The following is a 112,197-nucleotide window of genomic DNA, read 5'->3' as shown; positions in this document are numbered from 1 at the left end:
GTCGTGCGCCGCTCAGGTCGCAGCCCTCGAAGCGCACGTCGGTGAGGCGCACGGCGCGCCAGTGGACGCCGGTCAGGTTCACCCGCCGGAACACGCAGCCCTGGAAGGTCACGGCGTTCAGGGCCTCTGCGCCGGTCAGGTCGCCTTCCAGCGCCAGACCCCGGTACACGGTCTCGCTTTCCAGCGGGCCGGGCGGCGGGGCGCGCAGGCCGCCGCGTGGGAATTTCGGGGCGTTCGGGCGGGTCGTGTCCATGGACCGTTACAGCGTGAGGATCTCGTAGCCCTTGTCGGTGACGACCAGGGTGTGCTCGAACTGCGCGCTGGGCTGCCCGTCGGCGGTGGTGACGGTCCAGCCGTCGGCCTGCAGGCGCGTCTCGGGGCGGCCCAGGTTGATCATGGGTTCCACCGTGAACACCATGCCCGGCTGGAGTTTCAGGCCGGTGTAGCGCGCGCCCCAGTGGTAGATGGTGGGTTCCTCGTGCAGGCGTTTGCCGATGCCGTGCCCGGTGTACTCGCGAACGACGCTGTACCCCCGCGCCTCGGCGAGCGTCTGGATGGCGTGCCCGATGTCGCCGGTGCGGGCGTTCGGGCGGATGACGTCCAGCCCCGCTTTCAGGCACTCGCGGGTGGTGTCCACGAGGCCCTGCACCTCGGCGCTGACCTGCCCGACCGTGTAGGTGTAGCAGGCGTCGCCGTACACGCCGTTCATCAGCACGCCGATGTCCACGCCGACCACGTCGCCGTCCTGCAGCACGCGCCCGTCGGGAATGCCGTGGCAGATGACCTCGTTCACGCTGGCGCAGATGGTGCCGGGGAAGGGATTGTTCTTCGGGCCGTAGCCCAGGTAGGCAGGCGTGGCGCCGGCGCGGCGGATGTGTTCCTCGGCCAGGGTGTCGAGTTCTTTCAGGGTGACGCCGGGCTTCACGTGCGGCTCCAGCACGCGGAACGTTTCCGCGACGAGCGCCCCGGCGCGGCGCATGGCTTCGATCTCTCGGGCGGATTTCAGGGAAACGCGGCTCATAACGCATGAGGCTAACACGGCCCGGCCGTGCCCTTCCCTGCCGCGCGTCACGGTACCCTGACCCCCATGAGTGACCAGCACGGCGGCCCAGAGGCCCGGCGAATCGTGATCAGCGTGGACATGGAAGGCGTGACCGGCGTTTCCAGCTGGGTGCAGGTCAGTCCGCCCGAGTTCGGTGGGCTGGTCAGCGGCGCCGAGTACGAGCGGGCGCGCGAACGCATGACCCTGGAGGCAGCCGCCGCCGCGCAGGGCGCGCTGGACGCCGGAGCGACCGACGTCCTCGTGAACGACAGCCACGACACCATGCGCAACCTGATTCCGGAACTGCTGCCGGACGGGGTGCGCTTCACCAGCGGGAACGACAAGCCCCTGAGCATGGTGCAGGGCGTGCAGGAGGCCGGCGTGCTGGGCCTGCTGTTCGTGGGCTACCACGCGCGGGCCGGAAGCGTGCGCGGGCCGCTGGCGCACACCTGGAACGGCTTCATCCGGGACGTGCGCGTGAACGGCGTGAGCACCGGCGAGTACGGCCTGAACGCCCTGCTCGCCGGGCATTACGGCGTGCCCGTGCTGTTCGCCTGCGGGGACGACGTGGCCATGACGGAAATCACCGCCGAACTGGGAGGGGATGTGGTCACGGTGCCGGTCAAGGAGGGCCTGAGCAGTTTCGCGGCCACGCACCTGCACCCGCGCGAGGCGCAGCGCCGCATCCGCGACGGCGCGTTCCGGGCCGTAACGCAGGCGCTGCACTCGCCGCCCCAGCCGTACGGCACGCGCTTCCCGGCCGCCGCGCAGCTGAGTTTCGATCATCAGGCCCGCGCGGACGCCTGCGAACGCGTGCCCGGCATCACCCGCATCGACGCCGTGACGGTCGGCTGGGAGAGCGACAACGCCTTCCATCTGTTCCAGACGTTCCGGATGCTGGCCAGCGTGGCAGCCGTGCGCCTGAATGCCTGAATGCCTGAATGCCTGAACGCCTGAACGCCTGAACGCGCGCAATCCTGCGCACATCCTCATCCGGCGTCCGCTAGCCTGAACGCATGCGCCGCACCCTGACCGCCCTGACTGCCCTGAGCCTCGCCGCCACCCTGACCGCCCCCGCCAGCGCCGCTGCCGTGTGGGCCGGCGTGGACGCCACCACCAGCGGGTACGGCGTGCACGCCGGCACCGCCCTGCTGCCCATCCCGTTCATCGGCACGGTCGGCGTGGAAGGCAGCGCCGAACGCCCCTGGCAGACGACCGACACCACCTACAACCGCTACGCCGCCGGCGTGACCCTGCGCGACCTGAACCTCCCCCTGACGAAAGTGGACGCCTTCGCCACCGTCGGCGGGCAACTGACCGCCGGCAGCAACGAGAACCGCTTTGCGCTGTACGGCGAGACCGGCCTGCGCGGCCCCGTGTTCGGCCCCGCCGGATGGCGCGCGTTCGTGCGGGCCAGCACCGCCGGACAGATCGGCGCGGGCATCGGCCTGGAACTGCGCTTCTGACCGCAACGGCATGCACCCGCCCGGCCGTCCTCTGACAGACTGCGCCGGTGACCACCGAACCCACATCCTCCGCCTACACCCTGCACACCACCCTGGACGGCGTCACGCCGGGGCAGTTGCAGGGCTTCTTCGTGAACTGGCCCAACCCGCCCACGCCCGAGACGTTCCTGAGCCTGCTGACCGGATCGTACCGGGTCGTTCTCGCCGTGCATGACGGGCAGGTCATCGGCTTCGTGCAGGCTGTCAGCGACGGCGTGCTGACCGCGTACATTCCGCTGCTGGAAGTTCTGCCCGAGTGGCAGGGCCGGGGCGTGGGCCGCGCCCTGATGACCCGCATGCAGGCCGAACTGCGGCACCTGTACGCCGTGGACCTCGGCTGCGACGACAACCTCGTCCCGTACTACGAGGCACTGGGGATGCGGCGAGGCAACCTGATGTTCACGCGCAACTACGCCCGGCAGGACGGGTCGCCCACCGGGTGAAACCGGGCGGGGCCGCGCCGCGTACTCCCCACCGTGGTCACCTTCGATCTGACGATGCTCCTGATGTACCTGCTGGCCGGGCTGCTGGCCGTCACGGCGCACGAGTGCGCGCATGTGCTGCTGCCGCTGCGGGCCGGGGCGTCCGGCGTGCGCGTGCAGCTCGGGGTGGATGGGGGCCGGTCCGTGGCGCGGTTCCGGGTGGGGCGGATCGCGGTGGACGTGCGCCCGTACCCGTTCTGGATAGGCCGCGCCCACTGGGATCACGCGAACATGACCCCGACCACCTGGGCGTGGGCCATTGCCCTCGGGCCGCTCAGCTCCGCCGCGCTGTGCGCCCTGGGCGCGCTGCTGTGGCGCGGTGGAGGCGACCTGACCGGTCTGTTCGGGCAGGCGCTGGCCGTGTTCGCCGGACTTCAGGCCCTCGTGACCGCTATGCCCGTCCGCTACCCCGTCTGGATGGGCATGGGCGCAGGCACGCCCAGCGACGGGCGGCAACTCCTCGACCACTGGCGGGGACGGCAACCGGCAAACGCCTGAGCGTCACCAGTACCGGAACAGCAGTTCGCCGCGCGTCCAACCCAGGTGCCGCGCGCCCTTCGCTGCGCCGGGTGTCAGGCGGTCGAGGTCGGCGCGGTCGGGCTGTCCGTTCAGCCACGCGGCGTCCGGCACGAGCCAGCCGCGCGCCTGCCACCACGCGGTCAGGCCGGGCGGATTCAGGTAGGGCGCGAAGGTCAGCCCCGGATGCGTGGCGTCCGTGAACGCCAGCAGCGGCCAGTCGGTGTCTGCCAGCAGCCTCACCGCTGCCCCGCCCGCCGCAGGCCGGAGGGTCTGACCCCGCACGCCCGTCAGGGGATCGAGGTGAAGCCCGCCGGTCAGCGCCCAGCCGAATTCGCGGGCGCAGCGGTGCAGGTCGGCGGTCAGGCGCGCCGGGGCGTGCGCGTCCGCGCGGGTCAGGTCGTCCCGCAGCCACGGCAGCACGCCCGGTTCCACGTTCAGCCCTCCATCGTCAGCCCTGCGTCTTCAGCTCAGCGCGGCGCGCAGGCGCTGGATGTCGCCCTGCCAAGCGTCGGCGTCGTCACTGTCCTCCCAGAGGTCCGGGAGTTCGCTGCCGGGGCCGAGGACGCGTTCCAGGGCTTCCAGGGCGTGCCCGCGCAGGTGGGCCACCTCGGCGGCGTCGGTGTTCTGCACCCAGGCGCGCAGGGCGGCGTCGGTCAGGGCAGCCGTGTCGCCGGTCAGGACGGCGGCCAGCGTCTCGGCAGCGGCGACGGCGCGGTGGCCTTCCTCAGCTTCCAGGTAGTCGTTGTCGGGGTCCAGCGCCACGTCGAAGGCTTCCGCCAGGGCGTAGGCGCCGTCCTGCACGATCTCGGCGGCGTACTCGGCGGCCGCCTCGTTCTGGAAGGGGCCGACTCCCCAGGCGCTCATGCGGGGGCCTCGCTGCGTCCGTAGCGCTGCTCGACGTATTTTTCCAGCAGTTCCTGGAAGTCCTCGGCGATGCGGGGGCCGCGCAGGGTGGTCAGGAGTTTGCCGTCCTGGTAGACGGGCGCGCGGGGGTCCTCGCCGGTGCCGGGCAGGGAGATGCCGATGTTGGCGTGTTTGCTCTCGCCGGGGCCGTTCACGATGCAGCCCATGACGGCCACCTGCATGTCTTCCACGCCGGGGTATCTGGTTTTCCAGTCGGGCATGGTGTCGCGGATGTAGTCCTGGATCTTCTGCGCGAGTTCCTGGAAGAAGACGCTGGTGGTGCGGCCGCAGCCGGGGCAGGAGGTGACCTGCGGGAGGAACTGCCGGATGCCGAGGCTCTGGAGGATCTGCTGGGCGACCTCGACTTCCAGTTTGCGGCTCGCGCCGGGTTCCGGGGTGAGGCTGACGCGGATGGTGTCCCCGATGCCGTCGATCAGCAGGGGCGCGAGGGCGGCGCTGCTGGCGACGATGCCTTTCATGCCCATGCCGGCCTCGGTCAGGCCGAGGTGCAGGGGGTAGTCGCACAGTGGGGCCAGCTGGCGGTACACCTGCCAGAGTTCCGGGGCGGAGCTGACCTTCACGCTGATCAGAATTTTGTCGTGTGCGAGGCCGAGGGATTCGGCGTAGGCGGCACTTTCCAGCGCGGAGACGACCATCGCGTCGATCATGACGTCCGTGCCGGTCTTGGGGCTGCCGGCGGCAGTGTTCTCGTCCATCAGGCGGGCCAGGACCTGCTGGTCCAGGCTGCCCCAGTTCACGCCGATCCGGACGGGTTTATCGAACTCTTTGGCGACCTCGATCATGGTGGCGAAGTTCGCGTCGTGGTGCTGTCCGGCCCCGACGTTGCCGGGGTTGATGCGGTACTTGGCGAGCGCCCTAGCCGTTTCCGGGAATTCGCGCAGCAGGATGTGGCCGTTGTAGTGGAAGTCCCCGACGATGGGGACCTCGATCCCGACTTCTTTCAGGCGGGCGACGATGTCGGGGATGGCGGCGGCGGCCTCGCGGGTGTTGACGGTGACGCGCACGATCTCGCTGCCCGCCCGGACGAGTTGCGCGATCTGGATGGCGGTGGCTTCGGCGTTGGCGGTGTCGGTGTTCGTCATGGACTGCACGACGACCGGGTGGGCGCTGCCCACCATGACCCCTCCCACGTTGACGCTGACGGTCTGGCGACGCTTCATGCCGCCCAGTGTACGCGGCGCCATGCGGGATGGTCAGGAAGCAGCGTTACGCCCACCTGCGACAGCCCGCCCCCGCTCCCACTTGACCGCGGGGGGCGGGGAGCTTCAGACTGTGGCGCAAAGTTCAAAGGCAACGCTTGCCCGCCGGGCACGACCTTGGCCGCACTGCTGAACGCAGGGTGCGCTGAGACCGTGCCCGGCGGCCTTTCTGCTGCGCCGCCCGCGCGGGAGCCCCGCTTTCCGCTTCTCCCCCTTCCCTTTCCCGACTAGTTCTTCCCGACTGGTTCCGTTTCCGGAGGTTTACATGTCCGTCTTTCCACTTCTGTCCACCCAGCACGACCACACGCCCGCCTACACCGAGACGCTGGGGGCGCCGCTGGGCAGCTCGGTGCGCGTGCGGGTCCGCACGACCCTGAGTGTCACGGCCGTGCACCTGAAGTTCGTGCGGGTCGGTGAGATCGAGTCCGTCCCGGCGCGTGAGGTCACGCCGCTCGGGGACGCGCCGGGCCGCTGGTTCGAGGCGGACCTGCCGGTTCACGAGGGCCGCGTGCGGTACTCCTGGCAGCTGAACTTCACGAACGATCACCTGCACCTGACGGCGCTGGGCCTGCACCGCACGCGCCGGGGCTTCCGCTCGTGGTTCACGTACCTGACCGATCACACGGCGCCCGAGTGGGCCTGGGAGAGCGTGTTCTACCAGATCTTCCCGGACCGTTTCCGCAACGGCGATCCCAGCAACGACGTGCAGACCGGCGAGTACGTGTACGGGGACCGCGTGGTCGAGCAGGTCGAGTGGTCCACGCCCATCGACAGCTGGGGGGATATTCACGGGCATTACGGCGGGGACCTGAACGGGGTCACGCAGGCGCTGCCGTACCTGACGGACCTGGGCGTGACGGGGCTGTGGCTCACGCCGATCTTCGTGTCACCCAGCAACCACCGCTACGACATCACCGACTACCGGCACGTCGACCCGCACCTGGGCGGTGATCAGGCCTGGGACGAGCTGGTGCAGGCGGCCGGGCAGGCGGGCGTGAAGATCGTGCTGGACGGCGTGTTCAACCACGTCGGCAACGAGAACGCCCTGTTCCGCGCGGCACTGGACGCCGAGGACGCCCCGGAACGCGCCATGTTCACGTGGCGGGACGAGCCGGGCAAACTGCCGTACCACGCGTTCTTCGACGTGCCGACCCTCCCGAAGATCGATTACCGCAACGGGGCGGCCGTCCACGAGTTCTTCAGCGGCGAGGAGAGCGTCGTGCGCCACTGGCTGCGGCGCGGCGCGGCCGGCTGGCGACTGGACGTGGCGCACATGATCGGCGCGGGCGGCACCGACGAGGACAACCTGCCGCTGCACCGCACCCTGAAACGCGCCGCCCGCGAGGAACGCCCCGACGCGTTCGTGTTCGGCGAGCGTTTCTACGATCCCGAGCACGCGCTGGACGGGCAGGGCGAGGACGGCAGCATGAACTACCACGGGTTCGGCCTGCCGGTCATGCAGTGGCTGGCGCGGGCGAACATGACCTTCGAACCCAGCGCGCTGGGCGGCGAGGAACTCGTGGAGATCCTGTGGGACGCGTACCACGCGCTGCCCTCCCAGGTGGCCCTGAGCATGTTCAACGTGCTGGAATCGCACGACATTCCGCGCGCCCTGTACCGCCTGGGTAACGACCGCACGCGGTTCCTGGCGGGTGTGACGCTGCTGATGGGCTACGTGGGCGTGCCCTGCACGTACTACGGCAGCGAGGTGGGCGTGACGCAGTCCCGTGACGGCTCGATGCCCTGGTGCCGCGAGTCGATGCCGTGGGACGAGTCGCAGTGGGACACGGACCTGCGCGGCCGCATGAAGGCCCTGATCGCCGTGCGCCGGGGCTCGCGGGCGCTGCAACGCGGCGGCCTGCGCTTCCTGCATGCCGAGGAGGACGCCGTGGCGTTCCTGCGCGAGTACACCCACGCGGACGGGCGCACAGAGCGGGCCGCCGTGATCGCCAGCCGCCGCCCCGGCGCGCACGAGGTCACGCTGTCCCTGCCGGACGGCGAGTGGCGGGACGCCGTGACGGGCGAGGTGTTGCGCGGCGGGCACGTCACGCTGGACGCCAGCGGGGGGCGCGTCCTGCTCGGCTGACGGCGGCCAGAGGGGCGGGTGGGCTGACGGGCGCGGGCCGCGTGGAGTATGCTCGTGTCACATGTCACATGCAGATGATTCGGCGCTGTACACGCAGTGGGTCACGCTTCTGGGCTGGCTGGAAGGCAGCGCGGTGGCGCGTGGTCTGTCGTTCGAGAAGGTCGCGGACTTCCCGGACTACATCTACCGCATGGAACGCCCCTACGACCTGCCCACCACCGTCATGAGCGTCAGCGTGGGCGTGGGCGGGCAGCCGCTGCTGATCGCGGCCGTCAGCCCGCGCCACGTGGACCTGAAAGGCGTGTCGCTGCGCCTGATGGGCGGCAGCAAGCACTGGCACCTGCATGCCGGGAGCGGCGGCACGCTGCTGGAAGGCAAGCGTCCCTTCACGCGCGAGCGGCTGGACGCCCTGCTGGACAGCACCCTGCGCAGCAACGCCGTGTAACCATCACAACCATCACGACATAGGCAGAAAGAGGGACGGGCCTCCCGCGGGGCCCGTCCCTCACCTGTTCCCCGTGGCGTTCAGGCGCTCTGGCCGCCGAAGGCGATGAATCCGGCGGCGATGCCGATCAGGGTACCGACCAGCACTTCGAGGTAGGTGTGGCCCATCAGGACGCGCAGGGGCAGCGGCGCGAAGCCCTCGCGGACCACGGCGCGCAGTTCGTCGACCAGGTCGTTCAGCAGGCGGGCCTGCTGGCCGCTGCTGTGGCGCACGCCGGTCGCGTCGTACATGACGATCAGGGCGAACACGGCGCTCGCGGCGAACAGCGGGCTGCCCAGGCCCTCGGTGATGCCGACGCCGGTGGTGAGGGCGGCGACCATGGCGCTGTGGCTGCTGGGCATGCCGCCGGTCTCCATGAACGCGGCGGGTCGCCAGCGGCGTTCGATCAGCAGGATCAGCAGGACCTTCATGACCTGCGCGCCGGTGCTGCTGAGCACGGCGACCCACAGCCAGCGGTTGCCGATCAGGTCAGCGAGGGAGTTCATCTCACGCTCCATTCAGCGAGGGACGTCACCGCTCGCTCCGTTCGACTGGTCTGCCTGCGCGTGGGCTGCCGACATTTGCACTGTCTGGTTCTGGGCGGCCTGGACGGTGTTCATCATCAGTTGCGCGACGGTCATGGGGCCCACGCCGCCCGGCACGGGCGTGAGTGCCCCGGCCACGCCCGCCACGTCCGGGTGGACGTCGCCGGTCAGGCGGGCCTTGCCGTCCTCGCCGGGCACGCGGTTGATGCCCACGTCGATGACGGTCGCGCCGGGGCGCACCATGTCCGGCGTGATCAGGTGCGCCTGTCCGGCCGCGACGATCAGCAGGTCGGCGCGGCGGGTCACGTCGCCCAGGTCCGGCGTGGCGCGGTGGGCGACGGTGACGGTCGCGTCGGCGTTCAGTAGCAGGCCTGCCAGGGGCCGCCCGACCAGGGCGCTGCGGCCCACGATCACGGCGTGCTGCCCGGCCACCGGAAGGCGGTAGTGGTCCAGCAGGGCCATCACCCCGGCGGGCGTGCAGGGGCGCAGGCCCGGCTGTCCCTGCCACAGCAGGCCAGCGTTGACCGGGTGCAGGCCGTCCACGTCCTTGCGGGGGTCGATGTGGGTCAGGGCGGCGTCGGCGTTCAGGTGGGCAGGCAGGGGGAGTTGCAGCAGCACGCCGTGCACGCTGTGATCGGCGTTCAGGGTGCCGATCAGGGCGTGCAGGTCGGCCTGGGTGGTGTCGGCCGGGAGGGCGTGCACACAGCTGTGCAACCCAAGCTCGGCGGCTTTCTTCGCCTTGCCGCGCACGTAACTTTCACTGGCGGGGTCGTCACCCACCCGGATGAACGCGATGGCGGGCGTGACGGGCAGCGTGGCGGCCAGGGCGGCGGCGCGGGCGAGCAGGTCGGCGGCGGCGGGCGGGCCGGCCAGGGTCCGGGCGGGGGCCCGGCTACCGGTCACCCGGGCTCTCCGTCGGGCAGCGGCGCTTCCGCTTCCGCCTCTGTGCGGGCCGGGGCGGTCTGGGCCTCCGGGGTCCGGGTGTCGCCCGCTCCCCTGGGCATGGAGCGGCTCAGGCCGGCCAGCACGCCGTTCACGAAGCGGCCAGAGTCGTCGCCGCCGAATTTGCGGGCGATTCGCACGGCACTCTCGATGACCGGCGGGTGAGGCTCGCCGGTGTACATCATCTCGAAGGTGGCCAGCCGCAGGATGTTCAGGTCGGTCTGGGCCATCTGGTCGAAGCTCCAGCCGCGGATGGTGCGGCGCAGGGTCGCGTCGATGTCCGGGCGGGCGGCGCTGATGCCGCGCACGAGTTCCTGCGCGAACACCAGGGCGTCCTCGCTGAGGGCCGGGAAGGTGTCGTCACCGCTGCGCATGGCGCCCTCGGCGCGGGTGAACACGCTCTGCATGGGCAGGTCGCCCCGGTCGGCCTCGAACAGCACCCGGAACGCGAATTCACGGGCGGCGCGGCGGGTGCCGACCGGCGCGGCGGCCTTCTCGCGGCGGCGGGTCATGCGGGGCTGCCTTTGGGCAGGCAGACGTTCTGCACGCTGACGTTCACGGCCCGGACCTTCAGGCCGGTCATGAGTTCGATGTTCTCGCGCACGGCCCGCTGGGCCTGTTCGCTCAGGCCGATCAGGCTGCGGCCGAATTCGACGTTCAGGCCGATATCCACGGTCACGTCGTTGCCTTCGCGGGTGACGCGCAGCGCGCGGGCCTTGCGGCCGGGGTTCTGGTTGCGCAGCACCTCGCCGACCTTGAGGCTGGCGGCGGCGATCTCGGTGCCTTCGATGCCGTCCAGGGTGGTGGCGGCGATGTCCATCAGGACACTCTTGCTGATTTCGACTTCGGGGTTGGTTGCCATGCTCGTCTTGCCTCCACGCGCGGTCCTGATGCCCGGACCGCGCCAATACCTGCCAGTTTATACGCAACGGCGGCCATTCCGGCCGTTCCCGGCGCGCGCCCGGGAAGTCGCGGGGCCGGGCGCGGCTGTCAGTCCAGTTCGGTCACGCCCCGCTCGCGCAGCAGGTCGGCCAGTTCGGCCTCGGTCAGGACGCTCACGCCGAGTTCCTGGGCGCGCGTCAGTTTACTGCCGGCCTCTTCCCCGGCGATCAGGAAGCTGGTCTTGCCGGTGACGCTGCCGGTCACGCGGCCCCCGGCGGCTTCCAGTTGCGCCTTGATGGCGTCGCGCGGGCGGGTCAGGGTGCCGGTGATCACGAAGTTGAGCCCCACCAGCTGCTCGCCGCGCCGGGTGACTTCTGCGGCGGGGTTCACGCCGTGGGCGCGCAGCCGCTCGATCACGCCGCGCATGCTGGGGTCGGCCAGGGCCGCCGTGACGCTCTGGGCGATCACGCCGCCCATGCCGGGCACGGCCTCGATCTGTTCGGGCGTGGCGGCCAGCAGGCCGTCCAGCGTGCCGAACGCGCGGGCCAGCGCCTGCGCGTTGCGTTCGCCCACGTGGTTCATGCCGAGCGCGTTCACCAGTCGCCACAGCGGTTTCGTACGGCTGGCTTCCAGCTGCGCGAGGATGTTCTGCGCTTTCTTCTCGCCGCCGCGTTCCAGTCCGGCCAGCTGTTCGGCGTTCAGGGTGTACAGGTCCGAGACGTCGCGGACGAGTCCGGATTCGATGAGTTGCGCGACGAGTTTCTCGCCGATGCCGCGCACGTCCATCGCGCCGCGCGACACGAAGTACCGGATGCGCTCGAAGGCCTGGGCGGGGCAGGCAGGGTTCGGGCAGTAGGTGTTCGCGTCGCCGTCGGCGCGGGTGACCTCGTGGCCGCACTCGGGGCAGTGGGTCGGGAACACATAGGGCTGGGCGCCGTCGGGGCGTTTCTCGTGCAGGACGCGCATGATCTGCGGGATCACGCCGCCGGACTTGCGGACCACGACCGTATCCCCGATGTGCAGGTCGAGGTCGCGGATGAAGTCCTCGTTGTGCAGAGTGGCGCGGCTGACGGTGCTGCCCTCGATCAGGCGCGGCGCGAGGTGCGCCAGCGGCGCGAGTTTCCCGGTGCGGCCCACGTTCACGCTGATGGCTTCCAGGGTCGTCTCGACCTCCTCGACCGGGAACTTGTACGCGATGGCCCAGCGGGGCGCGCGGCTGGTGAAGCCCGCCTCCTCCTGCAGGCGCAGCGGGTCCAGTTTCAGGACCGTGCCGTCCGCGTCGAACTCGAAGGTCTGGCGCCGGGCGGTCATGCGGGCGTGGTAGTCGGCGGCGGCGCTCAGGCCGCGCAGCGTCTCGCTGTACGCGCTGACCGGGAAGCCCTGCTCGGCCAGCCACGCCAGCACCTCGCCCTGGGTGGTGGCGGGCACGCCGTCGCGCCGGCCCAGCGAGTAGAAGATCGCGCGGAGGTTGCGGGTGCGGGTCACTTCCGGGTCCTTCTGCCGCAGCGCGCCCGCCGCGCCGTTGCGGGGGTTTTTCAGCAGGGGCGTGCCAAGTTCCTCGGCCTGCTCGTTGAACGCCGCGAAGTCCGCGCGGCTCATGTACACCTCGCCGCGCACCTCCAGTTCGCCGCTCAGGCCGGGCAGACTCGTGGGAATGCCGGGCACGGTGGCGACCTGCGCGGTCACGATCTCGCCGGTCACGCCGTTGCCGCGCGTGGCGGCCCACTGGAGTTCGCCGTTCAGGTAGTACAGGTTGACGCTCAGGCCGTCGATCTTCAGTTCGCCCGTGAACGTGAAGTCGTCGTGGTCGGCCGGGAGGTTGAGGGCGCGGGCCAGTTTCTCGCGCCAGTCGTCCAGTTCCTCGTCGCTGAAGACGTTGTCGAGGCTGGTCATGGGCGTGGGGTGGTTCACAGGCACGAAGGCCCCGGCGGGCGCGCCGCCCACCGCCTGTGCGGGGCTCAGGTTCTGGCCGTCGGTTTCGGCGGCGCGGGCCGCCCAGTCGGGGTTCGCGGTTTCCAGGGCGCGCAGGTCGCGGGCCATGGCGTCGTACTCGCTGTCCGGGATCTCCGGGGCGTCCTGCTCGTGGTACGCGCGGTTGTGGCGGGCGATTTCGGCCCGCAGCGCAAGGTAACGGTCAAACGCAGCCTGATCCATGCCGTCAGCGTATCATCCGCCCCCGGTTCGCCTCACACACGAACGCGGGCGGGGATCGTCACAGCGGACCGGGGTCAGAGTGGCCGGTAACCGATCTGCTCGGCGGCCTGCGCGGCCGCCTCCTCGCCCCACACCCGCGCCGCCACGTGCAGCGCCGCCTGGAGGGCCGGCAGCCCGGACGGGGTGGTCATCAGCGGCCCGTCGGTCACGACCTGCCCGGCCTGCACGCCCGCCACGCCGAAGCCCCACAGGGTGCCCTCCAGCTCGGCGGGGCCGCCCACCACGAGCCCGTTCAGGGTGCCCGCCTCGCCGCACAGCAGCGCTCCGCTGCCCGAAGCGCCGGTCGGCAGGGCCGCGTGCGCCGCCAGGAAGGCGCGCAGCAGCGGGTCCCGGCTGGCGCGGGCCGCGCCGGGACCGCCGGGCAGCAGCAGGCCCGCCGGTTCCGGCAGCGCCGCGTACAGCACGTGCGGGGTGCTGACCAGCCCGCCCGCCGTGACGATACTGGCCCGCGAGCGGTTCACGGTCAGGGCCGCGCCCTCGCCGCCGCACAGGCGGCACACGGTCATCATGACGCCCAGTTCCAGTTCGCTGACCCCGGCGTACACGGGAATCGCCACGACCGGTCCCGGCTCGGGCAGCGCGTTTCCTGCCGCCTCTGGCCCGCCGTCCGGGTTCATTCGGCGCGCAGGGGCCGCAGTTCCAGCGAGCGGCGCGACAGGGGCGGATGCACCTCGCCCGCGATCAGCAGCTCGTCGGCCGCCTCCTCGCTCAGGCGTTCCACCCGCAGCAGGTACGCGCGGGCCGACGCGGCCGAATCGAAGCGGCGCGGGTGCGGGTCACCCTCCACGCGCAGGTCGAACCAGTCCAGGGACGCCGTCATAGGTCGCGCAGGTCCTCCCACAGCTGCCAGCCGAATCCCTGCGGCGTGGCTTCCAGCAGCGGGTCGAGCAGCCCGCTGGCCAGCGTGGCGTCCTCGTGCAGCGCCTCGTTGCTGGGACGCTCGTCGTACACGCGCAGCACCGTGAACTGGTAGAACGCCTGCGACGCGGTCGGTTCGCCGTTCTCGAAGAAGGCAAAAGGCGGGTTCACGCCGTCCCACAGGACGTGCGCGCCCTCGCTGTCGCCGCCGGTCAGGTCGAGCTCGCGTGGCAGGTAATGTTCAAGCTCGATGTCGGCGTCCTGCGGATGCCACACATACCCCTGTAGCAGGCGGACAGCAGCGCGGCCCCCGGCCTGCGATTCACTGGTACTCACGCCGCACAGCATAGCGGCTTTCACAGCGGTTTTCAGTTCTGCCCCGCGGCGGAGGGCACGCCCCGCGGGTTCACGGCCACCCGCCACCCTTTCCGGGAGCCCGCTTCCGCGAAGTCTGCTACCCGGCGTGCCCGGCGTGGTCGTGCAGGCGCAGGGCGTCCGAGGGACGCAGGACCTGCGGGTCGAACGGCACGCCCAGGTCCCGCAGCACCCCGGCCGGGTCCGGGTGGAAGGCCTCCAGCGCCAGCGCCGCCTCGCGCCACACCCCGCCCTGGAAGGCGCGCAGGTCCCCGCCCGCCCCGGCACGCAGCGCGTCCCGCAGCCAGCGCAGCGCCGGGGCGCCCTCGCGGATGGTCGCGCGGGCCTCCAGCGCCAGCAGTTGCGCGTGCAGCCCCGGATCGGGGGCGGCCGCGCCGTCCGGCGAACCGACGGCCGCGCCCGCGCCGCTCAGGCCGACCTGCACGCGGCGCAGCAGGGCGTGCGCGCGGTTCAGGTCCGGCAGCGCCGCCTCCTGCGGCCCGGTCCGTAACAGCACGTCGGCCCGCATGACGCGCGCCTGCGCTTCCTCGTAGGCGTGCCCGGCCATGCCGAGCGCCCGGTCCGTGAACACCAGCGCCCGCGCCGGGTCCGGTTCGCTCAGGGCGCGGCTGAGCAGCATGTCGAAGCGCAGCATCTGCTCGCGGTCCCCGCGCGGCTGCGCCTGCTCCAGCAGCCCGTCCAGGATGACGCGGGCCTGCACCAGATCCGGGTGGTCCGCGCCGGGCGGCGGCCCCAGCAACGGCTGCAGGTACGGGCGTCCCAGCCCGCGCGACAGGTACGCCAGTGCCACGCGGTACCGGGTGCGCCGCTCGCGGTAGCGGGTCTCGGCGGGGCGGACCTCGCTGCGGGCCAGCAGACCCAGCGCCCGCGCCGCCTGCGCCAGCGCCTCGTCGTGCCGGCCCAGCGCCAGCAGGATCGGCACGCCCTCCGAGAGCAGCCGGGCGCGCGGCACGCCGTCCGCGTGACGGCGCTCGTCGGCGGGAATGCGGGTCAGCGCCGCGTTCAGGCTGTCCAGCGCGTCGGACGGGCGCCCCAGGCGGCGCTGCGCGGTCGCGGTGCGCGCCAGGACCCGCGCGACCTCCTCGGCGCTGCCGCCCGCCGCTTCCAGCCGCGCCGAGGCGTCCAGCAGCGCGCCCAGCGCCTCGCCCGGCTGCCCGAGCCGCAGGTACAGGTCCCCCTGCTGGTAACGGGCGCGGGCCGACAGCAGCGGACTGGACGCCGGAACGGCCCGCAGCGCCCCGAGCGCCTCGTCCCAGCGGCCCGCGTCCTTGGCGATCAGGCCGCGCCACAGCAGCGCACGCGGCCCGCCCTGCTGCGCGCGCGGATCGCCCGCCGCGCGGGTCGCGCCGGCCAGGTCGCCCTGCCAGCGGGCCAGCGCGGCGTGCACCAGCAGCGCGTCCGCCTGCGCCGTGACGGTCCACGGGTCCCGCGTCGCGGCGTGCCCGGCGGCGTTCAGGCTGCCCAGGTCCATGCCCGTCACGTCCGGATGCTCCAGCTGGGTGCGGGCGGCGTCCATGTTACCCCCCTCCAGGCTGCTCTCGGCCAGTTTCACGCGCGCCCAGGCACGCACGGCGTCCCGTGGGGATTCCATCAGCGTGAACAGGGCGTCGCGGGCGCGGGGTTCGTTGTACTCGCCGCGCCCGGCGTGATGCGTGACGACCGCGCGGGCCAGCGTTTCACGGTCCGGGCCGGGCGGCGCGGCCCGCAGCGCCGGCCACAGCGCCGGCAGGTACCGGATGTCGTCCGGGTGGGCGGCCACGTGCGCGGCCAGCGCCGTCCAGTCCTGCAACGCCGCCAGCGCCGCCAGCCGGTACGCGCCGAGCGCCGGGTCTTCCAGCCGGGTCAGGATTCGCAGCCCCCCGGTCTGCGCGGCGCGGGACACGGCGGGCCACGCGGCACTCAGGACCGGCGCGGGCCGCCAGCCGCCCTCCGGGGTGCCGCGCAGCAACGCCCGCGCGTGCGGAGGCAGGGTGGCGGGCGCGCCGCCCAGCAACGCCCCCAGCAGCGCGTCCGGCCACGGCGCGGCGCGGTCGGGTCCGGCGGCGTGCAGGGCGGCGGTGCGTTCCGTCAGCAGGCGCGAATCCGGGTCGCCCAGCAGGTCGGCCGGACGCACGTCCCCCCCACTCAGGCTCGCCAGGAGGGTCAGGCGGTCCAGGTGCCGCCCGGTCTCCTGCACCAGCCGGTCCGCCTCGGCGCGCGGGACGTTCAGGCGGGCCATCAGGTACTCGCGCGCCTCGGCGGCCGTGGGGGGGCGCAGCTCGATCACCTCGCACGGCGCCCCGGCCGGCGCGTCCCCCTCGACCGCCAGCAGCACCGCCACTCCCGCCGGGGCGCGTTCCAGCAGGGTCTGCGCGGCCCAGGTGGCGGGGTCCACCGGCGTTCCACCGGGCAGGCGGGGCGGGCCGCCGTGCAGGGTCAGGTCGCCCGTGACGCGCAGCAGCAGCGCCCCGCTCGCCGGCAGCGCCTGCCGCGCCCCATCCAGTTGCGCCTGCGCCAGCGCCGCGAACGACGACCCGGACGGCGCGGGGGCCTGGAGCGTCCCGGCCGCCTCGCCCGACAGGAACAGCTGCCGGACCGGCACGCCCTGCGCGGCCAGGGCGCGCGCCACGTGCGACAGCAGCACCGTCTTGCCCGCCCCAGCCCGGCCGCACACGATCAGGCGCGGCGCGCGGCCCGCCCGCACCCCCGCCAGGAACTGCCGGTAGGCGCGTTTCTTGCTGCGGCCCAGGAGGTCCAGTTCATCCGGCACGGCCGGCGGCGCTTCGGGCAGCGGCGTGTCCGGCAGGGGCCGGCCGACCTCGCGGGCCAGTCCAGCCAGCACGGCCCGCAGCGCCGCCTTGTCCGCCGGGGTACCCACGTCACGGTAGATGATGTTGCGCACGCTCGACGGGTTGGCCCCGCTGGCCCGCATCTCGGCTTCCAGCCAGCGCAGACTGCCGCGCACCACCCCACCCCCACCGGGGGGCAGGTGGGCGCGCAGGTCCGAGAGTACGGCCTTCCAGTCCACGTCAACACGAAGCCTAGCGCATCCGCGAGGGCCGATGAACCCGGTTCATGAAAAGACAGGCTTGCCGTTCCTGACGGTCTCGTCAGCATTCCGGCGCGGCGGATGTGTATACTCCGCGACAGCGTTCAACTCAAATCACAGCAGCACCTCACCGGAGGAAGTTCATGCGTTCATTCATCGTCACTGCCGCCCTTACCCTTGCCGCCACCGCGTCTGCCCAGTCCCTGCAGGCCGCCACCAGCCTGTTCGAACAGGGCAACTGGCAGGCCGCCGCCACCGCCGCCGCCGCCCTGAACAGCAGCGAAGGCTTCGCCCTGGCCGCCGAGGCCACCACCGCCGGTTCCGCCCTGGTTCCCGACAACCAGAAAAAAGCGCTGTTCGAGAAGGCACAGGGCTACGCCAAGCAGGCCATCGCCAAGGACAAGAACAACGCCGAGGCGTACTTCGAGATGGCCCGCGCCCAGGGCCGCCTCGCGCAGTTCAGTGGCATCTTCCAGAGCCTGGGTCTCGCGCAGGACATGAAGAAGAACCTCGATACGGCCATCAAGCTCGATCCTAAGCTCGCCGGAGCGTACGTCGCGCTGGGACTCTGGAATGCCAATCTGGACGCCGGCGGCCTCAAGGGCGCCATTGCGGTGCAGGCCACCGGCGCCACACGCGGGAACGTCGTCTCGAACTTTGAGAAGGCCATCGCGCTGGAACCTGAAGAGGCAGTGCACCGCTTCGAGTATGGCAACGCCTTGCTCACCATGGGCAAGAAGACCGAGGCCGCCGCGCAATTTCAGAAGGCCGTCGGCATGCGCGCCAACACCTTCTGGGAGAAGCGCAATCTTGAGGCTGCCAAGGCCGCCCTCGCCAAACTGAAGTAACGCCCGGAGCAGATTGAAAGTCGATGGGTGATGGAGCGCCGCGCTGGCCTCCATCACCCATCAACCAAGAGTTTCCATTTCACTGCCGATGACGTGTCACGCGGCCTCAGGCAGGGGTCCATCCTGCTCAAGGCCGGTCAGGACGTACTTTTCTGCATTCAGAGCCGCCTGCTGTTGTGCGGCCCTCCACGTCACTCCTGGTACTTCCCGACGCACCCGTAACACCGCGTGAAAGGCCTCCACCACGCACCACACCCAGTTCTCCTGCGCCTGGATCGTCCGGCAATGACAACGTCCCAGCCCCAGGTTCTGCTTGAAGAACCGGTGAATCACCTCGATTCCCCAGCGGGCCTTCCAGGCCCGCAGCAGCGAGCGAACCGTGACGTCACCACCAAACGTGCTGAACAGGAAAAAGCGCGTCCACTCACCGTGCACTTTGCGCCACACGATCAGGACATCGAACCCACCGACCTCACGGGCGACCGGCAAGCGGCGGACACGCCATCCGAACTCCGCGTACAGGTGGCAGCGGTCCGGAGGGAATTGTTTGCTCAGCGCATTGAGGGTGAGGGACTCACCCTCGAACTGCACCGTCATATTGGCTTTGGCACGGATCAGGACCGGAATCTGATGCTGGCGACTGAAGGTCATGGCTGCATCCCTCCCGAACTCTCCATCCAACAGAAGACCCGCCATGGGGATGCCGGCCGTGAGGCAATCCTGGACGACGTGGATCATTTCCTGAGTCGCTGTACGGTACGGATAGCGCTCTGTATGCAGGGCCTGTGACACTTTGAATCGCTCCAGGAGTGGAACTGGATCTTCACCGAACCTGACCAGAGCAGCGGAGGTGAACTGATGACCGAGACGGGTCTGGGCCTGACCACTGTAGTGGTAGTTGACGCCTTCCATCGTCCGTCCAGCGTGGGGCACCATGACGAAATCAATGGCCAGGAACGCGCCGGACGGCGCGTTCCTGGCGCGGCGCTGGAGGTCTTCTGTCGATTCGAAGGAGTTCCGCGCCATCTCCTGGGAGATGGCGCTTTTGCGCAAGGTGCTGTAGGGAACGAGACCGCTGAGGCTGGTGACTCGGTTCAGCTGAGCGGTGATGATGCTTTGCGGTAGGCTGGGTGTGCGAGGCATAGTCACTTCGCATAAAGGCCCATGAGACCGGGGAATTTCAAGCCCCTGCCTCCTGGGCCTTCGTGCTGGTCGCTATTCCCTCGCCTGTGGAAACTCTTGATCAACCATTCACCATCTCCCTTTTTCAGGCGTTCAGGAGGTGCACGGCGCCGGGGAGGGTTTCGACGTGCAGTTCGGTCACGCGGCCGTGCAGGTCGCCGTCGAGGTGCACGCGCACCGGGGCGTCCCAGCGGACCGTGACGTGCCGGGCGGCGCGGGTGTGGACGCGCGGGTCCTGCAGGTGCGCGCCGCGCAGCACGCGGAGCATCAGGCCGGTCAGCTGGCGGCGGTTCATGTCGCCGCCCGCGACGACGTTCACCTGCCCGTCGCGCACGTCGCTGTCCGGGCTGATCCGGAAGCCGCCGCCGTAGCGGGTGCCGTTCATGACGGCCACAATGCCGCTGGGCCCGGCGTACAGGGGCTGCCCGTCGGCGGTGATGGTGACGGGAGTGAGCTTCAGTTCGCGGATGGTGGCGACCGCCGACCACGCGTAGCGGGCGAAGCCGCGCAGCCGGGCGGGCGCGCGGGTCATGTTGGCGGTGACGTCCGAGTCGAAGCCCATGCCCAGGCCGTTCAGCAGCAGGTGGCTACGGCCCGCGCCGTCCCCCCGATGGATGGTGACGCGCAGAGCGTCCACGGCGCGCGGCTGGTAGTTCAGGCGGTCCAGGGCCTCGGCGAACGCGCCGGGGCGCAGGCCCAGCAGGCCCGCGAAGTCGTTCCCGGTGCCCAGCGGCACGATGGCCAGGGGGCGCTCCGTTCCGACCAGGGCGGGCAGCAGCGCGCCCACCGTGCCGTCCCCGCCGACGGCCATGACGGCCGTGCCGGGCGGGAGCGCCCGCAGCCGCGCCAGGGCCGCCTCGCCGCTGGGTTCGCGGATCAGTTCGTGGCTCAGGTGCCGGGCGTGCAGTTCGCGTTCCAGTCGCGGCCAGGAGTGCAGCGCGAGGCCGCCCCCGGCGTTCGGGTTGAGCACCACCGCCAGGTGCGGGGTCGTATGCGCGGCGGGTCGGGTTCCTTCGGAGGTCACAGGCGATCAGCATACGGCATCCGGTAGAACGGTCTGGAAAGGTGCCATGGAAAACGGAGGCATCAGGAAAGCAGGATTCCTGATGCCTCCGTCCGGGGCGGGGCGCGGGGTTATACGGACTGCCGTTCGCTGACCATCCGGAACTTCACCGGATTGCCAGCTCCACGTCTGAAGGGGCGTTTCTCTCCCACTCTGCGGGGCAGCTCTACGATTCGCATCCGCTCGGATTGAATAGACCTCCTGCGAAAGTGGGTTCTCAGGCCCCCCGGGCTCTCCGCTGTTCCTGCCTGAAAGGAGGAATCCCGACACAGCTTTGAGACGCAGAGAGATTTTTGCAGAAGGTCTAGTATAATGATCTTGACAGATTAGGAGGACGCATTAATGTTAATACTCTTTTTGATACTTTGCATAACGCTGAGCGTCCCGGTTTTTGCATGGTGGCGTCGGCCACGAAATCTTAAAGGTTCTGCGATTCATGTAGTGGACATCGGCGACTTCTCCGTATTAATTATCCTGTTTGTATCAACTGGCTTATTTCTTCTAATGGTTGCAGGAAATGGACAGGAGAGTTTCTGGGCGCGCCCCATGAGATTTTTTGTAGCTTTATTTCCGCTTTCAGGGATGGTGGTTGCAGCTTCTATGCTCTACACTTCATTTAGCACTGCCGTGGTGCTTCAATCCGGTGGATTGGCTGTATATCAACCTCACCGTCACCAGATGATTCTATGGCAGGAGGTCTCGAGCATTAGGCGCACAGCGGGAAGAGGAGGTGCCATAGCAATCATGCTCACCAGCAGTGAGCATATTCTAATTCCAGTAAAAGTGGATCGACACGCACTAAAGAACGCCGCAGAGTCTTTCGGGGTTTCTGCAGAGATATGACATGATTGCGAGACGATTATATAGCGTGCGATAGTTAAACTGATACGGATTCCGTTTGTTTCGCCGACAATCCGGAACTTCACCGGATTGCCGACTCCACGTCCGGAACCCGTTTTGCTCCCACTCGCTTCGCTCGGATTGAACGGGCTTTGCAGCCCATTCAATCGGAGTCCGCATGAAATCCCTTTTCATCTTTGTATCCAGCATTAGACCTGCTGCGAAAGTGGATTCTCAGGCTGCCTCGCTTCTGCGATGTGTTGCTCCCGATGAAGAGGCATCCGGGCGCAGACTCGGACTTTTGCAGGAGGTCTAATGGCTTTGCGACCCATTCAATCCGAGTCCGTGATTACTGCCAGTCGGCCGGGCGGTCCTGCAGGCCGAAGTGCCACGCGACGGCGCGGGCGATGCGTCCGGCGGCCTGTCCGTCCCCGTAGGGGTTGCGGGCCTCGCGCATGCGTTGCAGTTCGGCCTCGTTGCCCAGCAGGCCCGTCAGGACGGCTTCCAGCTGCGTGGGATCGTTCCCGGCGAGTTTCAGCACGCCGGCCTCCACGCCTTCCGGGCGTTCGGTGACGTTTCGCAGCACCGCGACCGGCACGCCCAGCGCCGCGCCTTCCTCCTGCAGGCCGCCGCTGTCGGTGGCGAGCAGGCGCGAGGCGGCCATCAGGGGGGCCATGTCGCTGTAATCGAGCGGTTCGGTCAGTTCGAAGTTCGGTACGCCCTCCAGCACGGGTCGCACCGCTTCCTGCACGGCGGGCGACAGGTGCACGGGGTAGATGAAGTGATGGTCCGGGTGCGCCTGCGCCACGCGGGCCAGGGCGTGGGCCATCTCGCGCATCATGGGCTGGTTCTCGCGGCGGTGCATGGTGACGGTCACCAGCGGCTGAGCGGCGGTCACGCGCGCCTGCCACTGCGCTCGCAGCGGGACGCGCCCGGCGACCTCGCGCACGGCGTCCACGGCGGTCTGGCCGGTCACGAAGATGCCGTGGTCACTCTTACCCTCGCGGCGCAGGTTGTCGCGGCTGCCATTCGTGGGCGCAAAATCCAGGGTGGACAGCACGCCGGTCAGGCGGCGGTTGGCCTCCTCGGGGAAGGGTTCGCGCAGGTCGCCGCTGCGCAGTCCGGCCTCGACGTGCCCGACCGGAATGCCCTCGTAGAAGGCGCTGAGGGCCACGCAGAAGCTGGTGCTGGTGTCGCCGTGCACGAGGACCATGTCGGCGCCCATCTCGCGCAGGGTCCGTCCGGCCTGCGGGACGATCCGGGCCGTCAGGTCCGCCAGGGTCTGCCGGTCGGTCATGACGTTCAGGTCGCGGTCCGGGGTGAGCGAGAACACGCTCAGGGCGGCGTCCAGCATCTGCCGCTGCTGCCCGGTCGAGAGGATCAGGGGCCGCAGGCCGGGCGTGGCCTGAAGCGCTCGGTACACCGGGGCCATCTTGGTCGCCTCGGGGCGCGTGCCGAAGGCGAGGACGACCGTGCGTTCTGGGGTCGGCGGGGGGGTGTTCGTGGAATCGGGGGTGGTCATGGGTTCAGCTCCTCAGTTCGTCGAGTCGCGCCCGGCCTGCTCGATATGGCCGGCGCGGATGCGGCGGTAGGCGACGAAGAACAGACAGGCGGCGGCGCTCAGGATCGTGCCCAGGATCGCCAGGGGCGGCACGCCCTGCAGGCTCATGCCGAGCGCTCCGCAGGCCAGCGCGACCAGCCACAGGATCACGGCGGTGCGGCGTGCGCTCTCGGTGCGGGCCAGGACGCGGTGGTGGATGTGGGTCTTGTCCGGGTGGCCCAGCGGGTTGCGGATGCCGCGCGCCAGCCGCCCGATCACGACCTGGGTGGTGTCCAGCAGCGGCAGCGCCAGCACGATCAGCGGCACGAGCAGGCTGGCCCCGGCGCTGAATTTCAGGGTGCCGAGCAGGCTCACGGCGGCCAGCGTGTACCCGAACAGGGTGCTGCCGGCGTCACCCATGATGATGCGGCTGGGGTTGAAGTTGTGCCGCAGGTACCCCAGCGCCGCGCCGGACAGTCCGGCCAGCAGGATCACGGCGGCCGCGCGGTCCGTGAACTGCGCCGCCGTGACCAGCAGCACGAAGCTCGCCACGAACGCCACGCCGCCCACCACGCCGTCCACCCCGTCGAGCAGGTTCACGGCGTTTGTGAGGGCCAGCACCCACACGATGGTCATGAGGGTCCCCAGGACCGTGCTGACCGGTTCGGGCACGACCGGCAGGAACGGAATGGCGTTGAAGTCGATGCGCAGGTCGTTGACCAGCAGCAGCGTGGCGGCCAGGGTCTGCACCAGCAGGCGCGACAGGGGCGTCAAGCCGTACTGGTCGTCGATGAAGCCCACCAGGACCAGCATGGAGGCGCCCAGCAGGATGGCGAGCACCTGGATGTTCACGATGTCCACCGCGATGGGCCGCAGCGCCCACGCCACGATGATGCTTACCAGGAACCCGCCGTAGATCGCCAGTCCGCCCGCGTTGGGCAGCGGCTCCTTGTTCAGGCGGCGTTCGTTGGGCTGATCGGCCCAGCCGACCCGGATCGCGAATTCACGCAGCCGCGGAATGAACACCCACGTGAACAGCCACGCGGTGAAGAAAGTGACCAGCACGCTGAGAAAGCCGCGCCCGGTCAGATCGGAAATGCCCAGTTGGGCGGCAAGAGCCTGCAAGGAATCCATAAACGGCCCCAAGTGTAAAGGCTGGGCGGGCCCGGCAGGTCACACCAAAGAAGGAGACCCCCGGCCGGGCCGCTCCGGCTGGCCAGGGGACGCCGGGTCAGCCCTGCCCGGGTCAGCGCTGGAGGAGGCGGGTCACTTGGTGCCGTAGATGCGGTCGCCCGCGTCGCCCAGGCCCGGCACGATGTAGCCGTGGTCGTTCAGGTGCGAGTCCACGGCGGCCACGACCATCTCGACGTCCGGGTGCTCGCGTTCGATCAGGGCGATCCCCTCGGGCGCGGCCAGGATGCACATCAGCTTGATGCTGGTCGCCCCGGCCTCCTTGAGGCGTTCGATGGCGGCGACGGCGCTGCCGCCCGTGGCGAGCATCGGGTCGGTCAGGAACACGCGGCGTTCGGCGATGTCGGTGGGCAGCTTGTTGTAGTACGCGACCGGCAGCAGCGACTCGGGGTCGCGGTACAGGCCGATGTGGCCCACCTTGGCGGCCGGGACGAGCTGCACGATCGCGTCGGTCATGATCAGTCCGGCGCGAAGGATGGCGACCAGCGCCAGTTTCTTGCCGCTCAGCATCGGGAACTCGGCCTGCGTGATGGGCGTCTGCACGGTCTCCTGCACGGTTTCCAGGTCACGCATGGCCTCGTAGGCGAGCAGCAGGCTGAGTTCGCCGGCCAGTTCCCGGAATTCCTTCACGCCGGTGTGGACGTCACGCATGACCGAGAGTTTGTGCTGGACCAGGGGGTGGGTAACGACAGTAACCATGCTGCCCACGATACCGGTTCAGGGCGGGGCGGGCAGGCGGGCCAGGGCGTGCCGGGCGCGCGGGACCTTCTCGGCGCGCTGGCCGTCGAACTCGTACGGTTCGTTCATCAGCAGCCAGTACAGGTCGTGCAGGGTGGTCAGCGCCAGGTACGCGCGGTAGCGGGTCAGGGTGCCCGGCGCGTGATCCGGCAGGAACTCCAGCGCCAGGGCGAGGCTCTGGTCCGGGGGGAGCAGGTCCAGCGTGCCGGTCTTGAGCAGCGCCAGGTCGCGCAGCGGGTCGTCCCACCCGCTCTTGGTCCAGTCGATCACCAGCAGCCGCTCGGGCTCGGGCGGGTCCGTGATCAGGATGTTGTCCTGCCACAGGTCCAGGTGGCAGAACGACGCCGGGCGGTCCAGCAGGCCGCGTTCCAGCGGAATCTCGACCGCGTCGAACAGGTCCTCGAGCGGGTAGGCGGCCAGGGCGCTGCGGAAGCGTTGCAGGCGTCCGCGCACGCGGCGCAGGTCCACCCGGCCGCGCTGCTCGCGGTGCAGTTCGCGCAGCACGTCACGCAGGGCGGGCGCGGCGCGGGTCACGTCGGCGGGACGCAGCGGACGGCCGGGGAAGCGTTTCATAACCAGCGCCTCGACCCCGTCGGCCTCGAGCGCGTCGATCACCCAGTCGCCCAGGCCCGCGCGGCGCAGGTTGGCGGCCTCGGTGCAGTGGTCGCCCTGGTGATTGCGGTACACCTTCACGATCACGTCGTCCGGCGTGACGTACACGCGGCTCTGCATGCCGGCGTCCATGGGGGTCAGCGGTCCGAACCGCGCCTCCAGGACCGGGAAGCGCGGCGCCGGTCCGTCACCGGCAGGCGCGCGCCTGGGTGTCAACGGGCGCTCCAGACGCCAGGGCCGGGCGCACGCCGCGTGATCGCCGGGAGCGTGATCACCGGGGCAGTTTCTCCAGCAGGCCGACCAGCCGGGCGTCCAGGGCCTTCCCGGCGTGCGGTTTCAGGCGTTCCATGTCGCCCATCCGCACGAAGGCGTTCGCGACGGCCAGGATGCGGGCGTACAGCGGGATGTCCTCGCCGGCCAGTTTGTCCGGTTCGCCCTGTCCGTCCCAGCGTTCGTGGTGGTGCCGGATGGCCTTCTGCGCCTCGGCCAGGTGAGGCACGCCGTGCAGGAAGTTCGCGCCGACCTGCGCGTGCCCGGACTCGCCGTGAATCTTGCCCAGGTCGTGCAGGGTCGCCGCGAACCACAGTTCGTCCAGTTCCCGGCCCGCCAGTCCGACCAGCCGCCCGAGTTTCATGCTGACGTCCGCCACGGACTGCGCGTGACCCAGCGAGTCGAACTCGCGGCTCTCGACCGCCTCGACGAGCGCGCCCGTCAGTTGCCGCGCGGCCTGCTTCCACTCCTCGCGGCCCTCCAGGACGCCCAGCAGCGGCGCGACGGCCGCCGCCCACTTCGTGACGGCCTCCTGCGCGCCGGGGGTCACGCCCTCGGTGCCGGTGCGGTCCAGGACCAGCGCCCCCAGGTTCCGGCCCCGGTCGCTGAGCGGCACGACCAGCGACACGGTCACGTCCCGCATGCCGCAGGTGTCCAGCAGCGCCGTCACCTCCGGGCCGTTCTGCTCGTACAGTTCGCGCGTCCCGTCGGCCAGCACGCGCGGCCGCATGCCCGCCCACGGGCCGCTCAGGGCCGCGCCCAGCAGCTCTTTCGGGTAGCCGAACACGGCCGCCACGCGGTCCTGGCCGCGCCGGACGACCGCGTAGCCCTGCGCGTGGCCGCCCAGCAGGGCCGCCGCGTACGACAGCGCGCCTTCCAGAATGCCTTCCTGGGACGGGCGGGACAGCAGGTCCGACAGGACGCGCGTGGCGTCCAGCGGCTCTCCTGGCACCGATATCCCGGTCTTGCGCGGGTCAGGAGTGCCTGGGGCCGGGGGCTGGGTGCGGGGGCGTCGGAACACGTTGCGCCCAGTATACCCGCGCTACGCTGCGCGCCATGACTCAGGCACGCCCCTCCCCCCACGCCGCCGTGACCGAACCCGTCCGGGCCGGTTACGCCCGTTACGCCCAGCAGGCCGAACGCTGGCTGGGACGCTACCAGCAGCAGGGCGGCCGCGTGTACTGCGGCGCCGGTTGCTTCGCGTGCTGCAACATGCCCATCCGCGTCAGTCTGGCCGAGGCGCTGATCATGACGGCCGCCCTGAGCCCCGAGCAGGCCCGCGCGGTCGAGACGCACGCCCGCGCGGCCGTCGCCAACGCCCGCACCGCCCGCAGCGACGAGCAGTACGTGCAGCGCCACCGCGACGAGGTCGGGTACTGCCCGATCCTGAACCGCGAGACCGGCGGGTGCAGCCAGTACGACGCGCGCCCCACCCGCTGCCGCGACACCTTCAGCGCCTTTCCCGCCACGTACTGCGAGAGCGGCACCCTGGAACGCATGACGCGCCGCGAGCAGGCCGAGTACCGCCGCGAGGTCGCCCGCACCCCCGGCACCGACGGCGAACTGCACTTCATCGCGCCGCTGGAGCACCTGTCCGAACCGGTGTGGGTCGCGGCCGCCCGCGCCATGCGCCAGAGCTGGGGCCTGGAAGTCTGGGGCGATTTCTGGCTGCTGACCACCCTGGGCGCCGACCCGAAATTCATGGCGGCCATCACGCAGGGCAACGCCCGCGCCGCGTGGCAGATCGCCTCCGGACGCGGCCTGGCACACCGCATGCTGCTGGAAATGGAGTGATACGGACTCCGGTTGAATGGGCTGCAAAGCCCGCTGGGTCCGAGCGAAGCGAGTGGGAGCAAAACGGGTTCCGGACGTGGAGCTGGCAATCCGGTGAAGTTCCGGATTGTCGGCGAAACAAACGGCAGTCCGTATGAGGGGGGGAGTGGGAAGTGGTGAGTGGGACAGCGTGTGCGCGGCGCGCGTGGCGCTGTCAGGCCCATGACGGTCAGGCCCATCCCCCACGACCGACTCCCCACTCCCCCACCGCCTGCCCACAGACACCAGCAAGACAACAGCGAGCGTCCCCGGACTGAATCTCCGGGGACGCTGTTTCTCTGGTGGGCGGTGAGGGATTTGAACCCCCGACCAATCGCGTGTAAGGCGAGCGCTCTACCGCTGAGCTAACCGCCCGTTGCGGCCTGACATATTAAAGGGATGGGGGGCGGCGTTGCAAGGGGTCGGGTGGGGGGCGGGGGCGCACTTTGTGAGCGGCGGCGCGCGGAAGGCGGGGTTTCGGGTATACTGGGAGCGTAATTCCTCGAACGAGGGGTGGGTGGCAACCCACCTTTTTTCGTGGAGGGGGTGGTTTTCAGGCTGGATTCACAGCCGACACAATATGAATAACAATGGAAGCAACAATCAACTTGAGCAGATCGCGCAGACCGCACTGACCCCGCTGGGGTTCGAGGTGCTGGAAGTGCAGGTGCAGAACCTGGGCGGGCAGCCGATCGTGCTGGTCCGCATTGACCGGCTGGACGAGCAGCCCGTGACGGTCGAGGACCTGACGAAAGCCAGCCGCGCCGCCGAGGCGGAATTCGACCGTGTGGATCCCATTTCCGGTGAGTACCGCCTGGAGTTCGAATCGCCCGGCGGGAAGCGTCCGCTGACGCGCGCGCGGCACTTCGAGCGGATGCTGGGCCTCAAGGCCCGCGTGCGCGGCGAGGGGCAGGCGTTCACCGCGCCGATCGCCGCCGTGGACGGCGAGATGGTCTCGTTCGACGTGGCGGGTGAGCGCGTGACGCTGCGCGCCGGGTCGTTCCAGGCGAACCTCGCGGAGTTCCCGGACCGTCACCGTTAAATCGGGCGGGGCCTGCCAGGCGCGGGCCGCCCGGGTTCTAGTAAAGGATAGAGTGAGATGACCCAGCCAGAATTCAATTTTGCCGACGCGCTGCGTGAAGTGGCGCAGGCCCGTAACATCAACGAGATGCAGCTGATCGAGGCGTTCGAGCAGTCGCTCGCGCAGGCGTACACCCGCAACGTCGAACCCGACAAGCGCATCGAAGTTCACCTGGACCCGCAGAGCGGCGAGCTGGAAGTGCTCGTGGTGCGCGAGGTCGTGGAGAAGGTCGAGGACGAGCACATGCAGATCTCGCTGGCCGACGCGCTGGAACTCGATCCCGGCGTGGAAGTCGGCATGGAGATGGAGTTCCCGGTGGACCGCGAGAAGTTCAGCCGCATCGCCCTGCAGGCTGCCAAGCAGACCCTGACGCAGAAGATGCGTGAGACCGAACGCAACGTGGTGTTCAACGAGTACAAGGACCGCGAGGGTCAGGTGCTGACCGCGCAGGTGGTCCGCAGCGACAACAAGGGCAACTGGTTCGTGGAACTGGGCGCTGGCGAGGCGATCCTGCCGCCCCGCGAGCAGATTCCGGGTGAGAAACTCACGCCGGGCAACCGCGTGAAGATCTACCTGAAAGAGGTTCGCAAGACCCCCAAAGGCCCAACCATCCTGGCCAGCCGCGCCGACGAGCGTCTGCTGGACTACCTGCTCAAGCAGGAGATTCCTGAGGTCGCCAACGGCATCGTGGAGGTCAAGGCGATCAGCCGCGAGGCCGGTCAGCGCAGCAAGGTCGCGGTGTTCTCGCATAACAGCAACGTGGATCCCATCGGTGCGTGCATCGGGCACCGCGGGAACCGCATTCAGGCCGTGACCGGCGAACTGGGCCGCGAGCGCGTGGACGTGATCCTGTGGGACGCGAACACCCGCGACTTCATCCGCAACGCCCTGAGCCCCGCCAAGGTGGGTCTGATCGAGGTGCAGCCTGACCGCCGCGAGGCGACCGTGACCGTCACGCCCGACCAGCTGTCCCTGGCGATCGGTAAGGGCGGACAGAACGTGCGTCTGGCTGCCAAGCTGACCGGCTTCAAGATCGACCTGCGTGAAACGGCCGCGATCAGCGACCTGGACGCCGCGATGCAGCAGGCGCTGGCCGACGAGCAGGAAGGCCGCGACAGTGGCAACGCCCAGTCCGCGTTCGACGCGCTGTTCAAGGACAGCAAGTCGGTCGCGACCGCCAGCCCGGACGACGTTCAGGAGTAAGTGTTGACGGACTCCCCCGCCCCCACCCCGGACCGGCACACGCCGGAACGGACCTGTGTCGCGTGCCGCCGCCGGCGGCCCCAGGCGGAGTTCACGCGCCTGGCACGGGTCGGTGGGGTGTGGGCGCCGCAGTCCGGCGTGCGGGTAGGACGCGGCGCGTACGTGTGCGCCGACTCCCCGGACTGCTGGCAGCAGGGGCGGCTGCGCCGCGCGTTCGGCGCGCAGGCCCCGGCGGTGTCGGCCGCCCTGGTCGCCCGGAGCGGCCCTGAACACCGACCTGACCCCAGCGGCCCCCCAGTGGCCGCATCAGAATCAACCCCGCACGCACCCGGACGGGTCCGTGACGGGTCTCACCGGAGGTGAGCATGTCGAAAGTTCGAATTTACACCCTCGCCAAGGACCTTGGCGTCGAGAATGCCAAGATGCTGGAACTGCTCGACGGTCTGGGCGTCTCGTACAAGAGCGTCAGCAGCACCATCGAGGAAGAAACCGTGGAACTGATCAAGGAAATGCTGGCCGAGGAAGCCGCGCAGGCCGGCGGAGCACCCGCGCAGGCCGCCGCCGCCCCTGAGAGCGACACCCCCACGGACGCCGACGCCGGAAGCGCCGCGCCCGCACCGCAGGCCGACGCACCCACCTCCGGCGAGGAAGTGCCGCACCGCGCGCCGGTCGTGACGATCATGGGTCACGTCGACCACGGTAAGACCAGCCTGCTGGACTACATCCGCAAGACCAAGGTCGCCGCCAAGGAAGCCGGGGGCATCACCCAGCACGTCGGGGCCTTCGAGGCGCAGACCAGCAAGGGCAAGATCGTGTTCATCGACACGCCCGGCCACGAGGCCTTCACGACCATCCGCGCGCGCGGCGCGAACGTCGCGGACATCGCGATCATCGTGATTGCCGCCGACGACAGCCTGATGCCCCAGACCCGCGAGGCCATCGCGCACGCGCAGGCCGCCAAGGTGCCCATGCTGATCGCCATCAACAAGGTCGACCTGCCCCAGGCCGACCCGGACCGCGTGAAGACCGACCTGACCCAGCTGAACCTCGTGCCCGAAGAGTACGGCGGCGACCTCGTGGTCGTGCCCGTCTCCGCCAAGACCGGCGAGGGCGTCGAGGACCTGCTGGAGTACATCAGCCTGACGGCCGAACTCGAAGACCTGCGCGCCGACCCCAAGGGGACTTTCGGCGGCGTGATCATCGAGGGCAAGGTCGACAAGCAGGCGGGCGTGCTGGCCACCGTCATGGTGCAGGAAGGCACGCTGCACGTCAGCGACTTCCTGGTCGTCGGTGAGAACTACGGCAAGATCAAGGCCATGACCGACAGCAACGGCGCGCGCATCAAGGAAGCCGGACCCAGCACGCCCGTGCAGGTCCTGGGCTTCAGCGAGGTGCCCAGCAGCGGCGAGAAAGTCCAGAGCGCCAAGAACGAGCACGCCGCCCGCGAGATCGTCGCCGCGCGCGCCAGTGACCGCCGTGACGCCGAGAACGCCCGCGTACAGCGCCGCCTGACCCTGGAAGAGATGATGGGGCCGCTCGGCAGCGTGCGTACCGTGAACCTGATCCTGCGCGCCGACACGCAGGGCAGCGTCGAGGCGATCCAGGGCATCCTGGCCCGCAAGGAAAGCGACGACGTCAAGATCAACGTGATGCTCGCCGGCATCGGCGCGCCCACCGAGGGTGACGTGCTGCTGGCCAGCACCGCCGAGGCGACCATCCTGTGCTTCAGCGTGACCGCCTCGGGCGGCGTGAAGAAGGTCGCGGACGGCAAGGGCGTGGACATCAAGTCCTTCCGGATCATCTACGAACTCATCGACGAGGTCGACCGCCTGATCAAGGGCAACGTCGAACCCGTGTTCGAGGAGAAGTACCTGGGCCGCGCCGAGGTCCGCATGCTGATCAAGCACCCCAAGAGCGGCACCATCGCCGGTTCGTACGTCACGGACGGCAGCCTGAAACGCAATGCGAAAGCCAAGGTCACGCGCGGCAAGCAGGTCGTGTACGAGGGCACCATCGTGGGCCTCAAGCGCTTCAAGGACGACGTCCGCGAAGTGCAGACCGGCTACGAGTGCGGGATCAACGTGGACTGGAACGACGTGATGGAAGGCGACATCATCGAAGCCAGCGAAATGGTGGAAGTCGAGCAGAACTAAGCTTCGCCGTAAAGGCCGGAACCTCCGCGTGGGGTTCCGGCTTTCTTTGTGGTCGTCACTCGTTCGCGGCGGGCGTGACGAACAGTCGCCAGGAGTCGTTCAGCAGGCGGGTGTCGCGGGCGGGCGCGGGTTCCAGAGTGACGGTGAAGGGCACACCGTTCTCCTGGCCGGTCAGGGTGAGTTGTGCGTCCTGCCGCGCCCAACGCAGGCGCTGCGGGGAGCCGTCGACCGGAGTCAGTATGAGGGTCTGTCCGCTGACGTCGTAGCGTCCGGCACCTGTGGCGGGAGCGTCCGGGCAGTTCAGGCGCTCCAGGCGGTACAGCGGCGCGAGGCTGGCGCGATAAGCATTCAGGGCCAGGGTGCGCCAGCGGCAGTCGTTCGCGATATCCGGGGCGGGTCGGGAGTCGGCGGTGACGCGGTACACGCCCGCGAGATCGTGAGGGACGGGACGGGGGGACCACTTCTGCACGAAGTCCAGGGTGGTCAGGAGGGGCGCACAGGTGACGTACCCCAGAACCACCACCCGCGCGAGCGCCCGCAGCGGGCGGGGGCCGGGCAGTCCCGGCGGGGCCGGCAGGGGCCGGGTGGGTTCGTTCCGCAGGGCGCGCCAGAGGTTCGGCAGGTGCGGCCACAGGATCGCCACGGCGAGCAGCAGCAGGTTGGCGGCCCCGAGTTTCACGAACACGTTGAAGCCCAGGTTCAGCAGCAGCACGAAGCTCAGGACCGGCACGGCCAGCAGCGCCCCGGCCAGCGCCGTGCGGCGGTGCAGCAGCAGGAAAGCGGGCAGCACTTCCAGCGCGCCGCCCACGAACTGGAACAGCGGCGAGGCGCCGACCGTGCGCCACAGCAGGCCCATGTGGTTCATCTGCCCGAAGCGGGTCAGCAGGTCGCTGTGGTCCGGCTGGGCCATCTGGAGCAGAAACACCTTCTGCCAGCCGTAGATGAACAGGACGTACGCGAGGGACAGCCGCGCCGCACGCATGATCCAGGGGGTGGCGCGGGCCGTCCAGCCCCGGTCACCCTCCGCGCGGCCCCAGGCGAGGGCGACGATCAGGGCCAGTCCCGCGTTCAGGCCGAACAGGATGAAGGCGCTGGGCGGCTCGCCGGTCAGGGGCGGCCCGGTCTCGCCCGCCAGCCGCCGCGCCAAGGGCGTCAGGGTCACGCCGTACCAGCCGAGCAGAGTCAGCAGCAGCCAGCACGCCAGCCAGCGGACACCCAGTCCGTCGGGCGGCCGGTTCGGGGGCAGGAAGGAGGGCACGACGCCGATTGTGCCTGCCCGCTGACGGCGTGGGCGCCTCACATGACCAACCCCCCGCCACGGGGACGGGGGGCTTCTGGGGGGTCGGGGGTCAGGTCAGGTGCCGCTGGTGGTGTCGGCCGCCGCGCTGCCCTGATCCGCGTTGCCGGCGGGGGCGGCGGGCTGCTGACCGCGCGGGCCGCGCTGACCCTCGCCGTCGCGGTGGCCAGGGCCGCCAGGGCCACGTCCGCCGCCGAAGCCGAAGGGGTTCTCGGCGAGGCGCGCTTTCATGTCGGCGGCCCGTTCGGCGGGGAGCTCCCCGGCCTTGACGGCGGCGTCGATGGTGGCGTTACCGGCCTTCACGGCGGCGGCCTTGAGCTTCTCGGGGGTGGTGTTCAGTTGCGTGGCGAGGTTCTTGACGAAGGTGTCGGCGTGGTTGGTGACGCTGCGGGCGGCGCGGTCCTGCTGGCCCTGCCCCTGGCCGCGCTGGGCACTCTGCTGGGCATGGGCGGTGACGTCGGTGGTGCTGGTGCTGGTCTGCTGCGCGAAGCCCAGGCCGATGGTCAGGGGCAGGGCGGCGAAGGCGATCAGGGGCAGACGGTTCTTCAGGGGGTTCTTCAGGGGGTTCTTCATGGGGGCACTCTCCGTGGGGGGTTGAGGATCGTCGGGAAGGGGGTCGTCGGGAACGGGACCGTTCATGACGCGGTCCGGGCGACCGGGTTCAGGCGGGCCGGGCACCCGCTCCGGTGTGGACTGCCCTCCGGAGGTCAGCCACGACGGCAGTGTGCCGGGCGGCGGTTAAGGCGCGGCTAACGCGGACGGATCGCCGGGCCGCGCGACCGGGCCGGGCTGTGGTGGGGGCGGGGTCTGCTATGCTGGGTCGCTTTGAACCGTCCGCTGTTCCTTCCGCCCGCGTGGCTGGCCCGCCTGAGTGCGTGGCCTGGGGTGCTGACGGTCCTGTCGCTGCTGGCGGTGGGGTTCGGGACGCCCGCGCCCGCGCCGGAGGTGGGCGAGCGGCTGTCGGCGGGGCGGGTCACGCCTGTCCTGCCGGAGTTGCGGCCCGCGCCGGGTGCGCCCACGCCCACGCCGTTCCCCGCCTCCCCGCCGCCGGAACCGTTGCCGTGGGCGGCGGCCGTTCACGCCGAGGTGCGGGCGGTCCGGGCGTGGTCGCCGCCGCTGCGCCGCCCGGCCCTGAGTGTGCTGGGGCGGCGGCAGTCGGACGGCGGCTGACCCGCGCCCCCACCTGCCGACCGCCTGACCACGGGTTTGACCGCCGGGCCCGATGATGGGCCTGCCCGCGTGGCCCGGGTGACCGATCCGCCTCTCGTTTCTTTCTTCTGGAGTTGTTCCTGTGACCTACGGCAATAATCGCAACAAAGACGGGCGGCGTCCGCCGCCGCGCCGCGCCGCGCCCACGGCGTCGAAACCCAACCCCTGGACCGGGCTGCTGCTGCTGCTGACGCTGCTGGCGTCCCTGGCGTACATCTGGCGTCCCTGGGAGCACCGTGACAACCTGTGGACCCTCTGGGACGACAAGTTCCAGTTCATGACGCTGGGTCTTGACCTCAAGGGCGGCCTGCGGATCGAGCTGGCGCCCGAGTCCGGCACGGCCACCCGTGACGAACTGGACCGCGTGAAGACCGTCATCGAGAACCGCGTGAACGCGCTGGGTGTGGCCGAGCCGACCGTGACGGTCGCCGGTGGCAAGCGCGTGGTCGTGGAGATTCCGGGCGCGACGCCCGCCGTGCAGAACCGCGCGCGTGAGATCATCGGGCAGACGGCCCGCCTGGAGTTCCGGATCGTGCAGCAGAACGCGCAGCCGGACCCGGCGCTGGCGCAGAGCAACCCGCGCAGCGGCGGGTACACGCTGGATCAGCTGGGACCGGTCGAGGCGACCGGGGAGGTCATCTCGGACGCGCAGTCCGCGACGGACCCGCAGTCGGGCCGCTGGGTCGTGACCTTCCAGAACACAGACAAGGGCGCCGCCACCTTCGGGGAGTTCACGGGCAGGAACGTGAACCGGCTGATGGCGGTCGTGCTGGACGACCAGATTCAGAGTGTGGCGAACATCCAGCAGCGGCTGTTCCGTGACGTGCAGATCACCGGGAACTTCGACGCCGAGGAGGCCAGTCAGCTGGCGCTGGTGCTGAAGTCCGGGGCGCTGCCCATCAAGATCAAGACCGAGGCCGAGAAGGCCATCGGGCCGACGCTGGGCGCCGACGCGATCCGCAGCGGGGCCATCGCGGCCCTGGTGGGGATCGCGCTGGTGTTCGTGATGCTGTTCGCGTACTACGGCTTCTGGTTCGGGCTGGTGGGCGCGCTGGGCCTGCTGTTCTCCAGCATCGTGATCCTGGGCATGCTGGCGGGCTTCGGGGCCACGCTGACCCTGCCGGGCATCGCGGGTCTGGTGCTGACCATCGGCGCGGCCGTGGACGGCAACGTGATCTCCTTCGAGCGCATCAAGGAGGAGCTGGACAAGGGCAAGGGCATCAAGAACTCGATCCGCGCCGGGTACGATCACTCGACGGCCGCGATTCTGGACGTGAACGCCGCGCACCTGCTGTCCGCGCTGGCGCTGTACAACTACTCGACGGGTCCGGTGAAGGGCTTCGCAGTGACGCTGATGGTGGGCGTGGTGGCGGCGACCTTCTCGAATCTGGTGTTCGCCAAGTGGTTCATCGAGTGGCTGGCGCAGCGCCGCCCGAACATGAACGCCCGTCTGTGGATCAAGAATACCCGCATCGACTTCATCCGCCCGGCGAAGATCATCACGACCCTCAGCGTGCTGCTGGCGCTGGTGGGCGTGGGGATCCTGGCGAGCAAGGGCATGAACTACGGCGTGGACTTCACGTCGGGCACGACGGTGGCCATCAAGACGGCGGCCGATACGACGACCGAGCAGGTGCGTTCGGCCGCGACCGGGGCCGGCGTGGAGAAGATCAACGGGCAGAGCACCGTGGTGCAGCGTGACGTGACGCCCGGCCTGGACGGCGCGACGTACACCATCAAGGTGCCGGAGCTGACGACGCCCGAGGTTCAGAAGCTGTCGGCGGCCATCACGGCGCTGCCGGGCGGCGAGGTGCAGTCCACCGAGACGGTCGGTCCGGCGGTCGGGCAGGAGCTGACGCAGAAGACCATCTACGCGGTGCTGCTGGGCATGGGGCTGATCCTGGTGTACGTGGGCTTCCGCTTCGACTTCATCATGGGTCTGGGCAGCATCCTGGCCGTGATTCACGACGTGGCGATCGTGATGGGCCTGTACGCGCTGCTGGGCCTGGAGTTCTCGATTGCCAGCGTGGCGGCGCTGCTGACCTTGATCGGGTACTCGCTGAACGATTCGATCATCGTGTCCGACCGCATCCGGGAGAACATCAAGGAGATGCGTGGCCGGCCGTACCGTGAGATCGTGAACATGTCGATCAACCAGACGCTGTCGCGCACGATCATGACGTCGGTCAGTACCATGCTGCCGCTGCTGAGCCTGCTGATCTTCGGTGGGCCGGTGCTGCGGGACTTCAGTCTGGTGCTGCTGGTGGGGATCCTGGTGGGTACGTATTCCAGCATCTACATCGTGGCGCCGCTGGTGGTGTACTACGAGGAGCGCACCCGCCGTCGCCGTGACGCGGCGCAGGCCGCGAAGGCCTGAAGCGTTCCGTCCGGAAGGCTGCCCCTGGGTCACTCCAGGGGCGGTTTTCATTTGATAAACCTATGACCGTAAGACATGTCACTCGACAGGCCAGGGTGGGGCGGGGTATGCTGCGCGGCGATGAGCATGCACGATCAGAAAACGGTCGCCATTGTCGGCGGCAGCGGCTACGCCGGAGGCGAATTCCTGCGCCTCGCCCTGAACCACCCCCACCTGAACGTCACGCAGGTCACCAGCGAACGCAACGCCGGCACCATGGTCAGCATGGTCCACCCCAACCTGCGCGGCCGCACCAACCTCAAGTTCCGCCGGGCCGCCGAACTGGACGAGGCCGACATCATCGTGCTGGCGCTCCCCCACGGGCACGCCGCCCACCGCATCGCGGAATTCGAGGCCAGGGGCAAGATCATCGTGGACCTCTCGGCCGACTTCCGCCTGAAAGACCCCGAGGTGTACCGCGCCACGTACGGCGAGGACCACCCCACCCCCGACAAACTGGGCGAGTGGGTGTACGGCAACCCGGAACTGCACCGTGAGGACCTGCGCGGCGCGACCCGCATCGCCTGCGCCGGGTGCTTCGCCACCAGCGTCATCCTGGCCCTGTACCCCCTGCTGAAACTGGGCGTGCTGCTGCCCAAGGACATCATCGCCACCGGACTGGTCGGCAGCAGCGCCGCCGGAGCCAGCGCCAGTGACAGCAGCCACCACCCGGAACGCGCCGGGAGCCTGCGCGTGTACAAACCCGTCGGGCACCGCCACACCGCCGAGGCGCAGCAGGAGTTGCCGGGGCACTTCCCGCTGCACCTGACCGCCATCAGCACCCCCCGCGTGCGCGGCATCCTGACGACCGCGCAGGCCTGGATTCCCGACGGCTACAGCGACCGCGACGTCTGGAGCGCCTACCGCGAGGTGTACGCCCAGGAGCCCTTCATCCGCATCGTGAAGGTCGCCAAGGGCATCCACCGCTACCCGGACCCCATGCTGCTCGACGGCACCAACTACTGCGACATCGGCTTCGAGATGGACATGGACACCGGCCGCGTGGTCCTGATGAGTGCCATCGACAACCTAGTGAAAGGCACCGCCGGGCACGCCATCCAGAGCCTGAACATCGCCCTGGACTGGCCCGAGACGACCGGACTGGAATTCGCAGGACTGCACCCGGCGTAAGCGGGCAGTGGGATGATGGGAAGTGGGTCGGTGGTCTGATACGGATTCCGTTTGTTTCGCCGACAATCCGGAACTTCACCGGATTGCCAGCTCCACCTCCGGAACCCGTATTGCTCCCACTCGCTCCGCTCGGATTGAATGGGCTGCAAAGCCCATTCAATCCGAGTCCGTATGACCCGCCCCCCTTCCCAGGAATGCAGCGAACGGCCCGCCCGGACTATCGGGGCGGGCCTTCTGCTCCTGGCTTTCAGCTATCCGCTTGCAGGGTGAAGCCCCCCTTGGGGTTCTCGTGCAGGCGGGCGAAGGGCTCGTCGGGGTCGTGGGGAGTGCAGATGGTCGCCTGCTGCTCGAACCACGCGCCCAGGTGGGCCTTGCGGGTCTCCAGGGTGGTGACCGGGTACAGGTCGTAGCCCATGATGTACGGCGTGGGCGCGTGCGCCAGGGTGGGAATCAGGTCCGCGACGTACACCAGCGTCTGGCCCTCGCTGCGCAGCACCACACCCTGCTGCCCGAGGTTGTGGCCGGGCAGCGGCAGCACGCTCAGGCCGGGGCGCAGTTCGTGCTCGCCGTCCACGACGTCGAACAGTCCGGCGTCGAGGATGGGGTCTATGTAGGCGGGAATGTAGCTGGCGCGGCTGCGTTCGTGGGTGTGCCGGGCGTCGTGGAGTTCCTGTTTCTGCACCACGTAGCGGGCGTTCGAGAAGGTCGGGTCGCCCAGCAGGGTGACGTTGCGCCCGGCATGGTCGAAGTGCAGGTGCGTGTTGATGACGAGGTGGATGTCTTCCGGGCTCAGGCCCAGGCGGTCCAGGCCCCGGAAGACGGTCTCGTCGCGGTCGAGGGCGTACATGCCCTCGAATTTCTCGCCGCCCTGATCCCAGAAGCCGGTCTCGATCAGGATGTTCTCGCCGCCCAGCTGGATCAGCAGGGGGTTGATGCGCAGGCGGATGCGGTTGAGGTCGTCGGCGGGCGCGGCGCGTTCCCACAGCACCCTGGGGACGCTGCCGAACATGGCGCCGCCGTCCAGGCGGAACTGCCCGTCGGTGAGGGAATGGACCTGCGCTTGGCCGATCTGGCGGGAGTGATTCCAGGACATGCGCCCGAGCCTAACAGACGTTCGTTAGCCCTGGGACGGGCTGGGTGTTTACCCGCGCGGGGACAGGTCGGATACCGGGTACAGCTGCGGGTGCAGGAACGGGGCCAGCGTGAGCGCCAGCGCCTGCCGCCATACGTCCGGGCGGGTCACGAGGCCGCCTGTCAGCGCACCGACCGTGCCCACGCCGCGCTTGAGGTCCCGCGTGCCCAGCAGTTCGTCCATCAGCGTCCCGAGTTCCCGGCCCGCCAGCACGCCGGGCAGGATGGCGGGCGGGACCGGCAGTTCCGCCGTGCGGCCCGCGTTCACGCCCGACGCGTGCGCCACAGCCACCACACCGAACAGCCAGCCTCTCCCCCCTTCGTCCAGGCGCACGCCGCCCTCCAGACCCACGCCCCACAGCGCGCCGGGCTGCGCCAGGGCAGCGGCGGCGCGGTTGGTCGCGCCCAGCGCGGTCTCCTCCACCCCGAGCGGCTGGTCCGGCACGCCGCTGGGCACGTTCACGCCCTGCACGGACAGCGGTGAGGGCAGGCCCAGGTCGGCCGCCAGCGCCGTGAAGACCTCCTGCACCGGCTGGACCTTGCCGGGGTTCAGCGAGCCCACGAACACGGAGCCCACGAACACGCTCACGCGCCCGTCCCGGCGGCCGGGGGCAGCGTGCCGTTCAGGCGGCGCAGCAGGGCCACCTGTCCCCAGTGGTACGCGCTGTGGACGGCCAGATCGGTCAGTACGTCGCGGGCGCGGCTGCTGGGGTCGCGGGCCAGGGCCTGCGCCTCGGGCAGTCCGGCCAGCAGGTCGGCGTGCGCCGCCGTGAATTCGGGTTCGGTCAGTGGCGCCGGGGGCCAGACGTTCAGGTCGTCGGGCCAGCCGTCCGCGCGGCCCGAGGCGATGTTCAGGCTGGCGCGCTGCGTGACGCTCAGGTGCCAGATCACCTCGGCCAGGGTGCGGGGCAGGGCGGGGTGCGCGGCGCTGGCCTCGGCCCAGGTCAGGCCGCCGAGCAACCGCGTGACCTCGCGGAACGACGCGCCGCCCAGCAGGGAGAGTTGCAGGAGTGTCGGGTGCGGTTCAGTCATACCCGGAGGCTAGCGCAGGGCGCCGCCCCACCGCGCGGCCCGGTCCGCTGCCCAGCCACCCAATAAATGACCACTCGGTCATTCATGATCAAGGGAACATCAAGGGCGCATGGCGGGTGCGTAAAGTCTGGCCGGTGCCACGCCACACCCGCCACTGTCAGACTTGAGAACACAACCAAGACGCGCCCACCCGAGTGGCGCGGCCCAAGGAACCCCCATGCACACAGTCCACACCCCAGCCATCGCCACGCCCGTCCCCATCGAGATCCTGCTGATCGAGGACAGCGAACCCGACATCGTCCTGACCCGCGAGGCCTTCGCGGACGCCGGCGTGCTGAACAACCTGCACGTGGCGCGGGACGGCGTGGAAGGCCTGGAAATGCTGCGGGCCACCGGCCGCCTACCCCGCCCGGACGTGATCCTGCTCGACATCAACATGCCCCGCATGAACGGCCTGGAATTCCTTCAGGAGATCAAACGCGACCCGGAACTCATGACCATTCCCGTGATCATGCTGACCACCAGCCAGGCCGAGGAGGACATCCTGCGTTCGTACCAGGCGTTCGCGGCCAGTTACGTGGTGAAACCCGTCGAGTTCGGCCGGTTCTACGAGGCCATCCAGGCGCTCGGACGCTACATGCTGACCATCGTGCGCGCCCCCCAGCCCCCGAACTGATACGGACTCCGATTGAATGGCTTATAAAGCCGTTCAATCCGAGCGGATGCGAGTAGGAGAAAAACGGATTCCGGACGTGGAGTTGGCAGATCGGTGATGTTCCGATCTGTCAACGAAACAAACGGAATCCGTATGACGCCCCGAGCCCGACGCCGTCAGTCGCGTCGGCGGGTGCTGACGGCGATCAGGGCGTCCCAGCTGTCCGGCTGATCGGGGTCGTCGGTGGCGGCGCGGTTGCGACCCTCGAAGCCGCACTTCTGGCAGCGGTGCGTGATGATCCAGCCCTTCTTGCCGCTCTGCTCGACGGCGACGGGTTCCATGTCCCCCTGGCAGGTGCAGGCGCGGTCGCCGGGCAGGATGTCCACGTGCCGGCTGTGCAGGCATTCGGGACAGTGGTTCCGGACGCTGCCGTTGCGCAGCGGTTGCACCTGCGCGCCACAGAAGCCGCAGGTGAAGGCGTTGTTCGTCCCGACGACCGTGAACCGGCGCCCGCTCACGCGCGTCCCCCTGCCTGACGCGCGGCGCGGCGGGCCGCCCAGCGACTGTCCAGGAACGCCCGGATGGAGGGCGTGCCGACCAGCGCTGTTCCCAGCCCCAGGTACACCAGCCCCGCCCCGCTGACCACCCAGCCCTGCCAGGCGGTCGTGCCGGTCAGCATCCCCACGATGAACACCAGCAGGCCCGCCACCATGGCCAGCCCCACGGTCAGGCGCCACGCCAGAACGCTGCCGCGCCACACCATGCCCAGCAGGAACACCGTGAGGCACATGGACAGGACGCCCTGCGTGACGTTCTGCGCGCGGCCCTGCGCCAGCGACGCCACGAACGGCAGCGAGCTGACCATCAGCAGGCCCATCAGGACCACCAGGGTCGGTACGCGACCCGCCTGCGCCAGCGCCGGATCGAAGGGGGAACCCTGCCCGGCAGGCGGGCGGGCCGAGGGGGTCACAGTAGGACGCTTGGGACTCACGGGCCGCATTCCATCACAGGCCTGCCCTGGAAACGAGGGCGAAGGTCACGTGCGCCTCCGCGCGCCACACGGCCGGCGGGGTAGGCAGTAGCCTGCGCACATGAACATGAGTCTCAGGAGCGTGAACGTCGGGCAGGGCCTGCCGGTCATCATCGGGGCGCGCTCTGTGCGCAGCGGCATCGACAAACGACCCACCCTCCAACCGGTCGGCGTGAACGCAGGCGGCCTGGACGGGGATCAGGTGCTGAACACCCGGCACCACGGCGGGCCGGGGCAGGCCGCGTACCTGTACACCACCGACGATTACGACTGGTGGGCGGCGCAGGGAGTGGCCGTGCGTGACGGCCTGTTCGGCGAGAACCTCACCCTGGGCGGGGCGGGCAGCAGCGCGGACTGGCGGGTCGGGGACCGCCTGACCACCGACGGCGGCGTGACGCTGGAAATCACCGCGCCGCGCATTCCCTGCGCCACGCTGGCCGCGCACCTGGGTGACCCGGCCTTCGCCCGGCGCTTCGGGGCGGCCGCCCGGCCCGGCCTGTACGCCCGCGTCCTGACGCCCGGCACCGTGCAGGCCGGCGACCCCGTGACCGCCATGCGCGCCGCGCCGGACGCACCCACCATCCGCGACCTGTTCGAACTGGACCTGCGCGGCACGCTGCGGGGCCGCCCGGTCACGCCGGACGACCTGCGCGACCTGCTGGAGCACCCGCTGGCCGAACGCAGCCGCGCGGACCTGCTGAAACGACTGGCGAAACTGGAGGCGCAGGGGGAAGAAGGCAGCCGGAAGTAGCAAGTGGAAAGCGGGTCGGGGATGGCGGGCGACCCCCGGCCCACTCAGCTTTTCAGGCGGTCGGCGTAGTACGTGCGGAGCTTGGCGACCTTCGGGGCGATGACGGCCACGCAGTACGGCTGACGGGGGTTGTTCGCGTAGTAGTCCTGGTGGTAGTCCTCGGCGACGTGGAAGGTGCTGGCGGGTTCGATGGTCGTCACGATGGGCCGGTCGAACACGGCCTGCGCGGTCAGGTCCGCGATCACCTCGCGCGTCTGGGCGTCCTGCTCGGGCGTCAGGGGGAACACGGCGCTGCGGTACTGCGTGCCGGTATCGGCCCCCTGGCGGTTGAGGCTGGTCGGGTCGTGCGTGGCGAAGAACAGGCCCAGCAGGTCCCGGAAGTCCACCTGCGCCGGGTCGAAGGTCACGCGGACCGCCTCGGCGTGCCCGGTGGTGCCGCTGCACACGCTGCGGTAATCGGGGTTGGGGGTGTGCCCGCCGATGTAGCCGCTCTCGATCTTCTGCACGCCGCGTACGTCCTTCAGGACCGCCTCGGTGCACCAGAAGCACCCGCCGGCGAGAATGGCCTGCTGCGTTCCACTGGGAGTCGTCATGCCGTCATGATGCCGCGCCACGGCCCGCCCGACGGGAAGCGCAGCCACGGTTCACGCCCCCCAGGGCTCCGGCAGGTGCTGGTCGCTCAGCGGCCCAGGAACAGGCGCGCGGCGACCAGCACCACGATCACGGCGTACACCCACTTCACGAAGGCGCTGCCGCGCAGCATCGCCATGCGCGCGCCCAGCGTGGCGCCCAGCGCGTTGGCGACGCCCATGGACAGCCCGATCCACCAGACCATCTGCCCGCCGATCAGGAAGAACAGGAACGCGCCGAGGTTCGTGGCGAAATTGATGGTCCGGGCGTTCCCGCTGGCCCGCACCAGATTGAAGCCCGCCAGCGCGAACAGGAACATCAGGAACGTTCCGGTGCCCGGCCCGAGGAAGCCGTCGTACACGCCGACGATCAGGGCGCCGGGCAGAGTCAGGGCCAGCGTGCGAGTCGTCAGGCCGGGGTAACGGTCCTCCAGCCCGAAGCGTTTGTTGACCAGCACCAGCGTGCCCACGCCCAGGATCACCACGCCGATCAGGGTTCGGAAGGCGTCCGGGTCCACGAACTGCACCAGAAACGCCCCCAGCGCGCTGCCGATCAGGGCCAGCGGAATCAGGCGCAGCACCAGCGCCCGCTCCACGTGCCCGCTGCGCCAGTACTGCACGGTGGCGCTGCCGGACCCGAAGATCGCCAGCAGTTTGTTCGTGGCGACCGCCTGCGCCGGGCTGAGTCCCATGAACAGCAGCGTGGGCAGCGTGATCGTGCCGCCGCCCCCCGCGACCGCGTCGATGAACCCCGCGAGAAAGGCGAGCGGCAGGCCGTACAGCAGCACTTCAGGTCCAGGCACCAGCGGACTGTAGCAGGGGCGCCGGCATGATGGGGCGTGGGTTGTAGACCACGCCCACCTCTGCACTCCTACCTCTGCACTGCCTGCGCCCTGCCACCGCTCTGTGCCACGTGTTCACCTGTGCAACGTGTTCAGACGCCCCGGCCGGGCGGCGTGCGGGGTCATGCTAGCCTCGCCGTTATGACGCAAGATTCCTCCAGCACGCCCCCCGCGCCCCCTGCCCTGTTCGACACGGCGGTCGTGGCGGGCGTGGGCCTGATCGGGGGGAGCGTGGCGCTGGGGTTACGGCAGCGGCTGCTGGCCCGGCGCGTGATCGGCCTGGACGCCAGTCCCGCCGTGCTGCGCGAGGCGCTGGCGCTGGGCGTGGTCGACGAGATTCAGACCGCGCCGGGCGAGTGGCTGCGCGCGGCGGACCTGGTGGTGCTGGCCGCGCCGATGCGGGCGCTGGCGCCGCTGGCCCGTGACCTCGCGCCGTTCCTGAACCCGCAGGCGCTCGTGACGGACGTGGGCAGCGTGAAGGGCGGCATCGCGGCCGAGATGGAGCGGCTGGGCGTGCGGTCCTTCGTGGCGGGCCACCCGATGGCCGGCAGCGAACGGGGCGGCGTGACGCACGCCCGCGCGGCCCTGCTGGAGAACGCCGTGTGGGTCCTGACGCCCACCGATCACACGCCCCTGACGGCCCTGAGCCGCGCGCGCACCCTGGTCGAGTCGCTGGGCGCCGCGCCGGTCGTGATGCCGCCCGACGCGCACGACGCGCTGGTGGCGACCATCAGTCACCTGCCGTACCTGACGAGTCTGGCCATGACGCACATGGTCGCGCGGGACGAACGCCTGAGCCTGCTGGCCGCCGGGGGGTTCCGTGACCTGACGCGCGTGGCGAGCGGCGACCCCCGCATGAGCCGCGACATGGTCGTGGAGAACAAGGCCGCGCTGCGCGAGGCGCTGGCCCGGTTCCGGGGGCAGCTCGAGCGGCTGGAAGCGGATCTGGACGAACCGGAGGAACTGCTGGCCGCCGCGCTGGAAGGCAAACGCACCCGCGACAGCCTGCCGATCGTGAAGCGCAGCCTGCTGCCGCAGCGGCACGACCTGGTGGTGGCCGTCCCGGACCGCCCGAACCAGCTGGGGGCGGTCACGCAGACGCTCGGGGCGCACGGCGTGAACATCAAGGACATCGAGGTGCTCGCCATCCGCGAGGACGGCGGCGCGGTCCGGCTGGGCCTGGAATCCCCCGAGGACGTGCAGCGCGCCGCCAGTATCCTCACGGCCGAGGGCTTCGAGGTCCGGGGCCGTTCCTGAGCGTCCACGCAGGGCCGCGCGCCCCCGGTCTGCGCGCGGGGCGCACATCCGGCCCGCGCCCGCGTGCGCTACGGTAGACCGCTGATGTCTGACCCCGCCTCCCCCGTTCCTGCCGCGCCTGCCGGAACCGTCCCCTCACCGACGCGGGCGCCGCTGACCATGATCGACGTGTTCCGTGGGCTGACCATCCTGGAGGTCGTGCTGCACCACACGACCGGCATGGCGCTGCGGTACCTGACGCCGGGAACGCTGTCGCACGAGGCGGTCACGGTCCTGAACCGCACGCTGCACTTCGCGGTGCCGGCCTTCGTGTTCCTGTCGGCGGTGGTCCTGACCCGCAGCCTGCTGCGCCGTTTCGAGCCCCGGCGCTACTTCTGGCGGCGGCTGACGCGCGGCGGCTGGCCCTACCTGCTGTGGAGCGCGCTGTACATGCTGTGGTACGTCCTGAGCGGGCAGCGGCCCCCGGAGACGCTGACGGACCCGGACCGCTGGTGGTTCTACCTGTCGAACGGCAAGGCCAGTTACCACCTGTACTTCCTGCTGGTGGCGCTGGAGGTCTACCTGGTGCTGCCGCTGCTGCTGCCGCTGGCGCGGCGGCGGCCGGGCATCACGGCCGCGCTGCTGACCGGACTGGCGCTGCAACTGGGCGCGTACTTCCTGAACCGCGAGGTGCTGCGCCTGCCGTTCCCGGCCAGTACGGTGCTGTGGTACCTGCTGCCCATCACGCTGGGCATGGCGGTCGGCGCGCGGCTTGACGAGTTCCCGGCGTGGTGGCGGCGGCGGCGCTGGGTGGTGCTGCCCGCGCTGGTCGTCGCGTACGCCGCGTACCTGCCGGCGGCGCTGTCGTACGTGCGGGGCGTGCCGGTCACGCCGGTCGTGTACAGCACCCTGAGCTGGGTGTTCACCAGCCTGACGGCCCTGACCCTGCTGGGCGCCGCGCACCGCATCCAGCGCGGCGGGTCGCGCGCCCAGGCGGCCCTGGCGACGCTGGGAACGGTCAGCCTGCAGGTGTACCTGATTCACCCGGCGCTGCTGCAGGCGCTGGAACGCTGGAACGCGCCGGACGGCACGCCCACGCAGGTGGCCCTGACCTCGGGGGTGTACGCGCTGCTGGCGCTGCTGATTCCTGCCCTGCTGGGCCGGGCGCTGCTGAACACCCGCCTGGGAACCCTGCTGTTCGGCCGCTGATGACCGCCCGCCAGTCCCCGCCGCCTGAAACCGGCGTCCTGATGAGTGTCCAGTCAGGTACTCGTCGGGCCGGCGCGCTACAGTGCCGCTCCGTGAAGGTGTCTCCCTCCGTGTCCGGTCATCCGGATTCCGTCTACTTCGTTTCCAGCCCAGGAAAGCGTGGGTCCATCCGTCTCCGTGGCAGTGTGAGGCTCGCAGCGGCCCTGCTCGCCACGGTCCTGAGTGCCGTGGGCGTCCCGGCAGGCGCGCAGGCAGCGCGGGGTTCTGCGGTTCAGGCGTCGCTTCCGCCGGTGCCGGGCAGCGCCGCGCAGCCGGCCGACACGGGCCGCTGGATCAAGCTGGGCGGCGCCACTCCGTCGTTGTTTCAGGCTCCGGCGACCTGCGCGGTGCGGGCCTGCCCGCTGGTCGTGGTGTCGCACCCGCGCGGTCAGGGCCCCGAGCGACTGCGGGACAGTCCGCAGGTGCAGACGCTGGCGCAGGCGCTGCTGCGCGCCAATTTCGCGGTCCTGCTGAGCAGCGACGGGGGGACGCTCAGCTGGGGCAGTCCGCAGGGGCTGGCCGAGGCCGGCGCGGCGCACGCCGCCGCCATCCGCCGCTTTCAGTGGAGCGGCCGCACGTACGCGCTGGGCCTGAGCATGGGCGGCCTGATGGCGCTGCGCAGCGCCCTGCCCGGCTCGCCGTACCCGGTGCGGGGCGTGGCCCTGATCGACGCCTGGACGGACCTGGAACTCGCCTGGGATTCGGCCCTGTCCCGCCGCCTGGAGATCGAGGCCGCGTACGGCCGCGCCACGCCGCCCAGCGCCGAACTGAACCCGCAGCAGCTACTGACGCGCCAGTCGCCCCTGCCGCTGTTCGTGATCAGCAGCCTGGAGGACACGACCGTGAAGGCCAGCGCGAACAGTGACCGCCTGCTGGCCCACGCGCAGCCCGGCGTGAGCGAGTTTCTGCCCGTGACCGGCCCTCACCTGGGGGCCAACCGCTTCACACCGGCCGTCGCGCAGAGACTGGCGGGTTTCTTCACGCGCCTCGAGACGCTGGAATGGTCGCCCCCAGCTGCTTCGGGCCCGGCCGCTTCGAGTTCAGCTGCTTCGGGTCCGGGCGCTTCGGGTACGGCCGCTCCGCCGCCCGCCGCGTCCGGCATTCCCAGCCGGCCAGTCGCCCGCTGATACGGACTCCGATTGAATGGGCTTTGCAGCCCATTCAATCCGAGCGGAGCGAGTAGGAGAAAAACGGGTTCCGGACGTGGAGCTGACAGATCGGTGGTGTTCCGATCTGTCAGCGAAACAAACGGAATCCGTATGACGCAGCGCGGATGGGGGGCCCGTGGGGACGCCTGTCGGGGGTAGAATGTGCCGCACGCCTCGCTGAACGGCAGCGGGTGTGAAAGACTTTACATCAGTGAGCTTGATGCAGGAATACCCCACCACCCAACCCCTGACCGACCGGGCCCCGCTGGCCGAACAGCCCGGCGTGTACAGCGAATCAGCCCTCTGGTACGGCCGGCGCGTGTTCGTGAAGACCCTGGTCGCCGAGGACCCGGACTCGCTGGCCCGCTTCCAGCACGAGGGGCGGGTCGCGGCCAGCCTGCGTCACCCGCTGGTGGCGTCCCTGCTGGCCCTGACGCCCACGCAGCTGATCTTCGAGTTCATCGAGGGCGGCACGCTGCGCGAGCGGCTGGAGCGCGGGCCGCTGGGCGAGGCCGAGGCGACCGAGGTGGCGGGCGGCGTCCTGAGCGCCGTGGAGTACCTGCACTCGGTGGGCGTCACGCACCACGACCTGAAACCCGAGAATGTGATGCTGCTGGGCGGCGAACCCGGCTGGCAGAATGTCCGCGTGATCGACTTCGGCATGAGCCACTCGCGGTCGCTGCCGCTCGACATTCACAGCGGCACCCGCATGGGCACGCCGCACTTCATGGCGCCCGAGCAGTTCCTGGGCGTGCGGGGCGACCCGCGCAGCGACCTGTACTCGGTGGGCGTGCTGCTGTTCGACTGCCTCGCCGGGCACCCCCCGTACGAGGACGCGCTGGGGTGGCTGGCCGGTATCCGTGAGCGGCGCGAGGCGCTGCCCGGCCCGGCCCCCCTGCACCCGCTGATGCGTTCGGCGCTGTCCCGTGACCGTTCCGAGCGGCCCCTGAGCGCCGCCCGGATGGCCGCGGACCTGCGCGCCGCCCGGCAGGAACTCGGCCTGCCGGACCTGCCGCTGCCCCGCCCCGGCAACCTGGACGCCAGCGCGTGACCCTGATCGCCTTCACCGGCAACCGCTTCCTGGCCGACGAGACGCTGCGTGACACGCTGGCCGCGCGCGGCCTGAACGCCCGCGACCTGCCGCGCCTGGCGGGCGAGGACGTCACGCCCGACACGCTGCGCCCGCACCTGTCGCCGGGCCTGTTCGGAGACGGCGGCCTGATCGTGGATTTCGAGGGCGTGAAGCCCGACAAAGCGCTGCTGGAACTGCTGGCCTCGGCGGCCGTCACGGTCGCCGTGCTCGACGAGTCGCCGCCCGCCACGCGCGTCAAGCTGTACGAGGCGCGCGGCGAGATCGTCGCGTCCCCCGCCCCCAGCAAACCCGGTGACGTGACCGGCTGGGTCGTGCAGCGCTGCAAGCGGCAGAAACTGAATCTCGACCGGGACGCCAGCGCCTACCTCGCCGAGGTGTTCGGCCCGGACCTCGCAGGGATCGCCGGGGAACTGAACAAACTCGCGCTGCTGGACGGCCCGTTCACCCGTGACACCGTGCAGCGCGTCGTGGGGCGCGAACCGCCGGGCGACAGTTTCGCCATGCTGGGCGCCGCCACCGCCGGCCGCCCCGGCGAGGCCGTCACGCAACTGCGCCGCCTGCTGGCCTCCGGCGAGGACCCCTTCAAGATGATGGGCGCCGTCGTCTGGCAGTACAGCCTCGTGGCCCGCTGCGTCGCCCTGCAACAGCAGGACGGCCGCGTGACCGAGGCCGTCGCCGCGCAGAAACTCGGCGTGAAACCCTACCCCGCCAAGAAAGCCCTGGAAGTCGCGCGCCGCCTGAACGAGGCCAGAATCCGCACGCACCTGGAACGCATCCTGGCTGCCGACCTGGCCATGAAACGCGGCCTGGACGCCGGAGTGGCCCTGGAACGCCTGATCGTGCAACTGAGCGTGTAATGGACTCCGATTGAATGGGTTGCGAAACCCGTTCAATCCGAGCGGATGCGACCCGTAGAGCTGCCCCGCAGAGTGGGAGCAGGGCGGGTCCCGGACGTGGAGCTGGCAATCCGGTGAAGTTCCGGATTGTCAGCGAAACAAACGGAACCCGTGTAAGCGTAGGTAGTGGGAAGTGGGCCGGCGGCTGACGCCCGTCAGCTGCTCAGCGCCGGAAGGACCGGTTCGAGTTCGTCGGGATGAAAACGCTGGCCGGTGGCGTGCGCGAGTTGCCGCGCGAGGCGGCGCAGCGGCAGGCGGCTCAGGTCGACGCTGCTGGCGCCGCTGCTGCTGGCGTCCGCGCGGCCGGTCAGGTCGATCAGGGTGTGGTACGGCTGCACCAGTCCGCCGGGCAGCGGGCCGGCGGTCAGGACGATCAGGTCGGCGCGTTCGGCGTACGTGCGGCAGCTGGGGTCGCGGCGGCTGAGCGGGTAGGCGCGCAGGCCGGCCGGCAGGTCGCGGGCGGCGCGTTCCGCTTCCGGGAGGCTCTCGGCGGCCACGCCGATGTCCGTGAAGCCCAGGCGGGCCAGCGGCAGGGCCAGCGCGAGGTCGTGGGCGTCCAGGCCGATCAGCAGGGCGCTCGCGCCGCGCGTGGCGTACCCGCTGGCTTCCAGGGTGTCGCTCAGGGCGTCGGTCAGGGCGAAGGTGCCGCTGAGGGTCCCGGCGAACGACACGGCGTCCACGCGGCCCACGCGCCGGGCGGCCGTGTCGGGCGTGACGGAGTCCAGCAGGTGGACCTGCTGGCTGTCGTGCACGAGCGCCCCCGTGAATCGCAGGGTGCGGCAGGCGTCCAGCACGGCGCGGGTGTCGTCGGTGGGGACACTGACGGCGATCAGGCCCAGGTCCCGCAGGGCGCGGGCGGCCGAGGCGGGGTAGCCGATCAGGGCGAGGGGCGTGTCGGACGCAGGCATGGAACCGCAGTCTAACGGCTGGGCGGTCAGGACGTGGGGGGCGGAGCCGCTGACTGGCCCGCCCCCCCACTTGTTCCCTGCCGGACCCGCATCAGGCGGAGTCCGGATTACATCAGCGGGCGGCGGCCGCGCAGGCTGAGCAGCGCGCCGAGGATCACGACCACGGCAGCCACGGCGACCCCCGTCACGACGGTCGCGGCGTCCGGGCGGGCGACGTACACGCCGTAGAAGGCCCACAGCAGCACGGCTGCGAAGGCGTAGTCGCGGAAGCGCACCAGGAAGAACACGCCGATCACGGCGGCGATCACGACCAGCACGGCGCTCCAGACGGGGGCGCTGAGGCCCAGCGCGCCGCCCGTGACCCCGGCGCTGACCAGAAAGGCGGTGATGTTGGCGATGGTGGCGACGCTGATCCAGCCCAGGTACAGCGAGGTGGGCAGCGCGAGCGTCCAGCGTTCCGCGCCCTGGGCCGGCAGGCTGCGCACCGTCAGGTACAGCCAGATCAGGCTGGCGAGCAGGGCCAGCATGATGATGACGCTGGGGCCGAAGTTCAGGCTCTGGAAGGCCAGCAGCCAGGAGACGTTCAGCAGGTTGCCCAGCAGGAACGGCCAGAACAGCCGATCAAACCGGGGGCCGCGCTGGGCGGGCAGTGCCTGGTACACGGCGAAGACCAGCAGCCCCAGGAAGATGGGACCCCACACCGCAAACGTCAGGCCGGCGGGCGTGAAGGCGTTCGGGAGGGCGTCACTGACCTCCTTGTTCGAGTTACCGAAGAGTGGAAGGGCGTTACTGAGGTAGTTCATCACGAGCGTGAGCAGCGTGACGAGCAGCAGCGTGACTTGCCTGGGGAGTCCGGTCATACCTTCAGCGTAAGAGGGGCTGCCCGGAGCGCGGTGTCAGAACGCTGACGGTTTCGTGAACGCCGCCCGGCGTATGAAGGTCAGATCAAGGCGACCTGTTTCAGGTCAGGGCGGTTCAGGTGCCGCTGCCGGCCCGGCGGGCGGCGACGGTCAGCAGCGCGGCGGCCAGCGGCACGAGACCGCGCGTGCGGCGCGACAGCAGCCCGGCTCCCAGGGTGAGGACGGCGGCGTGGCGGGCCAGTTGTACCTCCTGGGCACGCACGGGCCGCCCGGCGCGGTCACAGACGCTTGTGACGGCCTCTGGGGCGGTCAGGATGCCTGCCAGCGGCAGGACCGAGGCGGCCAGCAGCGCCGATCCCCACGAGAACCCCGCCTGCCGGTGCAGGGTGGGCATCAGGGCCCCGGCGGCGGGCAGGGCGCTGCGCGCCTCGGCGGTCAGCAGGGGCGCGCCGCCGGCCAGGAACGCGGCGGCCCGCTCGCCGGACGCTCCGGCCAGCAGCGCCTGCACCAGCATTCCGGCGTGATCGGCGCGGGTGGCGGGTTCGCCGGTCGTACCCGCGATCAGCCGCACGCCGCTCAGGACCGCCAGTCCTGCCAGGGGGTTGCCCGCGCCGCCCAGCAGGGCCACGGCCGCCGCGACCGGCAGCGCCGCGTTCGCCGTGACCGGGTGGTCCGGGTCGAGTTCCCGCGCAGTGGCCCAGGCCAGGAAGGCCGCGCCCCCCACACCCACCGCCTGCGCCCAGGGCCGCCCGAACGCCAGGGCCAGCAGCGCCGCCCCAGCACTTCCGGCCGCCGCGACCCGGTTAGACGGGTACGAGAAGTCCAGCGGACGCGCCAGCGCCGAGCCACGAACGAGGGGAGCAGGGGAACCTGACATGCCTGCACCCTACGTCGCGCGGCAGGCACGGCCGCGTGACCGGCAAGGAACCGTGAACGGCCCGCCTCCCGGTTCAGGTCGTGTAGTCGGCGTTGATGCTGACGTACTCGGCGCTGAGGTCGCAGCCCCAGGCCTCGCCGCGCGCGTCGCCAACGCCGAGGTCGATGGTGAACACGACCTCCTCTGCTTTCATGCTGGCGCTGACCTGCGCGTCGTCGTACGGGAGCGGCTTGCCGCCGAAGACGGGGTGGCCCTGCACGCTGACGGTCAGGCGTTCGATGTTCGCCTGTGCGCCGCTGCGGCCCACCGCCATGATCACGCGGCCCCAGTTGGGGTCGTTGCCGTGAACGGCGCTTTTCAGCAGGGGACTGACGCAGCAGGTACGGGCGGCGGCCAGCGCTTCGGCCTCGCTGGCGGCGCCGCTGACCTGCACGGTCAGGAGTTTGGTGGCGCCCTCGCCGTCGGCGGCGATCTGGCGGGCCAGGTCGCGCATGACGCCTTCCAGGGCGGTCAGGAACTCGGTCAGGTCGGCGGGTCCGGCCTCGCCGTTGCACAGGACGATGGCCATGTCGTTGGTGCTGGTGTCGCCGTCCACGGTGACGGCGTTGAAGGTGCGGTTCACGATGGCGGGGAACGCCTCGCGCAGCGCCGTCTGGTCGATCTGTGCGTCGGTGAAGGCGAAGGCGAACATGGTCGCCATGTCCGGGTGGATCATGCCGCTGCCCTTGGCGGTGCCGACGATGCGGGCGCCGCTGCCCAGGGTGACGCTGGCGGTCTTGGGGTGCGTGTCGGTGGTCATGATCGCGGCGGCGAAGGGGTCGGCGGCGCTGTCCAGTTCGTCCGGGAGGTGCTCGATGCCACTCAGGACCCTGTCCATGGGCAGCAGGTGTCCGATGATGCCGGTGCTGGCGGTCAGGACGGCCTCCGGGTCCACGTTCAGGACGCTGCCCAGCGCGTCGGCCATGTCGGCGTTGTCGTTCGCGCCGCGCCGGCCGGTGGCGGCGTTCGCGTTGCCGGCGTTGACCAGCAGGGCGCGCACGGGCGTGCCCTGCGCGTACAGGTCGCGGTTGCGGGTGACGCAGGCGGCGGCGGTGGTGCTGCGCGTGCCCGCGAAGGCCCAGGTGCAGTCGCGGGCGCTGGTCACGCCGCTCAGGTCGGTCTTGCCGCTGGGTTTGATACCGGCCGCCATGGCGGCGGCGGTGAAGCCGGTGGGGAACGTCAGGCCACTCATGCAGGGGAGTGTAGCGGGCGGCGGGCCGTGCGGGTCGGGGGCGGGTCTATACTCGGTGCAAATGAAACCGAATTCACTGGAGTCGCGCCCGCGCGCGGACGTCGTCATCGTGGGGGCCGGGTCGGGCGGGTGTGTCGCGGCGCGGCGGCTGCTGGACGCGGGCCTGCGGGTGCTGCTGCTGGAGGCGGGCGGCCCGGACCGGCATCCGCTGATCCGCGCGCCCGGCGCGTTCCCGAAACTGTTCCGCAGCGCCGTGGACTGGAACCTGACGACCACCCCGCAGGAGCACGCGGGCGGCCGGGCGTTCTACTGGCCGCGCGGGAAGGTGCTGGGCGGCAGCAGCGCCATCAACGCGACCATCTGGATTCGCGGTTCCAGGCGGGACTTCGACGGCTGGGGCGAGGGCTGGACCTGGGAGGACGTGCTGCCGGAATTCCGGGCGCAGGAGGCCTTCCGGGGTGAGCCGTCCGGGGCGCGCGGCACGGACGGCCCGATGCCGGCGGGCGCGCGGGCCGGGTCGCACGCGCTGAGCGAGGCGTTCGTGCGCTCGGCGGCGCTGGGACTGGGTGTCCCGGTCGCCCGCACCTTCAACGACGGGGTGCTGGAGGGCGCGGCGCTGCTCGAAAGCAACCACCGGCGCGGCGAACGCTACAGCGCCTTCCGGGCGTTCCTGAGCCCCGTCCTGAACCACCCGAACCTGACGGTCCTGACCGGCGCGCACGTCCTGCGGGTGCTGTGGTCCGGGCGCGGCGACACGCTGCGCGCCTCGGGCGTGCGGCTGCGCTGGCAGGGGCGCACGCTGGACGCCCCGGCGGGCGCGGTGATGCTCGCGGCGGGCGCGGTGCAGACCCCGCAACTGCTGATGCTCTCGGGCGTCGGGCCGCACGCGGAGCTGCACCGGCACGGCATCGGGACGCAGCTGGAGCTGCCGGGCGTGGGCGGCGGCCTGCAGGATCACCTGGCGGTGCCGGTCATCACGCGCTCGCGCCTGACCTCGTTGGACCGCGTGCCGCAGGCCGAGGCGCTGGCCCGCTACCTGTGGGACCGCAGCGGTCCCCTGAGCAGCAACGTGGCCGAGGCGAGCGCGTTCTCGCACGCCCGGCCCGGCCTGGACGCGCGCACGGACGACCCGGACATCCAGTTTCATTTCGGCCCGGCGTACTTCCGGGATCACGGCGCGAAGACCGAACCCGGCGACCACTTCACGGTCGGGCCGGTGCTGGTGGACACGCACAGTCGCGGGCGGATCACGCTGGCGTCCGCCGATCCGCAGGCCGCGCCGGTCATCGACCCGGCGTACCTGTCGGACGAACGGGACGTGCAGAGCCTGATCGCGGGCGTGCGGCAGGCCCGTGACATCGCCGCCTCGGCCCCGCTGTCGGGCCTGCGCGGCGCGGAAGTCCTGCCGGGCGAGGGCGTGCGCACCGACGCGGGCCTGCGCCGCCACGTGCAGCAGGAATGCGCCACGCTGTACCACCCGGTCGGGACGGCCGCGCTGGGCGACGGACCGGACGCCGTCGTGGACCGCCAGCTGGCGCTGCGGGGCGCGCGGGGCCTGTGGGTCGCGGACGCCAGCGTCATGCCGCGCATCATTCACGCGAACACCAACGCCACGAGCATGATGATCGGCGGACGCGCCGCCCGGTTCCTGCTCGATGACCTGGGCAGGCCGTGACCTTCGCGCCCTGCCCGGCCCACCCGGCCCACCCCGCCCGGCTGACCGCCACTTGACGCCCCCCGCACGTTCCTCATGTTCAGTTCATGAGGTCCGGCAGGGGACCGCGTAGGGTGACGACAACATGAAGCCCCGCTCCCTGACCCTGACGCTCGCTGCCGGCCTCCTCCTGACCGGCTTCGCAGCCGCCGCGCCCGTGAAGCTCGGCAACGTCCCCGTGACCGTCGAACCGAACGCGAAAATGCTGACCCTCAGCGCCGCCGGCATCCGCAGCGCCTTCCCCAGCGCCGCCGGCCGCCCGGACGCCGTGTTCATGACCGAGGACCGCAAGGTCAGCGTCGCCTTCGAGTGGCGCGCCAGCAAACTCGCCGCGAACGAAGTCTCCAAACTCGTCGAGCAGTTCCCCGGCGTGATCCGCGCGCAGGTACCGAACGTCAAGACGCTCAAGGCGAACCTCGTCACGCTCGGCGGTTCCCCCTGGGCGCAGTTCGTGTTCACCACCCCCAGCCAGGGCGACGAACTGCGCCGCGAACTGATGGTCACCAGCGTCGGCGGCCGCATGCTGGTCATGACCATCGCCGGGAACGTCAAGGATTACAGCCGCAACGAGGCGGTCGTGCGCAACCTCGCCAACAGCGTCCGCGTGAACTGACCCCGGCCTGAAAGCAGGTGGGCGGCCCCAGCTTCTCGCGGGGCCGCCCATCTCTGTAATTCTCATCGGCTCCGCGCGGGTGGAACGGCCCTGCCAGCCATTCCACCCGAGTCCGTGTCACATCGCGGCGGGAATCTCGATGCCGATCAGGGCCAGGGTCTCCTCGAAGGCCACGCGCAGGCGGGCCACCAGGGCGAGGCGGGCTTCGCGCAGGCCCTCGGGGCTGGCCAGCACGTTCGTGGCGGGTTTGCCCTGCTTGTCCCTGGCGTTGTACCAGGCGTTGAAGGCGGTGGCGAGGTCCAGTGCGTACTGCGCGACCACGTGTGGGGAGTGCGCGCGCACACTCTGCGCGACGACTTCCGGGAGTTTGGCGACCGTCTTGGCGAGCGCGAGGTCGATGTCGGGCAGGGCGTCCCAGGCCGCGCCGGTGCCGTCGGTGGCGTACCCGGCCTCGGCACCCTTGCGCAGGATGTTCGCGGCGCGGACGGCGGCGTACTGCACGTAGGGGGCGGTGTCGCCGTTCAGGGCGAGGGCCTGCTCCCAGCGGAAGTCGATCTTGCGGGTGGGTTCGGCCTTCAGCATGGCGAAGCGGATGGCGCCGATGCCGATGCGGCGGGCGATCTCGGCGGCGTCCTCGCGGGCGGCGAGGGCCGGGTTGAGTTCCGTGAGGGCCGCCAGGGCACGGGTCTGCGCCTCGTCCATGGCGGCGTCGGCGCTGACGGTCACGCCCTTGCGGCCGCTGATGGTCTGCCCTTCCAGGGTCACGAAGGCGTACGACAGGTGAATGGAGCGGGCTTCCTTCTCGGTCTCGCCCGCCACGCCCAGGGACGCCTTGACGATCTTCTGCGGGTGTTCCTGGCGGGAGTCGATCACGTTGATGACTTCCTGCGCGTGCCCGAAGCGGCCTTCGGTGTCGGGCTGGCCGTCTGGGGCGCTGGTCCAGATGGTGTTGCCTTCGGGGTCGGTGGTGAACGGCTTGAACTTCATGCCCTCGAACAGCCCGAACTTCCAGAACTGGTAGCCCACGTCCTTGGCGACGTACATGGCGGTGCCGTCCGTGCGGCGCAGCACCACGTTCGATTCCTCCAGGTTGGGCATGAACGCGGACACGTCCATCACGAACGCCCCGGCGAACTTGCCCTCGGTGGGGTGGCTGGTGTACGGGCTGCCCTCCAGGATGTTCAGGCCGTGCCCGAGGAAGCCGCTGCCGACCACGTCGGACTCCCAGGCCAGCAGGTCGTAGCGGGCGCCCAGTCGGAAGCAGGTCTGAAGGTGCGCGTGGACGATCTTCTCGACCTCGCCGCGCAGTTCACCGGCTTCCAGGCGGTGCATGATCGCCGTGATCCCGCCTTCCAGTTCGGCCTTGGCGGGGTCGGCGTTCAGGCGCACGTAGCCTTCGCCCATCCAGTGGTCGTACTTCTGGATGCCGTCCCAGGTCAGGCCGTAGTGCGCGGCGGCGAACAGGCTCTCGGCGGCCTGACGGCCGGTGTCGTCGATGTAGTTCTGCACCTCGACCGTGTGCCCGGCCGCGCGGAAGATGCGCGCCATGGAGTCGCCCAGCACCACGTTTCGCAGGTGCCCGACGTGCAGTTCCTTGTTCGGGTTGACGCTGGTGTGCTCGATCACGACCTTGCCGTTCAGGGCCGGCATGGCGAAGGGCTGCTCGACGACGCCGCGCACGAACGCGGCCACGTCCACGAAGAAGTTCAGGAACGGCCCGGCGGCCTCCACGCGGCTGATGCCCTGCGGCAGCACGACCGTCTGCGCGAGCTGCTGCGCGACCTGCGCGGGGTTGCCGCCGATCGCCTTGGCAATCTGGAACGCGGCGGGCGTGCCGTAATCGCCGGGTTTGGTGGCCGGGGTTTCCTGAATCGCCACGTCGAGCGGCGCGCCGAGTGCAGCGGCCGCCGTCTCGACCGCCTGTTTGAGTTGAGCCTTGAGGTCCATAACCTGGGAGTTTACCAGCGGTCGGCCCCCGTGCGGGCTCCTGCCCCGTGTCATACGGATTCCGTCTGTTTCGTTGACAACCCGGAACATCACCGGGTGGTCAACTCCACGCCCGGAACCCGTTTCTCTCCCGCTCTGCGGGGCAGCTCTACGAGTCGCATCCGCTCGGATTGAACGGCTCTGTAAGCCATTCACTCGGAGTCCGCATCAGAACACGCGCGGGTTGGGTGGGTCGTTCAGGGTCATGCCGTCCGGGGCCTCGTCGGCCCAGACGGTCATGCTGGTCAGGCGGGCGTTTCCGAAGGTGGTGGTGAAGGCGACGTCCGAGGCGTCGCGGCCCTGCGCGATCACGATCCGTCCGGCGCGGGGCCGGTTGTGGCGGGCGTCGAAGGTACGCCACTGGCCGTCCAGGTAGGCCTCGAACCACGCGTGGAAGTCCATGGGGACCGGATCGGGTTTGATGTCGATGTCGGGCAGGTAGCCGCACACGTACCGGGCGGGGATGTTCAGGGCGCGGCAGTACGCGACGCCCATGTGCGCGAAGTCCCGGCACACGGCGCGGCCGCTGGCGAGCGCCTGACTGGCGGTGGTGGCGCTGGTGCTGCCCGAGCCGTACACGCACGCGCCGTACAGGTGGTCGCTGATGGCCTGCACGGTCGCCCAGCCGCCCTGAATATGCCCGAAGCGCGCCCAGGCGTCGTCGCTGATCAGGTCGCTGTCCACGTAGCGGCTGGGCAGCAGGTACGTGAGGACCTCGTCCGGCAGCGCCTCGACCGGGGTTTTCGGTAGGGTCGGCAGGGTCGGGTCCGGGTTGCGGCTGATCAGCGCGATCAGGTCGTGCCCGACCGTGAAGGTCCCGGCGGGCGCCAGGGCGCGCCAGACGGTGTTGCCGTGCGTGTCTGTGTACGAGTGGATGCCCTGCGCCGCCCCCAGTGGCCGCTGATCCTCGATGCGCTGGCGGGTGCCGGTGGGGTGCAGGCGGTCGGCGGGTTGCACCACGAACAGCATGGGGGTGGGGAACGGAACGTCGAAGGTCAGGCGGAAGCCCGCGCGAATCCGGACGGGATTCTGAAAGGAGGTCAGGTCGGGGGTCGCGCTGGAGGGCTGGGCCATGCGCCCCAGTGTGCGGCCTGCGCGGGCGCGGGCGGGTGTGAAGTCTACTCGGCGCGGCATTCATGTTTGCCCGGCGGTGCGGGCCGGGGCGCTAGGGTGGGCAGCATGAACCGACTGGCCCAGGAAAGCAGTCCGTACCTCGCGCAGCACGCCGGCAACCCGGTGGACTGGTGGCCGTGGGGCGAGGAGGCGTTCGCGGAGGCGGCGCGGCGCGACGTGCCGGTGCTGCTGTCGGTGGGGTACTCGACCTGCCACTGGTGTCACGTGATGGCGCACGAGAGTTTCGAGGACGAGGCGACGGCGGCGTTCATGAACCGGCACTTCGTGAACGTGAAGGTGGACCGCGAGGAACGTCCGGACGTGGACGCGGTGTACATGGCGGCCACGCAGGCGCTGACCGGGCAGGGCGGGTGGCCCATGACGGTGTTCCTGACCGCGTCGGGCGAGCCGTTCTACGCCGGGACGTACTTCCCGCCGCAGGACGGGCACGGCCTGCCGAGTTTCATGCGGGTCATGGGCAGCGTGGAGCGCGCGTGGCGTGAGGAACGCGGCAAGCTGCTGGGGAACGCGCAGGCGCTGACCGAGCATGTGCGCGAGGCCGCCCGTCCCCGCCCGTCCGACGGGGCGTTCGGGCCGGAGTTGCTGGAGCGGGGTGTGGAGAACCTGCGCCGCGCCTTCGACGCGGACCGGGGGGGCTTCGGCGGCGCGCCGAAATTCCCGGCGCCGACCACGCTGGATTTCCTGCTGACCCGCCCGGACGGGCGTCTGATGGCGCTGCACACGCTGCGGCGGATGCTCTCGGGCGGCCTGCACGACCAGCTGGGCGGCGGCTTTCACCGCTACAGCGTGGACGACGCGTGGCGGGTGCCGCACTTCGAGAAGATGCTGTACGACAACGCGCAGCTGACCCGCACACTGCTGCGCGCCTATCAGGTGAGCGGTGACGGGGCGTTCGCGCAGGCGGCGCGGGCCGCGCTGGAGTACCTGCGCCGCGAGATGCTCGCCCCGCAGGGCGGGTTCTACAGCGCCCAGGACGCCGACACGCCCACCCCGGACGGCGGCGTGGAGGGCCTGACGTTCACCTGGACGCCCGCCGAGGTGCAGGCCGCGCTGGCGGCCGGCGGGCCGGGCCACGAGGAGGACGCGGCGCTGATCGCGCGGCACCTGGGCATCACGGACCCCGGCAACTTCGAGGACCCGCACCAGCGCGCGTACGGTCGGCGTTCCGTGCCGTTCGTGGCGCTGCCCGTGCCGGATCTGGCGGCCGGGCTGGGCCAGCCGGAAGAGGACGTGCAGGCCCGCCTGGACGGCCTGAAGGCGCGGCTGCTGACGGCGCGGCAGGCGCGGACGCAGCCCGGCACGGACGACAAGGTCCTGACCTCCTGGAACGGGCTGGCGCTGGCGGCCTTCGCGGACGCCGCACGGATCCTGCGCGAACCCGCGTACCTGGAGGTCGCGCGCCGCAACGCCGACTTCGTGCGCGCGCACCTGCGGCGGCCGGACGGCACGCTGCGGCACGTCTGGAGCGGCGCCCAGGCTCGCGTGGAGGGCCTGCTGGAGGATCACGCGCTGTACGCGCTGGGGCTGGTCGCGCTGTTCCAGGCGGGCGGCGACCCGGCGCACCTGCACTGGGCGCGCGAGTTGTGGCAGGTCACGCAGCGGGACTTCTGGAACGACGAGGCGGGCGTGTTCATGGCGTCCGGCGGGCAGGCCGAAGCGCTGCTGACCCGGCAGGCGCAGGGCTTCGACAGCGCCGTGATCAGCGACAACGCCGCCGGGGCGCTACTGGCCCTGTGGATGGACCGCTACTTCGCGCTGCCGGGCGCCGAGGACACGGCCCGGCGCACCGTTCAGAGCTTCCGGGGCGACATGCTGGCCGCCACCGGGGGCTTCGGGGGACTGTGGCAGGCCGCCGCGTTCCTGCACGCCCCGCACACCGAGGTCGCCATCATCGGCACGCCGCCGGAGCGGGCGCCGCTGGAGGCGGTCGCGGCCCGGCACGCGCTGCCGTTCACGGCGCTGGCCTTCACGGGGGCGGGCGGTGACCTGCCGGTGCTGGAGGCCCGGCCCGGCGGCGGCCTGGGCTTCGTGTGCGTGAACCGCACCTGCGACCTGCCCACCCGGGACGGGGCGACGTTCGACGCGCAACTGGCCCGCCTGGGCTGATCCGGGGAGCTGGGGGGGCGCGGCTCTCCCCCGTTCGCGGCAGGGACACATGGCAGGGAGGGAGGCCCCGGCAACTGAAGTCCGGGGCCTCCCTCCTGCGGGTGACCGCCGTTACTGCGGGCGGAGTTCCTGCACGCCGCCGGGCGCGGCGACGAACGCCACCTGCGCCATGCCCAGGAACAGGCCGGTGTCGATGACGCCGAGGGTGCCTTTCAGCTGCCGTTCGAGCGCGTGGATGTCGTGCCCTTCGGGGATCTGTGCGTCGAAGATCAGGTTGCCGTTGTCGGTCACGTAGGGTTGCGCGCCGTTCTGGCGCAGGCGGCCGGCGGGCAGTACGGCGCGCAGGCGTTCGATGGTGCTCAGGAAGCCGAAGCGGGCGATCTCGATGGGCAGCGGGGCCTTCTCACCGATACGGGTCACGAGTTTGGTGTGGTCGGCGATGATCACGAGTTGCCGGGCCTGCACCTCGGTGAGTTTCTCGCGCAGCAGTGCGCCGCCCAGGCCCTTGATCAGGTTCAGGGCCGGGTCGATCTCGTCGGCGCCGTCGATGGCGATGTCCAGCGGGCGCGGGTCGAGCGCCTCGACGGGAATGCCGACCTGCCGGGCCAGGGCGTCACTGGCCTCGCTGGTGGCGACGCCGGTCACGCCGCTCAGTTCACCGGCGGCCAGTCGGCGGCCGATTTCCTCGATGGCGTACTTGGCGGTGCTGCCGGTGCCCAGGCCCACGCGCATGCCGCTGCCGACCAGGGCGACGGCGCGAATGGCGGCCTCCTTTTTCAGGGCCTCCAGGTCGGGGGCGTGCAGGTCGGCGCTCACGCGTTCTCCTGCGCGCGGTGTTTCTCGATGGCGGCGGCCACGTGGTCGGCGTGCCCGTCGACTTTCACGGCCAGCCAGGATTTCACCAGGGTGCCGTCCGGGGCGATCAGGAACGTCTGGCGTTTGATGCCCTCGGTGACCTTGCCGTACATGTTCTTGGTGCCGTACGACCCGACCTGGCGCAGGAAGGCCGCGCCGTCGTCGCTGAGCAGCGGGAAGGGCAGCGAGTACTTCTCGGCGAAGCGGGCGTGGCTGCCGGCGTCGTCGGCGCTGACGCCCAGCACGGCGGCCCCCAGGGCCTTCAGGGCGGCGTTGTCACGGAAGTCGCAGGCTTCTTTCGTGCAGCCGGGCGTGTCGTCCTTGGGGTACACGTACAGCACCACGTACTGCCCGGCGTAGTCGGTCAGGGTGTGGGTGCGGCCCTGGGCGTCGGGCAGGGCGAAGGCGGGGAACGGCTGGCCGGCCTGCGGCGGGGTGGGTTGGTCGGTCATGGCGTTCCCAGGGTAGCGTGCGCGGCCCCGCAGCGGGCAACCAGCGCCGGACGTTCAATCTTCTTACCCTTGTCTGCGTATGCTGGGGGGGTGAAGCTTGCGCCGTACATTGACCATACCCTGCTTAAACCCACCGCCACCGCTGGCGATATTCAGAAACTGTGCGCCGAGGCCCGTGAGCATTCGTTCTACGCCGTGTGCATCAATCCGGTATTCATCCCGCTGGCGAAAGCCGAACTGGAAGGCAGCGGCGTGAAGGTCGCGACCGTGTGCGGGTTCCCGCTGGGGGCCGTCAGCCCGGACCAGAAGGCTGTGGAGGCCCGCCTGAGCGTCGAGGCGGGTGCGGACGAGGTGGACATGGTGATTCACATCGGCGCGGCGCTGGCGAACGACTGGGACGCTGTGCAGGCCGACGTGCGCGCGGTGCGCCGCGCCATTCCGGACTCGGTGCTGAAGGTGATCATCGAGACCTGCTACCTGAACGAGGAGCAGAAGCGCGGCGCGACCGAGGCGGCCGTGCTGGGCGGCGCGGACTTCGTGAAGACCAGCACGGGCTTCGGCACGGGCGGCGCGACCCTGGACGACGTTCGCCTGATGGCGCAGGTCATCGCGGGCCGCGCGCAGATCAAGGCGGCGGGCGGCGTGCGCAGCGCCCAGGACGCGCTGGACATGATCGAGGCCGGGGCCACGCGCCTGGGCACGTCGGGCGGCGTGGCGCTGGTGGCGGGCGAGCAGAGCGGCGAGGGGTACTAATGACGGGCGTTTCAGGCGGCGCGGACCTCACCGCGCCGCGGGTGGTGCTGGCGTCCGGCAGTCCCCGGCGGCGTGAGCTGCTGGGCGGGCTGGGCGTGACCTTCGAGGTGATCGTCAGCGGCGAGGACGAGGACAGCACCCAGACGGACCCGCACGCGCTGGCAGCGGAGCTGGCGCTGCTCAAGGGCCGCTCGGTGGCGCGCGCGCACCCGGACGCGGTGGTGCTGGCGGCCGACACGGTGGTCGCCGTGGGCGCGGACCTGCTGGCCAAGCCGGCCACGGCCGCCGAGAACGAGGCGTTCCTGCGCCGGCTGTCGGGCCGCACGCATGACGTGTATACCGGTGTGGCGGCCCTGCACGGCGCGGCCGAGTCGGTCGAGGTGGCCCGCACCCGCGTGACCTTCCGCGCGCTGGACGACGCCGAGATCGCGCATTACGCCGCGACGGGCGAGGGGCTGGACAAGGCCGGCGGGTACGGCATCCAGGGCCTGGGGATGGCGCTGGTCGAGCGTCTGGACGGCGAGTATTCGAACGTGGTGGGCTTTCCGCTGTCGGTCGTGATCCGGCTGCTGCGCGGCGCGGGCGTGCCGGTGTGGGGCAGCGTGCGCGGTGCCGACCGGCCCGTGGGGGTCGCCGGGGCGTGAGCGAGGGCCGGAAACTCCTGTTCGTCACGCTGGGCCTGCTGTTTCTCAGCATGGTCACCACGCGGTTTCAGGTGGTGGCTCCCTCGTCGTGGCGGGCCGGGACGGCGCCCATCACGCAGGCGTCGGTCGTGGCGGCCGACAACGTGCGCCGCGCCTACGTGACCCTGGTACACGAGCGGGAACTGTCCCGTCAGGTGAGCACGCTCGGCAAGCAGAACGACACGCTGCGCCAGCAGAACGAACTGCTGCGCCGCGAGGTCTCGCGGCTGCGGCAGGTCATGAACATCACGACCACGCAGGCCCCGAACGCACTGGGGATCGCGCAGGTGATCGCGGTGGATCCCAGTCCGCTGCTGGCGCGGCTGGACCTGAACCGTGGCTCGGCGGACGGCGTGCGGCTGCGGATGCCGGTCACCGTTCCGGCCGGGCTGGTCGGTCAGATCACCAGCGTCTCCGAGCAGCGGTCCACGGTCGTGGCGCTGGTCGACCCGGAAAGCAGCGTGGGCGTGACCCTGCAGGGCAACCGGGGCGGGCGCGGACTGGCGCGGGGCGTGCCGCCGGACCGGCTGCGCGCCGAGTTCTCACGCAGCGTGCCGATCAAGGTCGGGGACGTGCTCGTCACGAACAGTCTGGGTGGGGTGTTCCCGGTCGGGATCCGGGTCGGGACGGTCGAGAAGGTGCTGCCGCTCGGCCCGAACGACATCAGCCGCACCGTCATCGTGAAACCCAGCGTGGACGTGGGCGTGATCGAGGACGTCACGCTGCTGGAGGGCCTGTGAGAAACGCCTATCCTGTCCCGCGCGGGCCGCTGCGCTGGGTCAAACTGATCGTGTACGCCGCGCTGCTGATCGCGGCGCAGGGCCTGCTGTCGCGCCTGTCGGACGCGGCGGGCATTCCCGCGCCGGACCTGTTCCTGCTGACCGGCGCGGCGCTGGTGTGGCGACTGCCGCCCCCCTGGGCGGTGCTGGCCGCGTACGGGGTGGGGCTGGGGCAGGACCTGCTGGGCAGCGGGGCGCTGGGCCTGCACGCGGCGGGCGTGGCGGGGGGCGCGCTGCTGACCCTGCTGGTGCGGCGTTACGTGGCCGACAGCGGCGTGTTCCAGATGCTGCTGACGGTCCTGATGGCCGTCGTGGGCGAGTGGCTGGCGTTCCTGATCCTGAACTACTGGCTGCGCGCGGACCTGATCACGGCCGACCTGCTGCGGACCACGGTGCCGCTGGTGTTCGCGGGCACGCTGGTGCTGTACCCGCTGTGGGAGCGGGTCGTGGCGTGGGCCTTCGGTTCGCGCAGCGGCCCCGAGGAGCACCTCGCGTGAGCCGCGCCGGAGAGGCCATGGACCGCCAGGACCGGCTGCGGCGCCGGGCGGGTGCGCGCGGGCGGGCACGTCCGGCGCGCGCCGCGCACGAGGGAGCGGCGCGGGTCCGCTGGACGGCGCTGGCCTTCAGCCTGGGCCTGCTGGCGCTGGGCGGCCGGCTGTACCAGTTGCAGGTCGTGCAGCACGATCAGTACGCGGTGCGTTCGGCCAGCAACTACCAGCGTGACGAGGTCATCCCGGCGCTGCGCGGCGAGATCCGCACCCGTGACGGCGTGCTGCTCGCCACGAACCGCCTCGCGGTGGACCTGGTATACACGGGCCGCCGCGACCCGACCGATCCGGAGCAGGCGATTCCCTCCTGGGACAAGATCGTGTACCTCGCAGGCATCAAGCCCGACGTGCTGGAGAACGGACAGCCGCGCGAACCGGACCGGCAGCGGGAGGCCGAGACGGTCCTGGCGCGGAACATCCCGCAGGAGAAACTCTCGGCGATCTACGAGTACACGGTGCTGGTCCCCAGCCTCGAACTGCGCGAACGCCTGGAGCGGGTGTACCCGCAGGGCAAGATGGCCGGGCACCTGCTCGGGTACGTGCAGGAAGCCAGCGAGAAGCAGGTCGAGGAGGACGGGTACACCCTGGGCGATCTGGTGGGCCGCAGCGGGCTGGAGTACAGCCTGCAAGACACCCTGCAGGGCAAGAACGGCCTGAAACGCCGCGAGGTCACGGCGGGCGGCAAACCGCAGACCGAGCGCGTCATCACGCCGGGCCAGAAGGGGCAGGACGTGACCCTGACCATCGAGTCGTCCCTGCAACGCACCGCCGAGCAGGCGCTGCGCGAGGGCCTGAAGGACGTGAACGCCGGCCGCGCGAAGTTCGGCAAGCCCGCCGAGCCGTACACGCGCGGCGCGGTGATCGCCATCGACCCGCGCACGAACGAGGTGCTGGCCATGGCGAGCAGTCCCGCGTACGACCCGAACTGGTTCTCGCGGGTGCCGAGCCCGGATCCGGCCGCCAAGAACTGGGCGATCGACCCGAACCGGCCGCTGGCCGAGCTGGACGCCGTGACCTCCAACCGCGTGGTGCAGGCGTACAACCCGGGCAGCGTGTTCAAGATCGCCACGACCCTGATGTACGTGGAGAAGTGGGGGAACTTCACCATGAACTGCGCGCCCACGTACTACTTCGGGCGGGCCGCGTTCCGCAACTGGGCGGGGTACGGGCTGGGGCCGGTGGACGGCCGCAAGGCCGTGGCGTTCTCGTGCAACCCCTGGTACTACGATTCGGCGGCGCGCGCCGGGACCGAAGCCTACTCGCGGCAGCTCAAGTCCCGCCTGACCGAACTGGGCTACAACGCCCCCACCGGCCTGGAACTCGTGGGCGAGAAGACCGGGATGCTGCTCGACGCGGACGACTACACCAACCCGAACGCGCCGTGGTATCCGGGCTTCGCGCTGAACATGAGTATCGGTCAGGGCGACGTGCTGGTCACGCCGGCGCAGGTCGTGTCCGTGATGTCCACCATCATCGGCGGCGGGCAGAAGCGTCCCCTGACAGTGCTGAAGGCCGTGGACGGCACGCCGGTCCCGCGCAAACCGGCCGTGAACGTGGTCCGCAACGGCAACACCGCCGCCTTCGATCTGGTCAAGGAAGGCATGACCTGGACGACCAGCATCCCCACCGGCACGTCCCGCCACGAGGTCGGCCCGGAACTGTTCCCGGTCCGGACCGGCGGGAAGACCGGCACCGCCGAGAACGGCCTGAGCCGCCGGGGCGGGTACGCGTACACGCACGCGTGGTACGAGGGGTACGGGCCGCTGTCCAGCCCGAACTTCGCGGTCGTGGCGTTCTTCCAGAACGGCGGCGAGGGCTCGGGTCCGGCGCTGAAGGCCGTGAAGAAGATGTTCGCGGCCCGCTGGTGCGTGACCCTGGACGAGAAGGGCAGCGCCCTGCCGCTCAGCGCGCAGCAGCCCTGCACGGGCGAACTTGAGGAGATGCACCGGGTGTACAAGGTCCGGGCGCAGCGGGCCGCCGCCGCAGCCAGGGCGGACGCCGGCACGCCCGGCCGCAGCGCCCAGCAACCCTGACCCACAGAAGCAGAGGCCGGAAAGCAGTTGCTCCGGCCTCTCTTCTGTTGCGGGTTACTCCACGCGGGTTTCGACGGTGATCTCGCTGTTCAGGGTCGCGGCGACCGAGCAGTACTTCTCGTGACTGAGGTGCGCGGCCCTGCCGAGGGCCTCGTCGGTGACGCCCTCACCGCTGGCGATGTGACAGACCGTGATGTGCGTGTAGCGTTTCGGGTCGGTGTCGGCGCGTTCACCCTCGACCTCGATGCGGTAGGTGGCGAGCGGCGTGCGGCGCTTTTTCATGATCTCGACCACGTCGTAGGCGGTGCAGGTGGCCAGCGCGCCCAGCAGGGCCTCCATGGGCGAGACGCCCACCTTGGTGGGGCTGTTGTCGATCAGCAGCTGGTGGCCGCTCTCGCTGACGCCCAGGTACCGCTGTTCTCCGAGCCAGGTGACGTTCAGGGTCTTTTTCATGTTGCCCACGGTAGCGCGCCGGGCCGTCCCTGACTGTCAGCCTGTCCGGGCATCTGCGGTCCCGTCGTCTGGGGTCACGTCGTCTGGGGTCACGTCGTCCGGATCGATGGACGGTTCGAGGTCGCCGCCGGTCTCCTCGTCCTCCTCGGGCAGCGGCAGGCGCACGCGGAAGGTCGCGCCGCCACCCGGCGTGTCGACCACGTCGATGGTGCCGCCGTGCGCGGTGACGACCTGCTGCGCGATGGTCAGGCCCAGGCCGGCCGACCCGGCCTCCTTGCCACGGTAGAACTTGTCGAAGATGCGGGGTTTGACGGCGTCCGGCACGCCGGGACCACGGTCCACGACCCGCACCTCCAGTTCGCCGGGGCGGGGCACGATCTCCAGCCAGACCTTGTCGGGGCTGCCGGTCACGCGGATGGCGTTGGTGACGAGGTTGATGAACACCTGGTTCAGGCGGCCGGGGTCGCCGACGATCTCGTACACGCCGTCCGGGGCGTTCACGCCGTAGTCGCGGCCCACCTGCCGCAGCAGCTGCCCGAGGTTCATGAAGTGCATCTCGATGCTCTGCACGAGTTCCCCGCGCGAGAGTTGCAGCAGGTCGTTCACGAGGCGGGTCATGTTCTCCGCGACGCGCTGCGCGTCGAGCAGGGTCTGGCTGCCGCCGGCCTCGCGTTCGGCGCGGCGCAGGTAGCCGTGCAGGGCGGTCAGGGGGGTGCGGAGTTCGTGACTGGTTTCGGCCAGGAAGGTCTTCTGGAGGTTCAGGGCTTCCTCGAGCTGCCGGGCCTGGATTTCCAGGCGCTGGCTCTGGCGTTCGGCGGTGTTGCGCAGCCGCTCGACCTCCTCCAGACGGGCCTGGAGCGAGGCGTTCAGCTGCCGGATCTCCTGCTCGGCGCGTTCGCGGCGGATGCGGGATTCGACCTCGGCGATGGCGCGGCGGATGCTGGGGGCCAGCCGCTCGAGGCGCTGCTTGAGGATGTAGTCGGTGACGCCCTCGCGCAGGGTGTCCACGGCGGTCTCCTCGCCCATCGCGCCGGTCACGATGATGAACGGCACCTTCGGCAGACGCTGGTGCGCGGCGCGGTAGGCGCTCAGGCCGTCGTAGCTGGGCAGCGCGAAGTCGCTGAGGATCAGGTGCGGGGGCGCGCTGCTCAGGGCGTGCAGGAACCCTGGCTCGTCCTCGACGCGGGTGATCTCGACCGACCAGGGCAGGTCAGTCTCGACGTGCATGGTCACGAGTTCGTGGTCGAGTTCGCTGTCTTCCAGGTGCAGGATTCTCAGGGCTTCGCCCTCTCCGGGGACGCCCTGGGTGGCGGGGTGGGTCATACGGACTCCGATTGAATGGGCTGTAAAGCCCGTTCAATCCGAGCGGATGCGAGCAGGAGAGAAACGGGTTCCGGACGTGGAGCTGGCAATCCGGTGAAGTTCCGGATTGTCGGCGAAACAAACGGAATCCGTATCACAGGTCCTCCGGGGTGGTGGGCAGGGTGACGGTGAAGGTGGCGCCCTCGCCGGGTACGGCGTCGGCACTCACCTGTCCTCCGTGACGCGTGACGATTCTTCGCACGTTGGCGAGGCCTATGCCGATGCCCTCGAACTCATCGGCGCGGTGTAGACGCTGAAACACACCGAACAGTTTATCCACGTAACGCGGATCGAACCCCACGCCGTTGTCGCGGACGGTCACGGTCACGGAATCCTCATGTTGCTCGGCGCTGATCCACACGCTGGCGTCGGGGCGTCCGCGCGAGTACTTGATGGCGTTGCTCAGCAGGTTCGTGAAGACCAGACCAAGAAGCCCCTCGTCGGCCGGGACGGTCGGCAGGTCGCCGGGCAGGTGCAGCGTGACGGTGCGCCCGGCCCGGTCGGGTTCCAGGCCGCGCCAGCTCGCCTCGATCAGCGGGCGCAGGCTGACGGGCACGCGCCGCAGTTCCTGACGGCCCATGCGCGAGAAGGCCAGCAGGTCGTCGATCAGCTGACTCATGCGCCCGGCCGAGTCCGTGATGACTTTCAGGTAACGCTGGCCCTTGCCGCTCAGCTGTTCGCCCGTTTCCTTCTGGAGCAGTTCGCCGAACCCCACGATGTGCCGCAGCGGCGTGCGCAGGTCGTGGCTGACGCTGTAACTGAAGGCCTCGAGTTCCCGGTTGGCCGCCTCGAGTTCCAGGGTGCGGCGCTGCACGCGCTCCTCCAGCGACTGGTTCAGGGCGTACAGGTCGGCCTGCGCGGCGTTCACGCGTTCCTGAAGGCGGTCGTTGCCCAGCGCCGAGGCGAAGCGCTGCGCGAGGTCCTGCGCGAGATCCTGATCGCGGTTCGTGAGAGCCTGGCGGTACAGCAGGCCCAGCACGCCCACGAGCGCCCCGTCCCGCCCGACCAGCGGGTAGAACAGCGCGCCCGTGGCACTCACGCGGTGCAGCGCCGGGTCCGAATCGATGAACACCGGGTCCTCGCTGGCCAGCACCTGTTCGATGGCCTGCGCCGCCACGACCTGGAAGGCGGCGGCGTGCCAGGTGGCGCCCGGCGAGGACGCCGCGAGCAGACTGGTGGGATGCACGCTCCAGAGGGCCGCGCTGTCCGCGAAGCGGCTGGGCAGCAGGGCCAGCGCGGCGCGGTAACGGTCGTGCCGCAGCGGGGCGGCCTCGGCGCTGCGGGCGTTGAGCTGCTCGGTCACGTCGGCCAGCAGGCGCGCGGCGTTCTCGGCGTACACCGAGTCGTCCACGTCGGTGCTGGTGCCCACCCATTCCAGCACGCGGCCCGTGGCGTCCCGGACCGGCAGGCCGCGCGTGACGAAGGTACGGTACTGGCCGTCGTGGCGGCGCAGGCGGTGCTCGGATTCGAAGGGCCGCGCCGAGCGCAGCGCGTCGGCCCAGCGGCGCTGGTAGTCGGCGCGGTCTTCCGGGTGCAGCAGATTCAGGAACCCGCCGTGCGCGTGGTCCTCGCCGACGAATTCGCTCCAGCGGCGGTTGAAGTACACGGGCTGCCCGGCCGGATCGGTCAGCCACACGATCTGCGGCATGCCCTCGATCACGCCGCGGTAGCGTTCCTCGTTGCGCTGCGCGAGCCGTTCGGCGGTCACGCGGTCGTGAATGTCGGTGGCGCTCGTCACCCACTCGCTGATCTCGCCGCGGTCGTCGCGCAGCGGCACGACCTTCACGACCACCCAGCGCGGCCCGCCGGGCAGGTGCAGCTGCACCTCGCACTGCGCGCCCTCGCCGCTCTCGGTGGCCTCGCGCCACATCTGGCCGTAGGTGGCGCGGCCGACCGGGTCGAGGTGGCCGCTCAGGCCGGCGCGGCCCAGGCGGACCCCGAACTGCCGGTTCGTGAAGGTGACGGTGCCGTCCGGGCGCCCCACGCTGATCATGTGCGCGATGGCGTCCAGTACCCCGCGCGAGCGGCGTTCACCGGCCTGCACGGCCCGTTCGGCCTCGACGCGGTCCGTGACGTCACGCACGACTTCCAGCAGGCCCAGCAGTTCGCCGCTCTGGCCGCGCACCTCGCCGCGCTGCGCCTCGCCCTGGAAGACGCTGCCGTCCAGGCGTTCGAAGGACGTGGTCAGCGCCTGGAAGGTCGGGCGGTTGTCCAGGCGGCGGTCGAGGTGCAGCGCGCCCAGCAGGCGGCCGTTCAGGGCGTCCGGGTCCGAGCGGAACTGCTCGGTCAGGGCGCGGTTGACCATGCGGATGCGGCCGTCGTCGTCGGTGAAGGCGGCGGCGTCCTGCATGGACTGGAAGATCGCCTCGAACTCCGCGCGGGCCTGCTCCTGCCGGACGCGGGCCTCGGCGAGCGAGACGTTCAGGCGTTCGGCGCGGGTGCGGGCGTCCACCTGCGCCTGCACGAGCAGGAAGGCCATACCGGACGTTCCCAGGCCCAGCAGCACCAGCAGCAGCGGAATGGCGGCCCCGAAATCACGGGCGAAGGCGCTGTCCGCGCCGAACTCCATGGTCCACGGCTGCCCGGCCACGTTGAGGCGGGTGGCGTAGCGGAAGTTCAGGCCGTTCAGGTCGGCGGGGTTGCCGCGCAGCGCCTCGCCGTTCAGCAGCACCTGCGCCCGCAGCGGCGACCCGAACTGGGGGGGCGCGAGGTCCTGCAGGAACTGGTCGGCGCGCACAGCCAGGTACAGGTAGCCGCGCAGGTCGCGGGTGTCGGGATCGTTCCACACGGGCAGCATGATCAGGAACCCGCGCAGGGGCTCGCCGGTCTCGTCGGTCTGCACCAGCCGCAGCAGGGTGGTCGCCTGGGCCGCCCCGCTCTGCCGGGCGCCCTGCAGGGCCGCGCGGCGGGCGGGTTCGCTGTTCAGGTCGAAGCCCAGCGCGCCCCGGTTCACGCTGTTCAGCGGCGCGATCAGCGAGATGACGGCCCGTTCGGCCTGCCCGGTCACGGGCTTCACCTGCACGGGAAAGCCGACGCTTCGGCGCAGCTGCCGCTCGAACGCGGCGGTCTGCGCGGTCGGGACCAGCTGCCCGAACCCGACGGCCTGCACGCCGGGGTAGCGGCTGGCGAGGTCGATGCCGTCCACGAAGCGCGCGAAGGTCGCCTCGTCCCGCGTGGGCCCCTGCGCCTGCCAGGAGGCGCGGGTGGTGTACAGCAGGCGCTCGTACACCGACAGGCGGTCACGCAGCGCCTGCACGTACACGGTCGCCTCCCGCTCGAAGCGGCTGCGCTGCTGCTCGCGCACGAAGGCGTTCACGACCAGCGCGGCCGCCAGCGTGAGGGCCGCGATCAGGATCATGACCGTGACGGGGGCGCGCTGTCCCAGAACGCGCCGCGCCATCAGGTGCCCTGCTCCGGCTGGCCGGCCGGGAGGGTCAGGGCGCGCAGGAACACACTGACCGGTACGTCCGCGCCGGTCCAGGCCCGGAAGGCCAGCCGGGCCTGGTGGGCCAGCATGCCCAGGCCGTTCTCGGCGCTCAGACCGGCCGCGCGGGCCTCGCGCATCAGGCGGGTCTCGGCGGGTCTGTACACCATGTCGTACACCAGTGCCTCGATGGGCAGGCGGGTCAGGAACGCGGCGTCCAGCGGCGTCTGGTCCGGGTCGTTCAGGCCGGCGCTGCTGGCGTTCACGACGAGCGCCGCCGACTCCCACGGGGCCGCGTGAGCGGGCAGGGCCGTCACCTGAAAGTCGGCGTCCGGGACGTGCCAGTCGGCGGCGATGGCCTGCGCGCGTTCCAGGGTGCGGTTCACGACCGTCACGTTCTGCTCGCCGCAGATCAGGGCGTGTACGGCGGCGCGGGCGGCCCCCCCGGCGCCCAGCACGATCACCTCGGCCCCCTGCTCCCAGCTATACCCGGCGTCGGACAGGGCGTCGCGCAGGCCCGGCGAGTCGGTGTTGTCGCCGTGCAGCCGGCCGTTCCGGTGAACGATGGTGTTCACGGCCCCGACCGCCTGCGCCGCGCCGCTCAGGCTGTCGAGCAGCGGCAGGGCCGCCTCCTTGTGCGGGAGGCTCAGGTTCGCGCCCAGCACGCCGGGCACCCGCAACCCCGCGATGGCCGCCGCCAGATCGGCTGGCGGGACGCGCCGCGCCTCGTACGTTCCGGGCAGACCGGCGTGCGCGAAAGCCGCGCGGTGCATCTGCGGCGACAGGGAATGCGCGGCCGGATCGGCGAACAGGAAGGCGCGGGGGGCAGGGGTTCCGTCCGGCAGACTCACCCGGTCAGTTTAGAGCATCTGGTACGGACTCCGATTGGATGGTTTGCCAAAACCGTTCAATCCGAGCAAATCGACTCGTAGAGCTGCTCCGCAGAGTGGGAGCCAAGCGGGTTCCGGGCGTGGAGTTGGCAATCCGGTGACGTTCCGGATTGTCAGCGAAACAAACGGAGTCCGTATGACCCACCTCGGCCGGAACCCGCCGGAGGGACATCAGGCTGACGCGGCCTTCACGTTCGGGGCAGAATGTGCTGCCGGACACGCCGGCCCGGCGGGTTCCTGCACAGAATGTGGGCATCCAGATGACCATCCGACCCCTTCCCTCCCCTGCCCGTACCGGGGGGAGGGTGCGCCACGCCGCGCGACTGGAGAACACTTGACACAGCCCAACAACGAGTCCGGTCTGCCCGTTCAGGCCGCGACGGCCCAGACCACGACCGGCCCGACGACTGCCACCATCCAGATCGAGAACCAGCGCGAGGCCTACTCGCTGCTGGGTGCCGGGGACGCCAACCTGCGCCGCATGCGCGAACTGACGAAAGCGAAACTGGTGGCGCGCGGTGAGACGATCACCATCACCGGCGACGAGGCCGACGTGCAGGGCGCCGAGCGGATGGTCCGCGACGCGCTGGACGTGGTGCGCGGCGGCGGGGAACTCACGCCGGACAGTCTGCTGCGCTCCGCCCGCCTGAGCGGCGAGGGCCGCAGCTTGGCCGCCGAGACGCAGGTGACGGGCCTGAGCCTGCCGCGCGGCCTGAAACCCAAGACGCCGGGGCAGAAACTGTACCTGGAGAGCATCGAACGCAGCGACATCACCTTCGGGGTCGGCCCGGCCGGGACCGGCAAGACGTACATGGCGGTCGCCATGGCCGTGCAGGCGCTGAAAGCCAAGAAGGTCAAGCGCATCATCCTGACCCGCCCGGCCGTCGAGGCAGGCGAGAAGCTGGGCTTCCTGCCCGGCGACCTGCAGGCCAAGATCGACCCGTACCTGCGCCCGCTGTACGACGCGCTGCAGGACATGCTGGACCAGGAGAAGTTCGAGTCGTACCTGACGAGCGGCGTGATCGAGATCGCGCCCCTGGCGTTCATGCGCGGCCGCACCCTGAACGACGCGTTCATCATTCTGGACGAGGCGCAGAACACCACGGGCGAGCAGATGAAGATGTTCCTGACCCGCATGGGCTTTTCCAGCAAGGTCGTCGTGACCGGCGACGTGACGCAGATCGACCTGCCGCGCCACATCACGAGCGGACTGGCGGTCGCCAAGCGCGTCCTGAGTTCCATCGACGGCATCGCCTGGCACGAGTTCACCGAGGTGGACGTCGTCCGTCACCCGCTGGTGGGCCGCATCATCAAGGCCTACGAAACGGCCGAGAACGCCGAACAGGACAAACGCGCCGCCCGGCGCGGCGAGTTTGCCAGCATTCCCGAAGGCGACGGGGACCGGGTGGATGGTCAATAGTTGATGGTTGATGGAAGGGGGCCCGGCGAGCAGGATGTCCGGGCCCTTCTCCATCCGCCATCCACTATCCTCTATCAAGTGATTGACCTGATCGTCCGTAAAACCCCCCCTGCCGGTCTGCGGCCCGCGCTGCGCGCCAGTCTGGAGGCCGTCATGGCGCATTTCGAGGTGCCGGACCGCGAGGTGACGGTCGTGCTGGTGGGTGACCGCACCATCCGCGCCCTGAAGCGCGAACACTGGGGCGAGGACGCCGTGACGGACGTCCTGAGTTTCCCCACCTGGGAGCCGGGCGACCCGTTCGTGCCGCCGCACCTGGGGGACATCGTGATCAGCCTGGATACCGCGCAGCGGCAGGCCGACGCTCGCGGCCACTCCCTGACCCGCGAGGTCGCGCTGCTCGCCAGTCACGGCCTGACCCACCTGGTCGGGAACGACCACCCGCACGCGGACGGCCTGGGCTTCGAGGAGGGCGCGCAGGGCGCCGAGTGGGACGTGTTCCACGCGGCGTGGGCGGCGGCGCAGGCGGCCCTCCCGGCCGGAAGCTGAGGGGGAGCGGGCCGGTGCGCGGCGGGTCGGCGTGGAACGCGCGGCGCTGGTGGCGTTCGGCGCGCTTCGCGTGGGCGGGCGTCCGGCACGCGTACGGCACGCAGGCGAACTTCCGGATCGAGTGCTGGGCGGCCCTGGTCGCGCTGGGCCTGTGCGTGTGGCTGCGCGCGCCGCTGGCTCCGGTTGCGCTGGCCTGCGCGCTGGTCCTGAGCCTGGAACTGCTGAACACCGCGCTGGAAGCCGTGGTGGATCTCGTGAGCCCCGAGTGGCACGCGCTGGCCGGCGTGGCGAAGGACGCGGCGGCGGCGGCCGTGCTACTCGGCAGTGCCGGCGCGCTGATCGTGGGCCTGAGCGTGCTGCTGCCGCCCCTGCTGGCCCGCCTGGGCCTGAGCTGAACCCGCCCGGCACGTCATGACAACGAACACATCGCGGCGCACATCGTCCACCGGCTGACGGTGTGAACGGCGCAGATCGTGGCAGGATACCCGGCGTGACCCATCCCCGACCCTCCCCCACCGGCGCGGCGGACGCGGCGACCGTGACCCTGCGGGGCCGCCGTCCCCGCGACCTGACGGCCCTGCGCCGCTGGTTCACGGATCCCACGGCGCAGTGGCGTCAGTGGGACGCCCCGTACCTGAACCCCGCCGACACGACCGCCTCGCTGGAGGCGTACGTCCGCCACCTGGAAACGGCTCCCACCACCCCGAACGAACGCGTGGTGGACCTGGGCGGCGCGTGCATCGGCATGCTCAACCGCGCCGAGGACGCCAGTGACGTGTGGGACCTGGGCGTGATCATCTTCGACCCGCAACACTGGGGGCGGGGGGTCGGCAGCCGCGCCCTGGCCCTGTGGGTGGGGGCGACCCTGAACGAGACCGACGCGCACGTCCTGACCTTCAGCACCTGGAGTGGCAACGAGCGCATGATCCGCGCCGCCCACCGCCTGGGTTTCCGCGAGGCCGGCCGGGTCCGGGAAGCGCGACTGGTGCGCGGCGAGCGCTTCGACAGCGTGAAACTGGACCTGCTGCGCCGCGAGTGGACGCCACTGCCATGAGTCCCGCCGCCCGAGAGGGCCGGGAAGCGGCTCCATCCAACCCGCCGGGCTTCCTGGCCACCCAGGACCTCAAGGAGCGGGGCTGGACGCCCGCCCTGATCACCCGTTTCCTGGGCGAGCATGACCGCACCCGCCCGAACGGCCTGAAGATGGGCCGCCGACGCCTGCCGCCCGTGAAACTGTACGCCGAGGAACGCGTGCTGGACGTGGAGCGCCGCGACGACTTCCTGGCCGCCCAGGCCCGCGCCGCCGACGCCCGCGACCGCGCCGCCCAGGCCCGCGAGACCCGGCAGGCCCGCCGCGCCCTGCTGCTGGAGACCGCGGCCGGGTCCTACCACCCGGTCATTCACCCGGAACCGCTGCGGCGCGGCGCGGTCCGCAAGGCGCGCGAACCGTACCTGCCTGCCCTGGACGCCGAACTGGACCGCATCGTCCGGGAGGTCGGGCGGGTCACGGAGCGCGAACGCAGCCACCTGCAGGGACTGCTGCGCGGGCGGCTGGACCTCGCGCTGGCCTCCGCGTACGACTGGTACCCGGCGCCGGGCGGCAGCCAGGACAGCACGAAGGCCACGCCGCCCGCCCCCGGCACCGCACGCGCGAAAGCCAGCGACTGGCGCGACTGGGACTGGGACTGATCCGGGCGGGCAGGAACAGGGGGGCCGCCCCCGTCGTTCAGGGGCGGCCCGCCTGAGGTGAAGCTTATCAATGGTGCGGACAGGTTCAAGCAGCTTTGACGCCGAGATCCAGCGGCCTGGACGGATGTTCCTCCAATTCAACGAATCGCCGTGAAAGACCCAGATTGGCCAGAATTCGCGAGGCGAACAGCCGGTTAAACGCGCGCCGCTTCACGTCCTCGTACGAAAACGGCACCACATCAGCCGGTCTGCCCGTACGGGCAGACCGCTCCAGTAGGTACTCCGCACGACCCAACGAAAGCGCAAAACACGCGGCGTTCCAGTGATTCTCCAGCCCCGTCGTCGACCGGAGCTGGCAGGTCGTCAGCCCCGCGAACTGCTTGGCATCACGGAAGACGAACTCCAGCTGGAACCGGGCGCTGTACAGCGCCCGGATCTCCTGTGCCGGCATGGTCGTGTCCGTGCTGCACAGCACCACATGGGCCTTCACCTGACCCTTCCGATCAAGACGCTCGATCACCACCACCCGCAGAAAGCGGCCGAAGTGAGGGGCCCACACCACCCGCGTCCACACCCGCTCCTGAGCGTCACCCGGAACGCTCTGCCACCCGCTCCAATCTTTGAAATCGACCTTGCCACCCCACTTCCGCCGGGCACCCCGGCGTGTGGGATGCGCGCCAGTGAACGGGTAGAGCAGGTTGGCATTCGACTGGAGCTTGGTGACGAAAGCGATCTTCTCGGCATGGACGGCGTCCATGAACATCTTCTTGGCGTACTGGCCGTCAGCCACGACCGCGCGCAGATGGCCGGACAGCCAAGCGCGTCGCTGGGTGAAGACGTCTTTCAGTTGCTCCAGATACTGTTCGAGGCGATCTGCCCGGTCCTGTTTGGGCCGGGTCTGACGGATGTCCAGCGGGAAGGCATGCTGGCCGGTGAGGCTGATCAGGGCCAGGCAGGACAACTCCAGTCCGGTGTCGGAACGGCTCTGCGAGCCGTTCCAGAACGCCCCGAGCCCTTCGGTCTTCTTGCCTGACTTGGGGATGAAACTGGCGTCGATGGCCAGGATGAACCGTGAACCGAGGACCCCCCAGCGAATCAGGAGTCGCACCAGTCCCCAGTGGAGTTCATCCCAGGGCAGCGTCTTGTGCATCCATCGGCGGAAGGTGCGCTCGTCCCACTCGCTGTAGCGGCTGAAGTTCCTGGCGTTGACCCGGCCTGGAATGGCTTGCCAGAGGGGAATGAGGTGAGCGAAGAAGCGGGTCTGGTGGGCTGGGAGTCCGAGGAAGAGCAGCAGCAGGGGTAACATGGGTCAGGTCTCCTTTCGGTGGTGTCGTTTCAACTTCACCGTACAGGAGACCTCTTCCTTGCACCTTTTGAAAGTGTCCGCACCATTGCTTATACGGATCCCGTTTGTTTCGCCAACAATCCGGAACTTCACCGGATTGCCGGCTCCACGTCCGGAACCCGTCTCTCTCTTACTCTGCGGAGCAGCTCTACGAGTCGCATCCGCTCGGATTGAACGGGCTTTGCAGCCCATTCAATCGGAGTCCGTATTACTTGCTGAGCAGGTCGACGGCTTTTTTCAGGATGGCGTCGGTCTGGAGGTCCACGACGGCCTCGCCCTGCGCGGCGCTGCGGCTGGGGCGTTTGATCTCGCCGGTGTAGCTGAATTTGCCGTCCTTGTCGGCGGTGACGGTCACGGGTTGACCCTCGATGGTCAGGGTGATCTTCGCGCCGGGCGTGACGCCGCTGCCGCTCAGGTTGGGGGGCGTGGTGTAGCGGGTGTCCTTGACGACCACGTCGGGCGTGATGCCCTTCTTGTGAATTTCGCGGCCCTTGGGGGTCAGCCACTCGCTGTTGACGATGGCGGCCTTGCCTCCGTCGGGGAGGGTGGTGGGGATCTGCGCGACGCCCTTGCCGAAGGTCTGCTCGCCGACGACGGTGGCGCGGCCGGTGTCCTGCAGGGCGCCGGAGACGACTTCGCTGGCGCTGGCGCTGTTCTTGTTGACCAGGACGATCAGCTTGCCGGTGTAGTCGGTGGCGCGGTTAGTGGCGTTCCCGCCGAAGACCTGGGTGCGTTTGCTGCGGTCGCGGAGGCTGACGATGGGGCCGCTCTGGATGAACTGGTCGGCCACGTCGCGCCCGGCGTTCAGCAGGCCACCGCCGTTGTCTCGCAGGTCGAGGATCAGCGAGGACACGTCCTTCTTTTTCATGTCCGCGACGGCCGCCGCGAACTGTTCGCTGGCCTTCTCGTTGTAGAAGGTGTTCAGGGCGATGTAGCCGATGTTGCCGGGCAGGACGGTCTGTTCGACGCTGACGATGGCGACCGGCTGGCGTTCCATCTTGACGGTGTAGGGTTTGCCGTCGCGGGCGAAGGTGACGTTCACGGTGGTGCCCTGCTTGCCGCGCACGAGACGAACGATCTCGTTCAGTTTGGCGCTGGTGACGTCCTTGTCGTCGATCTTGACGAACACGTCGCCGATCTGCACGCCGGCGGTGCTGGCCGCGCCGGTCCGGAAGACGTTGTCGATCTTGCCGCCGGTGCCGTCGGGGTTCGCGGCGACGAGTTGCACGCCGATGCCGTAGAACTCGCCGCTGAGGTTCTCGGCGTCGATGGCGTTGTCCTCGGGCTGGCTGTAGTACGTGAATTCGTCGTCCAGGCTGCCCAGGGCGCCGGTGATGGCGCCGCGCAGCAGTTTCTCCTGATCGACCGGGTACAGGTACAGGCGGTTCAGGTCGTTGATGACCTGCAGGAAGGATTTTCCGGTGGCAGTGCTGCTGAGGTTCGCCTGGGTGTACCCGCCGAGCTGCGCGTAGGCGACAGCGGCGGTGGCGGACAGGGCAACCCCGACGGTGGTCAGGCGTTTTGCGTTCACGCCTCAGGATAGTGCCGGCAGGTGAAGTGCAGTTGAGGATTTCATCCGGTCTGCCGCAGGCCGGGGCAGGGGGTGTGGGGCGCGGCCGTTGCGCGAGTCTTCATGGTGCGGGGGCGGGGGTGGGCTATGCTGTGCCGCGAGCATGACAGGTCCTTTCCTTCCGTCGCTGTCCTCCCTGAACGGGTGGTCCGCGTGATCGATTTCAAGAACGTCTCACTGGAGTACCCCGTGACCCGGACGCTGGCGCTGGATGACGTGTCCCTGCAGATCGGTAAGGGGGAATTCGTGTATCTGGTCGGGCATTCCGGGGCCGGAAAGAGCAGTTTCATGAGTCTGGTGCTCAAGCGGGCGCTGCCCAGCCGGGGCGAGGTGCGCGTGGCGGGCGAGCCGCTGGCACGCTACCGGGGGCGCCGCACGGCGCTGCTGCGCCGCCGCATGGGCACGGTGTTTCAGGACAACCTGCTGCTGGCGCACCTGAACGCCTTCGATAACGTGGCGTTCACGCTGCGGGTGACGGGCGTGCCGCAGCGCGAGTGGGCGCCGCGCGTGACGACGGCCCTGCGGACGGTGGGGCTGGAGCACAAGAAGTACGCGCTGCCGCTGCAACTGTCGCAGGGCGAGCAGCAGCGCGTGGCGATCGCGCGGGCCATCGTGGGTGATCCGCCGCTACTGCTGGCGGACGAACCGACCGGGAACCTCGACCCGGACAACAGCCGCGAGGTGCTGAAGGTGCTGCAGAACGTGAACCTGCGCGGCACGACCGTGGTGGTCGCCACGCACGCCCGCGATCTGGTCGAGACCTTCCGGCACCGCACCCTGACGCTGCGCAAGGGCAAGCTGGTGCGGGACGATCCGTACGGCGGGTACGCGCTGTGAACTACCACTTCCGGCAGGCGCTGCTGGCGATGCGCGGGAACGTCACGGCGACCCTGGCGACCCTGATGACCATGACCCTGACGCTGCTGATGCTGGGGTTCGTGCTGCTGCTGACCCTGAACGTGAACCGCACGCTGTCGCAGCTGGAATCGCAGGTGGAGGTCGCGGCGTTCCTGGGCGCCGACGCGCAGGACGAGGCGCTGCTGGCGCAGGTGCGGGCGCTCCCGCAGGTGACGCAGGCGACGCTGGTAACCAGCGAGCAGGTGCTGACCGAGATGACGCAGGACTCGCCGTACACGCGGGACGCGGCGGCGCTGGTGGGCAATCCCTTCCCGGACACGCTGCGGCTGCGGGTCAGCCGGGTGCAGGACTCCCGGACGGTCGCGGCGGCCGTGTCGGCCCTGCCCGGCGTGGATGACGTCGAGTACGGCGCGGGGTACGTGGACCCGACCGTGAAGACCTTGATGGCCGTGCGCGGCGCCGGGTACGCGCTGGTGGGACTGCTGCTGCTGGGGACACTGTTCAACATCCTGAACGCGGTGCGCGTGGCGATGTACGCCCGCCGGGACGAGATCAGCGTGATGCGGCTGCTGGGCGCGACGCGCGGCTTCATCCGCATGCCGCACGTGATCGAGGGTCTGCTGGTGGGTGTGCTGGCGGCGACCCTGTCGCTGGCGATCCTGGTGCCGTCGTACCTGGGGCTGGCGCGGCGCGTGCAGCAGCTGGCCCCGGTGTTCCCGGTGGTGCAGGACGCCGGGACGCTGGTGCCCCTGCTGGGTGGGGTGGCGCTGCTGGGCGTGCTGATCGGGCTGCTGGGCAGCCTGTTCGCCACGCGCCGGTACCTGCTGGAGCTGGAATGATACGGATTCCGTTTGTTTCGCTGACCATCCGGAACTTCACCGGATGGTCAGCTCCACGTCCGGAACCCGTTTCTCTCCTACTCTGCGGAGCAGCTCTACGAGTCGCATCCGCTCGGATTGAAGGGTCTTTGCGGCCCCTTCAATCGGAGTCCGTATGAGTGCGGGCCGGGGGCGGGCGGCGCTGCTGCTGTGCGCCGCGCTGCTGACCGCGCTGCCGGGCGGTACCGACTGGACCGCGCAGGCGCAGGGGTCGGCGCCGACCGGTGACGCGCCGGACCTGAGTACCAGCGAGCGGCTCGAGCAGTTACAGCGAGAGTTGCAGCAGCAGCGGCAGCTGAGCGCCGCCAAGGCGAAGGAACTGGAGGCCCTGCGGCGCAGCATCCAGAATCTCAGCGCGCAGCAGAAGGCCACGCTGTCGCGGCTGGACGCGCTGGCGGCGAACGCCTCGCGGCTGGAGAACGAGGTCGCGGTCGTCACGGCGCGCGTGGCGCTGGCCGAGCGGGCGCTGGCCGACACGACCGCGCAGCTGAAGGTCACGCAGACCCGCGTGGAGCGCCTGCAGAGCGACGTGCGCGAGGTGCTGCTGCTCCAGTACCGGGACCGCAGCGGCCGGTACCTGCAGCTGCTGTCGCAGTCGAGCAGTCTGTCGGACCTGCTGATCCGGCTGCGGTACGCGAACATGGCGGGCGAGTACAACACCCGCGTGATCGAGTCCCTGGCGGGCGAGGTCAAGGTGCTGGCCGAACAGCGCGAGCAGCAGACCCGTCAGGCGCGTGACCTGCGGACCCTGCAGGCGCAGCGCACGGCGACCCTGAAGTCCCTGACGGCGCAGCGGGCCGAGCAGAACCGCCTGCTGGCGCAGCTGCGTTCCAGCGAGGCCGGGAAGCGGACCCTGGCGACGCAGCGGCAGGCCGAGCAGGCCCTCGCGGCGCGCACGGTCGATACGCTGGTGGGTCAGGTCGTCGCGGAACGCAGCCGCCTGGAAGCCGAGCGGCAACGCCGACTGGAGGAGGAACGCCGCCGCCGCGCGGAGGAGGCCCGCCGGATCCGCGAGGCGCAGGAACGCGCCCGGCAGGAGGCGCTGCGGCTGGCCCGCCTGCGCGCCGAGCAGGCGCGGGTGGCGCAGCAACGCGCCGCCGACGCGCAGGCCGCCCGGCAGCGGGCCGCGCAGCAGGCCGCCCAGGCGCAGCGGGAGGCGCAGGTGCAGCGCGAACAGGCCGCCCTGCAGCAGCGCAGCGAGCAGGTGCAGCAGGCGCAGGTGCGGGTCGAGCAGCAGTTGCTGCCCCTGCCGGACCTGAGTGGACCGCTGGGCTTCCCGCTGCCGGGCGGGCGGGTGCAGTCGCCGTACGGGACGGGCGGGTCGCCGTGGGTGGTCCTGAGCGGCGGGTCGCAGGCCGTCGCGGCGCTCGAGGGGAACGTGCTGGCCGTCACGTACTACGCGTCGCTGGGCTGGGTGGTGCTGGTGGATCACGGGGCGAGCGTCACGGCGTACTTCGGGCTGCGTGACCCGCTGGTCAGCGTCGGGAACCGCGTGGCGCGCGGCACGCCGGTCGGCACGGTGGGCGGCAGTTCGATCATCGGGCCGGACAGCATGGCCTTCCAGCTGCGCCGGGGCGGCGTGCCGGTCTCGCCCGGCTTCTGATCAGGGGGCGCGGACCCCTTGCCGGATGGGAGCGCGGCTGGTACTCTTGTTCGGTGCGCACCCCGGTTGGCTGCTGACGGGCGCATGAACCCCGTGATCCTAACGGGAGCTGTACCCTCAATCACCTGAACAACCCGAGGTTTCCATCATGGTCAAGATTCGCCTGTCCCGTTTCGGTGCTACCCACAACCCCCACTACCGTATCGTCGTGACCGATGCCCGCCGTCCCCGTGACGGTGGCTACATCGAGAACCTCGGCCACTACGATCCCCGCAAGACCACCGAGACGTACCTGAAGGTCAACGCCGAGCGCGCGGCCTACTGGATCGCCCAGGGTGCCCAGCCCACGCAGACGGCCCGCCGCCTGCTCAAGAGCCAGGGCGTCAAGGTCGCCTGAGCGTCCCCACCCCCTGACAGGCCCCCTCGTGGGGCCTTTTTTCATGCCGCGCCCGGCCCCCGGCACTCACCCAGCGATCACCCGCGGCAGGCACCGGATTGTGCGGTGTGGACGCAGCGCACCGGCCTGCGGGGCCGGGAATGCTCTAGAATGCCCGGCATGAAGACCGATCCTGTAGACCTGACCCTGTTCCTGGCCCAGAGCGTGGTGGATCAGCCGTCGCTGGTGCGCGTGTCCCGCCGGGGGCCGACCGTGGTCGTGCGGGTCGGTGCGGGCGAGGAAGGCCGGCTGATCGGCCGGCAGGGCCGCGTGATTCAGGCGATCCGCACGCTGGTGCGCGCCGCGAGCGACCCCCGTGACCGTCTGAACGTCGACCTGGACGCCCCCCGCAAAGCGTGACCGGCGGAGCTTCCACAGACCGGACGCGCCTGGGGTACTTCCTGGGGCCGCACGGCGTGAAGGGCGGCGTGAAGGTGTTCGTGCTGGGTGACCAGACGCAGTTCGCGGCGCTGGAGCGCGTGTACGTCGAGAAACGCGGCTGGCTGAAGGTGCGCCGCGCCGAGATGCTCGCGCCGGGCGTGGCGCTGCACCTGGCGGGCGTCGTGACCCGCGAGGGGGCCGAGGACCTGCGCGGCCTGAACGTGTACGCCGCCGACGCCGACCTGCCGGAACCCGAGGACGGCGTGTACTACTACCACGAGCTGCGCGGCCTGACCCTGAGCGGCCCGGCCGGCGAGGTGCTGGGCGAGGTCGTGGACGTCGTGGACGCCGGGCATCAGGACCTGCTGGTGGTGCGTCACGCGGCGGGCGACGCCTTCGTGCCGCTGCAGGCACCGTACGTGACCGTGAACCTGAACGGGAAGCGCCGGCCCGCGTCGCTGGCGCTGACGGCCGACGCCCCGGCGGGCCTGCTGGATGCGGACGAGGCGGACGACACGGACGGGGCGGGCCGCGCCGAATGACGGACGCCCACCCCCTGCCGGACGCCACCGCTGAGGCCGACACCGGGACGCCGGACGCGGCGGGCCTGACCTTCTCGTTCCTGACGCTGTTCCCGGAACTGCTCGCGCCGTTCGCCGCCGAGGCGATTGTCGGGAAGGCCCGCGAGCGCGGCCTGCTGGACGTGCGGCTGGTGAACATGCGGGACTTCGCCGGGAACCGGCATCACAAGGTGGACGACACGCCCTATGGGGGTGGGGCCGGGATGGTCATCCGCGTGGACGTCGCCGAGCGGGCCCTGGCGAGCCTCCCTGCGGCGGACGAGGTGATCCTGTTCAGTCCGGCCGGGCAGCCGTTCACGCAGGCGGTCGCGGAGGAACTCGCGGAGCGCCGGCATCTGGTGTTCCTGTGCGGCCGCTACGAGGGCTTCGATGCCCGCACCGAGGGGCTGGTCACGCGGGAACTGAGCATCGGGGATTTCGTGATGATGGGCGGCGAGGCGGCCGCCGCGTGCGTGCTGGAGGCCGTGGCGCGGCTGGTGCCGGGCGTGCTGGGCGACCCCGAGTCTCATCAGGCGGACAGTTTCAGTTCGGGGCTGCTGGACTACCCCGAGTACACCCGTCCCCCGGAGTGGCGTGGTCAGAGCGTCCCGGACGTGCTGCGCGGCGGGAATCACGGCGCGGTGGCGGCGTGGCGGCGCGGGCAGGCGCTGGCGCGCACGCTGGCCCGCCGTCCGGACCTGCTGGTCGGTGCCCCGCTGACCCCCGCCGACACCGTGACCCTGGGCGAACTGGGCGCCACGCCGGAGCAGTTGCAGGAGTGGGGCGCGCCCCCACCGCCCCGCCCGAAACGCCGGAAACGGCCCCGCCCGGCCGACCCGGACCCCTCGCCCGGTTCCTGACCACCGCCGCGCCCCCCCACTGTGGGGTTGGCTCAAGTTGCGGCGCGCGGATGGGCGCACCATGACCGGGTATGCGCGTTCCACTGTTTCCGCTGCCTCAACTGGTGCTGTTCCCGGGCGTGGTCCTTCCCCTGTACGTTTTCGAACCCCGTTACCGTGAACTGCTGGCCGACGTCCAGGCCAGCGGGCAACCTTTCGGAATCGTGCGGATCGTGGAGACTTCCGAAACCTCCGACCGTCCCTTTCACGAGCGGGTGTCGCGGGTGGGCACGCTGGCGCACCTGCGGCAGGCCAGCCCACACGAGGACGGCACCAGCACGGTGCTGGTCGTCGGCGGGGACCGGTTCCGGGTGGACGACTTTCACCTGGACCGGCCTTACCTGTCGGCCGACGTGACCGTGTGGCCGCTGGAACCCGATCTGCTGGGAGAAGGGGTGGCGGACGAGGCGGCGCGCGGCGCGGCGGCGCAGCTGCTCACGGCCCTGCTGCGCCTGCGGCCCGGCAACGCCGACGAGCTGCGCGAGGCGGCCCCCACCGACCCGCTGCTGATGGCGAGTTTCGCGGCCACGCTGCTGCCGGCCAGCCCGGAGCAGCGCGAGGACGCCCTGCGCGCCCCGACCCTGCTGGAGCGGCTGGAGCGGCTGCTGGGCCTCGTGCCGGGTGAAGCCCGCATCCTGAACTGATCCCAGGCGGCGGCGTGGTGGCCGCCGTTACAGCACGTCGTCGGCGCTGCCGCGTTTGCGGAGGTTGTTCTGCGTCTTGCGCCAGCGTAGCGCCCGCACGATGGCCGGGGCGGCCGGGTTCAGGTTCAGGTCGTAGGCGGGGTACCAGACGCGCTGCTCGCTGAACTTGAGTTTCATCTTGAACACCCCGTACGAGTGCTTGCTTTCGTCCAGCACGCGCGGAATGCCCCAGAAGTCGAACAGTTCGTAGCCGTGGCGTTTGGCGTCCAGCATGGCGTTCCAGTAGAAGGCGTCGGGGGCCTTGGCGTCTTTCAGGGGGTTGCCCTGGTCGTCCACGCGGTCGTCCCGGACGCTGCCGCCGAACAGGTAGTAGGTGCCCTTACCCATTGCCAGGAAGAACCCGCCGGCCAGCGCGCGGCCCTGGTAGCGGGACAGCACGATGTACGCCTCGCCGCCGTGCGCGTTGCCCTCACGCAGCATGGTCTCGTAGTACTCGCGGGGGAAGGCGCCCAGTCTGGCGCGTTCGTTCGTGGCGGTGAAGATCTCCCAGAACGCCTCGAAGTCGTCGTCGCGGCCCGCGACCACCCCGAGTTTCTCGGCGGTGCGGATGTTCCGGCGGGCCATGCTGGACAGGCCCGCCATCATGTCCTGTTCGCTGCGGGTGAGGTCCGCGACGATGGTGTGTTCCGGCTGTTCCGGGTCGGCGCGGCGCAGCGGGCCGTACGACTCGGGCAGGATCACGCTGTCGTCGGCCAGGAACGGAACGGGCGGCTCGACCTTCAGCAGGGCGTCGGTGGGCCGAGCCACGCGCCGCACGGCCTCCGCGAAGGCGGGTAGCAGGTCCAGGCTTTCCAGGGCCGGGCCGCGCGGCGCGTATAGGGTACTGAAGCCCGGCACGAGGCGTTTACGCAGCAGCTGCACGGCGCCCACGGTGCGGCCGTCCTGCGTGATCAGGTAGCGTAGGGGGGTCTGCCCCAGCGTTCGCCGCGCCTCGCCGTACCCCCAGCCCTGCAGGGCGCTGGTGATGGGGAGGTTCCGCACGGCGTCGTCGTACACGCGCGGATCGGTGGTTTCTACTAGGCTCAGGCGCACGGGGGGGATTGTAGCAGGCGGGGGGGCGTCCACCGGGGCGTCTCAGGCGGGGGCGGTCACAGGAGACTGTCATGGAGTGCGCCGCGCGGGACGCTACAGTACGGATCGTGAAACAACTGCTCCTGACCGCAGCGCTGCTGAGCGGCGTCGCCTTCCAGACCGCCGGCGCACAGACCGCGCCCGCCACCACCGCCCCCGCCACGACGGCCCCGGCGACCACTGCCCCGGCGACGGCGACGCCCGCAGTGGCCACGCCGGCGGCCGATCCGGCCACGCCGGTCGGCCGGGTCGGCAAGGAAACCCTGACGCTGGGCGACTTCGACCGGGCCTTCCGGCTGGCAGCCGCGCGGGTCGTGAACGCCCAGGGCGTGCCCTTCGAGGACGCGTACCTCAGCGAGTTCGCTGCCGCCCGCCCCGAGTTCCTCAAGCAGTTCCTGCGGGACCGCGCGGTGTACCAGCTGGCCCGCGTGAACAACAAACCCGACGCCGCCGCACTCGATCAGCAGATCGTGGACGCCCGCAGCGACTTCGAATCCGACGCGGACTTCGCCGAGGCGCTGAACGCCACCGGGTACGCGGACGCCGCCGACCTGCGCCGCGAACTGGAACGCCAGAGCGTCGTGGGCGCGTACCTGCAGGGCATCCAGAAGCGCTTCACGTTCGGGGACGCGCTGGTTGCCGGGTACTACAACCTGCACCGCGCGGACTTCGCGCAGGACGCGCAGGCCTGCGTGAAGCACATCCTGGTGCCGGCCCAGGCCGACGCGCAGGCCATCACGCGGGACCTGGCGGGCGGCGCGGACTTCGCGAAGATCGCCGCCGAGAAGAGCCAGGATCCGGGCAGCGCCGCGCAGGGCGGCGACCTGGGTTGCTTCGGCCCCGGCGAGATGGTCGAGACCTTCGACACGGCCAGCTTCAAGGGCCCCGTGAACGCCGTGCAGACCGTGCAGTCGCAGTTCGGCTGGCACGTCCTGACCGTCACCAGGCGCACCGAGGCGGGCACGCTGCCCCTGGCGGACGCCGCGCCCCTGATCCGCGACCAGCTGGGCAAGGACGCCGCGCAGAAGTACCTGGACGCGCAGATCGCCCGCCTGGGCACCGAGGCCTTCCCGGCCGCCGTGACCGTCGCGCCCGCCAGTCAGTAAACGCCCTGTCGGAGCGGCCCCCGCCATCTGGGGGCCGCTTTCTGCTGGCAGCCACCCCTCCTGCGCTCTCCTTGCCTGTGGGGCGGCCCAACCCTGCTTTAACCGGGGCGGGGCACGATAGGAGCACAGGTTCGCCAGACGGCGCGCCCCACACCGGAGGATCCATGCCGAACGACCCGCACCGCCCGAACCCGACCACCGCCCCCACCCACGCCCCCGACGAGGACAACGACGACGAGATGATCGGCACGCTCCTGAGCCGCCGCCACGCCCTGAGGTTGCTGGGCCTGGGAGCCGGGGCCACCGCCCTGGGCGCGGGCGGCGTCCTCGCACAGCGCAGCGGCGGGGCGGGACAGGCGAGCGCCGCCAGTGGCCTGCCCGGCTGCGTGGTCCGGCCCGCCATGACCGAGGGGCCGTACTTCGTGGAGAGCGAACCGCGCCGCAGCGACATCCGCCGCGACACCACGACCGGGAAGCTGAGCGCCGGGGTGCCGCTCACGCTGAATTTCGAGGTCAGTCGGGTCGCGGTGGGCGGCTGCACCCCGCGCGGGCAGGTGCTGATCGACGTGTGGCACTGCGACGCGCAGGGCGTGTACTCGGACGTGCAGGGCAACACCGGGGACTTCCTGCGCGGCTCGCAGGTCACGGACGCGCAGGGCCGCGCGAAATTCACGACCATCTACCCCGGCTGGTACCGCGGCCGGGCCGTACACATCCACTTCAAGCTGCGGCCCCTGAATGCCAGCGGGAAGGCGACGGGCGAGTTCACTTCGCAGCTGTTCTTCCCGGAAAGCGTGAACAGCGCCGTGTTCGCCCGCGCGCCGTACAGCGCGCACGGCACGAAGGCCGACACGCCCAACGCGCAGGACGGCATCTACCGCAACGGCGGCAGCCAGCTGCTCCTGAGCGTCAAGGGTGACCCTGTAAAGGGGTACACGGCGACGTTCGACATCGGCCTGAACATCGGCTGAGCGCCGCCGCGACGCCGCCTGTCTGTGCCTCTGCGCGCAGGCGGGCGCGGCCGGGCGTAGGGTGAGGCATGACCGACACGGCGCAGAAGCGGAAACTGAACTGGAACAGCCACCACATCACGCAGGGCGACGAGCGCGCCCCGAACCGCGCCATGCTGCGCGCCGTGGGCTTCGAGGACGGCGACTTCGAGAAACCCATCATCGGGGTGGCGCACGCGCAGAGCAACATCACGCCCTGCAACAACGGGCTGGGCGAACTGGCCGACCACATCACGGGCGCCATCCGCGAGGGCGGCGGCATGCCGCAGATCTACGGCACCATCACCGTCAGTGACGGCATCAGCATGGGCACCGAGGGCATGAAGTGCAGCCTCGTGAGCCGCGAGGTGATCGCCGACTCCATCGAGACCGTGTCGCGCGGGCAGAGCCACGACGGCGTGATCGTCGTGGGCGGCTGCGACAAGAACATGCCGGGCGCCATGATCGGCATCGCCCGACTGAACATCCCCGCGATCTTCGTGTACGGCGGCACCATCAAACCCGGCCACTACGACGGCAAGGACCTGACCATCGTCAGCGTGTTCGAGGCGGTCGGGGCGTTCGGTGCGGGCAAGATCAGCCGTGAGGACTTCACCGAGATCGAGAAACGCGCCTGCCCCGGCAACGGCTCGTGCGGCGGCATGTACACCGCGAACACCATGAGCAGCGCCTTCGAGGCCATGGGCATGAGCCTGCCCTTCTCCAGCACCATGAGCGCCGTGGACGCCGAGAAAGCCGTGTCGAGCGCCGACAGCGCCCGCGCCCTGCTGAACCTCATCGAGCAGGACATCCGCCCGCTGGACATCCTGACGAAAGAGGCCTTCGAGAACGCCATCACGGTCATCATGGCCGTCGGCGGCAGCACCAACGCCGTCCTGCACCTGATGGCCATCGCGCACGCCTGCGACATCGACCTGACCCTGGCGGACTTCGAACGCATCCGCGAACGCACCCCGGTCTTCTGCGACCTGAAACCCAGCGGGAAGTACGTGGCCACTGACCTGCACGTCGTCGGCGGCATTCCCCGTGTCATGAAGATGCTGCTGAAAGAAGGCCTGCTGCACGGCGACTGCCTGACCGTGACCGGCAAGACCGTCGCCGAGAACCTCGCGGACGAACCCGACGCGCCCAGCGAGGGGCAGGACGTCATCCGCGCCTTCAGCGACCCGCTGTACACCGAAGGGCACCTCGCCATCCTGCGCGGCAACCTCGCCGAGGAAGGTTCCGTGGCCAAGATCAGCGGCCTGAAAAGCATCAAGATCACCGGCCCCGCCCGCGTGTTCGACAGCGAAGAGGAATGCATGGAGGCGATCATGGGCGACCGCATCCGCGCCGGCGACGTACTCGTCATCCGCTACGAAGGCCCCAGGGGCGGCCCCGGCATGCGCGAGATGCTCTCCCCCACCAGCGCCATCATCGGCAAGGGCCTGGGCGACTCCGTGGGCCTGATCACCGACGGTCGCTTCAGTGGCGGCACCTTCGGCCTGGTCGTCGGTCACGTCGCGCCCGAGGCGTTCGTGGGCGGCACCATCGCCCTGGTGCATGAGGGCGACACCATCGAACTGGACGCCGAAACCCTGAAACTCACCCTGCATGTGGACGACGCCGAACTCGCCCGCCGCCGCGCCGCCTGGGTGCAACCCGAACCCCGCTACAAGCGCGGCGTGCTCGCCAAGTACGCCAAGCTGGTCAGCAGCGCGTCGGTGGGCGCGTACACGGACTGACCACAGCCGATTGCCACGCATGGGCGACAGGGCCGCTGCACCTCCGGGTGGGCGGCCCCTGTGCTGTAGGGCCGTGCGGTACGGTGACGGCATGCACGCCCCCATCCTGACCACCCCGCGCCTGCTGCTGCGCCCGCACCGCATGGACGATCTGGACGCCTGCGTGGAACTGTGGCAGGACCCGGTCGTCACGCGCTACACCAGCGGGTGGCCCCTGGCGCGGCAGGACGTGTGGACGCGGCTCCTGCGGCATCCGGGTCACTGGGCGCTGCTGGGCTTCGGGTACTGGGTCGCCGAGGAGCGCGCGTCCGGGCGGTTCGTGGGTGAGGTGGGGCTGGGGCGTTTCAAGCGGGATCTGCTGGCAGATCGGCCTGAACTGGACGCCCTTCCGGAGGCGGGCTGGGTGACGCTGCCGTGGGCGCACGGGCGGGGCTACGCTTCGGAGGCGGTCGCGGCGGCCCTGGGCTGGCGGGACGCGAACGTGCCGGGCCAGGAGACGTTCTGTCTCATCAGTCCGGGGAACGCGGCGTCGCTGCGGCTGGCAGCGCGGGCGGGCTTCACGGTGACCGGCGAGGCGGGAGGCCCGGACGACCGGGTGCTGGTGCTGACGCTCGTGGTGTCCTAGCGGCCGCGCTGCTGGCGTTCCTGCTGGCGCATGGGCATGGTGTCGATCAGGGCGCCCACGGTGTTCAGAGCGGGCGGGGCGGGGTAGCGGGCCTTGACGCCGCTATCCTTGCCGATCAGCGTGGCGGGGCCGTACTGCGCGCCGATGCGTCCGCCCGGGTCGGCGAGCAGCGTGAGCATCAGGGTGCGGGGGCCGTTCAGGCGGGCGTCGTCCGGGGGCAGCAGGGCCACGACGCGCAGGTCACGCACCTGGAGTGCCGTGTCCTGCGCGCGGACGGTGTTCAGGTACGCGGCGCTGGGGTTACGGACGATCAGCAGGCGTTCGCGGCCCAGGGCGCTGCTCAGGGACCAGGGGCGGCCGCCCGTGCCGGTCAGCGTGAAGGGCGCCGCGAGGGCCGGGGGGCCGAGGGTGGCAGCGGTCAACATCGCGGTCAGGAGCGGCATGTGTCCAGTCTGGTCACCGGGCATGAGGGCGGGTGACGGGTGGGGCGCGTCGCCCTTCACGCAGCGTCGGGGGCGGGCGGCAGTTCGGCCACCTGATCCCAGCGCCACTGTCCGGCGTGTGCCATGGCGTGCAGGCGGCGGCGCAGGTCGGCGTGGGCGTGCAGGTGGGCGTGCAGGTCGGCGTCGGGTTTCAGGATCAGGCCAGCCTCGCGCAGGCGGGTCAGGTCGGGTGGGGGCGGGACGGGTGCGGGCCGCTGCCCGTGGGTGCGTTCGAAGGTCCGGGTCAGGGAGTCAATGCTGTCCAGGGTGCGGCCCAGGCCGTGGGGGCAGGGGCCGGTCAGGCTGCCCTGCAGGATCAGCAGCGCCTCGCCCAGGGCGGGCAGGTGCAGGTCCAGGGCGTCCTGCGGGTCGTGGTCGTGGAAGCGGTGCAGGTACGGGGAGTTCAGGTGGGCGGCGTCCACGTCGTTGAGCATGGTGTGCAGGTCGCTGGTGAGGCTCAGCAGGCCGCGGTCGTGGTCGGTGTGGGCGTTCAGGATCAGGGCCTGTGCGCCGGGCCCGGCGCGGTGCAGGTGCAGTGCGAGGCGGCGGCGGTCGCCTCTGGCCTGCGCGATCGGCACGATGAAGGTGATGGCGAAGGTCAGCAGGAAGAATCCGTTGATGGATGCCACGGCGGTCAGCAGTCGCCACAGGGGTTGGGGAGCGGTAATCTCGCCCAGGCCCAGGGTGCTGATGGTGTACCCGACGAAGTACAGCGTGCCGGCGAAAGTGGCGGGCTGGCCGCTCTCGGAGCCCAGGAGGCTGCCGGGCTGCGACCAGAAGATCAGGGTCCAGCCCAGCCAGCACAGGACCGTCCAGGTGGTCAGGCTGCCCAGGATCAGCAGGGGCGCGGTCCAGGACAGCAGGGGGCGGCGGCCGGTCAGGCGCGCGGCGGCGGTCAGCGCGGCGTACAGGGGGCGGTGGACGGCGCGGCCCAGGCGCCCCTCACCGGACTGGAGGCACGTGACGATCAGGTCGATCATCACGGCGAGCACCATCAGGGTGCCGGGAATCCACAGGAGTTGCCGGAGCATCACCCTGCATTGTGGTGGGGCGGGGTGGGGCGGGTGGGCGGGCGGGCCTTGCGGCTCCCTGAAGGGTTGCGGCCGGGGCGGGCGTCAGGTCAGTTCGTTGAAGACGGCGCGGCTGATCACGAGTTGCTGGATCTCGCTGGTGCCCTCGTAGATTTCCGTGACCTTGGCGTCGCGGTACAGGCGTTCGACCGGGTACTCGCGGCTGTAGCCGTTGCCGCCGAAGATCTGGATGGCGTCGCGGGTGACGTCCACGGCGGCCTCGCTGGCCAGGAGTTTGGCGATGCTGGCTTCCTTGCCGTACGGCTGGCCCTGGTCCTTGAGCCACGCGGCTTTCAGGGCGACGAGTCGGGCGCTCTCGGTGCGGGCGGCCATGCGGGCGATCTTGAAGGACACGCCCTCGAATTCGCGGAGTTTCTTTCCGAACTGCTCGCGTTCGCTGGCGTAGCGGGCGGCGTGTTCCATGGCGGCGCGGGCGATCCCGAGGGCCTGCATGGCGATCCCGATGCGTCCGGCGTCCAGGCTGGCCAGCGCGATGATCAGGCCCTGGCCTTCCTCGCCCACCATGTTGGCGTGAGGAATGCGGGCGTCCTCGAGGGTGACGGTGGTGGTGTGGCTGGCGTGCAGGCCGAGTTTCTCCTCGGGGCGGCCGCAGCTCAGGCCCGGCGTGCTGGCGGGCACGATGAAGCAGCTGACGCCGCGCGCGCCGCCTGCCCCGGTGCGGGCCATGACGAGGTACGTGTCGGCCTGTCCGCCGCTGGTGATCCAGGCCTTGGTGCCGTTCAGGATCCAGTGGTCGCCGTCGCGGGTGGCTTTCAGGGAGAGGCTGGCGGCGTCGCTGCCGGCGTGCGCCTCGGTCAGGCAGAACGCGCCGATGTGTTCGCCGGTGGCGAGGGGACGCAGGTAGGTCTCTTTCTGCGTGTCGGTGCCGTAGCGCAGGATCATCTGTTCGGGCAGGCCGTTCTGCACGCTGACGATCACGGCGACGCTGGCGTCGGCGGCGGCGATCTCCTCGAGACACAGGGCGTACGTGACCGAGTCGAGGCCCGCGCCGCCCCACTGTTCGGGGACGGTGGCGCCCATCAGGCCCAGTTCGGCCAGGCCGCGCAGTTGCGCGCGCGGGTACTCGCCGCTGCGGTCGAAGGCGGCGGCGTGCGGGGCGATCTCGGCGCGGGCGTACTCGCGGACGTGCTGCACGATCATGCGTTGTTCGTCGGTCAGGCCGAAGCTCATGCCGGTGTCCGCGGCGGCGGTGGTGGTCATACCCCCAGGTTACCAAACGGTTGTTAGGCGCGCGTCCCGCGTTTCAGGCCGTCTCCGGGCGTCCTGGTCAGCCGGAGACGGCCTGCGCCAGCGCTTCCTCGATCCCGCGCCCGCGCCAGCCGGTCTCGACGTTCGCGGCCTCGCCACCGTCCCAGCGCAGGTGCGCGCCGATCACGCCGCCGCCCGCGATGGCCAGGGCCGCGCCGGTCAGCGCTTCCGGGGCGTCCGGGCACAGGCGGCTGGCGGCGGCTTTCAGGGCCGGGGCCAGGGGCAGCGGGGGGCGGGTCACTCGCACGCGGGCAGGCAGGTTCACGCCCGCAGCATAGCGTCCCGTCCCGGCTGGGCGCCGCCCGGCGGGGCCGGGTGTGAAAATCCTCACGGCGCGCGGCGCGGGCATCACTAGAATGCGCCGGATGACCGCCCCGTCACGATCACCTGTTCCCCGGCGAGCCGAATGCCCGCGCCCGGATCTCTGCGGCAGGCAGCCTTGAGGGTGCTCGGCTGGCTGCTGAGCACGCTGCTGTTCGGCCTGACCCTGCTGCTGGCGCTGCTGGCGCTCGGCACCTTCGCGTCGCTGGCCGGGACTGGGCCGCTGTGGCTGCGCTCGCTGGGCGGACTGGAAAGCGCACTGGCCGAACAGTTCGGGCTGGAAGGCCTGAGCGGGGTGGGGCAGGCGCTGTCGCTGATGATCCTGACCAGCCTGTGCGCGGCACTGGCCGCCTTCGTGAAACCGCGCGCCTGAACGCGAGGCGCATGAGGAACGGTTTAGGCGCGCCTCATGCACCGTGCTACGATTGGGACGTTTTGACCGGAGGGCGAGTGTGAGGCTGTCAGAAGACATTGGAATTGACCTTGGAACGGCGACGTTCCTGATTTACAGCAAAAGCCGCGGCCTGGTACTCCAGGAACCCAGCGTGATCGCCATGGCCCGTGACAGTAAACAGGTGAAGGCTGTGGGCGAGGAAGCCTACCGCATGATCGGCCGGACGCCCGGCGGGATCGTCGCCGTGCGGCCCATCAAGGACGGCGTGATCGCCGACGAGGGCCTGACCGAGAAGATGATCACCATGTTCCTGCAGAAGGTGCAGGGCAACGCCGGCCGTCTGTTCGGCTTCAAGCCGCAGCTGATGGTGGGCGTGCCCAGCAACGTCAGCGACGTGGAAAAACGCGCCGTGCTGCGCGCCGCCCTGAACAGCAACGCCAAGCGCGCCTTCCTGATCGAGGAGCCGCTGGCCGCCGCCATCGGGGCCGGACTGAAGATCGCCGAGCCGATCGGTTCGATGGTCGTGGACATCGGCGGGGGCAGCACGGACGTCGCCGTGATCTCGCTGGGCGGGATCGTGGTGTCGGAATCCATGCGCATCGCCGGGAACGAGTTCGACGAGAGCATCATCCGCTACGTGCGCCGCAAGCACAACGTGCTGATCGGTGAGCGCACCGCCGAGGAGATCAAGGTCAAGGTCGGGGCGGCCATGCTGCTCGACGACGCCGAGAACCTGACCGCCGAGGTGCGCGGCCGTGACCTCGTGAACGGCCTGCCCAAGACCATCAGCCTGGACTCCACGGACGTGGTCGAGGCCCTCTCGGAACCCGTCACGAAGATCGTGGACGGTGTCAAGCGCGTGCTGGAAATCACCCCGCCGGAACTGGTGAGTGACATCATCGACCGGGGCATCGTCATGACGGGCGGCGGGTCGCTGCTGCGCAACTTCGACGAACTGCTGCGCCAGACGACCGGCATTCCGGTGGCCGTCGCCGAGAATGCCGTCGAGGCCGTCGCGGTCGGCACCGGCATGGCGCTGGAGATGATTCCGGTGCTGGGCGACTCGCTGGTGTCCAGCGACAATTACCTGCGCCGCTGACCCTGCGGCCGCCGGGAACGTTCACCTCTGCCCTGCTTTTGCTGCTGATTGAATGGGAGACGGCCCGTAAAGCCTCTCCCGTTTTTCTTGCCTTCGTTCCGCCCGGCCCCGCCGGAACCCGCCCCCAGGAGAGCCCCGCATGGACCCGATTCTGATTCAGGACGTTCTGAAGACCCTGCCTCACCGTTTCCCGTTCGTGATGGTGGACCGCGTGCTGTCCATCGAGGACGGCGCGGTACACGCCATCAAGAACGTGACCATCAACGAGCCGTTCTTCCCCGGTCACTTTCCGCAGGAGCCGGTCATGCCCGGCGTGCTGATCACCGAGGCGCTGGCGCAGGCCAGCATGTTCTGCCTGCACGGGCAGCTGGAGCCCGGCACGGTCGGGTACCTCGCCGGGATCGAGGGTGCGCGCTTCAGGCGAAAGGTGATTCCCGGTGATCAGCTGCACCTGCACGCGAAACTGGAGTTCCTGCGCCGGGGCCTGGGCAAGACCACCTGCCGCGCCGAGGTGGACGGCGTGGTGGTGGCCGAGGCGACCATTCTGTTCGCGGTGGGCAAAGGGTGACCGGGGCGCTGGTTGAGAGGTGCGTGTCACCTTTCAATCCGGTCCACCTGCCCGCGCCGCGCCGGGGTGAGGCGTGACGCGCCTGACCCGCTACGTGACGGCGGAACTGCTGCCGCCGCTGCTGGCCGGCACGCTGCTGTTCACGGCGGTCCTGAGCTTCGGGTACTTCTTCATCTCCAGTCAGTGGCTCAGTGGCGTGCCGGTGGGCCTGATCGCCCGCTGGATCGGGTACCAGATGCCGGACACGCTGGTGAAGGTCTTCCCGATGGCAGTGGTGCTGATGACGGTCGTGGCGTTCGGCCGCATGAGCACCGAACGGGAACTCGTGGCGGTGCAGGGCGGCGGGATCAGCCTGGGCCGCATCGCACGCCCGGCGGCGGCCGTGGCGCTGCTCGTCACGGCCCTGTCGGTGTGGCTGAGCCTGTGGGTCGCGCCGCGCGCGAACGTGGAAACGCGCGGCCTGTACTGGGACGCCCTGACCGGCGCGGGCCTGTCGCAACTGGTGGGCAAGACCGTGGACCTGGGTAACAACCTGACGCTGTCCATGCAGGGCTACGACGCCGGCAAGCGGGAACTGCGGGGCGTGCGCGTGCAGAAGTGGCAACCGGACTCGGCGGGGCGCGGCACGGTCATCCTGGCCGAGCGCGGCACCTTCGAGAACAACCGCCTGAGCCTCAGCGGGTACTCGACATTCGTGGTGGATTACGGCGCGGTCGCCGCCCTGACCCGCGTGCCCGAGAACGACCCGGCCGCCTTCCGCGCGGCGGTGCAGGACGTGTTCCCCAGCGTGATCGTGCCCGAGAAGGCCACCGACACCCTGAACGTGGACACCGGCCTGAGCCGCAAGCAGACGCTCGCGCAGTACGCCGACGCGATCGGCGCGGACGCCGAGGGCTGGCCCGAACTGATCACCAAGCTGACCGCACCCGGCGTGAGCGCCGCCGACCGCGCCGGGGCGCGCGTGAACCTGAACCGCAAACTGGCCCTGCCGTTTGCGAACCTGGTGCTGGTGCTGGCGGCCCTGCCGTTCGCGCTGCGGTTCGGGCGGACGCTGGGCGTCAGTCTGGGCATCGCGCTGATGATCGCCGTGGCGTACTACCTGCTGTTCTTCGTGGGCCTGACCCTGGCGGGCCTGATCCCGGCCTTCCCTGAGGCCGGCGTGTGGCTGGCGAACGTGCTGTTTGCCGGGGCGGGCCTGTGGCAGCTGAGGCGCACTTGACCGCACCCCCACCGCCCCCCACCGGGCCAACTGGGCCGGAACTGCGGACACTGATCATGTCCACCGGTTTCGGGCGCGGGCACCATCAGGCGAACCGGGCGCTGGACACGGCGCTGCGGGCGCGCGGCGTGAACCTACACGCCCGGCACGCGGACTTCCTGACGTACCTGAACCCGGTCGAGCGGACCGTCACGGCCGGCACGTACGACCTGTGGCTGCGGTACGCGCCGGGCATCTACCGCGCGTTCTACAACTGGACGGACCGCGAGAGCGAACCGCGCGCCGTGGTGGGCACCTTTCACCACATGGGGCTGCGCGGCACGGTCCGCGACGTGCGCGAGGTGCGGCCTGAGGTGGTCGTCAGTTCCTACCCGATTCCGGTGGCGGCGGCCGCAGCGGCCCGCACGCGCCTGCGGCTGAACTTCCTGAACGCGCTGATTGTCACCGATTACCGCGTGCATCACCACTGGGCGCGGCCCGAGGCGGACCTGCTGATGGTGGCGACCCCCGAGGCGGCCGGACAGATGGCCGACTGGAAGATCCCGCCGGAGCGGGTGGTCGTGACCGGCATTCCCATCGCGCCGGTGTTCCGCACCCTGATCGGCGCGGACCGCGCGGCGCTGCGAGAACGCCACGGCCTGCGCCCCGACCAGCCGGTGATCCTGATCTCGGGCGGCGGGACCGGCACGTTCCGGGCGCTGCGCGGCGTCCTGAACGAACTGTCGAACCTGGGGCGGCGCGTGCAGGTCCTGGTGCTGGCCGGTGCGGACGGGCAGGGCGTGGGGCGGGTGGGCGGCGCGACCGTTCACCGGCTGGGCTTCACGACCGACTTTCCGGAACTGCTGGCCGCCTCGGATCTGGTGGTCGGCAAGGCGGGCGGCCTGACGGTGGCCGAGGCAACCACGCTGGGCGTGCCGATGGTCATTCACGAACCCATTCCGGGACAGGAGGAGCACAACGCCGACCTGCTGGAGCGCCACGGCGCGGCCATCTGGGCGCGGCAACTGCGCGAGTTGAGGCCTGCCGTACTGCGCGCCCTGGACCCCGACACGCACGCAGCCATGAGCGCCGCCGCCAGCCAACTGGGCATCCCGGACGCCGCCGACCGGGTGGCGCAGGCGGTGCTGGGCCGCCTGGGGCGCGCATGAAGTCCACCCCGAACCGCGTGGCGGCGCTGGGCGTCGCGGCGGCGGGCCTGCTGGTGATCGGCGGGCCGTTCCTGCTGTGGCAGCGCGCGAACCTGGGCCTGCTGCGCGCCGGGCCGCAGACCCGCCGGGTGGTGGCCCTGACCTTCGACGACGGCCCGGACCCCCGCAGCACCCCGGCCGTACTGGACGCCCTGAACGCGGCGGGCGCGCACGCCACGTTCTTCGTGCTGGCCGCGCAGGCGGAGGCGCACCCGGATCTGATCGCGCGGATGCTGCGCGAGGGGCACGAGGTGCAGGCGCACGCCGTGAAACACCGTCACGCGTGGCTGCGAACCCCCTGGGGCGCATGGCGTGATCCGGGCGACGCGGCGGCCCGCATCGGCGCGGTCATCCGGCAGGTGGGCGGCACGCAGCCCGTGACGCTGCACCGCCCGCCGCACGGTGCGTACAGCCTGTTCACGCGGCTGGGCCAGCGGGCCGCCGGCCTGACCGGAGCGCACTGGAGCCTGGAAGGGCAGGACTGGCGGGCCGGGCAGACGCCCGGCGGCCTGCGCGCCCATTTGCGCCGCGCGCTGCAACCGGGGGCCGTGATCGTGCTGCACGACGCGGGCCCCGGCGCGCGGGTGACCGTCCCGGCGCTGCCCGGCGTGCTGGCGGACCTGAAGGAACGCGGGTACACAGCGACCAGCCTCGCGCAGCTGGAGGGGCTGCGCACGGAACGGCCCGCCGACCTCCCGCCCCGCCTGATGGGCGCCCTGGACCGCCTGCTGGACCGCCTCACGCGCACCGAACCGGCCGGGGGCCTGAAGGACTCGATCCTGCGCGTCTCCCCCACCCGGTTTCCGGGGCCGGAACTGACGCTACGTGGCTCTGCACCGGGCGGCGGCCTACACCTGCGCGCGGGCGTCCCGGCCGCCGAGTACCACGCGAACAACGCGCTGATGTCGCAGCTCGGCCCGGTCGGCACGGTGCGCGTGGCCCGGCAGGACTTCCGGCGGGTCGCGGCCGACCTGCAGCGCCGCCCGGAACTGCGCGGGGCGCAGGCCGTGTACTGCCAGTCGGCGGTCACACCGATCCTGGAGCGGCTGGGCTTCGAGACGCACGACCTGCCGCCCGCCACGGGGCGCCGCCTGCGTCTCTGGGCGAACGTACTGCGCCGCGCGTACGGAGCGGGCGCAACCACTCAGGCCCCTAAACTGAGTGTCCTGAGCCGCGAGGACTTCCTGCGGCTGTACGGCGAGGTCCCGCGATAAGAGTGCCGCAGTAGGCGCGGGCACGCGCTACGCTGGGCGGCGTGAATTACGACGAGTTCGCCGACCTGTACGACCACCAGTACGACGTGTACCGTGACGACCTGCACTTCTACGGCGGGGTGGGCGAACGCGCGGGCGGCCCGGTGCTGGAGGTCGGGGCGGGCACCGGGCGGGTCACGTCGTTCCTGGCGCGGCGCGGCGTGAACGTCACGGGTCTGGAACCCAGCGCCCGCATGATCGAACGCGCCCAGGAACGCGCCGCGAAAGACAGCCTGAACATGCGCTTCGTGCAGGGCGACGTGCGGACCTTCCGCCTGGATGAACGCTTCGAGACGGTGATCGCGCCGTTCAACGCGCTGATGCACCTGTACACCCCGAACGAGCAGTTGCAGGGCCTGGAGAACATTCACGCGCACCTGAAGACCGGCGGCAGTTTCGTGTTCGACCTGTACGTGCCGCGTTTCGGGAAGGCGAACACCGTGCGGCACGAGGGCGAGACCTTCCACACGCCGGACGGCCGCCGCACCGACGTGTTCCTGGTGCAGCGGCACGACCGGCCCCGGCAGCACATCACCACCGAGTACCACGTGGACACCACGCAGCCGGACGGCACCCTGAACCGCCGCCACTACACCCTGACGCAGCGCTACTACACGCGGTACGAGGTCGAGTGGCTACTGCGCTTCGCGGGGTTCGAGAGTCCCCGCGTGACCGGCTCGTTCCAGGGCGGCCCGCTGGAGGCTGGCAGTGACGTGATGGTGTTCAGCACCCGCGCCCTGTAGCTGCCCGGCCGGGCGGGCCGTCCCTCACCACACGGCAATGTGGCCGTCGGTGCGGCTCTCGGTGCCGCCCTCCAGTACGCCGGTGACGGGGTCGCGGCGGATCATCTGGCCGCGCCCGAAGGAACCGGGTTCGGTCTGCACCGTGACCGAGTGGCCCAGGCGGATCAGTTCGCGGGTCAGGTCGGCACCCAGGCTGGCCTCGACCTCGACGCGGGTGCCGTCCAGCCACTGCCAGCGCGGCGCGTCGAGCGCCTGCTGGGGGTTCATGCCGTGCGTGACGGTGTTCAGCACGACCTGCAGGTGACCCTGCGGCTGCATGAAGCCGCCCATCACGCCGAAAGGACCGACCGGGGTGCCGTCCGTGCGGCCCAGGAAACCCGGAATGATGGTGTGGTACGGGCGTTTGCCGGGCGCCAGGGCGTTCGGGTGGGTGGGGTCCGTGTGGAAGTTGTGTCCGCGGTTGTGCAGGGCGACGCCGGTGCCGGGCACGACCACGCCGCTGCCGAAGCCCATGTAGTTGCTCTGGATCAGGCTGACCATCTGCCCCCCGTCGTCGGCGGCGGCGAGGTACACGGTGCCGCCAGTGCTGGGCGCGCGGGTCTGCGGGTCATGGGCACGGTCACCTAAGCGCGCGCGGTGCGCCTGCGCGTTCGCCTCGGACAGCAGGTGTGATACGTCCACCGGGGTGTGGCGGGGGTCGGCGACGAAGGCGTGCGCGTCGTGGAAACCGCGTTTCATGGCCTCGATCTGCCGGTGCAGGCCGAGCGGATCGTCGCGGCGTTCCGGAAGCGGCTGGCCGCGCAGGACGTTCAGGGCGATCAGCGCGGCGACGCCCTGCCCGTTCGGCGGGATCTCGTACACGCGGTGGCCGGCGTGGTCGGTGTGGATGGGCGTGACCCACTCGCTGCGGTGCGCGGCCAGATCGTCGGCGCGCAGCAGCCCCCCGCCGGCCCGCGCGTGCGCGTCGATGCGCGCGGCGAGGTCCCCCTCGTAGAACGAGCGGCCCTGCGTGGCGGCGATGTCGCGCAGGGTCCGGGCGTGCCCCTCGCTGCGCCACAGCGCGCCGGGGTGGGGCGTGAAGCCGTCCGGGGCAAAGATGCGGAACCAGTCCTCCATCTCCGGGAGGTTCAGGCGGCGGTAGATCTGCGTGGCCCGCGCCCAGTTCGCCGCGAGGACCGGCGAGAGCGGGTAGCCCTCCGCGGCGTAGGCGACGGCCGGCGCCAGCACCTGCGCGAAGTCCAGCCGCCCGAAGCGGGCGTGCAGGTCGGCCCAGCCGCGCACCGCGCCGGGCACCGTGACGGGTGTCCAGCCGTGGCGGGGCATCTCGCCCGCGTGGCGCGCGTGCAGGGCGTCCAGGCTCAGGGCGGCGGGCGCGGCGCCGCTGGCGTTCAGGCCGTGCAGTTCGCCGCCGGCCCATACCAGAGCGAACAGGTCCCCGCCGATACCGTTGCTGGTGGGTTCCACGACCGTCAGGGCGGCGGCGGTCGCGATGGCGGCGTCCACGGCGTTCCCGCCTTCCTGAAGGACGCGCAGTCCGGCCTGCGCGGCGAGCGGCTGACTGGTGGCCACCATGCCGCGCCGGGCGTACACGGGCCTTCGCACGGTGGGGTAATCGGGGTTGTAGGTCACGGCCCGCAGGCTAACGCATCCGGGAGCGGCGCGCAGGAGGCTAAGGACGTTGAAGCTCACATTGCGAGCTTCCGGGAAAGCGCCGGAACCTCTCCATTCCCGCTCCAACGTCCTTTTTCTGCCACGCGCTCCGCGCGGTTTCTCTACAAGAGAAACGCAGTGGACTTAGCGGGACGGCGCGAGGAACAGGCGGCCCACGCCCTGAATGAACGCCTCGCGCCGCTCGAGTTCCTGCGAGGTGTAGCGTTCGCGCAGCACGCGGTCCTTGAAGGCCGCCACGCTCTCCCCTTCCGGCACGGCCCAGGTCTCCAGGGGGGTGCAGGCGATCACCTGATCCTGCCCCCATTCCCACGCGGCGTTCACGGGCAGTCCGGCGGCGGCGGCCGCGAGCGGCCAGGTGGCGTCCACGGTCATGTCCCCCTGCGGCGCGTGCACCACGAGGTAGTTGTGGACGTCCACGACCGGCTGCCCGCCGCTCAGGGCCAGCAGTTCGGCCGGGGCGTCTGCGGGCGGGCGGATCTCCTGCGTGCAGGCCATGACGGTGCTGCGCAGGCCCGCCTCGGCCAGCAGCGCGGCCAGCAGTTCGTGTTTGGTCGAGCAGGTGCCGCGCCACCCGTCGATGATCCCGGCCGGTTCGTGCGTGTCGGCGCGGGCGTACGGCATGTCCCGCACCAGCGCGAACAGTTCCGGCACGTCCGGCAGGGTGTCGCCGGGGTGCAGGCCGCGTTCGGTCGCGGCCCGGTGCAGCGCGTGGGTCAGGGGGCGGTCCGGGTGGTGGGGCGTGCGCTCGGTCATGCGCCCAGCATAGGGCGCGGCCCGCCGTCCAGTCTGGACAGGCGGGCCGCGCGGGGATGCCCCTGCTCTCAGCTGGCGCTGGTCTTGCGGGCGCGGGTCGTGCGGGCCGGGGCGGGCGCCGGAGTGGGCGCCTCTGCGGCGGCGGGCGCGGCCGGGGTGGGGGCCGCGCCGGGCAGCGCACCGGCCAGGTCGGCGGCCGTGATCGAGCGTTCCTGCGCGCCGATGCCGGTCGCGGCGAGTGCCCCGGCGGCGTTGGCGGCGCGGGCGGCCCCGGCCATGCTCGCGCCGCCCAGGATGGCGTGCGCGAAAGCGGCGGTGAAGGTGTCGCCCGCGCCAGTCGAGTCGACGACCTTGCCTTCGGGTCGCACCGCGTCGACCAGTTCGGTCTCGGTGGGCGTCCAGGTGATCGAGCCCATCTTGCCGACCTTCACGATGACCTGCTGCGCGCCGGCCTCGCCGAGCTGCGCCAGGGCGGCGCTGATGGAACTCGTGCCGGTCAGGGCCTGCAGTTCGTGCTGGTTGAGCATCAGGTAGTCGGCGCCCAGCACGTCGGCTTTCAGGCTGGTGCCGGCCTTGTTCACGGCGCCGGTGCCCAGGTCGATGAAGACCGGCACGCGGGTCTTGGCGCTGCGGGCCGCCTCGATGGCCTTCAGGGCGTACTCGCGCTGCGGCCCCTCGATCATGGCGTAGGCGTTGATGATCAGGGCGTCGGCCGACTCGATGTCCTTGGCTTTCAGTTTGGCCGGGTCGAGCTGGCGGTTGGCGGCTCCGTCGCTGATCATGGCGCGTTCGCCCGCGCCGGTCTGCATGACCGTGATGGTGCTGGTTAGGCGTTCCGGGTCGCGCTGGATGGCGCTCTCGCTGACGCCGCTCTCGCGCACGCGGCTCAGGGCGTACTCGGCGAAGGGGTCGTCACCGACGCGGGCGGCCAGGGTGACGGTGTGGCCCAGGCGGGCCAGGGTGACGCTGATGGTGCCGCCGGCCCCGCCGGGTTTCATGCTGGCGTGCCGGGGGGTGACTTCCTCGCCCGGTGCGGGCAGGCGGTCGAGGTGGTAGAGGTGGTCAACGGTCACGTCGCCGATAACGTAGAACTTCACGGGTTACCTCCAGGGCGCGGTTCACGGCCCTTGTCAGTGGACATTCAGGTGGGGCTTGAGGGGGTGTAGATGCTGCGACTACCGTATCACGCCGAGTTTCACAGCCATGTCACGCAGGTCACCCAGCGCGACGTCCTCGGCGCGCACGTCGGGGCGGATGTTCAGGTCTGCGAGCGTGGCGTCGATGGCCTCGCCCTCGTGGCCGATCATGCGCAGGTTGTTGCGCAGCGTCTTGCGGCGGTGGTGCAGGGCCGCCTCGATGAACTTCAGGAATTCGGGTTCCGGGGCCGGGCGGTCGCGGTCGAAATCCAGGCGGATGACGCTGCTGGTCACGTCCGGGGCGGGCAGGAACGCGCCCTTGGGCACGTCGCGGACGTGGCGGACGCTGCCGTACAGCGCGGCGATGGCACTCAGGAAGCCGTAGTTGTCGGTGCCGGGTTTCGCGGCGAGCCGCTGCCCGACTTCCTTCTGGACCAGCACGGTCGCGGACACGATGGCGGGGGCGCGCATGAACCGCGAGAGCAGCAGCCCCGTGATGTAGTACGGCAGGTTGGCGATCACGCGCGTTCCGGCCGGCAGGCCAGCGTAGTCGAAGTCCAGGGCGTCGCCCCAGATGATCTGCACGTCGGTGTCGCCCAGCGTCTCGGCCAGCACGGCGCGCAGCCGCTCGTCTTTTTCCAGGGTGGTGACCTGCGCGCCGCGCGAGTGGATCTCGCGGGTCAGGACGCCCAGGCCGGGGCCGATTTCCAGGACCGGCACGCCCGGCGCGGCCCCGCCGGCCTCGGCGATGGCGCGCAGGATGTTCCCGTCGATCAGGAAGTTCTGCCCGAGGCTCTTGGTGGGTTTCAGGCCGTGCCGGGTCAGCAGTTCGCGCACGCGGGCCGGCGAGTACAGCGGGGCGCTCGTGGCGGGCGCGTCGTCTTGGGAGGCAGGGGGGGCGGGGTGTTTCAAGGGAAGGCTCCGGATGGGGGTGGGAGGGGGCCGGCGGGGGAAGGCGCAGGGGGGGGCGCGGCCACGTCCGGCGGAAGGCTGGGGAGAAGGGGGGGCGGGGAAGCCCGGCCGGGCGCTGCGGCGAGCCCGCGCGGAGCTGGGCCATGGTGGACTCGGCCATGGTGGACTCGGCCGTGGTGGACTGGACCACGGTGGCCTGCCCGCTGGAGGCCTGCCCGCTGGGAACGGGCGCCGCTGGGGGCGGGGTCTGCAACGCGTCAGTATACTCGGCGGGTGAGTGTTCCGTCCTGCCCGAGCGTTCCCCGCCTGCCTGCACAGGCCCCAGCGGCCCGATCCAATACCGGGAGCGGGGCGTGACCGTTCCGCTCGACCCGCCGGCCCCCGAGCGGCCGTCCACGCTGGGCGAGCTGATCGCGGCGGGTGACTGGGCGCGGGCGCGGGCCGGGGCCATTGAGCAGCAGGCCCCGCTGGACCTGCAGGAGGCGCTGGACGCCGCGCTGGACTTCCGGGACGAGCTGCGGGCGCGGCGCTATCCGGGCGTGCGGCGGGCGCTGGCGGACCTGACGCGGCTGCTGCCGCTGCTGACCGGCGAGGACGGCGCGGCGCTGCGGGCAGCGCTGGACCCGCAGGCGCTGGGCGCGGCGGTGGCGGCGCTGGACGCCTCGCAGAAGATCACGGACCCGGATGAACTGGCCGCGGCGCTGAGCGGCGCGCTGGCCCTGAACGCCACGCGCGCCGAGGCGCTCAACCAGCAGGGCGTGCTGCTGGCCGTGACCGGTCAGGAGGACCGGGCGCGTCAGACGCTGGAGGCCGCGCTGGAGGCCGACCCCGGCCACTACCGCGCCCTGACGAACCTGGGCAACCTGGACATGGAGGCCGGGCGGTACGCGCAGGCCGAGGCGATCTACCGGCGGGTGCTGCTGCTGAACCCCGATTACGACGGTGGGCATCACAACCTGGGGGTGGCGCTGCGCCGCCAGGGACGGATCGCCGAGGGCGTGCGGTCCATCCGGCAGGGGCAGCGGCTGAGCCTGAAACGCTCGAAGACCGACACGGACGCCGAGATGAAAGAGCAGTTCGCGCGCAGCGCCGCCATGCGGAATCTGCGCTGGCTGCTGCTGGCGGTCGCGGCGCTGGTCCTGTTCCTGGCGCTGCGCGGCGGCGGCGGCTAGCGTGCCGTGGGTCTTGGACGGCGAGGGGGCGAGGGCGGTCGACGCGCGCCTGGAGGCCGCCGGACTGCTGGACCTGACCATGGAGGAGGCCGGGCGGGCCGTGGCGGACGCCGCGCACGCCGCCTTCCCGCACGGCGCGGCGTTGCTGCTGGCGGGCGGCGGCGCGAACGGCGGTGACGCCTTCGTGGCGGCCCGGCACCTGCTGGCCCTGGGCCGCGAGGTGCTGGTGCTGGCCCTGCCGTCCCGGCATCCGCTGACGCGGCTGAACCGGCGGCGCTGGCGGGCGGTGGGCGGCGTGACCCGCGCGTGCAGCGCGGCGGCCCTGACCCGCGCCGCGCCGGGGGCGGGCGTGATCGTGGACGGCCTGCTGGGCACCGGGTTCCGGCCGCCGCTGCGGCCCGCGCTGGCGGGGGTGATCGCGGCGCTGAACGAGGCGCGGGCGCGGGGCGCGCCGGTCCTGGCCGTGGACCTGCCGAGCGGCCTGACGGACTCGCTGGCGACCGTGCCGGACGGCGCGGCGGGCGCGGACCTGACGGTCACGTTCATGGGCCTGAAACCGGCGCTGCTGTTCGGGGCGGCGGCGGCGCGGGCGGGGCCGGTGCAACTGGTGCCGCTGCGGGTGCCCGGCGACTGGGTGGCGGCGCACGCGCTGGCCGCACAGCCGACCGACGCGCAGGTGGCCGCGCTGCTGCCGGTGCGCCGCGCGGACGCGCACAAGGGCGCGGCGGGCCGCGTGTGGATCGTGGGCGGGCACCCCGGCACGGTGGGCGCGGCGGGCATGGCGGGCGTGGGGGCGTTGCGGGCCGGGGCGGGTCTGGTCACGGTGCACTCGGCGGCGCAGGTGCCGCTGCTGATGCCGGAACTGATGGTTCACCGGCACGCGGACCTGCGCTCGGCGCTGCTGGGCACGCCAGAGTCGGGGCGGCCGGACGCCGTGGCGGTCGGCATGGGCCTGGGTCCGGACGCGGCCGCGCTGGCCCGCGAGATCCTGGGCTGGGGCGTGCCGACCGTGCTGGACGCCGACGCGCTGCAACCGGAACTGGCGGGCTGCGGGCATGACCGCTGCGTCTGGACGCCGCATCCGGGCGAGGCGGCGCGGCTGCTGGGGTGCGCCACGGCCGACGTGACGAGTGATCCGCTGGCGGCGGCGCGCGCCCTGCACGCGCGGCTGGGCGGCGCGGTCGTCCTGAAGGGCGGCCCGAGCGTCGTGGCGCATGCCGGTGGCCTGAGCGTGTCGCGTGGCGGGCATCCGGGCATGGCGAGCGGCGGCATGGGCGATACCCTTTCGGGTGTGCTGGCCGCGCTGCTCGGTCAGGGGCTGGGCGCGGCCGACGCGGCGGTGGCCGGGGTGCGCCTGCACGCCCGCGCCGGGGAGCGCGCCGCCGGGCAGCACGGCTACGGCCTGAGCGCCTCGGACGTCGCGCAGGAACTCGGGGGGGCGTGGCGGGATCTGTGCGCGGCCGACCCTCCCCCCCACATGCACCCGCGCGGCGTGAAGTTTCCCTGACTGTTCCCCCATCCGGAGGTGCTACGTTGCACGCATCCATGCAAGGCCTGCTGAGCGACCTTCCCCTCCTTGGGGTCCTGGAACTGATTCACACGACCCGTCAGACGGGGGTGCTGGAGGTTCAGGCGGACGTGCCGTTCACGGTGGCGTTCGTGAACGGCGAGATCGTGTCCGGCGGCATTCTCGACTGGCTGGGCAGCGAGGCGCTGCACGCCAGCCCGATGCTGCCCGAGTCCGGCATGTTCACCTTCGAGCCGCGCGCCGTGACGGGCACGCCGCTGGGCGCGTACGGGCACTTCTCGACCGACTGGGCGCGCATCAGTGACGAGTGGGGGCAGGTGTGCGGCGTGATCGGCAGTCCCAGCCGGGTGTTCCAGGGTCAGCTGCCGCTGTTCGACGTGCCGCAGGGCCGCTCGGTGCGGGCGGCGGCGCGCGAGGCCGAGGTGCCGCTGTTCCAGGTGGCGCAGGTGGTCGCGCAGGCCGTCCGGGACGGGCGACTGGAGCCGCAGGACCGCTTCGAGTGGTTCCGGCTGCGGCTGATGCCGACCCGGCAGCGGGCGGCGCTGCATCCGGTGGCGCGCGTTCTGGACGGCGAACGCACCCTGGGGGACGCGGTCTCGATCGGCACGCCCCTGAACGAGGTCCGCGACTACCTGCTGGGCGAACTGCGCCTGGGGCTGCGTTTTCCCGGCAGCGGCTGGGTGCTGCGCGACCTCGTGTGGGAGCAGAAGAACCTGAGCTGACCGGCCGGGCGGTCAGGAAGGGAGCGGCTGCCCTAGAATGACCGGCATGTTGTTTCTGTCGGCCCTGCTGTTACTCGTGGCGTTCCTGGTGGGCAGTGTCCCGCTCGGGCACGCGGTCCTGTCGCGCTCGGGCGTGAACGTGCGCGTCATGAACGCGCACAACCTGGGGGTCGAGAACGTCCTGTACCGGGTCGGGCCGGGTCTGGCCACCACGACCGCCGCCCTAGACGCCGCCAAGGGGTTCCTGGCGGTCCTGATGGCCTCCAGCCTGGGCGTGCCCGAGGTGACGCTCCTGGCGGGCCTCGCCGCGTACCTGGGGCACCTGAACCCGCCGCGCGCGCTGTACGGGCAGACGCCGCCGCGCGGACGGGGCAACCTGGTGCTGCTGGGCGTCATGGCGGCCCTGGCCGTGACGGGCGCCGCGCCGCTGTGGGTGGCGGCCCTGCCGGTCGTGGTGTACGCGGGCGTGGCGGGCTTCTGGGGGTACGTGAGCGCCGCGACCCTCGCGGGCCTGCTGGCCTTCGCGCTGGCGGTGGCGACGTTGCCACTGGGGCCGGCCGCGAAACTGGGCGCGCTGGCCCTGCTGGTCGCCGCGACGTGGCGTTTCAAGGAGAACCTGGGCCGCATGCTGGACGGCACCGAACCCCGCCTGGGCGAGGCGGTGCCGCTGGCCGGACGCCGCAGCGACGAGGTGGTCGCGGCGTTCATGATTCACCCCATGACCCTGGAGAACTTCTGGAGTGCGCGGCGCTTCGCGTGGCTGCGTCCACTGGTGGAAAAGGGACTGATCAGCGAGGCGGGCGTGCGGCAGATGGCCGAAAGCCTGCGTCCCATGAAGGTCGGGGAGTTGCAGGGCATCCGCACCACGGACGGCAAGAGCATCCGCTGTTACCTGCTGTCCAGTCCGCTGCTGCCGGACGTATTCCGCGACAACCCGGACCTCGCCACGCGCCGCGCCATCGAGGGCGCGCGGCTGGCGCAGGAACTCGGCGCGGAGGTCTTCGGGCTGGGCGCGTTCTGGTCGGTGGTGGGCAACAAGGGCGTGGACGTGCAGGCGGCCGTGCCGGACATCACCATCACGAACGGCGGGGCGTACACGTCCGGGACCATCAAGGCCGCCATTCCGGGCATCCTGGAGCACTTCGCCGCCGAGGGCCGCGACCTGAAACAGGCGACGGCAGGCATCGTCGGGGCCAACGGCGTGGTCGCGTTCGGGATCGCGCGGACCATCGCCCCGCAGGTGGGCAAAGTCATCATGATCGGCCGTGATCTCGAGAGGCTGGAACGCAGCGCCGCCACCCTGCGCCGCGCGTCGAAGGACACCGAGATCGTCACGACCACCAGTTACGACACCCTGAAGGAAGCGGACCTGATCTTCACGGCGACCAGCGACCCGAACCCCGTGATCTTCCCGCAGCACGTGAAAAGTGGCGCGTGGATCTTCGACGAGGGCCGCCCCGCCGACGTGGACGAGAGCGTGGCCGCCATTCCCGGCGTGCGCGTCATTCCGGGCGGCGTGGTGCGCCCTCCCGGCGGCATGACCAGCAACATCGACCTGCAGTTCGGGGACGGACAGGTGCCCGCCTGCCTCGCCGAGACGCTGATCATCGCCGCGACCGGCGAGCACTGGCGCAAGAGCCTGGGGCCGCAGACGCTGACCGAGAACATCAACTTCTTCGTCGAGCAGGCCGCGAAACTGGGTTTCGAAGTCGTCGACTGATACGGACTCCGATTGAATGGCTTGCAAAGCCGTTCAATCCGAGCAGAGCGAGTAGGAGAAAAACGGGTTCCGGACGTGGAGTTAACAGATCGGCGGTGTTCCGATCTGTTAACGAAACAATCGGAGTCCGTATGACCCCGGCGCGCTGTTCACCCTGGGGGCCGCTGCGGAACGCCGCGCGGCCCCCTGATGTTGCCGTGCGCCTCCGAAGGTCAACGATTGATGGAGGGCCAGACCGCCAGAACCCCGGTATCGCCGGGGCCGGGCGCCTATGCTGCGGGCCAGATGCGGCGTGGCGGGTGGGGATGGGCGGATGGGGTGCGGGGTGTCCTGATCCTTCTGGCACTGCTGGGTGGCCGGGTCGGGGCGGCCGAGTTGCCGCTGTGGCTGGGGCCGGCGCGTCCGGCAGTGGTGGCGGGGTGGCCTCCGGCGGGTGCGGGCGGAGCCTGCGGCGAACCGGCCGGGCCGCTGGAGCGGGCATTGTGGGAGGCGGTCCGCACGCCGGGCGGATCGGACCTGTCGTGCGGGAACGCGTTCGTGGAGTTCCTGCGCACGCCCCGTGACCTGAACACGCCGGTGGACGCCTTCGACCGGATCGCGCAGCAGGTGGTCGGGGCGCGCTCGGAGGTGCTGCTGACCTCCATGGAGTGGCGGGGCGGGCCGGGAATGCCCGGCTGGACCTTCGCGCGGGCCGTGCGGGACCTGCACGCGCGGGTGCAGGCCGCTCCGGGCGAGTACCCGCAGGGCGTGTCGGTGCGGGTGCTGCTGGGCGGCTACCCGGACCCGCTGGACCCGGACGGGACCGGGCCGGCGCGGGCGCTGGTGCGCGACCTGCGGGCGCTGGGCGTGCCGTTACGGGACGCGGCGCTGGGCTGGCAGGTGTCGGTCCTGAATTTCCGGTTCCTGCCGCACAGTCACGTGAAACTGCATGTGATCGACGGGCAGGATCTGACGGTGGCGGGCTTCAATTTCTCGCCGTGGCACCTGCCGGCGGGCGGGCCGGAATCGTTGCCGCAGGCGCGGTCCCTGCACGACCTGGGCCTGCGGCTGCGGGGGCCGGTCGCGCAGGCGGGCGTGGCGGCCTTCGATGACCTGTGGCGGCACTCGTGGCAGTTGCGCTGCCCGCCGCTGGTCGCACCGGACGCCGTGAACGCCGCGTGCGTGCGGGGCGAGGCGGAGCCGGTGTCGCACCCGTCGGCGGCGCAGCAGGCGGTCCGGGCGGGCGAGGCGCGGGCGTTCCTGCTGTACCGGCGGCCCGGCGGGGAGGATCAGGCGGACCGGGCGCAACTGGCGTTGATCGGCGCGGCGCAGGAGTCACTGGATCTGATGCAGGCGGATTTCGGGACGTCGCTGACGTGCTGGTTCGCGTTCCTGCGGCCCGATCCGTGCCAAGCGGAGGATCAACCGCCGTACTTCGGGGCGGTGCTCGCGGCGCTGGAGCGGGGCGTGCGCGTGCGGCTGCTGCTGGTGGATTACGGGGTGGGGGCCGTGCCGAACCGCTCGGCGGTGGCCCTGCTGCGCCGCGAGTTG

General features: G+C 70.7%; 113 protein-coding genes and 1 tRNA gene (2 of these 114 running past the window's edge). 60 read left to right on the top strand and 54 right to left on the bottom strand.

Translation table 11 applies throughout. The features are described from left to right. On the bottom strand, positions 1–253 hold the beginning of the coding sequence (locus BXU09_RS13580) for a pentapeptide repeat-containing protein (RefSeq protein WP_078304123.1). The gene continues 416 nt to the left of window position 1, outside the view; 253 of the gene's 669 nt are visible here — the first part of the coding sequence; the start codon lies at positions 251–253; its stop codon lies beyond the left edge, outside the window. 6 nt (positions 254–259) lie between these two features. Continuing rightward, entirely contained in the window at positions 260–1,021 is a 762-nt protein-coding gene (gene map / locus BXU09_RS13575; RefSeq protein WP_078304122.1) for a type I methionyl aminopeptidase, read from the bottom strand. Positions 1,022–1,087: 66 nt separating this feature from the next. On the opposite strand from map, the gene BXU09_RS13570 reads away from it, so the two are divergent. From BXU09_RS13570 to BXU09_RS13555, 4 genes are all read left to right on the top strand, one after another. Further along, complete coding sequence (locus BXU09_RS13570) at positions 1,088–1,975, top strand: M55 family metallopeptidase (RefSeq protein ID WP_078304119.1); 888 nt, start codon at positions 1,088–1,090, stop codon at positions 1,973–1,975. Between the two features lie 83 nt (positions 1,976–2,058). Next, positions 2,059–2,508, top strand: a complete 450-nt coding sequence (locus BXU09_RS13565; protein WP_078304115.1) for a hypothetical protein — start codon at positions 2,059–2,061, stop codon at positions 2,506–2,508. Positions 2,509–2,555: 47 nt separating this feature from the next. Beyond that, positions 2,556–2,990, top strand: a complete 435-nt coding sequence (locus BXU09_RS13560) for a GNAT family N-acetyltransferase (protein WP_240501249.1) — start codon at positions 2,556–2,558, stop codon at positions 2,988–2,990. A 33-nt stretch (positions 2,991–3,023) separates the two neighbouring features. Next, positions 3,024–3,527: a hypothetical protein gene (locus BXU09_RS13555; protein ID WP_078304111.1), complete on the top strand. Its 504-nt coding sequence runs from the start codon at positions 3,024–3,026 to the stop codon at positions 3,525–3,527. A gap of 3 nt (positions 3,528–3,530) precedes the next feature. Here the strand turns inward: BXU09_RS13555 and BXU09_RS13550 are convergent, their stop codons facing one another. Genes BXU09_RS13550 through ispG form a run of 3 tightly spaced genes read right to left on the bottom strand, consistent with a single transcriptional unit; the run spans position 3,531 to position 5,632 of the window. Next, complete coding sequence (locus BXU09_RS13550; protein WP_078304108.1) at positions 3,531–3,980, bottom strand: hypothetical protein; 450 nt, start codon at positions 3,978–3,980, stop codon at positions 3,531–3,533. A 30-nt stretch (positions 3,981–4,010) separates the two neighbouring features. Continuing rightward, positions 4,011–4,412: a DUF4259 domain-containing protein gene (locus tag BXU09_RS13545; protein ID WP_078304105.1), complete on the bottom strand. Its 402-nt coding sequence runs from the start codon at positions 4,410–4,412 to the stop codon at positions 4,011–4,013. Continuing rightward, positions 4,409–5,632, bottom strand: coding sequence for a flavodoxin-dependent (E)-4-hydroxy-3-methylbut-2-enyl-diphosphate synthase (ispG, locus tag BXU09_RS13540; RefSeq protein ID WP_168174595.1), 1,224 nt, complete (start codon positions 5,630–5,632; stop codon positions 4,409–4,411). Before ispG ends, BXU09_RS13545 begins: the two co-directional genes overlap by 4 nt. A gap of 304 nt (positions 5,633–5,936) precedes the next feature. On the opposite strand from ispG, the gene BXU09_RS13535 reads away from it, so the two are divergent. Together BXU09_RS13535 and BXU09_RS13530 are read left to right on the top strand one after the other, a co-directional pair. Continuing rightward, positions 5,937–7,757, top strand: a complete 1,821-nt coding sequence (locus BXU09_RS13535) for an alpha-amylase family glycosyl hydrolase (RefSeq protein WP_078304097.1) — start codon at positions 5,937–5,939, stop codon at positions 7,755–7,757. 61 nt (positions 7,758–7,818) lie between these two features. Next, a complete protein-coding gene (locus tag BXU09_RS13530) occupies positions 7,819–8,202 on the top strand; it encodes an NADH-quinone oxidoreductase subunit 15 (RefSeq protein ID WP_078304093.1) in 384 nt (127 codons plus the stop codon). Positions 8,203–8,282: 80 nt separating this feature from the next. On the opposite strand, the gene BXU09_RS13525 is transcribed toward BXU09_RS13530, so the two are convergent. The 9 genes from BXU09_RS13525 to BXU09_RS13485 form a co-directional block, all read right to left on the bottom strand. Beyond that, positions 8,283–8,747 (bottom strand): divergent PAP2 family protein, encoded by a 465-nt coding sequence (locus BXU09_RS13525; RefSeq protein ID WP_078305036.1) that lies wholly within the window; start codon positions 8,745–8,747, stop codon positions 8,283–8,285. Between the two features lie 12 nt (positions 8,748–8,759). Then, positions 8,760–9,689: a tetrahydrofolate dehydrogenase/cyclohydrolase catalytic domain-containing protein gene (locus BXU09_RS13520; RefSeq protein WP_078304090.1), complete on the bottom strand. Its 930-nt coding sequence runs from the start codon at positions 9,687–9,689 to the stop codon at positions 8,760–8,762. Then, positions 9,686–10,240 (bottom strand): transcription antitermination factor NusB, encoded by a 555-nt coding sequence (gene nusB / locus BXU09_RS13515; RefSeq protein WP_078304086.1) that lies wholly within the window; start codon positions 10,238–10,240, stop codon positions 9,686–9,688. Before nusB ends, BXU09_RS13520 begins: the two co-directional genes overlap by 4 nt. Beyond that, entirely contained in the window at positions 10,237–10,590 is a 354-nt protein-coding gene (locus BXU09_RS13510) for an Asp23/Gls24 family envelope stress response protein (RefSeq protein WP_055362702.1), read from the bottom strand. Before BXU09_RS13510 ends, nusB begins: the two co-directional genes overlap by 4 nt. Before the next feature lie 128 nt (positions 10,591–10,718). Further along, entirely contained in the window at positions 10,719–12,764 is a 2,046-nt protein-coding gene (gene ligA / locus BXU09_RS13505; protein ID WP_078304082.1) for an NAD-dependent DNA ligase LigA, read from the bottom strand. A 74-nt stretch (positions 12,765–12,838) separates the two neighbouring features. Next, positions 12,839–13,441, bottom strand: a complete 603-nt coding sequence (locus BXU09_RS13500; RefSeq protein ID WP_078304078.1) for a transcriptional regulator — start codon at positions 13,439–13,441, stop codon at positions 12,839–12,841. Further along, positions 13,438–13,644 carry a hypothetical protein gene (locus tag BXU09_RS13495; protein ID WP_078304074.1) on the bottom strand — a complete coding sequence of 69 codons (207 nt, stop codon included), beginning with the start codon at positions 13,642–13,644 and terminating at the stop codon, positions 13,438–13,440. Before BXU09_RS13495 ends, BXU09_RS13500 begins: the two co-directional genes overlap by 4 nt. Continuing rightward, positions 13,641–14,018, bottom strand: coding sequence for a DUF3208 domain-containing protein (locus BXU09_RS13490; RefSeq protein WP_144012123.1), 378 nt, complete (start codon positions 14,016–14,018; stop codon positions 13,641–13,643). Before BXU09_RS13490 ends, BXU09_RS13495 begins: the two co-directional genes overlap by 4 nt. Before the next feature lie 118 nt (positions 14,019–14,136). Continuing rightward, complete coding sequence (locus tag BXU09_RS13485) at positions 14,137–17,064, bottom strand: hypothetical protein (protein ID WP_078304065.1); 2,928 nt, start codon at positions 17,062–17,064, stop codon at positions 14,137–14,139. Between the two features lie 164 nt (positions 17,065–17,228). Between BXU09_RS13485 and BXU09_RS13480 the strand changes: the two genes are divergently transcribed. Continuing rightward, a complete protein-coding gene (locus BXU09_RS13480) occupies positions 17,229–17,933 on the top strand; it encodes a hypothetical protein (RefSeq protein WP_078304062.1) in 705 nt (234 codons plus the stop codon). Positions 17,934–18,029: 96 nt separating this feature from the next. Here BXU09_RS13480 and BXU09_RS13475 read toward each other — a convergent pair whose 3' ends face one another. Further along, positions 18,030–19,076 carry a transposase gene (locus tag BXU09_RS13475; protein ID WP_078305160.1) on the bottom strand — a complete coding sequence of 349 codons (1,047 nt, stop codon included), beginning with the start codon at positions 19,074–19,076 and terminating at the stop codon, positions 18,030–18,032. A 124-nt stretch (positions 19,077–19,200) separates the two neighbouring features. Then, a complete protein-coding gene (locus BXU09_RS13470; protein ID WP_078304056.1) occupies positions 19,201–20,139 on the bottom strand; it encodes a diacylglycerol kinase family protein in 939 nt (312 codons plus the stop codon). Between the two features lie 480 nt (positions 20,140–20,619). Here BXU09_RS13470 and BXU09_RS20320 point away from each other — a divergent pair, with 480 nt between their 5' ends. Next, on the top strand, positions 20,620–21,021 hold the full coding sequence (locus tag BXU09_RS20320) for a hypothetical protein (RefSeq protein ID WP_144012122.1): 402 nt from the start codon (positions 20,620–20,622) through the stop codon (positions 21,019–21,021). Positions 21,022–21,367: 346 nt separating this feature from the next. Here the strand turns inward: BXU09_RS20320 and wecB are convergent, their stop codons facing one another. The 5 genes from wecB to BXU09_RS13445 all read right to left on the bottom strand — a co-directional run bounded on the left by wecB (position 21,368) and on the right by BXU09_RS13445 (position 26,390). After that, positions 21,368–22,540, bottom strand: a complete 1,173-nt coding sequence (gene wecB / locus BXU09_RS13465; RefSeq protein ID WP_078304052.1) for a UDP-N-acetylglucosamine 2-epimerase (non-hydrolyzing) — start codon at positions 22,538–22,540, stop codon at positions 21,368–21,370. A gap of 12 nt (positions 22,541–22,552) precedes the next feature. Then, complete coding sequence (locus BXU09_RS13460) at positions 22,553–23,692, bottom strand: MraY family glycosyltransferase (RefSeq protein ID WP_078304049.1); 1,140 nt, start codon at positions 23,690–23,692, stop codon at positions 22,553–22,555. A 132-nt stretch (positions 23,693–23,824) separates the two neighbouring features. Beyond that, positions 23,825–24,448 (bottom strand): uracil phosphoribosyltransferase, encoded by a 624-nt coding sequence (upp, locus tag BXU09_RS13455; protein WP_078305035.1) that lies wholly within the window; start codon positions 24,446–24,448, stop codon positions 23,825–23,827. 18 nt (positions 24,449–24,466) lie between these two features. Further along, complete coding sequence (locus BXU09_RS13450; RefSeq protein ID WP_230286536.1) at positions 24,467–25,315, bottom strand: phosphotransferase; 849 nt, start codon at positions 25,313–25,315, stop codon at positions 24,467–24,469. A gap of 55 nt (positions 25,316–25,370) precedes the next feature. Further along, positions 25,371–26,390, bottom strand: coding sequence for an HD domain-containing phosphohydrolase (locus BXU09_RS13445; RefSeq protein ID WP_078304042.1), 1,020 nt, complete (start codon positions 26,388–26,390; stop codon positions 25,371–25,373). Positions 26,391–26,425: 35 nt separating this feature from the next. Here BXU09_RS13445 and BXU09_RS13440 point away from each other — a divergent pair, with 35 nt between their 5' ends. Continuing rightward, a complete protein-coding gene (locus tag BXU09_RS13440) occupies positions 26,426–27,163 on the top strand; it encodes a YkgJ family cysteine cluster protein (protein WP_078304028.1) in 738 nt (245 codons plus the stop codon). A gap of 318 nt (positions 27,164–27,481) precedes the next feature. On the opposite strand, the gene BXU09_RS13435 is transcribed toward BXU09_RS13440, so the two are convergent. Further along, a tRNA-Val gene (locus tag BXU09_RS13435) sits at positions 27,482–27,556 on the bottom strand. 205 nt (positions 27,557–27,761) lie between these two features. Between BXU09_RS13435 and rimP the strand changes: the two genes are divergently transcribed. Genes rimP through infB form a run of 4 tightly spaced genes read left to right on the top strand, consistent with a single transcriptional unit; the run spans position 27,762 to position 31,618 of the window. Then, positions 27,762–28,223 (top strand): ribosome maturation factor RimP, encoded by a 462-nt coding sequence (rimP, locus tag BXU09_RS13430; protein WP_078304021.1) that lies wholly within the window; start codon positions 27,762–27,764, stop codon positions 28,221–28,223. Positions 28,224–28,280: 57 nt separating this feature from the next. Beyond that, positions 28,281–29,465 (top strand): transcription termination factor NusA, encoded by a 1,185-nt coding sequence (gene nusA / locus BXU09_RS13425; RefSeq protein WP_055363312.1) that lies wholly within the window; start codon positions 28,281–28,283, stop codon positions 29,463–29,465. Beyond that, positions 29,466–29,828, top strand: coding sequence for a YlxR family protein (locus BXU09_RS13420; protein ID WP_240501247.1), 363 nt, complete (start codon positions 29,466–29,468; stop codon positions 29,826–29,828). A 2-nt stretch (positions 29,829–29,830) separates the two neighbouring features. Continuing rightward, entirely contained in the window at positions 29,831–31,618 is a 1,788-nt protein-coding gene (gene infB / locus BXU09_RS13415) for a translation initiation factor IF-2 (protein WP_078304016.1), read from the top strand. 55 nt (positions 31,619–31,673) lie between these two features. Here infB and BXU09_RS13410 read toward each other — a convergent pair whose 3' ends face one another. Together BXU09_RS13410 and BXU09_RS13405 are read right to left on the bottom strand one after the other, a co-directional pair. Further along, positions 31,674–32,876, bottom strand: a complete 1,203-nt coding sequence (locus BXU09_RS13410; protein WP_078304009.1) for a hypothetical protein — start codon at positions 32,874–32,876, stop codon at positions 31,674–31,676. A gap of 96 nt (positions 32,877–32,972) precedes the next feature. Then, a complete protein-coding gene (locus BXU09_RS13405) occupies positions 32,973–33,488 on the bottom strand; it encodes a hypothetical protein (protein ID WP_144012121.1) in 516 nt (171 codons plus the stop codon). A gap of 252 nt (positions 33,489–33,740) precedes the next feature. Here BXU09_RS13405 and BXU09_RS13400 point away from each other — a divergent pair, with 252 nt between their 5' ends. The 3 genes from BXU09_RS13400 to argC all read left to right on the top strand — a co-directional run bounded on the left by BXU09_RS13400 (position 33,741) and on the right by argC (position 37,671). After that, entirely contained in the window at positions 33,741–34,085 is a 345-nt protein-coding gene (locus BXU09_RS13400; protein WP_078304001.1) for a hypothetical protein, read from the top strand. 121 nt (positions 34,086–34,206) lie between these two features. Further along, on the top strand, positions 34,207–36,501 hold the full coding sequence (gene secD, locus BXU09_RS13395) for a protein translocase subunit SecD (RefSeq protein WP_078303999.1): 2,295 nt from the start codon (positions 34,207–34,209) through the stop codon (positions 36,499–36,501). Between the two features lie 120 nt (positions 36,502–36,621). Beyond that, on the top strand, positions 36,622–37,671 hold the full coding sequence (argC, locus tag BXU09_RS13390) for an N-acetyl-gamma-glutamyl-phosphate reductase (RefSeq protein WP_078303996.1): 1,050 nt from the start codon (positions 36,622–36,624) through the stop codon (positions 37,669–37,671). Between the two features lie 247 nt (positions 37,672–37,918). Here argC and BXU09_RS13385 read toward each other — a convergent pair whose 3' ends face one another. From BXU09_RS13385 to BXU09_RS13375, 3 genes are read right to left on the bottom strand one after another with little or no spacing between them, the layout of a single operon-like run. Then, positions 37,919–38,764, bottom strand: coding sequence for an MBL fold metallo-hydrolase (locus BXU09_RS13385; RefSeq protein WP_078303992.1), 846 nt, complete (start codon positions 38,762–38,764; stop codon positions 37,919–37,921). 48 nt (positions 38,765–38,812) lie between these two features. Then, a complete protein-coding gene (yjjX, locus tag BXU09_RS13380) occupies positions 38,813–39,391 on the bottom strand; it encodes an inosine/xanthosine triphosphatase (RefSeq protein ID WP_240501245.1) in 579 nt (192 codons plus the stop codon). After that, a complete protein-coding gene (locus BXU09_RS13375) occupies positions 39,388–39,834 on the bottom strand; it encodes a DinB family protein (RefSeq protein ID WP_078303989.1) in 447 nt (148 codons plus the stop codon). Before BXU09_RS13375 ends, yjjX begins: the two co-directional genes overlap by 4 nt. A gap of 217 nt (positions 39,835–40,051) precedes the next feature. Between BXU09_RS13375 and BXU09_RS13370 the strand changes: the two genes are divergently transcribed. After that, a complete protein-coding gene (locus BXU09_RS13370; RefSeq protein ID WP_078303985.1) occupies positions 40,052–40,510 on the top strand; it encodes a response regulator in 459 nt (152 codons plus the stop codon). A gap of 155 nt (positions 40,511–40,665) precedes the next feature. Here BXU09_RS13370 and BXU09_RS13365 read toward each other — a convergent pair whose 3' ends face one another. Together BXU09_RS13365 and BXU09_RS13360 are read right to left on the bottom strand one after the other, a co-directional pair. After that, positions 40,666–41,007: an RNHCP domain-containing protein gene (locus BXU09_RS13365; RefSeq protein ID WP_078303973.1), complete on the bottom strand. Its 342-nt coding sequence runs from the start codon at positions 41,005–41,007 to the stop codon at positions 40,666–40,668. Next, positions 41,004–41,459: a hypothetical protein gene (locus BXU09_RS13360; RefSeq protein ID WP_144012227.1), complete on the bottom strand. Its 456-nt coding sequence runs from the start codon at positions 41,457–41,459 to the stop codon at positions 41,004–41,006. Before BXU09_RS13360 ends, BXU09_RS13365 begins: the two co-directional genes overlap by 4 nt. Positions 41,460–41,580: 121 nt before the next feature. Between BXU09_RS13360 and BXU09_RS13355 the strand changes: the two genes are divergently transcribed. Then, positions 41,581–42,270: an MOSC domain-containing protein gene (locus tag BXU09_RS13355; protein WP_240501244.1), complete on the top strand. Its 690-nt coding sequence runs from the start codon at positions 41,581–41,583 to the stop codon at positions 42,268–42,270. Between the two features lie 44 nt (positions 42,271–42,314). Here BXU09_RS13355 and msrA read toward each other — a convergent pair whose 3' ends face one another. Continuing rightward, a complete protein-coding gene (msrA, locus tag BXU09_RS13350) occupies positions 42,315–42,863 on the bottom strand; it encodes a peptide-methionine (S)-S-oxide reductase MsrA (RefSeq protein WP_078303967.1) in 549 nt (182 codons plus the stop codon). Positions 42,864–42,949: 86 nt separating this feature from the next. Beyond that, positions 42,950–43,702 carry a TSUP family transporter gene (locus BXU09_RS13345; protein ID WP_055363320.1) on the bottom strand — a complete coding sequence of 251 codons (753 nt, stop codon included), beginning with the start codon at positions 43,700–43,702 and terminating at the stop codon, positions 42,950–42,952. A 180-nt stretch (positions 43,703–43,882) separates the two neighbouring features. Here BXU09_RS13345 and BXU09_RS13340 point away from each other — a divergent pair, with 180 nt between their 5' ends. From BXU09_RS13340 to holA, 5 genes are all read left to right on the top strand, one after another. Then, positions 43,883–44,998, top strand: coding sequence for a prephenate dehydrogenase (locus BXU09_RS13340; protein WP_078303964.1), 1,116 nt, complete (start codon positions 43,883–43,885; stop codon positions 44,996–44,998). Between the two features lie 84 nt (positions 44,999–45,082). Beyond that, positions 45,083–46,186, top strand: a complete 1,104-nt coding sequence (locus BXU09_RS13335) for an acyltransferase (RefSeq protein WP_078303953.1) — start codon at positions 45,083–45,085, stop codon at positions 46,184–46,186. Positions 46,187–46,371: 185 nt separating this feature from the next. Beyond that, complete coding sequence (locus BXU09_RS13330) at positions 46,372–47,352, top strand: alpha/beta hydrolase (RefSeq protein WP_205684145.1); 981 nt, start codon at positions 46,372–46,374, stop codon at positions 47,350–47,352. Positions 47,353–47,593: 241 nt separating this feature from the next. Continuing rightward, complete coding sequence (locus BXU09_RS13325) at positions 47,594–48,424, top strand: serine/threonine-protein kinase (RefSeq protein WP_078303949.1); 831 nt, start codon at positions 47,594–47,596, stop codon at positions 48,422–48,424. Further along, entirely contained in the window at positions 48,421–49,323 is a 903-nt protein-coding gene (gene holA / locus BXU09_RS13320) for a DNA polymerase III subunit delta (RefSeq protein ID WP_078303943.1), read from the top strand. The genes BXU09_RS13325 and holA overlap by 4 nt, the downstream gene beginning before the upstream one ends. 194 nt (positions 49,324–49,517) lie before the next feature. Here holA and BXU09_RS13315 read toward each other — a convergent pair whose 3' ends face one another. The 4 genes from BXU09_RS13315 to argJ form a co-directional block, all read right to left on the bottom strand. Further along, entirely contained in the window at positions 49,518–50,270 is a 753-nt protein-coding gene (locus BXU09_RS13315) for a shikimate dehydrogenase (RefSeq protein ID WP_078303937.1), read from the bottom strand. Positions 50,271–50,377: 107 nt separating this feature from the next. Further along, on the bottom strand, positions 50,378–51,130 hold the full coding sequence (locus BXU09_RS13310) for a tryptophan-rich sensory protein (protein ID WP_078303932.1): 753 nt from the start codon (positions 51,128–51,130) through the stop codon (positions 50,378–50,380). Between the two features lie 115 nt (positions 51,131–51,245). After that, positions 51,246–52,007: a hypothetical protein gene (locus BXU09_RS13305; protein ID WP_144012119.1), complete on the bottom strand. Its 762-nt coding sequence runs from the start codon at positions 52,005–52,007 to the stop codon at positions 51,246–51,248. A 73-nt stretch (positions 52,008–52,080) separates the two neighbouring features. Next, positions 52,081–53,238, bottom strand: coding sequence for a bifunctional glutamate N-acetyltransferase/amino-acid acetyltransferase ArgJ (gene argJ, locus BXU09_RS13300; RefSeq protein WP_078303907.1), 1,158 nt, complete (start codon positions 53,236–53,238; stop codon positions 52,081–52,083). Positions 53,239–53,299: 61 nt separating this feature from the next. Between argJ and BXU09_RS13295 the strand changes: the two genes are divergently transcribed. After that, positions 53,300–54,913: a GMC family oxidoreductase N-terminal domain-containing protein gene (locus tag BXU09_RS13295; protein WP_078303899.1), complete on the top strand. Its 1,614-nt coding sequence runs from the start codon at positions 53,300–53,302 to the stop codon at positions 54,911–54,913. A gap of 124 nt (positions 54,914–55,037) precedes the next feature. Beyond that, positions 55,038–55,565 (top strand): hypothetical protein, encoded by a 528-nt coding sequence (locus tag BXU09_RS13290; protein WP_078303890.1) that lies wholly within the window; start codon positions 55,038–55,040, stop codon positions 55,563–55,565. Positions 55,566–55,682: 117 nt separating this feature from the next. Here BXU09_RS13290 and BXU09_RS13285 read toward each other — a convergent pair whose 3' ends face one another. Together BXU09_RS13285 and BXU09_RS13280 are read right to left on the bottom strand one after the other, a co-directional pair. After that, the gene (locus BXU09_RS13285) at positions 55,683–57,512 is read right to left on the bottom strand and encodes an arginine--tRNA ligase (protein ID WP_078303887.1); all 1,830 of its coding nucleotides are present in this window, start codon (positions 57,510–57,512) and stop codon (positions 55,683–55,685) included. A gap of 207 nt (positions 57,513–57,719) precedes the next feature. After that, on the bottom strand, positions 57,720–58,625 hold the full coding sequence (locus BXU09_RS13280; protein ID WP_078303884.1) for a transglutaminase family protein: 906 nt from the start codon (positions 58,623–58,625) through the stop codon (positions 57,720–57,722). Between the two features lie 105 nt (positions 58,626–58,730). On the opposite strand from BXU09_RS13280, the gene BXU09_RS13275 reads away from it, so the two are divergent. Further along, positions 58,731–60,791, top strand: a complete 2,061-nt coding sequence (locus tag BXU09_RS13275; protein WP_078305030.1) for a thioredoxin domain-containing protein — start codon at positions 58,731–58,733, stop codon at positions 60,789–60,791. A gap of 111 nt (positions 60,792–60,902) precedes the next feature. On the opposite strand, the gene rpiA is transcribed toward BXU09_RS13275, so the two are convergent. Further along, a complete protein-coding gene (rpiA, locus tag BXU09_RS13270) occupies positions 60,903–61,607 on the bottom strand; it encodes a ribose 5-phosphate isomerase A (RefSeq protein ID WP_276205841.1) in 705 nt (234 codons plus the stop codon). Next, positions 61,604–62,098, bottom strand: coding sequence for a peroxiredoxin (locus tag BXU09_RS13265; protein WP_078303881.1), 495 nt, complete (start codon positions 62,096–62,098; stop codon positions 61,604–61,606). The genes rpiA and BXU09_RS13265 overlap by 4 nt, the downstream gene beginning before the upstream one ends. A gap of 90 nt (positions 62,099–62,188) precedes the next feature. On the opposite strand from BXU09_RS13265, the gene deoC reads away from it, so the two are divergent. The 5 genes from deoC to BXU09_RS13240 are packed head-to-tail and all read left to right on the top strand — an operon-like array spanning position 62,189 to position 66,894. Continuing rightward, positions 62,189–62,851: a deoxyribose-phosphate aldolase gene (gene deoC, locus BXU09_RS13260; protein ID WP_078303876.1), complete on the top strand. Its 663-nt coding sequence runs from the start codon at positions 62,189–62,191 to the stop codon at positions 62,849–62,851. After that, on the top strand, positions 62,851–63,495 hold the full coding sequence (locus tag BXU09_RS13255) for a Maf family nucleotide pyrophosphatase (protein WP_078303871.1): 645 nt from the start codon (positions 62,851–62,853) through the stop codon (positions 63,493–63,495). The genes deoC and BXU09_RS13255 overlap by 1 nt, the downstream gene beginning before the upstream one ends. After that, the gene (mreC, locus tag BXU09_RS13250; RefSeq protein WP_078303869.1) at positions 63,492–64,274 is read left to right on the top strand and encodes a rod shape-determining protein MreC; all 783 of its coding nucleotides are present in this window, start codon (positions 63,492–63,494) and stop codon (positions 64,272–64,274) included. The genes BXU09_RS13255 and mreC overlap by 4 nt, the downstream gene beginning before the upstream one ends. Further along, entirely contained in the window at positions 64,271–64,810 is a 540-nt protein-coding gene (locus BXU09_RS13245) for a Rod shape-determining protein MreD (RefSeq protein WP_078303865.1), read from the top strand. The genes mreC and BXU09_RS13245 overlap by 4 nt, the downstream gene beginning before the upstream one ends. Further along, entirely contained in the window at positions 64,807–66,894 is a 2,088-nt protein-coding gene (locus BXU09_RS13240) for a penicillin-binding transpeptidase domain-containing protein (RefSeq protein ID WP_240501242.1), read from the top strand. The genes BXU09_RS13245 and BXU09_RS13240 overlap by 4 nt, the downstream gene beginning before the upstream one ends. 54 nt (positions 66,895–66,948) lie before the next feature. Here BXU09_RS13240 and BXU09_RS13235 read toward each other — a convergent pair whose 3' ends face one another. The 4 genes from BXU09_RS13235 to aroE all read right to left on the bottom strand — a co-directional run bounded on the left by BXU09_RS13235 (position 66,949) and on the right by aroE (position 72,984). Further along, complete coding sequence (locus BXU09_RS13235) at positions 66,949–67,347, bottom strand: OsmC family protein (RefSeq protein WP_078305028.1); 399 nt, start codon at positions 67,345–67,347, stop codon at positions 66,949–66,951. A gap of 36 nt (positions 67,348–67,383) precedes the next feature. Further along, positions 67,384–68,670 carry a hybrid sensor histidine kinase/response regulator gene (locus tag BXU09_RS13230; RefSeq protein WP_078303858.1) on the bottom strand — a complete coding sequence of 429 codons (1,287 nt, stop codon included), beginning with the start codon at positions 68,668–68,670 and terminating at the stop codon, positions 67,384–67,386. 133 nt (positions 68,671–68,803) lie between these two features. Then, positions 68,804–72,109 (bottom strand): CHASE domain-containing protein, encoded by a 3,306-nt coding sequence (locus tag BXU09_RS13225; RefSeq protein WP_144012118.1) that lies wholly within the window; start codon positions 72,107–72,109, stop codon positions 68,804–68,806. Beyond that, on the bottom strand, positions 72,109–72,984 hold the full coding sequence (aroE, locus tag BXU09_RS13220) for a shikimate dehydrogenase (RefSeq protein WP_346417577.1): 876 nt from the start codon (positions 72,982–72,984) through the stop codon (positions 72,109–72,111). The genes BXU09_RS13225 and aroE overlap by 1 nt, the downstream gene beginning before the upstream one ends. A 400-nt stretch (positions 72,985–73,384) precedes the next feature. On the opposite strand from aroE, the gene BXU09_RS13215 reads away from it, so the two are divergent. The 5 genes from BXU09_RS13215 to BXU09_RS13195 all read left to right on the top strand — a co-directional run bounded on the left by BXU09_RS13215 (position 73,385) and on the right by BXU09_RS13195 (position 76,678). Next, the gene (locus BXU09_RS13215; RefSeq protein ID WP_078305025.1) at positions 73,385–74,443 is read left to right on the top strand and encodes a PhoH family protein; all 1,059 of its coding nucleotides are present in this window, start codon (positions 73,385–73,387) and stop codon (positions 74,441–74,443) included. 78 nt (positions 74,444–74,521) lie between these two features. After that, positions 74,522–74,989: an rRNA maturation RNase YbeY gene (ybeY, locus tag BXU09_RS13210; RefSeq protein WP_055363913.1), complete on the top strand. Its 468-nt coding sequence runs from the start codon at positions 74,522–74,524 to the stop codon at positions 74,987–74,989. A gap of 14 nt (positions 74,990–75,003) precedes the next feature. Beyond that, a complete protein-coding gene (locus tag BXU09_RS13205; RefSeq protein WP_078303854.1) occupies positions 75,004–75,384 on the top strand; it encodes a diacylglycerol kinase in 381 nt (126 codons plus the stop codon). Positions 75,385–75,479: 95 nt separating this feature from the next. Continuing rightward, positions 75,480–76,043: a GNAT family protein gene (locus BXU09_RS13200; RefSeq protein WP_240501240.1), complete on the top strand. Its 564-nt coding sequence runs from the start codon at positions 75,480–75,482 to the stop codon at positions 76,041–76,043. Beyond that, on the top strand, positions 76,040–76,678 hold the full coding sequence (locus BXU09_RS13195; RefSeq protein ID WP_078305023.1) for a hypothetical protein: 639 nt from the start codon (positions 76,040–76,042) through the stop codon (positions 76,676–76,678). The genes BXU09_RS13200 and BXU09_RS13195 overlap by 4 nt, the downstream gene beginning before the upstream one ends. An 85-nt stretch (positions 76,679–76,763) precedes the next feature. Here the strand turns inward: BXU09_RS13195 and BXU09_RS13190 are convergent, their stop codons facing one another. Then, the gene (locus BXU09_RS13190; RefSeq protein ID WP_144011945.1) at positions 76,764–77,984 is read right to left on the bottom strand and encodes a transposase; all 1,221 of its coding nucleotides are present in this window, start codon (positions 77,982–77,984) and stop codon (positions 76,764–76,766) included. 247 nt (positions 77,985–78,231) lie between these two features. Then, on the bottom strand, positions 78,232–79,554 hold the full coding sequence (locus BXU09_RS13185; RefSeq protein ID WP_078303850.1) for a S41 family peptidase: 1,323 nt from the start codon (positions 79,552–79,554) through the stop codon (positions 78,232–78,234). Positions 79,555–79,746: 192 nt separating this feature from the next. On the opposite strand from BXU09_RS13185, the gene ftsE reads away from it, so the two are divergent. The 8 genes from ftsE (at position 79,747) to BXU09_RS13145 (ending at position 85,852) form a co-directional block, all read left to right on the top strand. Continuing rightward, positions 79,747–80,430 (top strand): cell division ATP-binding protein FtsE, encoded by a 684-nt coding sequence (gene ftsE / locus BXU09_RS13180; protein ID WP_099748032.1) that lies wholly within the window; start codon positions 79,747–79,749, stop codon positions 80,428–80,430. Continuing rightward, positions 80,427–81,290 carry an ABC transporter permease gene (locus tag BXU09_RS13175; protein ID WP_240501238.1) on the top strand — a complete coding sequence of 288 codons (864 nt, stop codon included), beginning with the start codon at positions 80,427–80,429 and terminating at the stop codon, positions 81,288–81,290. The genes ftsE and BXU09_RS13175 overlap by 4 nt, the downstream gene beginning before the upstream one ends. A gap of 154 nt (positions 81,291–81,444) precedes the next feature. Continuing rightward, positions 81,445–82,932 (top strand): M23 family metallopeptidase, encoded by a 1,488-nt coding sequence (locus BXU09_RS13170; RefSeq protein WP_078303839.1) that lies wholly within the window; start codon positions 81,445–81,447, stop codon positions 82,930–82,932. A 148-nt stretch (positions 82,933–83,080) separates the two neighbouring features. Further along, entirely contained in the window at positions 83,081–83,329 is a 249-nt protein-coding gene (rpsP, locus tag BXU09_RS13165) for a 30S ribosomal protein S16 (RefSeq protein WP_055362339.1), read from the top strand. A gap of 159 nt (positions 83,330–83,488) precedes the next feature. After that, positions 83,489–83,728, top strand: coding sequence for a KH domain-containing protein (locus BXU09_RS13160; protein WP_078305021.1), 240 nt, complete (start codon positions 83,489–83,491; stop codon positions 83,726–83,728). Further along, positions 83,725–84,291: a ribosome maturation factor RimM gene (rimM, locus tag BXU09_RS13155; protein ID WP_078303836.1), complete on the top strand. Its 567-nt coding sequence runs from the start codon at positions 83,725–83,727 to the stop codon at positions 84,289–84,291. Before BXU09_RS13160 ends, rimM begins: the two co-directional genes overlap by 4 nt. Beyond that, the gene (gene trmD / locus BXU09_RS13150) at positions 84,288–85,169 is read left to right on the top strand and encodes a tRNA (guanosine(37)-N1)-methyltransferase TrmD (RefSeq protein ID WP_078303832.1); all 882 of its coding nucleotides are present in this window, start codon (positions 84,288–84,290) and stop codon (positions 85,167–85,169) included. The genes rimM and trmD overlap by 4 nt, the downstream gene beginning before the upstream one ends. A gap of 71 nt (positions 85,170–85,240) precedes the next feature. After that, entirely contained in the window at positions 85,241–85,852 is a 612-nt protein-coding gene (locus tag BXU09_RS13145) for an LON peptidase substrate-binding domain-containing protein (protein WP_078303829.1), read from the top strand. A gap of 27 nt (positions 85,853–85,879) precedes the next feature. On the opposite strand, the gene BXU09_RS13140 is transcribed toward BXU09_RS13145, so the two are convergent. Beyond that, on the bottom strand, positions 85,880–86,944 hold the full coding sequence (locus BXU09_RS13140; RefSeq protein ID WP_078303826.1) for a peptidoglycan bridge formation glycyltransferase FemA/FemB family protein: 1,065 nt from the start codon (positions 86,942–86,944) through the stop codon (positions 85,880–85,882). Between the two features lie 107 nt (positions 86,945–87,051). On the opposite strand from BXU09_RS13140, the gene BXU09_RS13135 reads away from it, so the two are divergent. From BXU09_RS13135 to BXU09_RS13120, 4 genes are all read left to right on the top strand, one after another. Further along, a complete protein-coding gene (locus tag BXU09_RS13135) occupies positions 87,052–88,089 on the top strand; it encodes a peptidylprolyl isomerase (RefSeq protein ID WP_168174594.1) in 1,038 nt (345 codons plus the stop codon). Positions 88,090–88,253: 164 nt separating this feature from the next. Further along, complete coding sequence (locus BXU09_RS13130) at positions 88,254–89,060, top strand: intradiol ring-cleavage dioxygenase (protein WP_078303820.1); 807 nt, start codon at positions 88,254–88,256, stop codon at positions 89,058–89,060. Positions 89,061–89,128: 68 nt separating this feature from the next. Beyond that, complete coding sequence (gene ilvD / locus BXU09_RS13125) at positions 89,129–90,823, top strand: dihydroxy-acid dehydratase (RefSeq protein ID WP_078303817.1); 1,695 nt, start codon at positions 89,129–89,131, stop codon at positions 90,821–90,823. A 91-nt stretch (positions 90,824–90,914) separates the two neighbouring features. Beyond that, positions 90,915–91,448, top strand: coding sequence for a GNAT family N-acetyltransferase (locus BXU09_RS13120; protein WP_168174593.1), 534 nt, complete (start codon positions 90,915–90,917; stop codon positions 91,446–91,448). Here BXU09_RS13120 and BXU09_RS13115 read toward each other — a convergent pair. The 4 genes from BXU09_RS13115 to BXU09_RS13100 form a co-directional block, all read right to left on the bottom strand. Beyond that, positions 91,445–91,891, bottom strand: coding sequence for a DUF4174 domain-containing protein (locus BXU09_RS13115; RefSeq protein ID WP_078303811.1), 447 nt, complete (start codon positions 91,889–91,891; stop codon positions 91,445–91,447). The two genes, BXU09_RS13120 and BXU09_RS13115, sit on opposite strands and share 4 nt — an antisense overlap. Positions 91,892–91,947: 56 nt before the next feature. Continuing rightward, complete coding sequence (locus tag BXU09_RS13110; protein ID WP_078303809.1) at positions 91,948–92,961, bottom strand: potassium channel family protein; 1,014 nt, start codon at positions 92,959–92,961, stop codon at positions 91,948–91,950. Positions 92,962–93,045: 84 nt separating this feature from the next. Then, entirely contained in the window at positions 93,046–94,221 is a 1,176-nt protein-coding gene (locus BXU09_RS13105; protein ID WP_078303805.1) for an acyl-CoA dehydrogenase, read from the bottom strand. A 67-nt stretch (positions 94,222–94,288) separates the two neighbouring features. Further along, positions 94,289–94,534, bottom strand: coding sequence for a hypothetical protein (locus BXU09_RS13100; protein WP_078303802.1), 246 nt, complete (start codon positions 94,532–94,534; stop codon positions 94,289–94,291). 180 nt (positions 94,535–94,714) lie between these two features. On the opposite strand from BXU09_RS13100, the gene BXU09_RS13095 reads away from it, so the two are divergent. The 7 genes from BXU09_RS13095 to BXU09_RS13065 all read left to right on the top strand — a co-directional run bounded on the left by BXU09_RS13095 (position 94,715) and on the right by BXU09_RS13065 (position 101,053). Then, a complete protein-coding gene (locus BXU09_RS13095; RefSeq protein WP_240501353.1) occupies positions 94,715–94,963 on the top strand; it encodes a hypothetical protein in 249 nt (82 codons plus the stop codon). 79 nt (positions 94,964–95,042) lie between these two features. Beyond that, on the top strand, positions 95,043–96,083 hold the full coding sequence (locus BXU09_RS13090; protein ID WP_055363749.1) for a rod shape-determining protein: 1,041 nt from the start codon (positions 95,043–95,045) through the stop codon (positions 96,081–96,083). Between the two features lie 139 nt (positions 96,084–96,222). Continuing rightward, a complete protein-coding gene (gene fabZ / locus BXU09_RS13085; RefSeq protein WP_055363750.1) occupies positions 96,223–96,651 on the top strand; it encodes a 3-hydroxyacyl-ACP dehydratase FabZ in 429 nt (142 codons plus the stop codon). A gap of 73 nt (positions 96,652–96,724) precedes the next feature. Beyond that, positions 96,725–97,870, top strand: coding sequence for an LptF/LptG family permease (locus BXU09_RS13080; protein ID WP_078303794.1), 1,146 nt, complete (start codon positions 96,725–96,727; stop codon positions 97,868–97,870). A 56-nt stretch (positions 97,871–97,926) separates the two neighbouring features. After that, positions 97,927–99,018 (top strand): glycosyltransferase, encoded by a 1,092-nt coding sequence (locus BXU09_RS13075; RefSeq protein ID WP_078303790.1) that lies wholly within the window; start codon positions 97,927–97,929, stop codon positions 99,016–99,018. After that, a complete protein-coding gene (locus BXU09_RS13070) occupies positions 99,015–100,271 on the top strand; it encodes a polysaccharide deacetylase family protein (protein ID WP_078303788.1) in 1,257 nt (418 codons plus the stop codon). The genes BXU09_RS13075 and BXU09_RS13070 overlap by 4 nt, the downstream gene beginning before the upstream one ends. Positions 100,272–100,312: 41 nt before the next feature. Then, a complete protein-coding gene (locus BXU09_RS13065) occupies positions 100,313–101,053 on the top strand; it encodes a class I SAM-dependent methyltransferase (protein WP_078303784.1) in 741 nt (246 codons plus the stop codon). 24 nt (positions 101,054–101,077) lie between these two features. On the opposite strand, the gene BXU09_RS13060 is transcribed toward BXU09_RS13065, so the two are convergent. The 4 genes from BXU09_RS13060 to rsmA all read right to left on the bottom strand — a co-directional run bounded on the left by BXU09_RS13060 (position 101,078) and on the right by rsmA (position 105,525). Next, complete coding sequence (locus tag BXU09_RS13060; protein ID WP_078305020.1) at positions 101,078–102,625, bottom strand: gamma-glutamyltransferase family protein; 1,548 nt, start codon at positions 102,623–102,625, stop codon at positions 101,078–101,080. Between the two features lie 222 nt (positions 102,626–102,847). Further along, entirely contained in the window at positions 102,848–103,477 is a 630-nt protein-coding gene (locus tag BXU09_RS13055) for a hypothetical protein (RefSeq protein ID WP_078303781.1), read from the bottom strand. Positions 103,478–103,545: 68 nt separating this feature from the next. Continuing rightward, a complete protein-coding gene (locus BXU09_RS13050) occupies positions 103,546–104,574 on the bottom strand; it encodes a carbohydrate kinase family protein (RefSeq protein ID WP_078303777.1) in 1,029 nt (342 codons plus the stop codon). Between the two features lie 78 nt (positions 104,575–104,652). Beyond that, positions 104,653–105,525 (bottom strand): 16S rRNA (adenine(1518)-N(6)/adenine(1519)-N(6))-dimethyltransferase RsmA, encoded by an 873-nt coding sequence (rsmA, locus tag BXU09_RS13045; protein WP_078303774.1) that lies wholly within the window; start codon positions 105,523–105,525, stop codon positions 104,653–104,655. Between the two features lie 353 nt (positions 105,526–105,878). Here rsmA and BXU09_RS13040 point away from each other — a divergent pair, with 353 nt between their 5' ends. The 5 genes from BXU09_RS13040 to BXU09_RS13020 form a co-directional block, all read left to right on the top strand. Further along, entirely contained in the window at positions 105,879–106,697 is an 819-nt protein-coding gene (locus BXU09_RS13040; protein ID WP_078303770.1) for a tetratricopeptide repeat protein, read from the top strand. Position 106,698: 1 nt separating this feature from the next. Further along, the gene (locus BXU09_RS13035) at positions 106,699–108,204 is read left to right on the top strand and encodes an NAD(P)H-hydrate dehydratase (protein ID WP_078303766.1); all 1,506 of its coding nucleotides are present in this window, start codon (positions 106,699–106,701) and stop codon (positions 108,202–108,204) included. Positions 108,205–108,242: 38 nt separating this feature from the next. After that, a complete protein-coding gene (locus BXU09_RS13030) occupies positions 108,243–108,947 on the top strand; it encodes a DUF4388 domain-containing protein (RefSeq protein ID WP_078303762.1) in 705 nt (234 codons plus the stop codon). 46 nt (positions 108,948–108,993) lie between these two features. After that, positions 108,994–110,667: a glycerol-3-phosphate acyltransferase gene (locus BXU09_RS13025; RefSeq protein ID WP_078305019.1), complete on the top strand. Its 1,674-nt coding sequence runs from the start codon at positions 108,994–108,996 to the stop codon at positions 110,665–110,667. 318 nt (positions 110,668–110,985) lie between these two features. Beyond that, on the top strand, positions 110,986–112,197 hold the 5' portion of the coding sequence (locus BXU09_RS13020; RefSeq protein ID WP_240501236.1) for a phospholipase D-like domain-containing protein. 279 nt of this gene lie beyond the right edge of the window; 1,212 of the gene's 1,491 nt are visible here — the first part of the coding sequence; the start codon lies at positions 110,986–110,988; the stop codon falls past the right edge of the window.

This window comes from Deinococcus sp. LM3 (genome assembly GCF_002017875.1).
Classification (GTDB): Bacteria; Deinococcota; Deinococci; order Deinococcales; family Deinococcaceae; genus Deinococcus.
This window is presented reverse-complemented; position numbering and strand designations above follow the sequence as displayed.

Bases quoted from the DNA above. Each gene is read 5' to 3' on its own strand.
- BXU09_RS13030 (WP_078303762.1), top strand. From the start codon at position 108,243: ATGCAAGGCCTGCTGAGCGACCTTCCCCTCCTTGGGGTCCTGGAACTG.
- BXU09_RS13105 (WP_078303805.1), bottom strand. From the start codon at position 94,221: ATGACCACCACCGCCGCCGCGGACACCGGCATGAGCTTCGGCCTGACC.
- BXU09_RS13305 (WP_144012119.1), bottom strand. From the start codon at position 52,007: ATGTCAGGTTCCCCTGCTCCCCTCGTTCGTGGCTCGGCGCTGGCGCGT.
- BXU09_RS13280 (WP_078303884.1), bottom strand. From the start codon at position 58,625: ATGGCCCAGCCCTCCAGCGCGACCCCCGACCTGACCTCCTTTCAGAAT.
- BXU09_RS13060 (WP_078305020.1), bottom strand. From the start codon at position 102,625: ATGGTGGCCACCAGTCAGCCGCTCGCCGCGCAGGCCGGACTGCGCGTC.
- BXU09_RS13440 (WP_078304028.1), top strand. From the start codon at position 26,426: ATGACTCAGGCACGCCCCTCCCCCCACGCCGCCGTGACCGAACCCGTC.
- BXU09_RS13230 (WP_078303858.1), bottom strand. From the start codon at position 68,670: ATGACCCACCCCGCCACCCAGGGCGTCCCCGGAGAGGGCGAAGCCCTG.
- wecB (WP_078304052.1), bottom strand. From the start codon at position 22,540: ATGACCACCCCCGATTCCACGAACACCCCCCCGCCGACCCCAGAACGC.
- BXU09_RS13385 (WP_078303992.1), bottom strand. From the start codon at position 38,764: ATGTCCTGGAATCACTCCCGCCAGATCGGCCAAGCGCAGGTCCATTCC.
- ilvD (WP_078303817.1), top strand. From the start codon at position 89,129: ATGACCGACACGGCGCAGAAGCGGAAACTGAACTGGAACAGCCACCAC.
- BXU09_RS13525 (WP_078305036.1), bottom strand. From the start codon at position 8,747: ATGAACTCCCTCGCTGACCTGATCGGCAACCGCTGGCTGTGGGTCGCC.
- BXU09_RS13170 (WP_078303839.1), top strand. From the start codon at position 81,445: ATGAGTGCGGGCCGGGGGCGGGCGGCGCTGCTGCTGTGCGCCGCGCTG.
- BXU09_RS13565 (WP_078304115.1), top strand. From the start codon at position 2,059: ATGCGCCGCACCCTGACCGCCCTGACTGCCCTGAGCCTCGCCGCCACC.
- BXU09_RS13190 (WP_144011945.1), bottom strand. From the start codon at position 77,984: ATGTTACCCCTGCTGCTGCTCTTCCTCGGACTCCCAGCCCACCAGACC.
- BXU09_RS13295 (WP_078303899.1), top strand. From the start codon at position 53,300: ATGAAACCGAATTCACTGGAGTCGCGCCCGCGCGCGGACGTCGTCATC.
- argJ (WP_078303907.1), bottom strand. From the start codon at position 53,238: ATGAGTGGCCTGACGTTCCCCACCGGCTTCACCGCCGCCGCCATGGCG.
- BXU09_RS13055 (WP_078303781.1), bottom strand. From the start codon at position 103,477: ATGACCGAGCGCACGCCCCACCACCCGGACCGCCCCCTGACCCACGCG.
- BXU09_RS13535 (WP_078304097.1), top strand. From the start codon at position 5,937: ATGTCCGTCTTTCCACTTCTGTCCACCCAGCACGACCACACGCCCGCC.
- trmD (WP_078303832.1), top strand. From the start codon at position 84,288: ATGACGGACGCCCACCCCCTGCCGGACGCCACCGCTGAGGCCGACACC.
- BXU09_RS13145 (WP_078303829.1), top strand. From the start codon at position 85,241: ATGCGCGTTCCACTGTTTCCGCTGCCTCAACTGGTGCTGTTCCCGGGC.
- BXU09_RS13120 (WP_168174593.1), top strand. From the start codon at position 90,915: ATGCACGCCCCCATCCTGACCACCCCGCGCCTGCTGCTGCGCCCGCAC.
- BXU09_RS13370 (WP_078303985.1), top strand. From the start codon at position 40,052: ATGCACACAGTCCACACCCCAGCCATCGCCACGCCCGTCCCCATCGAG.
- rimP (WP_078304021.1), top strand. From the start codon at position 27,762: ATGAATAACAATGGAAGCAACAATCAACTTGAGCAGATCGCGCAGACC.
- BXU09_RS13285 (WP_078303887.1), bottom strand. From the start codon at position 57,512: ATGGACCTCAAGGCTCAACTCAAACAGGCGGTCGAGACGGCGGCCGCT.
- BXU09_RS13325 (WP_078303949.1), top strand. From the start codon at position 47,594: ATGCAGGAATACCCCACCACCCAACCCCTGACCGACCGGGCCCCGCTG.
- BXU09_RS13160 (WP_078305021.1), top strand. From the start codon at position 83,489: ATGAAGACCGATCCTGTAGACCTGACCCTGTTCCTGGCCCAGAGCGTG.
- BXU09_RS13570 (WP_078304119.1), top strand. From the start codon at position 1,088: ATGAGTGACCAGCACGGCGGCCCAGAGGCCCGGCGAATCGTGATCAGC.
- BXU09_RS13075 (WP_078303790.1), top strand. From the start codon at position 97,927: ATGTCCACCGGTTTCGGGCGCGGGCACCATCAGGCGAACCGGGCGCTG.
- BXU09_RS13495 (WP_078304074.1), bottom strand. From the start codon at position 13,644: ATGACGGCGTCCCTGGACTGGTTCGACCTGCGCGTGGAGGGTGACCCG.
- BXU09_RS13340 (WP_078303964.1), top strand. From the start codon at position 43,883: ATGACGCAAGATTCCTCCAGCACGCCCCCCGCGCCCCCTGCCCTGTTC.
- rpsP (WP_055362339.1), top strand. From the start codon at position 83,081: ATGGTCAAGATTCGCCTGTCCCGTTTCGGTGCTACCCACAACCCCCAC.
- BXU09_RS13480 (WP_078304062.1), top strand. From the start codon at position 17,229: ATGCGTTCATTCATCGTCACTGCCGCCCTTACCCTTGCCGCCACCGCG.
- BXU09_RS13265 (WP_078303881.1), bottom strand. From the start codon at position 62,098: ATGACCGACCAACCCACCCCGCCGCAGGCCGGCCAGCCGTTCCCCGCC.
- BXU09_RS13405 (WP_144012121.1), bottom strand. From the start codon at position 33,488: ATGAAGAACCCCCTGAAGAACCCCCTGAAGAACCGTCTGCCCCTGATC.
- ligA (WP_078304082.1), bottom strand. From the start codon at position 12,764: ATGGATCAGGCTGCGTTTGACCGTTACCTTGCGCTGCGGGCCGAAATC.
- BXU09_RS13510 (WP_055362702.1), bottom strand. From the start codon at position 10,590: ATGGCAACCAACCCCGAAGTCGAAATCAGCAAGAGTGTCCTGATGGAC.
- fabZ (WP_055363750.1), top strand. From the start codon at position 96,223: ATGGACCCGATTCTGATTCAGGACGTTCTGAAGACCCTGCCTCACCGT.
- BXU09_RS13375 (WP_078303989.1), bottom strand. From the start codon at position 39,834: ATGACTGAACCGCACCCGACACTCCTGCAACTCTCCCTGCTGGGCGGC.
- BXU09_RS13335 (WP_078303953.1), top strand. From the start codon at position 45,083: ATGTCTGACCCCGCCTCCCCCGTTCCTGCCGCGCCTGCCGGAACCGTC.
- BXU09_RS13355 (WP_240501244.1), top strand. From the start codon at position 41,581: ATGAACATGAGTCTCAGGAGCGTGAACGTCGGGCAGGGCCTGCCGGTC.
- BXU09_RS13115 (WP_078303811.1), bottom strand. From the start codon at position 91,891: ATGCCGCTCCTGACCGCGATGTTGACCGCTGCCACCCTCGGCCCCCCG.
- BXU09_RS13545 (WP_078304105.1), bottom strand. From the start codon at position 4,412: ATGAGCGCCTGGGGAGTCGGCCCCTTCCAGAACGAGGCGGCCGCCGAG.
- BXU09_RS13130 (WP_078303820.1), top strand. From the start codon at position 88,254: ATGCCGAACGACCCGCACCGCCCGAACCCGACCACCGCCCCCACCCAC.
- BXU09_RS13275 (WP_078305030.1), top strand. From the start codon at position 58,731: ATGAACCGACTGGCCCAGGAAAGCAGTCCGTACCTCGCGCAGCACGCC.
- BXU09_RS13475 (WP_078305160.1), bottom strand. From the start codon at position 19,076: ATGCCTCGCACACCCAGCCTACCGCAAAGCATCATCACCGCTCAGCTG.
- BXU09_RS13025 (WP_078305019.1), top strand. From the start codon at position 108,994: ATGTTGTTTCTGTCGGCCCTGCTGTTACTCGTGGCGTTCCTGGTGGGC.
- BXU09_RS13070 (WP_078303788.1), top strand. From the start codon at position 99,015: ATGAAGTCCACCCCGAACCGCGTGGCGGCGCTGGGCGTCGCGGCGGCG.
- BXU09_RS13500 (WP_078304078.1), bottom strand. From the start codon at position 13,441: ATGAACCCGGACGGCGGGCCAGAGGCGGCAGGAAACGCGCTGCCCGAG.
- BXU09_RS13225 (WP_144012118.1), bottom strand. From the start codon at position 72,109: ATGGCGCGGCGCGTTCTGGGACAGCGCGCCCCCGTCACGGTCATGATC.
- BXU09_RS13195 (WP_078305023.1), top strand. From the start codon at position 76,040: ATGAGTCCCGCCGCCCGAGAGGGCCGGGAAGCGGCTCCATCCAACCCG.
- map (WP_078304122.1), bottom strand. From the start codon at position 1,021: ATGAGCCGCGTTTCCCTGAAATCCGCCCGAGAGATCGAAGCCATGCGC.
- BXU09_RS13290 (WP_078303890.1), top strand. From the start codon at position 55,038: ATGAAGCCCCGCTCCCTGACCCTGACGCTCGCTGCCGGCCTCCTCCTG.
- ispG (WP_168174595.1), bottom strand. From the start codon at position 5,632: ATGAAGCGTCGCCAGACCGTCAGCGTCAACGTGGGAGGGGTCATGGTG.
- BXU09_RS13460 (WP_078304049.1), bottom strand. From the start codon at position 23,692: ATGGATTCCTTGCAGGCTCTTGCCGCCCAACTGGGCATTTCCGATCTG.
- nusA (WP_055363312.1), top strand. From the start codon at position 28,281: ATGACCCAGCCAGAATTCAATTTTGCCGACGCGCTGCGTGAAGTGGCG.
- BXU09_RS13315 (WP_078303937.1), bottom strand. From the start codon at position 50,270: ATGCCTGCGTCCGACACGCCCCTCGCCCTGATCGGCTACCCCGCCTCG.
- infB (WP_078304016.1), top strand. From the start codon at position 29,831: ATGTCGAAAGTTCGAATTTACACCCTCGCCAAGGACCTTGGCGTCGAG.
- BXU09_RS13110 (WP_078303809.1), bottom strand. From the start codon at position 92,961: ATGCTCCGGCAACTCCTGTGGATTCCCGGCACCCTGATGGTGCTCGCC.
- upp (WP_078305035.1), bottom strand. From the start codon at position 24,448: ATGGTTACTGTCGTTACCCACCCCCTGGTCCAGCACAAACTCTCGGTC.
- BXU09_RS13235 (WP_078305028.1), bottom strand. From the start codon at position 67,347: ATGAAAAAGACCCTGAACGTCACCTGGCTCGGAGAACAGCGGTACCTG.
- BXU09_RS13255 (WP_078303871.1), top strand. From the start codon at position 62,851: ATGACGGGCGTTTCAGGCGGCGCGGACCTCACCGCGCCGCGGGTGGTG.
- argC (WP_078303996.1), top strand. From the start codon at position 36,622: ATGAGCATGCACGATCAGAAAACGGTCGCCATTGTCGGCGGCAGCGGC.
- BXU09_RS13530 (WP_078304093.1), top strand. From the start codon at position 7,819: ATGTCACATGCAGATGATTCGGCGCTGTACACGCAGTGGGTCACGCTT.
- nusB (WP_078304086.1), bottom strand. From the start codon at position 10,240: ATGACCCGCCGCCGCGAGAAGGCCGCCGCGCCGGTCGGCACCCGCCGC.
- msrA (WP_078303967.1), bottom strand. From the start codon at position 42,863: ATGACGACTCCCAGTGGAACGCAGCAGGCCATTCTCGCCGGCGGGTGC.
- BXU09_RS13310 (WP_078303932.1), bottom strand. From the start codon at position 51,130: ATGACCGGACTCCCCAGGCAAGTCACGCTGCTGCTCGTCACGCTGCTC.